This window comes from Streptomyces sp. NPDC005803 (assembly GCF_040630435.1).
GTDB lineage: Bacteria > Actinomycetota > Actinomycetes > Streptomycetales > Streptomycetaceae > Streptomyces.
The window spans coordinates 169,579-282,479 of sequence record NZ_JBEXXO010000006.1 but is presented as its reverse complement, the minus strand read 5'-3'; the positions used below and the strand labels follow the sequence as shown (position 1 = coordinate 282,479).

Here is a 112,901-nt window from a genome sequence, read left to right as displayed (position 1 = left end):
CCCCGCGGCAAGGCCGTCTACTGGACCGTCTTCGCGCTGGTGATCATCCTGTTCACGGTGGCCTTCCTGGGGCCCCTGTACTGGATGGTCACCGGCGGCCTCAAGACCACCCAGGAAGTCGTACAGAGCCCGCCCACCGCCTTCCCCAGCTCACTGCACACCGAGAACTACAGCCAGGCCTGGACCGTGATGGACCTGTCCAGGCTGCTCTTCAACACCCTGTACTACGCCTTCGGCGCGCTCGTGTTCCAGCTCGTCTTCGACGTCGCGGCCGCGTACTCGCTGTCCAAACTGCGACCGGTGTTCGGCAAGGTCATCCTCGGGATGATGCTGGCCACCCTGATGATCCCGGCCACCGTGCTCGTGGTGCCCCAGTACCTCACGGTGCTGGACGTGCCGGTCTTCCAGCGCAATCTGGTCAACTCGCCCTGGGCGATCTGGCTGCCGTCGGTCACCAACGCCTTCAACATCTTCCTGCTGAAGCGGTTCTTCGACTCCATCCCGCGTGAACTCCTCGACGCCGCCGCGATCGACGGCGCCTCACCCCTGCGCACCCTGCGCTCGATCGTCCTGCCGATCTCCCGGCCGATCCTCGGCGTCGTCTCCATCTTCGCCGTCGTCGGGGTGTGGAAGGACTTCCTCTGGCCGATGCTCACCCTGCCCGACCCGAGCAAGCAGACCCTCAACGTGGGCATCTACTCGCTGGCCAGCGGCGTACCCGAGAACGTGCTCATCGCCGCTCTCACCATCGCGTCGATCCCGACGCTGCTCATCTTCCTGCTCTTCCAGCGCAACATCATGAGCGGTCTGACCGCGGGCGGCCTCAAGGGCTGAGGGGCGACCCCCCTGGTACCCGCCCCAGGACCGCGCCCCGCCCTGCCGGGGCCCCGTCCGGCCGCCTTCCCCTCAGCACTCCGCCGCCGGCTCTCCCGTCCTGCCCCGCTCGCCGGGCCGGCGGCGGAGTACCACCTGCCCGAAAGGAACGCCACGTGGCAGCCAACCGTCCGTCCGAGGCCACCGCGAACTGGTGGCGAGACGCCGCCATCTACCAGATCTACGTACGCAGCTTCGCCGATGGTGACGGTGACGGCACCGGCGACCTCGCGGGGGTCCGGGCCAAGCTGCCCTACCTCGTCGAACTGGGCGTGGACGCACTCTGGTTCACCCCCTGGTACCTCTCACCGCTCGCCGACGGCGGCTACGACGTGGCCGACTACCGCACCATCGACCCCGCGTTCGGCACCCTCGCCGAGGCCGAGAAGCTGATCGCCGAGGCCCGCGAACTGGGCATCCGCACCATCATCGACATCGTGCCCAACCACGTGTCCGACCAGCACGCGTGGTTCCGGGCCGCCCTCGAAGCCGGCTCGGGCAGCCCCGAGCGCGACCTCTTCCACTTCCGCACCGGGCGCGGCGCCGACGGCGAGATCCCGCCCAACGACTGGGTCTCCGAATTCGGCGGCACACCGTGGACCCGCCTGGACGACGGAGAGTGGTACCTCCACCTCTTCGCCACCCAGCAGCCCGACCTCAACTGGGCACACCCGGCGGTCCGCCAGGAGCACGAGGAAGTACTGCGCTTCTGGTTCGAGCGCGGTGTCTCGGGCGTACGGATCGACTCGGCCGCCCTGCTCGCCAAGGACCCCGCCCTGCCCGACTTCGTTCCGGGCAGCGGCCCGCACCCCTTCGTCGACCGTGACGAACTGCACGACATCTACCGCTCCTGGCGCGCCATCGCCGACGAGTACGGCGGCGTCTTCGTCGGCGAGGTGTGGCTCCCGGACACCGAGCGGTTCGCCCGCTACCTGCGGCCCGACGAACTGCACACCGCCTTCAACTTCAACTTCCTGGCCTGCCCGTGGGACGCGGCGATGCTGCGGACCGCCATCGACGACACACTCGCCGAGCACGCGTCGGTCGGCGCGCCGGCCACCTGGGTCCTGTGCAACCACGACGTGACCCGTACCGTCACCCGCTACGGCCGTGCGGAGACCGGGTTCGACTTCGCCGCGAAGACCTTCGGCACCCCCACGGACCTCGCCCTCGGCACCCGGCGGGCGCGCGCCGCGGCCCTCCTCTCGCTGGCCCTGCCCGGCGCCGCCTACCTCTACCAGGGCGAGGAACTCGGACTGCCGGAGGCCGACATCCCGCTGGACCGCATCCAGGACCCGATGCACTTCCGCAAGGGCGGCACCGATCCAGGACGCGACGGCTGCCGGGTCCCCCTGCCCTGGGCGGCGCGGGAGGCGTACGCCGGCTTCGGCGCCACCGTGGAACCCTGGCTGCCCCAGCCGGCCGGCTGGGCCGCGTACGCCGCCGACCTCCAGAGCGGCGACCCGGACTCGATGCTCACCCTGTACCGAGAGGCCCTGCGGCTGCGCCGGACCGAATCGGGGTTCGAGACGGCGGGAGAGCCCGGGGTGCGCCGGCTGACCTGGCTGGAAGCGGCGCCCGAGGTGCTCGCCTTCACCCGGGGCGACGGTCTCGTCTGCGTCGTCAACCTGGGCGCCGACGCCGCCGAACTGCCCTCGTACACCAAGATTCTCCTGGCCAGCGGCCCCCTCGACGGGGCGGGGAGGCTGCCGCAGGACACCGCGGTCTGGCTGCGCGGCTGACCGTCCGGCCGAGCACGTACCCGTCGACGGACCCGGCCGCGCGCCGCACGGCCGGGCCCGGCAGGTTCGCGGGGGAGCGAGGGCTGCGGCACAGTGGGGCGTATGGACGCACCGAACGATCTGCATGCCCTCGCCGACGAGCACCTGGCCGCGGCCCGCACCTCCCCGCACGGCCGCAGCGCCCACCTCCTGCTCCGCCAGGACCCGCTGCGCCAGACCGTCATCGCGCTGACCTCGGGCAGCGCCCTCGACGAGCACAACGCCCCGCCCGCCGCCTCCCTGCAGGTGCTGCGCGGCTCGGTGCGGCTCACCGCCGCGTCCGGTGACGTGGAACTCGCCGCCGGGCAGTTGCACCCCATCGCCCAGGAACGGCACGGGCTGCTCGCCCTGGAGGACGCCGTGGTGCTGCTGACGGCCGTCAACGACTGACCGCCCGGCCGGACGACGCACCCTTCACGCGTTCGGCGTGCCCGGCCGGTGCCGGTGCCGTGCCGTAGAAACCGCGGGTCCCGGTCAGCTGGCGGACAGGCCGGCGCGGCGGCGCAGCAGGAAGTCCCGCTCCGCCTCGTTGTCCGTGAGCCCGGCGGCCGCCTCGTAGGCGGCGGCCGCCTCGGCGGAGCGGCCGAGCCTGCGCAGCAGATCGGCCCGTACGGCGTGGAACACGTAGTAGCCGTCCAGCTCCAGCCCGCCGAGGAGCGCGAGCGCCTCCCGCGGCCCCGCCACCTCGGCCACCGCCACCGCTCGGTTCAGCGCCACCACCGGGCTCGGATCCACGGCCAGCAGCTGGTCGTACAGCCGCAGGATCTGCCGCCAGTCGGTGTCCGCCGCGACCGCCGCGTCGCTGTGCACCGCGTTCACCGCGGCCTGGATCTGGTACCGCCCGGGGCGGCCCCCGCGCAGGCACTGGCGGACGAGCGCCTGCCCCTCGGCGATCAGTTCCCGGTCCCACAGTCCCCGGTCCTGCTCGTCCAGCGGCACCAGTTCGCCCCGCGGCCCCGACCGCGCGGGGCGGCGCGACTCGGTGAGCAGCATGAGGGCCAGCAGTCCCACGGCCTCCGGTTCGTCGGGCATCAGCCCGGCGAGCAGCCGGCCGAGGCGGACGGCCTCCGCACACAGGTCCGCACGCACCAGCCGGTCACCCGCACCGGCCTTGTAGCCCTCGTTGAAGACGAGGTAGACGACGGCGAGGACCGAGCGGACCCGCTCGGGCAGATCGGCCTCCGCCGGCACCCGGTAGGGGATCCGGGCATCGCGGATCTTGGCCTTCGCCCGCACCAGCCGTTGCGCCATCGTCGGCTCCGGAACCAGGAACGCACGCGCCAGTTCGGCGGTGGTGAGGCCGCCCAGCAGCCGCAGGGTCAGGGCCACCTGGGCGGCGGTGGAGAGCGACGGATGACAGCAGGTGAACATCAGGCGGAGCCGGTCATCTCGCACGGGGCCCTCCTCGGCGGGTTCGTCCCGGGCTGCGAGCAGTGCGGCCTGGGCGTGCCGGCCGGCCCGCGAGGCCTCGCGGCGCAGCCGGTCGACGGCGCGGTTGCGGGCGGTGGTGATGATCCAGCCGGCCGGTGCGGGCGGCACCCCGGTCTCCGGCCAGTGGCCGAGCGCGGTGGTGAACGCCTCCTGCACCGCCTCCTCGGCGAGGTCGATGTCGCCGAAGGCGCCGACGAGCACGGCCACGCACCGCCCGTACTCCGAACGGAAGAGCCGTTCGATCTCCGCCGCCGGCACGGCGGCTCCGTCCGGTCCGCGGTCCTGGGCGGACCGGGCGGTCGAGCCCGCCATCAGCCCTCCACTTCACCCTCGAACGGGCGGACCTCGATGGGCAGTCCGATGGCCAGCGCGGCCTTGCGGCCCCAGTCCAGCCCCGCGTCCAGGTCGGGCGCCTTGATGATGCTGAGGCCGCCGAGGTACTCCTTGCCCTCCGCGTACGGACCGTCGGTGAGCACCGTGTCGCCGTCCTTCGGCCGCACGACGGTGGCGGTGCCCGGTGCGCTCAGGCCGCCGTCGAAGACCCAGGCCCCGGCCTCCTGGAGCTCCCGGTGAAAGCCCTCGACCCTCCGCATGATCTGTGCCAGCTCCTCGGGGGCGGGCGGAACGCCGTCGGCCGGTGTGACCACGCTGAGCAGATAGTGCTTCATGGTGTGCCTCCTCGGGTGCGAAGCCGGCGCCGTGCCGGCCTCTCACCCTCTATACGAACGGCTGCCGCCGGGATCGACACGGAACACGGCCGTGTTCGACGAAATCTTTCCCCGCACCTTGTGGGAGCGCTCCCAGGGTCGGCAGGATGAGGTGGTGACCCTGCTTCCCGGCCTGCGGGCCTACCGATCCGACGACCGCGCGGCCCTCGCCGACATCTGTGTCAGGACGGCCGACAACGGCGGCGACTCCCGGCACCTGTACCCGGACCTGGAGCTGATGCCGTCGATCTTCGCCGCGCCGTACGCCCACCTCGAACCCGACCTGGCCTTCGTCATCGACGACGGGACGGGCCGGGCGGTCGGCTACATCCTCGGGACGGCCGACACCCCGCGTTTCGTGACGGAGTACCGCGAGCGCTGGCTGCCGCTGGTCGAGGACCGCTACCCGAAGCCGGACGGAGAACCGCGCAGCCCCGCGGACGAGATGATCGGACTCCTGCACAACCCGGAGCGCATGGTTCTGCCCGAACTGGCGGAGTACCCGGCCCACCTGCACATCGACCTGCTGCCCGACTGGCAGCGCAAGGGGTACGGGAGGGAGCTGATGCGCGCCTTCCTCGAGGCCCTGGACGCCAAGGGGGTCGCGGGGGTGCACCTGTGCATGCTCACGGCCAACACCCCGGCCAGGGCGTTCTACGACCGGCTCGGTTTCACCGAGACCGAGGTCCCGGACCCCGGGCCCGTCACCTACCTCGTACGGTCCACGGCGGCGGATCTGTAGCCGTTCGCCGGTGCCGTGGGTGCCACGCCGGTTGGCTGGGCAGGTAGTCCGGGACGAGACCGCGCCGGGGGGCGGGAGACGGCGGCGAGAGGTGTGTGACGTGAGGGAGCGGACCGTGTGGGAATTCTCCGACGACCGTGGACAGGTGTCGACTGCCGGGAGGCGCCCGACGAGGGTCCTCGCCTACGTCCAGGCCGGTGCGACCTTGTGGGACCACGGCATCCGCCCGAGCGGGATATTCGGCTCGGGGCACGACGATCCGGCGGCGCCGGACGCGGCGAAGACCGGATCACTGCCCCTGGCCGACGTCGCGTACGCCGGGGCGGGCGCCGCGCTGGACGTGGAGACGCTGCTGAGGGGAGGACCGGACCTCGTGGTGGCCGTCAGCTACGGCGGCGGTCAGGTCTACGGCCTCGACCCGGAGACGGCCAAGCACCTGGAGGAGCACCTTCCGGTCGTCGTCATCGATGTGGGCCAGGGACGCACCCTGGCCCGGATCGGCGACCGGTTCGCCGAGCTGGCCCGCTCGCTCGGCGCCGAGGAGCCCGCGGAGGCCACCCGGGAACTGGACGCGGCCCGGAGCCGGCTGCGCGCCCTCACCTCGGGCCCGGACAGGGCGCGGGTCCTCGCCCTGTCACCGGCCGGCCAGGAACAGGCGCATCTGGCCCGCCCCCGTATGTGGCCCGAGCTGCGGGTGCTGGCCGAGCTCGGAGTCGGCCTGCTGGAACCCGCCGAGGGGCCCGGCGCCAACTGGTCCACGGTCGGCTGGGCCGAGGCCGCCGCGCTGAGGCCGGCGGTCGTGCTCGCCGACATCCGGGCCCACGCCACCGCGCTCGACGAGCTCCCGTCCGACGGGCCGTGGGCGTCGGTCAATAACTCCGTGCGCGTGGTGCCCTGGAACCCCGAGCCGGTGTGCAGCGCCCGGGCCCACGCACGGTTCCTGGCCCTCGTGGCCGACGCGCTGGCGGCGTAGGCAGGCTCCAGGACAAGCCCGCTCGGGCCGGCCGGCACCGGGCCCCGGGCGACCGGGTGCCGGACGAAGCGGACCGCACACGGCAGGATCGGGCTCGACGCGTTCGCCGGCGGAGCCGTCCGCCGCGACGCCTACGCCACCGCACCACAGGAGACATCACCTTCATGCCCGACACGATCGATCTGCTGGTCATCGGCGAGTGCGTCGCCGACATCGTCCGGTCGCCCGGTGCCGCCGCCCGGGTCCACCCGGGCGGCAGCCCGGCCAACGTCGCCTACGGACTGGCCCGACTCGGACACGGCGCGACCCTGCTCACCCAGCTCGGAGCGGACCGCAACGGGCGGCTGCTCCGCGACCACCTGACCGGAGCCGGGGTGGACGTCCGCACGGACGGCTCAGCCGCCCCCACCCCGTCCGCCGCCGTGACCCTGGACGGCGCGGGCCGGGCCACGTACACCTTCGAGATCACCTGGACGCTCGGCCCGGTCGCCCTGGAACGGCAGCCCGCACATGTGCACACCGGCTCGATCGCGACGGTCACGGAACCCGGCGCGGCCACGGTCGTCGCCGCCGTCGAGTCGCTGCGGGCCTCGGCGACGGTCAGCTACGACCCCAACGTGCGACCGGAGCTGATGGGGGACCACGAGGCCGCCGTGCGCAAGGCCGAGCTCTGCGTGGCACTCAGCGATGTCGTCAAGGCGAGCGACGAGGACCTGGAGTGGCTGTACCCCGGCGAGGACCCGGTCAAGGCCGCCGAACGGTGGCTCGCCACCGGGCCGGCCGTCGTCCTCGTCACCCGGGGCGGCGCCGGAGCCTGTGCGGTCCTGCCCGCCGGACCGGTGACGGTCGACGCGCTCCCCGTGGAGGTCGTCGACACGGTGGGGGCGGGGGACGCCTTCATGTCCGGCACCCTGCACGCGCTCGCCGCACACGGACTGCTCGGAGCGGCCGGCCGGGAGCGGCTGCGGGCACTGGACCGCGCCACCGTGACGGACGTCCTGCGGCACGCCGCGGCGTCGGCGGCCGTCACGGTCGCCCGGGCAGGCGCCAACCCGCCGGACGCCGCGGAACTGGACGCGGCGCTCCGCCGGATGTGAGCGAGCGGTGCCCCTGGGGGCGGCGGCGCCACACCGTCCGCCGCCCGCCCCGGGTCTCGCCCGGTGGCCCTGCCGCGGCCGGGCTAACCCGTCGCCGCCGGACGCGGGGCGCTGTCGTCGTCGAGGAACTCGACGACCGCCAGGGCGAACAGGGCGCACAGGGCGATCCACACGGTGACCAGGTCCGTCGGCCGGTCCCACGCCAGCAGCACCGCGACGGCCACCACGACCACCGTCCAGTTCAACGGCCGCCTGGCCCGGTGCACCCACCTGCCGACCGGACCGCCGGTGAAACCGGCCGCGTCCCGCACGGCCCCGATGCCACCGCTCCACATCGCCATGACCCGGGTCGCCGCGCGGCCCCGGCCCGTGAGCCAGGCGGCGAGCGCCACCACCGCGCCGACGGTGACCACCAGCCGGACCCCGGCGCGCAGGTAGCCCGCCAGCGCGTCGAACACGGCCCCCGCCGCCGGCTGCGAGACGTCCGGGGGCAGGCTGTCGAGATAGAACGCGCGCCCCGCCCACAGCCCGAGCCCGAGCAGTGCGGCACCCACCGCCACCGCCAGCGCCGCGGTGACGAGCGCCCGTCGGCGGCGCACCGCGAGCAGCACCCCGGCCGCCGCGACCAGCAGGGTGAACACGGGCAGCCAGAAGCCGAGGAGTTCGAGCGCCCGGAACCCGCTCTTCGCCTTGCCCACCGAGTCCGAGGTCAGGAGGGTGAAGTCGGTGTGGATCTCGGGGATCTTCCCGGCGACCGTCAGACCGCGCTCGACGAGCCGCTGTTTCACCCGGTCGATGACGGGAGCGAGGTCCAGGGTGACGGTGTCGCCGTTCAGTTCCACCGCGCCGCCGCCCTCACCGGTCAGGGCCTTCACGACGGAGCTGTGGGCGGACCTGTTGAGGCCGCTCCAGACCCGCTCGAAGCCCTCGCTGGTGACGAACCGTTCCACGGTGCCGTGCACAAAGGTCCGCACGCCCGTGGTGAGCGGCCCGCCGAGCTTGGTCAGCGCCTTGTCCACCACGGGGCGGTCGGCCGGGGCGACGTCCGCCAGCAGCGCCTCGGTGCCGAGATGCGCCATGACGGCATCGGTGACGCGTTTCGTCACCGCCGCCTGCACATCGGGGTCGGAGGCCAGCGGCTCCATCATCTCCACATAGCGGTCCGTGTCCCCGGCCACCTCGCTCGCCCAGCTGGACAGGACGCTCAACGGGGTGAGCACCGCCGCCACCAGGATCAGCAGGGCCGCGAGGAACGAACGCGGGCGCAGCCGTGAGCGGGCCGGGGCGCGGGCCTCCAGCTGCGCCACCCTCGCACGCAGGGCCTCGAGTTCCGCGTGCTCGTCCTGTGCCGGCGGCTGGTCAGGGTGCCGTTCCATGACCCAAGGGGATGCCCTGCCGGCCCGTACAGCGCGGCGGATTGCTGCATACAGGCGACCGGCCGGCGGCCGGGCCACCGTCGGCCGGCCCCGACGGACGCGGGGAAACCGGTGCGGACGCCGAGAGTGGAGTGTCTCGGACGTTTCCTGGTCGTTCCCGCTTTCATGAACACCGTTTTCGACAGTGCTGAACCCTCGGGTCCCGGAACGGGGCCGGCCACCGACCTGCTCACCACCGTGCTCCTCGGGCCGGACGCCCGTCGCGAGCACGGCTTCTGGCGCCGGCTCGTCGCCACCGAGCCGTTCCGCCGGCCGGCCTGGCCGCCTTGCGGACCCACCCCCGACGAGCGCCTCGCCCTCGCCCACGCACGGCTGCGCGCACTCAACAACGCCCTGGACAGCGCCGCCCGCCCGGCGGCCGACCCACGCGCCCTGGCCGCTCTGCACGAGTGGATCGCCCCGGTGGACCCGGCACTCGCCACCGTCGCGGGCATCCACTACAACCTCTTCCTCGGCAGCCTCCTGGACCACGACCCCGACACCCCTCGCGATCTGTCGGACTTCCTCCGGCTGCGACGGATCGGCACCTTCCTCTGTACGGAGGTGGCGCACGGCAACGACGCGGCCGCCGTCGAGACGACCGCCACCTACGACCCCGGCCGGGACGGGTTCGTCCTGCACACCCCGCACTGCGGCGCACAGAAGTTCATGCCCAACACCAGCCCGGCCGGCGGCCCGAAGTCGGGACTCGTCGCCGCGCGGCTGATCGTCGACGGCGCCGACCAGGGCGTGTTCCTGCTGCTGGTGCCGCTCACGGACGCGTCCCGGGCCCTGCCCGGGGTCCGGGTTCGCCGCCTCCCCGCACGGATGGGCAGTCCGGTCGACCACTGCCTGACCTCGTTCGACCAGGTCTTCGTCGACCGCGGGGCGCTGCTGGGCGGCGCGCAGGGGCGGGTCGGCGACGACGGGGTGTTCCGCAGCGACATCGAGGGGCGCAGGCGCCGCTTCCTCGCTTCGATCCGCAGGGTCACCACAGGCCGGATCTGCATGAGCGCCAGTGCGGTGGGCTCCGCACGGGCCACGCTGGCCGTCGCCGTCCGCTACGGCGGCCACCGCTTCGTCTCGGGGGGCCGCACCTCGCCGCCGGTGCCGGTGGTCGCCTACCGCAGCCACCACGGTCCGCTCGCCGAGGCCATGGCCACCGTCTTCGCGATGAGCCTGCTGCACCGGCGCGTACTCGACCGGTGGGAGGAGGCGGCGGCGCGCCCTCCGGCGGAACGGGAGGCGGCCGAGCGGCTGGTCGACATCGCCAAGGGATGGATCACCTGGCAGGCCCGCTCCGTGATCGTCGAATGCCGGGAACGGTGCGGCGCCCAGGGGCTGCTGGAGAACAACGGGATGACCGAACTCGTCACCGGGATCGAGGGCGCCATCACCGCCGAGGGCGACAACCTGGCCATCCACTCCAGGGCGGCCGCCCAGCTGCTCTTCGATGCGGCACGCGACCCGCAGGAGGAACCGGCCGCCGGCCCCCCGGACGCCGACCTCACCGACCTGCGGTTCCTGGGCCGGCTCCTGGACCAGGTGGAGCGCCTCTGGTTCGCCAGGGCGTCCGCACGGATGGCGCGGGTGCCGGACGGCGGCACACTGGAGCGGTGGAACGCCGCGTCCGGTCCCGCGCTGAGAGGGGTCGAGGCGCATGCGTACCGGCAGGCGGCCTTGGCGTACGACAGCGCGCTCACGGCCCTGCCCGACGGTGAGGCCCGTGAGCGGCTGGGCGAACTGGCCCGGCTGTTCGCTCTGCGCTGGGTCGCGCGCAACAGCGGGGACCTGCTCGCCGCCGGCCATCTGACCGCCGGTCAGGTCGACGGGCTCACCGATGCCACCGAGCAGCTCGTGGCCGCCGTGAGCGGCCGTCTCCCGGAACTCGCCGAGTCCTTCGCCCTGCCCCGGGAACTGCTCGCCGACTGGCCCATCACGGGTGCTCGCTACGCGGACGCGTACGACGATCCGGGCGCCTCCTGGCACACCGCGGCCGCCCGGGAACCCGCCGGGGGCGCGCGATGACGGGCACAGCGCGGCCGGGAGCCGGCGTGCTGTCGCACCGGGTGGCGGCCGTGGCCGGGCGCCTGGGCGTCCGTATCGTCCTGCTGGCCTTCTGGGGGACCGCGGCCGTGCTCTCCTGGTGGTGCGAGGGGCAGCGCGTCCCTGGTGGCGAATCGGTTCGCCCCAAGGCGTGACCGGAGCGAGGCCGATCTGACCTTCCGGCGCCGGGGCGGCGGGGCGGCCCCCCGCCCCGGCCGCCCCGCCGCCCCCGGGCACCGGTGCGAACCGCCGCTGAGCTGCGCGGAGGCTCGTGGTAGCGTGCCCCGAGCCAGTCGAACTCCACGTAGGGGTCAGGGAATCCGGTGTGAATCCGGAACTGACGCGCAGCGGTGAGGGGGACGGGCGGGGCCACGGCCACTGGGAGACCCACGGTTTCCCGGGAAGGCGTCCCGTCCGCTTGAACCCGAGTCCGAAGACCTGCTGGCACCCGCGGTCCGGTACCGGGCCGCGGAACTCCGTACAGCGGGCCCCGCGCATGGGCCCAGAGACGCCGAGGTACTCCGTGCCGCCCATAGCCGGCCCCGCCCGTTCCGCCGCCCTGCTCACCGTCGCACTGATCCTGCTGACGGCCTGCGGCGGCGGCACGGACAGCACCTCCGCCACGTCCGGCGGCGAGGGCTATCCGGTGACCCTGGAGAACTGCGGACGGACCGTCACCGTGAAATCGGCGCCCAAGCGCGCCGTTGCGGTCGACCAGGGATCGACCGAGATCCTGCTCTCACTGGGTCTCGCCGACCGGCTGGCCGCCACGGCCACCTGGACCGACCCGGTGCTGAAGGGGCTGGAGAAGGCCAACGCCGGCGTACCGAGGATCGCCGACAACCGCCCCTCGTCGGAGAAGGTGCTGGACCTGGAGCCCGATTTCGTCAGCGCCTCCTTCGAGTCGACCCTCGCCAAGGGCGGTGTCGCCCCCCGCGAGCAGTTCGAGGAGCTCGGCGTCCCCACCTACGTCTCGCCCGCCGACTGCACCGCCAAGGACAACAGCAAGGACGGCGACGGGGTCCGCACCGGCGCCCTCACCATGGACAGCGTCTACACCGAAGTGCGTGAGCTGGCTGCGGTCTTCGGCGTTCCCGGCCGGGGCGAGAAGCTCGTCGCCGAGCTGCGCGCCCGGGTCAGGAAGGCAAGGAGCGCCATCGATGCCTCCGGAGTCACCCTGATGTACTGGTTCGCCAACTCCGAGGCCCCGTACCTGGCCGGCTGCTGCGGCGCCCCCGGCATCATCACCCGGGAACTCGGCGCGAGGAACGTCCTCGACGACACCCACGAGGAATGGCCGCAGGTCAACTGGGAGACGGTCGCCGACCGCGACCCGGACGTGCTGGTCATCGGCGACCTGACCCGCAGGTCGCAGACCGCCGAGAGCGCCGCGAAGAAGATCGCCTTCCTGGAGTCGAACCCCGCCACGAAGAACATGGCCGCCGTCCGGCACAAGCGCTACGTGCTGCTCAGCGGCCAGGCCATGAACCCGACCATCCGGACCGTCGAGGGCGTGGAGCGCGTCGCCGCCGGGCTGCGTACCTTCGGGCTCGCGGGGTGACGGACACCGAACGGATCGCGGCGCCGCGCGAGGACGCGGGTGGGTACGCCCGTCCGGCCCCGAGGCGTCTCCGGGGCGGGCTCCTGTGGGCCGGCGGGCTCCTGCTGCTCGCCGCGTCGATCGCGGTGGCCGTCACCATCGGCCCGGCCCGGATCTCCGTCGCCGATGTCTGGTCCACGGTCGCGTCCCACCTCGGTGCCGGTGAGCCGGGGCTCAGCCCGATCCGCGACGGCATCATCTGGAACCTGCGCATGCCGCGCACCCTGCTCGCCGCCGTCTGCGGCGCGGGGCTCGCGGTCTGCGGCACCGTGATGCAGTCGCTGCTGCGCAATCCGCTCGCCGACCCGTTCGTCCTCGGGGTCTCCTCCGGGGCCTCGACCGGTGCGGTCGTGGTGGTCGTCCTCGGCGTCGGCGGGGGAGCGGTCTCCCTGTCGGCCGGGGCGTTCACCGGTGCGCTGTGTTCCTTCGCCCTCGTCATGCTGCTCAGCCACAGCCTCGGCGGCAGCACCGACCGGGTGGTGCTGTCCGGGGTAGCGGCCATGCAGCTCTTCTCCGCGCTCACCTCCTTCGTCGTGATGACCGCCGCCGACGCCGAGCAGACCCGCGGGGTGCTGTTCTGGCTGCTGGGCTCGCTCGGAGGCGTCGGCTGGAGCGATGTGTGGATCTGCTCCGCCGTGCTCGCCGTGACCCTGCTCATCTGCCTCGGCCATGCCCGCACGCTCGACGCCTTCGCCTTCGGTCAGGACGCGGCAGCCACCCTCGGCGTCCACGTCGGCCGGACCCGCGTCATCCTGCTGTGCACCACCGCGCTGCTGACCGCCGCACTCGTGAGCTCGGCCGGCGCCATCGGATTCGTCGGACTGGTGCTGCCGCACGCGGCCCGGGCGCTCACCGGCCCCGGACACCGCCGACTGCTGCCGGTCACCGCGCTCGCCGGGGCCGTGTTCCTGGTCTGGGTCGACACGCTCGCCCGGACCGTCCTCGACCCGCAGGAGGTCCCCGTGGGCGTCGTCACCGCCCTGATCGGGGTTCCCGCCTTCGTGGTGGTCCTCCACCGCACCGGGCGGACCTCATGACCCCGGCCGTCCCCGGCGGTCTGCGGGCCGACCGGGTCAGCCGGGAGGCGGGCGGCCGCCTCATCCTGGACGGCGTCTCGCTCGCTCCGCCGCCCGGCGCCACCATCGGGCTGATCGGCCCGAACGGCTCCGGGAAGTCCACCCTGTTGCGGATCCTGGCCGGAGTCCTGGCCCCGGACGCGGGCACGGTCACGCTCGACGACGATCCGCTGGCCGCCGTGGGCCGCCGCACGGTGGCCCGACGGGTGGCGGTGGTGGACCAGCACGCCGTCACCCAGGTCGAGCTGAGCGTCCTGGACGTCGTACGCCTGGGCCGCATCCCGCACCGCCGCGCCTGGTCCGCGCCCACGGCGGAGGACGAGACGGCGGTGCGCGAGGCCCTGGCGCGGACCGGTCTCACCGAACGCCGCGACCAGTCCTGGCACACGCTCTCCGGCGGGGAGCGCCAGCGCGTCCAGATCGCCCGCGCGCTCGCCCAGCGGCCACGGGAACTCCTGCTGGACGAACCGACCAACCACCTGGACATCCAGCACCAGCTGGACCTGCTGTCCCTGGTCACCTCGCTGCCGCTGACCGCCGTCGTCGCCCTGCACGACCTCAACCTGGCCGCGATGTACTGCGACCGGATCGTGGTGATGAACGAGGGGCGGGTGGTCGCGGGCGGCACCCCGGCGGAGGTGATCACCGAGGGGCTGATCGCCGACGTCTACCGGGTGCGCTCCGTCGTGACACCGGACGGGCCGCAGGGCAGGCCCTCGGTGCGCTTCCGTCCGCGGCGGGGCTGATCTCGTCGTCGCCGCGGACACGTGAGGGGCGGACCCGGCGAGCGGGTCCGCCCCTCACGTGCTGTCCGGTACGGCCGGTACGGTGCGGTCTGCGGCGGTCAGCGGTGGCGTCCCCGGCCGAAGTCGCCGCCCGCGTCCTTCCCGCCCATGTCCCTGCCGCCCTTGGTGGTGCCGTCCGCGTAGTCGATCTGCTCCTTGCGCAGTTCGGCGGAGACCTCCTTCTGCTCGGTCACCTTCTTCGTTTCCATCCGTACCCGCTCGACCGGCACGGTCTCCTTGCGCATCGTGGCGCGTTCGGCGTGCAGGGTGACCTCCACGTCCTGCTCGTGGATGCCGGCTCCGCCGGCCGTCTTCTCGCCCGGCTGCAGCGGCTCACGGACCACGCTTACCTCTTCGTGCGAGACGGGCACCGTCCTGGTGACGTTCTCGGTGACGACGTACTTGTGCAGGCGCGCCTTGCCGCTCTCGTACTCCTCGGTCCCGATGTGCAGCTGTTCCTCGGAGCGGACCATCTCCTCCTTGCCGCCCAGGTCGGCGGCCCGTTCGGCGCCCCCGCCGGCTCCGACCAGCGGACGGGCCGTTCCCGAGGCTCCGGCGCCCGCGCCTGGCATACCGGCCGCGCCCGCCCTGCCGGTCGTACCGGCCGATGTGGTCCGGTCCGTTCCGGTGGTGCGGCCCTTGCCCGCGGCACCCATGTCCCCGGCGCCGGCCGCTGTCCCCGCTCCGGCCGCACCCATGGTGCCCGTGCCGGTCGTGGTCGGTGCGTCGGCACTCGCGGTGCCGCCGGCCCCGGCCCGCCGGCCGAGATTGGACTTGGTGTTCCGGGTCAGGCCGTAGTGCCGGTAGAGCTCTTCCTCCTCGGAGACGGACAGATGGGCGTCCGCGTCCACCCGCGGGGCTTCCTTGACCCGGTCCTTCGGATGTGAGATGTGCAGGTCGGAGCCCACGCGGCGGGCTCCGGCGAGGGGCACGAAACTCTCCTTCATGCCGAACAGGCCAGTCTTGACCGTGATCCAGTCCGGCCGGCCGGTGCTGTCGTCGACATACACCCGCCCCACGTTGCCGATCTTCTCGCCCTCGGTGTCGTACACCGTCAGGCCGTCGAGCTCTCCGGAATCCGTGAAACCGTCAGCGGCTCCCATGTTCGATTCCTCCTCGCCCGGGCGCGTCCTGTGGGTGGGTCCAGCAGGGGGAGGCGCGTCCGGATTCCATCGCGCCTCACCCGGATGGACGCTGCAACCGCTTGGGCCCCTGAGCCCGGTACCGCATTCCACCCCGAATGCGTGCAGGCCCCGCGCGATGCCGGTGCGAGGCTCTCGGCCCCACTAGGCCAATCGAGTGAACGGGCCGGGCCCGGGTGCGGGAGGTGGAACGTGCCGACGGGGCCGGTGCGCCCCCGGCGCGCACTCGGGGACGGGCGCGCCGGGGGCGAGGTACCCGACTGCCACCGTCTCCGTACGACGAGGCCGTGACCGCCGTCTCCGCCCCGTCTTCCAGGGCGGCGGCGTCCCCGCCTCCCTCACCGCCATCGGCGCTTCGCACGGGGTGGACCGGGCCGCCGACACCCTCGTGACGCCGCTACGCGCCGGAGCGGCTGAGAGGACCGCCGACACCCTTGTGACGCCGGTACGCGCCGGAGCGGCCGAGAGCACCGCCGCCCTCGGGGCTGAGCCCGCGCCCCGCACGTCCCGTCCCGCCGCCGACGAGGTCCCCGTCGTGGCCGCCGTCCACCACGACGACATGTCCGTCGACCGGGAGCAGGCCCCGGTCACGACACCTGACCGCGCGGCAGCCCGGGCGGGGCGCCCCTGGAGGCGTTCTGCCCGGGCGCCTATGATCGACAAGTCCCACGCCGACCGCCGCACCACGGGGGGTACCCATCCGTTCCGTACGCATCCGGCTGCCCGAACAGCGCGGTGAACTGCTGGCCCGGCGTGAGGACGGCCAGGAGCTGCACCACCTCGTGTGGCGGCTGGGGCCCGGGTGGCGGGTGTGCAGCAGTGCGGTGCTCGGCGGCGGCATCGGCCCGCGCCACTGGATCCTCAACGCCCAGGTGCCCGGCGGTTATCCGCGCATGGACCCCGACCGGCACCTCGCCGAGATCGCCGACGCCGAACGGCTCACCGGCCCCGGCGTCGGACTGATGACGGCCGCCGACGTCACCGCCTACGCGGTCGCCGCCGACGAGGGCGTCACCGCCACCGCCACCTGCGGTCTTGGCGTACGCGGCTGGGCCGCGGCGCCCGGGGAAGGCGCCGGCGGCCCGCCGCGGCCGGGGACGGTCAACATCGTCGTCACGCTGCCCGCCGCCCTGTCCGACGCCGCCCTCGTCAACGCCGTCGCCACCGCCACCGAGGCCAAGGTGCAGGCGCTCCTGGATGCCGGACTCGACTGCTCCGGCACCCCCACCGACTCCGTCTGCGTCGCCGCGCCCGCCCCGGACACCGGGGCCGGTGAACCGTTCGCCGGGCCCCGCTCGCGCTGGGGAGCACGACTCGCCCGGGCCGTCCACGCTGCGGTCCTCGAAGGCGCGCTGCGGCAATCCTGAACATCCGAAGCGCCGCGCGCCGACCTCCGCGTGGCCGACGAAGGGAACAGCCCTCATGACCTCAGCAGCCGACGCAGTCCCGCAGCGGCCGACCGTCGCCGTGCTGGGCACCGGAATCATGGGCTCGGGGATGGCCAGGAGCCTGCTCAGGGCCGGTCTCGACGTCCGCGTCTGGAACCGTACGCACGCCAAGGCGGCGCCGCTGGCCGCCGACGGCGCCACCGTCGCGGACACCGCGGCCGAAGCCGTGCGCGGCGCCGGCATCGTCCTGACCGTGCTCAACGACAGCACCGCCGTCGCCGCCGCGCTCACCGCCGCCTCCGACGGGCTGCACCGCGGCCAGATCCTCCTGCAGAGCTCCACCGTGGGGCCGGAGGCCACCGCCGACCTGGCCCAGCGCGCCGCCGACCTCGGCCTCGTCTACCTCGACGCCCCGGTCTCGGGCACCAGGCAGCCCGCGGAACAGGGCGCGCTGACCGTCTTCGTCTCCGGACCGTCCGCCGCCCGCGCGGTGACCGCACCGGTGCTCGAAGCGATCGGGCAGCGCACCGTCTGGGTGGCGGAGGAGGCGGGCGCCGCCTCCCGGCTCAAGCTCGTCGTCAACACCTGGGTGATCAACATGGTGGGCGGCGTCGCGGAGTGCCTGAACCTCGCCGAAGGACTCGGGGTGGACCCCCGGACGTTCCTCGACGTCATGAAGGGCGGGCCCCTCGACACCGCCTATCTCCAGGGCAAGGCGGCCGCGGTCCTGTCCGGCGACCTCACTCCGAGCTTCGCCCTGTCCACGGCCCTCAAGGACACCCGTCTCATCCTCGAGGCCGCCGAGCACTCCGGCGTCCGGCTGGACCTGACCGAGGCCTCGGCCGCCCGCTTCGCACGCGCCGAAGCGGACGGGCACGGAGGTGAGGACATGATCGCCACCTACTACGCCGGCCTGCCCACGGAGAATGACGGCGGCTGAACCCGGGCTCCACGCCGGGCGACGACGCCTCGTCAGACCACCCGCACCTCGTGCCGGACCACCGCGTCGAAGAGATAGCCCTGCGTGTTGTGCACGGCGACGTCGGGCTGGGTGCGGCCCGACCGGTCCGTGGCCCGTGCCAGCAGCACGGCAGGCCCACGGTCCCCGGGCACCCAGTCGGCCGACCAGCGCACCCAGCTCCCTTGCCGCGCCTCGTCACGCAGCCGCGCCCGGCGCCACCGCGCACCCCCGTCGGTGCTGACCTCGACCGTGCGCACAGGGGCCCCGCCCGACCACGAGCGTCCCGTCAGCACATGGCGCCGATGGGCGGGGAACACCGCACCCGGCGCCAGTTCGAAGGCGCTCTTCAGCGTCTGCCGGGTCAGCGGCGCACTGCCCTCGGCCGGGTAGCCGGGGCCGAACAGCCGGTAGAGACCGGTGTTCCACGGCGAGACCAGCGGCCGCGCGCTCACCTCGATGTCGCCGACCCACTTGATGTTCGCGATCCCGACCCAGGACGGCACGATCAGCCGCACCGGATGGCCGTGGTCGGGCGGCAGCGGTTCGCCGTTCATCTCGTACGCGAGGAGTACGTCGTCCAGCGCCTTCGCCACCGGCAGCGGCCGGCGCACATGCCCGAGGTTGATCCCGTCGCTGATCACCTCGTCGTCCAGGCCGCGCGGCAGCACGTCGACCGCGTGCCGGGCGATCCCCGCGCGATGCAGCACCTCACCGAGCCGTACCCCGCGCCAGCGGGCCGTCCCGATCGCCCCCAGGGTCCAGGCGGTCCCGCTGACCTGCTGGTTCTGCTGCGACGTGTAGTAACTGCGGGCGTTCCCCGCGCACTCGACGAAGGAGGTGCGGGTCACCGCCGGCAACGCGCGCAGCTCGTCGTACGTGAACTCCACCGCCGGGCCCCTCAGCCCGTCGCCCCACACCTTCAGCCGCCAGTCGGCAGCCTCGATCCGCGGGGTGACCGTGTGGTTGCGTACGAAGAAGCGCTCGGCCGGTGTGAGCAGCCCGGTCTCGCGCAACGCGGCGAAGTTCGTCTCCGCGTTGGTACCGCGCACCGTGAACACCTCGGGCGGCAGCGGCTTCACGATCCCCGGCGCGGTCGCCGTCGCGGACGCCGCGTGCGCGGGAGCGGCGAGCCCGGCCAGCGGGGCGGCCGCCGAAGCCGCCGCGACCAGCCGCAGCAGATCACGGCGCTCGATCCCCGCGGAGCGCGCGGCGCCGCGCGACCACTGGCGCAGCCGCATCCCGTCGTAGGCGGTCTCGGACGGCGGAACGGACCTCATGGACAACTCCAGGGGGACGAGGGGATGGAGACGAGAAACGGGGACAGCGGGGGCGGGCCGGTGGCCCGGGGTCCGGGGGGTCCGGCGGCAACTCCCGCACGGGTACGCCGACCTGGCCCGTTTCGGTCGGGAACCCCTCCGTGGCCGTGGGACATGGTGGTTCCTCCGCGGTTCTCGGTACGGAGCGTGGCGGGCGGCGGCCGGGCCGCATCCCGTACGGGCCTCAAGACCGGGGCGCGGGAATCGTCACCGCGCCTTCGCCGAGGGGATCAGCCGGCCGACGGCGCGGTGGCGCGGCGTGGACCGCGGCGACACGCGGCGGACGCGAGGCGTCCCAGATCGACGTGGCGCCGCGAGAAGAGAACCGGAGTCGCGGGCATGCGGCGAAGCGTGCCAGCGGCCCGGGAGGGCGTCAACAACGTCCCCGCACGGCCGACGGGCCTGACGGGAGCGAGGCAGGGCCGGACACGCCGCCCTTGGCGGCACCGCTCTCCTGCCCGTTGACCTGCGCGGACGTGCTGCTCACAGGGGAGTGCGCGGTACGGCGGGGGCGGAGGCCGACCGGTCCCCGGGTCCGCGCCGATTTCATCCGGCCGTAATGTACTGGCACCGGGAAATGACGAAGGGGCTCCCGGCCGCCACGGCCGGGAGCCCCTTCGTCGCGCTCACTCCTCGACGAACATCCCGTCACGGAGCCTGCGCAGGATCCGGCTGATCAGCCGGGAGACGTGCATCTGCGAGATGCCGAGCTCCGCACCGATCTGCGACTGGGTCATCTCCTGGCCGAACCGCATGTCGATGATGCGACGCTCACGCTCGTCCAGATCCTCCAGCAACGGAGCCAGGGCGTGCAGGTTCTCGACCGTCTCCATGGCCGGATCCGGGCTGCCCAGCACATCGGCGAACGTACGTCCCGAGGTGCTGTGCTGTCCCGAGTCGGTCGTGGCGGCGGGCATGTCCAGGGAGCCCGCGGTGTAGCCGTTGGCGGCCACGATGCCCTCGGTGACCTCGCTCTCGCTCAGTCCCAGGTGCTCGGCGAGCTCCGCGACGGTCGGATCCCGGTCCAGCTCGGCGGCCAGGGCCTCCTTCGTCTTGGCGATGTCGACCCGCAACTCCTGGAGCCGGCGCGGAACGTGGACCGCCCAGCTGGTGTCGCGGAAGAAGCGCTTGATCTCCCCGGTGATGTACGGGACCGCGAAGGAGGTGAACTCGACCTCGCGGGACAGGTCGAACCGGTCGATGGCCTTGATCAGCCCGATCGTGCCGACCTGGACGATGTCCTCCATGTCGCCGCTGCCCCGGTTCCTGAACCGGCCTGCGGCGAAGCGGACGAGGGAGAGGTTCATCTCGATGAGGGTGTTCCGCGCGTACTGATGGGCGGGCGTTCCCTCCTCCAGGACCTGGAGCCGGTCGAAGAACAGCCGGGAGAGTTCCCGTGCGTCGGTGGGCGCGACCTTGCCCGCGTCCTCGATCCAGGGCAGTTCGCCGAGATCCCCGGGAGCCGGCGCGCCGACCGCGAGCTCCGCCTGCCGGGTGACGGTCGCCAGGGCCGCCCCGGTGCCGGCCGGCGCGGGCCGTGCACTCTCCGCTCGCTCCGCACCGGCAGTTCGCGCAGTGTGCGCCGTCATCTCGTCACGCTCCCTGGTGGTAGGCCATGAGGTGTAGACGTCTGCCCGGTAAACAGGCCCCCATGCACACAAACGGAAGCCGATCGGTTGACAGGGCGTCAATGGCCGGTAGTCGACGCACTGCTCGGCCTCCTCGGGACGGAGCGTGTGCCCGCACACAGAACCGCCCCACCGGTACGGGGGAGCCCGGTGGGGCGGTCCTCACCAGAGTGCCACAGTGACGCACGTCAGGGGGGCCGGCCGACGCGAATCCGGCGGCACTTGAGTCGAAATCGACGGTACCCCGGGGACGGCCCGGCGACCCTGCCCAGGCACACCGCGCCCCCGTCGTACGTCACCAGGCCGGCCCCCGTCCTGGCGGGCGCGTTCTCCGGGGCGGCCCCGCCGGTCGACTGCCCGCGTCATCAGGCGCGGGCGGCCCGGGGAGCACCGAAAACAAGGTGCGTACGGCCGGTGCCGCTGTCAGGCTGCGTCGGTGAACCGTGATCAGATCTCCGCCCTCGCCCACATCAACCACCCCATCAAGGCGCCGCTCGACGACGACTCGGTGAGCACGCTCCTGGAGCACGCCGTCCCTCCCGGGGACGCGAGAGCGCTCGATCTGGGCTGCGGGGGAGGGGAATGGCTGCTGCGCGCCCTGAACGGCCGTCCCCGACTGCGGGCCGAGGGCGTCGACATCTCCGAAGGCTCCCTGCGGCAGGCCGGCGAGGCGGCGGACCGCCTCGGGGTCCGCGAGCGTCTCGAACTGCACCAGCAGGACGGAGCCGCCTTCGTGTCCGCTGACCCGTTCGACCTCGTCCTCAGCGTCGGGGCCGCCCACGTGTTCGGCGGACTGCTGCCGACGCTCGCGGCCGCCCGCAAACACCTCGCCCCCGGCGGCCGCGTCCTGATCGGTGACGGCTTCTGGGAGCGCGAGCCCTCGCCGGAGGCCGTCGAGATGCTCGGCGACTTCGCCGATCTGGCGACCACCCTGGACCGGGTCACCGCCGACGGCTGGACACCCGTGCACGGACACGTCAGCTCACGCGCCGAACTCGACGCCTACGAGTGGTCCTGCTGGGGCTCGCTGGCCTCCTGGGCCCTGGACAACCCGGCCGACCCCGGGAGCGCGGAGGCGCTGGAGACCGCGGCTGCCCGCCGCGCCGAATGGCTGCGGGTCTACCGGGAGACGTGGGGCTTCGTGACGCTGGTGCTGCGCCCGACATCCGGCTGACTCCGACACGGGGCCTGATCGGCCCGTGCTCCTCCATCGCGGCCCCGTGAAAGCACCCGCCCGGGAATACGTGCGCGACGAACCGACTTCTGGCTGCTGGGGCGGCCGGCGTCCGACCGGGTGCCCGTGCCATGAACGGAGAGGGAACCCATGTCCAAGGCGTACGTGTTCACCAGCAACGGCGGGCCGGAGGTGGAGGCCTTCGTCGACCAGGACACGCTGGTGCCCGGTCCCGGTGAACTGCTCGTCTCCGTCCGGGCGGCCGGGGTCAACCCGGTGGACTGGAAACTGCGTACGGGAGTCACCCGGCGCGGCAGTGTGCCGCAGCAGTTCCCCACCGTCTTCGGCAGCGAGGCCGCGGGGGTCGTCGAGGCGACCGGTCCGGGCGTCGAGGGGTTCACGGCCGGGGACGAGGTGTTCGGCAATCCGGTGACCGGCGGGTACGCCGAGCTCACCCTGCTGCCCGTGGCCGTGACCGCCCACAAGCCGGCCGGGCTCTCGTTCCGCGACGCCGCGACGCTGCCGGTCGCGGCGGCCACCGCGTACGACGGCTTGCGCCAACTCGGCCTCGCCCCGGGCACCACCCTGCTGGTCACGGGGGCAGGCGGTGGGGTCGGAACCGCCGCGGTACAGCTCGCTCAGCATGCCGGCGTTCATGTCATCGGCGTCGCGAGCGCGGCCAAGAAGGAGTTCGTCGAGTCCCTCGGGGCGGTGTACGTCGAATCCGGCCCGGGACTCGCCGACCGGGTACGGGCGGCGGCACCCGACGGCGTCGACGCGGTCTTCGACCTGGTCGGCGGCGACACCCTGCGCGCAGCGGCGTCCCTGCTCGCCGACCCCGCCACGCTGATCAGCGCCGGCGGCAAGCAGCTCGTGGCCGAGCTCGGCGGGGCGCCCGTCGAGCGGGCCCGTACCGCCGCCGTGCTCCGTGAAGTGGCGGACCTCGCCGTCGCCGGTGTCCTGCGCACGCACATCACCCGGACCTTCCCGCTCGCCGCGGCGGGCGAGGCGCTGCGCGTGGTGGAGGACGGCCACACCCTCGGCAAGGTCGTGATCGAGGTGACCGCATGAGCGAGCTCCGGATCCCCGGCGACGTGCACCCCCTCGACGACCCGGTGGGCGCCGCGCTGAGGGGACCGCACGCCCACTTCGCCGAGCGTCGCGGCCGCATCCTGCGCTACCCGCCGGCCGTGACCCCGTGGGTCGCCCTCCCGGACAGGCCCGAAGCCGCCGACTGGGCCGATGTCGCCGCCCTCGCCGGCCCCGGCGGCATGGTCACCGTCACCGCCTTCCGGGAGCCGCCGCCGGACGACTGGGAAGTCGTCTTCCACGCCGAGGGTGTGCAGCTCGTGGACGCGGAGGTCGAGGCGGCCCCGCACCCGGAGGCCGTCCGGCTCGGCCCCGCCGACGTGCCGGAGATGCTGGCCCTGGTCGCCCGGACCCGGCCCGGCCCCTTCGAGCCCCGCACCGTCGAGCTCGGCACCTACCTCGGTGTACGGCGTGACGGGGTGCTCGTCGCCATGGCCGGGGAACGCATGCGCCCGCCCGGCTGGAGCGAGATCAGCGGTGTCTGCACGGACGAGTCGGCGCGCGGGCAGGGGCTCGCCGGCGGACTCGTGCGGGCCGTCGCCCACGAGATCCGCGAGCGCGGCGAAACTCCTTTCCTGCACGCCGCGGCCTCCAACACCAACGCCGTCCGGCTCTACGAGTCACTGGGCTTCGTCCTGCGCCGCCGCACGGCGTTCCTCTCGGCGCTCGTCCCGGAGAACCCGCCGGTACGCGTGAGCGGCGCCGCTCCGGGTGACATCCGCGAAGCCGCCACCCGCTGACCTCCGGGACCGGCGCCACCCCGGCGGGGAGGTACGGGTCACGTCCTTCGGCCCGCGGTCCGCGGGCCGAAGGACCCTGGCGGCGCTGTTCGCGGGACCTTCGGCGCGGTGGGTGAGGCCGTAAGCCTCGTGTGCCACCCGTCGCGACTCGGGTGCACTGGGACATGACGTCGGCGCCGGGCCGGCAGATCCCGGGAGGAGACGGCCGTGACGATCGGGCGCCAGCACTGGTCGACGACGCGTGGGGCGGCGCTCACGGGTGCGGAGGCGGGCGAGGCGGCCGTCCGGGCGCCGAGGGTCGGCAACCGGCCGCTGTTCGGCGGCCTGCTGCTGCTCACCGCCGTGATCGTCCTCCTCGACATGTGGTCGGGCGACGAACTGCGCATCGTGCCGCTGCTGGTCGTCGTACCCGCCCTCGTCTCGGTCTTCGGGACGATCCGGCAGACCGTGGGTGTGGCCTCATGGATCATGGTGGTGGCCGTCACCTCCCGCCTGGTGACCGGTGGGACGTTCTGGGACATCACCAGCAGCGTGGTCTTCACGGTGCTCGCCTCCTTCCTCGGCGTCGGCGCCTGTGCGCTGCGCATCCGGCACGCCACCGAGATCGCCAGGCTGCGTTCCGCCGCCGTCGCGCTCCAGCGCCAGATCCTGCGCCCGCTGCCCATCGTGACCGACCAGCTCGTCGCCCACGGCACCTATGCGCCGATCGAGGAGGACCGTCTGGTCGGCGGTGACATCTACGAGGTCGTGTCGTCGCCCTACGGCACCCGGGTGATCATCGGGGACGTCCAGGGCAAGGGGCTCGCCGCGATCGGGGCGGGCTTCGCCGTCCTCGGCGCGTTCCGTGAGGCGGCCATCCGCGAGCCCTCCCTGACCGGGGTGGTCGACGCCCTGGAGGACGCGGTGGCCCGGCACAACGCCTTCTCCGCCCAGACCGGCGAGGTCGAGCGCTTCGTCACCGCACTGGTGCTCGGCTTCGACGACGACGGGCGCGTCGAGGCGGTCAACTGCGGCCATCTACCGCCCCGGCTGCTGCACGACGACGCGGCCCGCCCCGTCCCGCTGCGCCGCACCTCGGTTCCGCTGGGTATGGCGGAGCTCAGCAGCGAGGCGCGGGGCACCGAATGGCTGGACGTCCCGACCGGTGCGACGCTGCTGATGTTCACCGACGGGGTGACCGAGGCGCGTGACGCCGCCGGGACCTTCTACCCCCTGGACGCCCGTCTGGGCCGCTGGGCGCAGCTGCCCGCCAGGGAGCTGCTCGCCGCGCTCCGGGACGACCTGGAGGAGTTCTCCGGCGGGGTGCGCCGCGACGACATCGCCGTGCTCGCCGTACGACGGACGCCGTCCGGCAGCCCCCGCCGGCCCGCGCCGTCCGGCCCTGGCGCGAGGCGGGCCGCAGAGGCGCTCAGCGGAGGCTAGTGCCGCGCACCGCGGGCGTACCACGCGTCGCAGGCGCCGCAGCGCAACCACATCTGTCCCGGCGAGACTTCTGTCGCGTCGGGACATTTCTGGGTGTACGGTACAAGCATGAACCGGGAACGGAAGACCCCGGAGAGGCGGAGCCGCAAGGCACGCCGGACCCGGGACACACTGGCCCAGGCCGCCTTCGAGCTCGTGCTCGACCGGGGTCTGCGGGATGTGACGGTCGAGGAGATCGCGGAACGCGCGGACGTCGACCGGCGCACGTTCAGCCGGTACTTCACGAGCAAGGAAGCCGCTGTCCTGGACTCGCTCCGGGGCGACGGCGACCGGATCAACGACGCGCTGCGGGCCAGGCCCGCCGCTGAACCCCCGCTCACCGCCTACCGCCGGGCCGTTCTCGACTGGCTGGCGGACCCCGAGGCGGAGGCGTGGCACCGCCGGCCGAGGCTCTACGAGCTGCTGGTCCTCGCCGAGCGGGAACCGACCCTCTACGCGGCGTTCCACCACATCCGGGTGGACGCCCAGCAGGACTCGGTCGCCATCGTCGCCGAACGGCTCGGAGCCGACCCCCGCCGGGACATCCGTCCCGCCGTCACGGTCGCCGCCGGAGCCGGCGCGCTCCTCGCCGCCCAGGCCGCCTGGGTGCGCGGGGGCTGCCCCGACGAGTTGCCCCGACTCGTCGAGCAGGCATTCGACGCCCTCGCGGGGGAACTGCTCGCGCAGCCTCCCGCCCCACCGGCGTCACACAGCACCACGGAAGGAAACGGAACATCATGAGCACCACCCCCACCCCCGCCGACCAGGAATTCGCCGGCCGCACCGCCCTCGTCACCGGAGGGGCCTCCGGCATCGGCCTCGCGCTCGCCCACCGCCTCGCCGCCGGAGGCGCGTCCGTCGTCGTCGCCGACTACGACGAGGAGAGCGCCCGCAAGGCCGTCGCCGCCCTGGAGAGCGCCGGCGCGAAGGCCGCAGCGGTGGCCATGGACGTCACCGACCCCGCCTCTGTCGAAGCGGGCGTGCGGTTCGCCGTCGACACCTTCGGCGCCCTGCACCTCGCCGTGAACAACGCCGGCATCGGCGGCCCCAGCAACCCGACCGGCGACTACGCCGTCGAGGACTGGAACCGGGTCGTCGCCACCAATCTGAGCGGTGTCTTCTACTCGATGCGCTATGAGCTCCCGGCCATCGTCGCGGCGGGCGGCGGCGCCATCGTCAACATGTCGTCGATCCTCGGCACCAACGGCTTCGCCGGCTCGCCCGCGTACGTCGCCGCCAAGCACGGCGTCGTCGGCCTCACCAAGACGGCGGCCCTCGAATACGCCGCACAGAACGTCCGCGTCAACGCGGTGGGCCCCGGCTTCATCGACACCCCGCTGCTGCGCAACACCGAGGGCCCGGCACGCGACCACCTGATCTCGCTGCACCCGGCCGGACGCCTCGGCACGTCGGAGGAAGTGGCCGAGCTCACCGCGTTCCTGCTCTCCGACCGCGCATCGTTCATCCACGGCAGCTACCACCTGGTGGACGGCGGCTACTCCGCCTCCTGAGTGGCGGACGGGGGACGGGGGGCGAGTAATAGAGCAGAAGAGAGGTCGAGGAGGACCCATGAAAGCCGTTCAATACCGCACGATCGGCGCCGCGCCCGAGGTCGTCACCGTGCCGGACCCGGAACCCGGCCCCGGGCAGGTGCTGCTGAAGGTCACCGCGGCAGGCGTCTGCCACTCCGACATCGCGGTGATGAGCTGGCCCGCGGAACAGTTCCCCTACCCGCTGCCGCTGACCCTCGGCCATGAGGGCGTCGGCACCGTCGCCGCCGTGGGTGACGGCGTCACCGGTCTCTCGACCGGCGCGTCCGTCGCGGTCTACGGTCCCTGGGGCTGCGGTACGTGCGTCAAGTGCGCCGAGGGCAAGGAGAACTACTGCCTGCGCGCCCAGGAACTCGGCATCAACCCGCCCGGGCTGGGATCGCCCGGCGCCATGGCCGAGTACATGATCGTCGACGACCCGCGCCATCTGGTCCCCCTCGGTGACCTGGACCCGGTGCAGGCCGTGCCGCTCACCGACGCCGGCCTCACCCCGTACCACGCCATCAAGCGCTCCCTGCCGAAGCTGGTGCCCGGCGCGACCGCCGTCGTCATCGGCACCGGGGGACTCGGCCACGTCGCCATCCAGTTGCTGCGGGCCATGACGGCCGTCCGGGTCATCGCCCTCGACGTCACGGAGGACAAGCTCGCCCTCGCCCGTACGGTCGGGGCGCACGAGACCGTCCTGTCCGACCAGCACGCCGCTTCCCGGATCCGTGAGCTGACGGGTGGCATCGGCGCCCAGGTCGTCCTCGACTTCGTCGGAGCGCCTCCCACCGTCGCCACCGCCGGTGCCGCGGCCGCCATCGACTCCGACGTCACGATCGTCGGCATCGGCGGCGGAGCCCTGCCGGTGGGCTTCGGTTCCCTGCCGTTCAACACGACGGTCACCGCCCCGTACTGGGGATCGCGTTCCGAGCTGGCCGAGGTGCTCGACCTGGCCCACGCGGGCGCCGTCGAGGTCCACGTCGAGACGTTCTCGCTGGACGAGGCGCCGCTGGCCTACGAGCGGCTGCACGACGGCAAGATCAACGGCCGCGCGGTCATCCTTCCGCACGGCTGAGCGGGCGAGCCGCCACTCGCGTCCCTGCGGGCCGTCGCACCGAGCGTCGGCCCGCACCGGCGTGCCACCCCCGCCAGGCGCGCGCCCCGGCCCGCGTCGGCGTACGGCAGCTGTCACGTACCGGCTCGCCGGCGGAGACGGCCCGCGGGGCACGCGCTCCCCTGGGGAGACGGTCCTCGGCACACGCCGCTCCCCTGGGGAGACGGCCGGTGGCGTACGCGGTTCCCCCGCGGAGGAACCGCCCACCCGTGGCCGTTGCGCACGCCGCCCCGCGGCGGAGAGACTGCCCGCATGGGATTTCTCGTGCTCATGACGCTGCCCGGACTGGTGATCGGGCTGACCGTCGCCGCCTTCCTCGACCAACTGATGCTGCGCGCGGGGCGGGCCGGGCTGCTGCCGTGGCGTAACAGCGCCCGGCGGGGGCAGATCTCGTCGACCGGGTTCGAGCAGCTGCACGCGACGTTCTCGCCCGGAAAGCAGAGCGAACTCAAGGAACGCCGGAGCGCGCTGCTGCTGCGGGACGACGAGGAGGACGGCGCCCCACCGCATCGCTCCACCGTCGACCTCGACGGCGGCCTCGCCGTCATCCGCCTCCAGCGGCACTGAGACTTCAGCCGCAGCCGCAGCCGCAGCCGCAGCCGCACCCAGCACCCGCACCCGCAGCGGCACCGCCCGCGGGCCCGGCTGCAGGCGCGCCCTGCCACGGGCTCGGCTTCAGGCGGGCGGGGCGCCGACGCCGGGGGCGGGCGCCCCGGTCGTGACGGGGGGCGCCCAGGCGCTCCCTGGGAAGAAGGCGGCCGAGGCCCGGCGCGTCCCCCCCCCGTCACCCCGCGGCCACCAGTGGGCGCAGCCGGCTGTCGCGCAATCGCACCACCGCCGGGGCGCAGCGGCGGGCCGCCACGGTCAGCGGCCAGGCGACAAGGGCGCCGGTCAGCAGGCCGATCAGCACATCGTGTGGGTAATGCGCCCCGACCCAGACCCGGGAAGCGCCCATCAGCAGCGCGGCGGCGAACGCGACCGCGCCGAGCCTGCGGTCGGTCAGCCAGAGCGCCGTCGCCGCTGCCGCCGCGATGGCGGCGTGATTGCTGGGGAACGACCAGTCGCCGAGCCCTGGACACGCCTCCACCGTCACCACGTGCAGCGTCCGGCAGGGCCGTTGCTCGTGGAAGACCGACTTGACCAGGTCGTTGGCCACATACGCGGCCACCACGACGAGCGGGGTGCACAGAGCCATGGCGGTGCGTGCGGCATCCGCGGAACGCGAGCGCCACCAGGAGGCGAGCATCAGCACGGCGAACAGGACCAGCCCGTAGTCCGTCCAGACACGGACGACCGCATCCAGTGCGGCGGGGGAGCGCTGGGCCAGCTCGGTGACCCAGGTGTAGAACCCGCCGTCGATCGAGGAGGCGGCGGAGGCGAGCGGCATCAGTGGGTGTCTCCTTCGGCGGTGCGCCGGGCGCGGGCGCGTGAGCGGATCAGTTCGGTGGCGAGCGGGATGAGGGAGACCGCGACCACCAGGGCGACGATCGGCAGCAGATACCGGTCCACGTTCGGCACGGAGGACCCCAGCGCGTATCCGGCGAGGACCAGTCCGACGGTCCAGACCGCACCGCCGACGGCCTGCCACAGGGTGAACCGCCCCACCGGGACGTCGAGCGCCCCGGCGAGGGGGTTGAGCACCGTGCGCACCACGGGGACGAAGCGGGCCAGCACGATGGCACGGCCCTGGCCGTACCTGGCGAGCAGCTCCTCGGCGCGCGCGGCGCCCTCGCGGAGCCGGCGGGCGCCGCTGCGGGCGAGAAGCGCCCGGCCTCCGCGCCGCCCGATCCAGTACCCCGTCTGCGCGCCCAGCAGCGCTCCGGCCACCGCGGCCGTCAGCACCTGCGGCAACGACAGCTCGACCGGCCCGTGCGTGCCGGAGACGCACAGGAGGCCCGCCGTGAACAGCAGGGAGTCACCGGGAAGGAAGAAGCCCACGAGCAGCCCCGTCTCGGCGAAGAGCACGACGGCGATCCCGAGCGCGCCGAACGCCCCGAGCAGGGAACCGGCGTCCAGCAGGTTCACCGCCAAGGGCAGGGGCGCCGACGAAAGTACGGACACGGTGGCAGATCTCCCATAATGGTGAGCGGGCGGCCGAGCGGGGGACGCCCGGACTGACTACAGTGATGTAGACGGTCTACATCACTGTAGACGCCCGAGCCGGGAGGAGAGTTCCCATGTCGCAGGTGAACGGGATATCGGGCGGAGAACCCGCCGCCCGCCCGTCCGGCGCGCCGGCTCCGGAACACAGGCCACCGGCCGCGCCCGGGAACGTTGTCCCGGCCGGGTCCGTGTCCGGCCCGCCCGCGGACCGCGCCGCCGTCGAGCGACGCCCCTCCGGCGAACTCGAGTCGACGATCCTGGCAGCCCTCTGGGCGGCCGGAACCCCGCTCACCCCCGGCCAGGTCCAGGGTGCGCTCGGAACGGAACTCGCCCGCACCACCGTCACCACGATCCTCTCCCGCCTCTACGAGAAGGGCTCGGTCACCCGGAGCAGGGCGGGGCGCGGTTTCGCGTACACGCCCACCGAGGACGCGGCCGGACTGACCGCCCGCAGGATGCACAGCGAACTGCGCAAGGAGGAGGACCGCAGCACGGTGCTGGCCCGGTTCGTCTCGCAGCTCACGGACGAGGACGAGCGACTGCTGCGGGATCTCCTCGACGGCGACGCCCGGTGATCTACGCCGTCTGGATCCCGCTGGTGGTGCCGTTCGTCGTGGTTCCCGCCGCTCGCAGGCTGGCCGACGCCCTGGCCCCCGCGCGCGCCGCGCGGCTCCTGGCCGTGACCGGTGCGGGCCTGGCCTCGTGCACCGTGCTCGCCCTGACGCTGCTGGTGGTGCCCGGCGCGGGCAGGCTGCCCGCCGTCGCCGCCGCGGGAGCATTCGTCCATCCCCTCGTCGCCGCCGCGCCGGCCACGGCGGTCCCGCTCGCGGCCGCCGCCGCCCTGCTGATCGCCGGCTGCGCCGCCGCCGTGGCACGTGCGGTGCGCGGTCACTGGGCCCAGCTCCACCGGGACGGCCGCCCCGGCCGGGCCGACCGGGGAGAGCTGGCCGTCCTGAGGGACAGCCGCCCGGACGCCTACGCGCTGCCCGGCCGGCCCGGCAGCCCCGGCCGGATCGTCGTCACCACCGGCATGCTGCAGGCGCTCGAACCCGTCGAGAGGGAGGCGCTCCTCGCCCACGAACGCGCCCACCTCACCGGCCGCCACCACCTGTACCTCGCCGCCGCCGAACTGTCCGCGCGCTGCCATCCCGCGCTGCGCGCCCTGCGCGCCCCCCTGGGGTACGCCCTGGAGCGCTGCGCCGACGAGGCCGCCGCGCACGCCGTGGGAGACCGCCGGATCGCCGCCCGTGCGATCGGGCGCGCGGCACTCGCCGCCCGGGCCGCCGGGGAGCCGCCCGCGCCCCGCCCGGCCGTGGCGCTCGCGGCGTCGGCGGGACCCGTCCCGCGCCGCGTCGCCGCTCTGCTCGGCAGACCGGCCGCCCGCCCGCGCGTCGGCCGCGCCGCCGCCGCGACCCTGCTGATCTGCCTGGCCGTATCGGGCGCCGCCGCGCTCGACGCCACGTACGACCTGCACAGCAGCATCGAGATCGCTCAGGGCGAGAACCCGTAGCACCCGGTCGGGCCCCGCGAAAACCCGCCGGGCTCGCGCGGCGGCCCGGCTACACTCACCCCATGGGTTCGTACGCGTACTACTTCTTCCGCTGACTCCGGGCAGGGACGCCGCCGCCCCACGCCGAGCCGTCGCCGACCGACGCTCAGGCCGCGCCGCGTGCCGCCCTCCCCTCGGACCGTCCGGAAGCCCCGCCTGCCGCGCCCTGTCACGGGCCGCCGAGGCACGTACCCCCAGGGAAAGCCACCATGCCCCTTGCGCACGACCGCGCCCAGCTGACCATGAAGGACGTCTCCAAGGCATACGGAGACCGCGCCGTGCTCGACCAGGTGTCGCTCACCGTCCGGCCCGGCGACCACGTCGGCGTCATCGGCGAGAACGGCTCCGGAAAGTCCACCCTCCTGCGGCTGATCGCCGGCACCGAGGCGCCGGACAGCGGTGAGATCACCGTCCGCTTCCACGGGGGCACAGGCCACCTCTCCCAGACACTCGCCCTCGGCCCCGCCCGCACCGTCCAGGACGCCGTCGACGCCGCCCTCGCCGAACTGCGGGCGCTGGAGCGCCGGATCCACGCCGCCGAAGCGGAGCTCGCCGCGCCCGGAGGGGTGGACGACGCTCAACTCGCCGCGTACGGAGACCTGCTGACGGAGTACGAGGAGCGCGGCGGATACCAGGCCGACGTCCGGGTCGACGCCGCGTTGCACGGCCTCGGACTCGCCCACCTCACCCGCGAGCGCACGCTCGGCACCCTCTCCGGGGGCGAACAGTCCCGGCTCGCCCTCGCCTGCGTCCTGGCATCCGGCCCCGAACTGCTGCTCCTCGACGAGCCGACCAACCACCTCGACCTGCGGTCCGTGACCTGGCTGGAGGACCACCTGCGTGCCCACCGCGGCACCCTCGTCGTGATCACCCACGACCGCGCGTTCCTGGAACGGACCACCACCGTCATCGTCGAGGTCGACCGGGATCTGCGCAGCGTCGTCCGGTACGGGGACGGCTGGGACGGCTACCGCACGGCGAAGGCCGCGGCACGCCGCCGCTGGGCGCAGGACCACCAGGAGTGGCGGGACGAACTGGCCCGTACCGAAGAGCTCGTGAGCGCCGCGGGGCAGCGGCTCGCCGCCACCGGGAAGGACCCGGGAGAGGGCTGGGGCAAGCACCGCCGCTCGCACGAAGCGAAGCTGTCCGGTCAGGTCAGGGCGGCGCGAACGCGGTGGGAAGAACTGCGCAGGGCGACCGTACCGGCTCCGCCCCAGCCGTTGCGGTTCTCCGCCGGACTGGCCCTGGCCTCCGACGGCGACGGGCACCCGGGGCCGCTGGTGGAACTCGCGTCCGTGTCCGTGGGCGACCGGCTGAGCGTACCGGCGCTGCGTGTGCACCGCGGGCAGCGCCTGCTGGTGACCGGGCCCAACGGGGCGGGCAAGTCCACCCTCCTGAGGGTGCTGGCGGGCGATCTCGCCCCGGACACGGGCACGGTGCGCCACCGGGCCCGGATCGGCTACCTGCCGCAGGAACTTCCTGCCCGGCCGACCCGCCGCACCCTGTTGGCCACGTTCGCGGCCGGCCGGCCCGGCCATGCCGACGAGTACGCCGACATGCTCCTCGCTCTCGGCCTCTTCCGCCCGGACGACCTCTCCGTCCCGGTCGACGCGCTCTCCGCCGGACAGCAACGGAGGCTCGCGCTGGCCCGCCTGGTCACCCGGCCCGCCGATCTGCTGGTGCTGGACGAACCGACCAACCACATCGCCCTGGCCCTGGTCGAGGAACTGGAGGCGGCGCTGGCGGCGTACGAGGGAGCCGTCGTGGTCGTCACGCACGACCGCAGCTTCCGCGGCCGCTTCACCGGCGACCGGCTGGAGCTCCACGCGGGCAGGCCCGTGACCCGCACCTGAGCACCGCTCCGCGCCACGGGGCCCGGCCGCCGCTCCTGCGGACTCAGGCCCCGTCGGCGTGCGGGGCGCCTTCCCGCCCGCCCGTCAGACGGTCACGCAGCCGGTCCACGAACACCCGCTGTCCCTTGACGAACCGCTCGGCGGCGACCTCCGGCCCGCACCATTCGAACCGGTCGATCTCCGGGAACTCCCGCCGCACACCGGACCCCGGAGGCCATTCCATGGTGAACGTCCCCGGGACCGCCGCCGCCGGATCGACGTCGGCCTCCACGGCCCACACCGTCACGGTCTTCCCGCCGGCCTGCCGCGACTCGCCCAGCGCCACCCACGCGCCGTCCGGGACCGGGTGGCCGAATTCCTCCTCGAACTCGCGCCGGGCCGCCGCTGCCGCTTCCTCCCCGGGCCCGTACTCGCCCTTGGGCACCGACCACGCCGCGCTCTCCCGGCGCGCCCAGAAGGGACCGCCCATGTGTCCGATGAGGACTTCGAAGCCGGCTCCGCCGGTGGTGCGGAAGAGGAGGAGACCGGCGCTGCGCCTGGCGGCTGTGTGAGGTGCCATACCGTCAAGTGTGGGCGCCGCGCGCGCGGCCGTGCGGACGACAGGCCGCCTACACCTTGCGGTAGTCGTACGCCTCCGACGCCGCGGCCGCCACCGCGTCGAGCCCGCCGCCGGCCGACGCCGTGACCACCGCGGCCACCGCTCCCTCCAGGAAGGGCGCGTCGACCAGGCGTGTCCCGTCCGGGAACTCGTCACCCTCGGCCAGCATCGCCTTCACCGTGAGGACGGCGCTCCCCAGGTCGACGAGGACCGCGACGCCCGCACCACGGTCCACGGACCGGGCCGCCTCCGCGATGAGCTCCGCGCTGGTCCCGAGCCCGCCCGCGGGCGTACCGCCGGCCGCGGCCACCGGCGCCGTCGCCCCGCCGGCGGCGAGCCCCCGCGCCAGTTCGGCGACCGCCTCGGCAACCGGACCGCTGTGCGACACCAGCACGATCCCGACCTGCTTGTCCGCGCTCACGCGCCGCCTCCCGCCGCGCCGGCGGTCTCCGCGAGCGCGGCGACGAGCAGCGCGGCCGACGTGGCCCCCGGGTCCTGATGGCCGATGCTCCGCTCTCCCAGGTAACTCGCCCGGCCCTTGCGCGCCTGAAGGGGAACGGTCGCCAGCGCGCCCGCTTCGGCCGCGTCCCGGCCCGCCTCGAACGACGTCCCGAGGGCGTCGACCGCCGGCAGCAGCGCATCGAGCATCGTCTTGTCGCCGGCCTGCGCCCCGCCCAGCTGGGCGACCGCCGCCACACCCTCCCCGAGGGCCTGGGCCAGTTGCTCCTCGGTGACGGCGGGCGCGTCACCCAGCGCCTTCCCCGTGCGCCGCAGCAGCGTCCCGTACAGCGGCCCCGACGCCCCGCCGACGGTCGAGATCAACTGCCGACCGGACAGCATCAGTACCGCCCCCGGCGTCTGTGGCGGCTCCTTGTCCAGTGCGGCCGAGACCGCGGTGAAACCGCGCTGCAGATTGCTGCCGTGGTCCGCGTCCCCGATCGCGGAGTCGAGCTCGGTCAGACGCGCCGCCTCACGGTCGACGAAGGCGGCGGTCGTGGTCATCCAGCGGTGGAAGAAATCGGCGTCGAGCACATGCTCTCCTCGGTGCGTCGAATGAAACGGCGGGCCCGCCCGGGGCGGACGGGGTCAGCGGCCCCAGCGCAGTGCGGGTGTCTGCACCGGCGCGTCCCAGAGCCGTACCAGCTCCTCGTCCACCTGGCAGAGCGTCACCGAACAACCCGCCATGTCGAGCGAGGTCACATAGTTCCCCACGAGGGTACGGGCCACCACCACGCCGCGCTCGGACAGCACCCGCTGCACCTCGGCGTTGAATCCGTACAGCTCCAGCAGCGGTGTGGCGCCCATCCCGTTGACGAGTGCGAGGACCGGGCCCCTCGGCCGCAGTTCCTCCAGCACCGCGTCCACGGCGAAGTCGGCGATCTCGCGGGAGGTCATCATCGGGCGCCGCTCCCGCCCCGGTTCGCCGTGGATCCCCACCCCGAGTTCGAGTTCGCCGGGGGGCAGATCGAACGTGGGGGAGCCCTTGGCGGGCGTGGTGACCGAGGTCAGCGCCACGCCGAAACTCCTGGACGCCTCGTTGACCTGCCGCGCGAGGGCCGCCACCCGGTCCAGCGGCGCCCCCTCCTCAGCCGCCGCCCCGGCGATCTTCTCGACGAACAGGGTCGCTCCCGTGCCCCGGCGGCCCGCCGTGTAGAGGCTGTCGGTCACCGCCACGTCGTCGTTGACGAGCACCTGCGCGACCTGCACGCCCTCCTCGTCGGCGAGTTCGGCGGCCATCTCGAAGTTGAGGACGTCACCGGTGTAGTTCTTGACGACGAACAGCACGCCCGCGCCGCCGTCGACGGCGGCGGCGGCCCGCACCATCTGATCCGGCACCGGCGAGGTGAACACCTCGCCCGGGCACGCGGCCGACAGCATGCCGGGGCCGACGAACCCGGCGTGGAGCGGTTCGTGGCCGGACCCGCCGCCGGAGACCAGGGCGACCTTTCCGGCCACGGGCGCGTCGCGTCGCACGACGACACGGTTCTCGATGTCCACGGTCAGTTCCGGATGGGCGGCGGCCATGCCGCGCAGCCCGTCGGCGACCACGGTTTCGGGGACGTTGATCAGCATGCGCAACGGAATCTCCCAGCAAGGCTGTCGACGGTGAACCACCACCGTAGGACGCCGGAGGTCCCGTGCGAAGAACCGCACGGGTCTGCTTGGTGCGATGTCGCCGCCGGTCCGGAAAATGACGAGCCCTCCGGAGCCCCGGCGCATACCGTCGGGGCGGGGCCGGATCGAGGAGGGCACGCGGTGGGCAGGGGTGAACCGTTGGAGGGGGAGACGACGGCGGGAGCGGCGGAACCGGTTTCCCCCTTGCTCCGGCGCAATCCCGCCTATCGCGCGTTCCTGGTGATCCAGGCCCTGTCCGCCCTCGGGGACTCCTTCTCGTACGTGGCGATCCCGCTGCTGGTCCTGCACAGCACGGGATCGGTGGTCCAGATGGGTGTCGTCACCGGTCTCACGGGCGTCGCCTCGATCGTGACAGGGGTGTTCGCCGGTGTGATCGCGGACCGGTTCGACCGCCGGCGGCTCCTGATGATCAGCGACGGGGCCCGCTGTCTGCTCTACGCGGTCATCCCGGTGGTCTGGCTCTTCGCGACGCCGATCTGGCTGATCTACGTCATCGTGCCGGTCGTCGGCGTCTTCTCCATGCTCTTCCAGGTCACTTATGTGACCGTGGTCCCGGCCCTCGTGGCCCCGGACCAGATCGCGCGAGCCAACGGGCACCTCTTCGCCACCTTCGCCGTCGCCGGGGTCGCCGGCCCGGCACTCGCGGGCTTCGTGGCCGCGGCAGCCGGCCCGGCCGCCGCCATCGGCATCGATGCCGTGACCTTCGCGGTCTCCGCCGTCGGCGTGCTGTTCGTCAGGATCCGCACCACACCGCGCGTCGACGCGGACAGGGCCGGACGGGGCGCGGTGCGGCGGGAGTTCCTGGCGGGCGCACGGTTTCTGTGGGCGCATCCGGTGCTCCGTCCCCTGACCGTGCTCCTGTCCGTGCTGACCTTCCTCACCTACGGGATGACGGACCTCGTCATCTATCTGCTGAAGCACGATCTCGGCCACCGCGACACCACGGTCGGCTATGTGCTGGCGGCCGGCACGGTCGGCACGTTCATCGCCTCGGCCGTGGTCGCCCGGGTCCGCGCGCGGATGGGGTTCGGGGCGAGCTGGATCACGGCCTTCGCCCTCGCCGGGGTGGCCGTCGCCTGTCTGGGCTGGTCGCGGAGCGTGCCGGTGATCGCCGTCCTGATGACGGTCAACGTCCTGTGCACCGGGGTCGCCGGCATCTCCTCCATGTCGCTGCGTCAGGAGGTGACCCCGAGCCGGCTGCTGGGGAGGGTCACGTCCACGTTCTGGACCCTCCACTCGGCCCTCGGCCCGCTCGGCGCGGCCGCCGCCACGGCGGCCGCGGCCGGCTTCGGGGTCACCGCCGTCTTCGGTGTCACCGGTATCGCCGTGCTGTGCGTCGCCCTGGCCGGCACGATGACCGGGATCGCACGGTCGTCGCCCGAGCGGCCCGCGGGGGATACGGCGTGACCCGGCCTGCCGCTCCCCGGCCGAACGGTGTGCGGGCTACGCTGTCGGGCGCCGGCCGTGCCTCCCCTCCTGCGGACATCCCCTCTCGGACAGGTGATCTGATTTGCTGTACATCGCGTTCCTGCGCGGGCTGAACGTGCCGGGCCGCTCGGTGAAGATGGAGCATCTGCGCGGTCTGTTCACGGACATGGGCTTCGGCTCCGTGCGCAGCTACATCCAGAGCGGAAACGTCTTCTTCGAGTCCGACGAGAGGGACCGGGCCGTGCTCGGCGCCCGCATCCGTGACCGGCTCGCCCAGGCCCTCGGCTACGAGGTCGCGGTCTGCCTGCGCACGGTGCCGGAGCTGGAGGCGCTGATCGCCCTCGACCCGTTCAAGGACGTCACCGTCACCGACGACCTGCGCTGCTGCGTGGTGTTCACGACCGAGCGGATCGATCCGGACCTTCCCCTGCCGATGCTCTCGCCGAAGAAGGACATGGAGATCATCGGCAGCGCCGGGTACGACGCGTTCGTCGTCTGGTACCTGATCAAGGGCAAGGCGCCCGCCGCGAAGGGGTTCCAGGAGAAGGTCCTCGGCCACGACGCGACGACGCGCTTCTTCCACACCGTGGTGAAGATCCTTGCGGCGGCCAAGAAGGGCGCGGCCTGACGGCCGGGCCGTCAGGCCGTCGCGTCCGGGACGAGCTCCTCGATCAGGCCCTCGACGAGCACCCTGATCTCGTCGCGGACGGCGCGGACCGCCTCGACTCCCAGGCCGGCCGGGTCGTCCAGTTCCCAGTCCAGGTAGCGCTTGCCGGGGAAGACGGGGCAGGTGTCGCCGCAGCCCATGGTGACGCAGACGTCCGACTCCTGGATCGCCTCGGCCGTGAGGACCTTCGGGGTCTCGGCGGAGATGTCGATCCCGGCCTCCGCCATCGCCTCGACGGCGGCGGGGTTGACGCGGGCGCCCGGGGCGGAACCGGCGGAGCGCACCTCGACACGGTCCCCGGCCAGATGGGCCAGCCAGGCCGCGGCCATCTGCGAGCGGCCGGCGTTGTGCACGCAGACGAACAGGACGGACGGCTTGTCGCCGGGCTCGGCCATGGTGATCGTGCTCCCTCGTCGCGGGACGGCCCAGCCGTCGGCGGATCGATGCCGGCGGGTACCGGTGAGTGGTGGTGTGACAGTATCAGCGCATGCTGACTTCAGTCGATGCTGATCTGATGCGGGTGCTGGGCGATCCGCTCCGCCTCCGGATCGTGACCCTGCTGGCGCGCGAGACGCTCTGTACGACGCACCTGGTCGAGGAGACCGGCGCGAAGCAGACCAACCTCTCCAACCACATGAAGGTCCTGCGGGAGGCGGGCGTGGTGGAGACCGAGCCGTGCGGCCGCTTCACCTATTACAAGCTGCGCCCCGAGGTCCTTGCCGGCCTGTCCGGACAGTTTGCGGCGCTGGCCGAGTCCGCGCGTGCCGCGACCGGGAACAAGAGGGCGTGCCCGTGACCTCCACCGAGCCCGCCGCCCCTCCCGCCCGGCCCGGCGCGGACGCGTCCGTCGTCCGCAAGCTCTCCGTTCTCGACCGCTACCTAGCCGTGTGGATCCTGCTCGCCATGGCCGTCGGCCTGGGGCTGGGGCGGCTGATCCCGGGAATGAACGACGCCCTGGCGAAGATCGAGATCGGCGGGATCTCCCTGCCGATCGCGCTGGGCCTGCTGGTCATGATGTACCCGGTCCTGGCCAAGGTCCGCTACGACCGCCTCGACGCCGTCACCGGCGACCGGAAGCTGATGGTGTCCTCGCTGGTCATCAACTGGGTCATCGGGCCCGCGGTGATGTTCGCCCTCGCGTGGCTCTTCCTTCCCGACCTGCCCGAGTACCGCACCGGCCTGATCGTCGTCGGCCTCGCCCGCTGCATCGCGATGGTCATCATCTGGAACGACCTCGCCTGCGGTGACCGTGAGGCCGCGGCCGTCCTGGTCGCGCTGAACTCCGTGTTCCAGGTGCTCGCGTTCGGTGTGCTGGGCTGGTTCTACCTCGACCTGCTGCCGAGGTGGCTGGGCCTCGGCGACGGACAGGGCCTCGACGTGCCCGTCTGGCACATCGCCCTCAACGTCGTCGTCTTCCTGGGCGTCCCGCTGCTCGCCGGCTTCCTCACCCGCCGCATCGGAGAGAAGAGGATGGGCCGCGAGCCGTACGAGGCGCGGTTCCTGCCGAAGATCGGGCCGTGGGCCCTGTACGGGCTGCTCTTCACGATCGTCGTCCTGTTCGCGCTCCAGGGGAGAACCATCACCTCGCAGCCGCTGGACGTGGTCCGGATCGCGCTGCCGCTGCTCGTGTACTTCGCGCTCATGTTCTTCGGTGCGTTCGCGCTCGGCAAGGCCATCGGGCTGGCCTACGACCGCACGGCGACTCTGGCGTTCACCGCGGCGGGGAACAACTTCGAGCTGGCCATCGCCGTCGCCGTCGCCACCTTCGGCGTCACCTCCGGGCAGGCCCTGTCGGGGGTCGTCGGCCCGCTGATCGAGGTCCCGGTGCTGATCGGGCTCGTGTACGTCGCGCTGGCCTGGAGGGGAAGGTTCGCGTCGACCACCACCGCGGAGCGGAGGGGCTGACACGGCGCCGGACGCCCCGCCACCGCGGGCGGGGCGTCCGGCACCGCCTCAGGTGCGCAGGTCGAGCATGGCGGACATGGCCGCCACGACGGACGGGGCGACCCGGTAGTAGACCCAGGTCCCACGCCGCTGCGAGGTCAGCAGTCCGGCCTCGCGCAGCTTCTTCAGATGGTGGGACACGGTCGGCTGCGATACGCCGACGTCGGAGATGTCGCACACGCACGCCTCGCCGCCCGCATGTGAGGCGACCTTGGAGAACAGCCGCAGCCGCACCGGGTCGGACAGCGCCTTGAACATCACGGCCATCCTCTCCGCGTCGTCCTGCGAGAGCTCCCCGGCGGTGATCGGCGGACAGCACGGCACCCCCGCACCCGCGTCCAGGACCGGCAGCTCCACCATCTCTGAATTCGACATGCGTCTATGTTGACACTCATCGATGCCAAGTGCCAAGCTTTGAACATAGACAGCAATCGAAACAGCGGCCGGGAACGGTCGCCGATCCCGGAGGACATCACCGCCATGACCACCACTGCAGACCTTCCGGTCGTCGTCATCGGTGCCGGCCCCGCCGGGCTGGCGGCCGCCGCCCACCTGGTCGAGCGCGGCATCGAGCCCCTGGTTCTGGAAGCCGGCCCCGCGGCCGCCACCGCCGTGCGCGGCTGGGCGCACGTCCGGCTGTTCTCGACCTGGAGCGAACTGACCGACCCGGCCGCCGAGAAGCTCCTGGCGCCGACCGGCTGGGTCAGGCCCGACGCGGACACCTACCCGACGGGCCAGGACTGGGCCGACCAGTACCTGCAGCCGCTCGCCGATGCCCTGGGGGACAGGGTTCGCTACGGCGCCACCGTCACCGGCGTCTCCCGCCTGGGCCGCGACCGGATCGTCGACGCGGACCGGGAGCAGCAGCCGTTCACCCTGCGCCTCACGCGCGCCGACGGCGGGGAGGAGCGGATCCTGGGCCGTGCCGTGATCGACGCGTCCGGCACCTGGTCCACCCCCGGCCCGATCGGCGCCGACGGCCTGCCCGCCCTGGGCGAACACGCCGCCTCCGCCCGGATCTCCTACCGCGTCCCGGACCTCAAGGACCCCGCGGTCCGCGCCCGGTACGCGGGCAGGCGCACCGCGGTCATCGGCTCCGGAGCCTCCGCGTTCACCGCCCTGGCCACCCTCGCCGACGTCGCGAAGGACGAGCCGGGCACCCACTCCGTGTGGATCCTGCGCCGCGGCATCAGCGGCTCCACCTTCGGCGGCGGCTCCGCCGACCAGCTCCCCGCCCGAGGCGCGCTCGGCCTGGCCGCCAAGGCGGCCGTCGACAACGGATACGCCGACGCCGTCACCGGCTTCCGCACCGAGACCGTCGAGCCCGCCGAAGACGGCCGCCTGGTCCTGGCCGGGGAGGACGGCCGGCGCCTCGAACCGGTGGACGAAGTCATCGTCCTGACGGGCCTGCGCCCCGACCTGTCCTTCCTGTCCGAGCTCCGCCTCGCCCTCGACGAACGCCTGCAGGCGCCCGTGGAGCTCGCCCCGCTCATCGACCCGAACCAGCACTCCTGCGGCACCGTCTACCCCCACGGCCACCGCGAACTGTCCCACCCCGAACAGGGCCTCTACCTCGTCGGCATGAAGTCCTACGGCCGCGCCCCGACCTTCCTCGCCATGACCGGTTACGAGCAGGTCCGTTCCGTCGCCGCCGCCCTGGCCGGTGACACCGAAGCCGCCGACCGCGTCGAACTCACCCTTCCCGAAACCGGCGTCTGCGGCGGCGCCGGACTCTTCGAGGACCCCGCCGCCCGCCAGGGCGACGACGGGGGCTGCTGCGCCGCTCCCGCCACGACGCCGTTGCAGATCGCCCCGGCCGGCCCCGTGGCGGCGGCCCCGGCCGGTGGCTGCTGCGGAGCCTGAGGGTCAGCGGTACAGGCGCACGTCCGCGAGGCTCCACCAGCTGCCGGCGGCGCCCGTCTGCGTCACGCGCAGGTAGCGGGCGCTGGTGCGCGGCAGGTCGACGGTCGTGAGCTGGCCGGTGCCCGTACCGCTGCCCACGGTGCGCCAGTGCGTGCCGTCGTCGCTGACCGACAGCTGCCAGCCGCGCGCGTAGTCGCCGAGGTTGTCCCCGCTGTCGATCGCCACCCGGCGGAACGTGGTGCGCCGGGCGAGGTCGAGCTGTACGTACTGCCCGGGGGCCTGAGCCGTGCCGGCGCTCCAGCGGGTGGAGCCGTCGGCGTCGGTGGCGAGCCGGGCCGCGCCCTCACCGGCGGGCTGAGCCGTGGCGGTGGCGCGGTCCAGCGGCACGGCGCGCAGCAGGCCGCGGGGCGTCACCGACTTCGGCCAGGTGAACGTCGCCAGCGCGCCGCCCGGCAGGGTGTAGTCGAACGACCGGTCGCCGACGGCCACGGTGAAGGAGCGCGGGGCGTCGTTCTCGTTGTGGACGACCAGCGCGGTGGAGCCGTCCGGATTGCGGAAGGCGACATCGGTCAGCTGTCCGTTCCAGCCGGTGGTGCCGTAGCTGGTACTGGCGATACGGGTCGCCCCGGGCCGCACGAACTTCGACAGGTGGCCGATGGTGAACAGCTCCGCGTTGGGCGTCACGGTGCCGTCGGGCTGCACGGTGAGCAGCGCGGTGCAGGTGTCGCAGCCGCCGTTGTGCGGACCGCCGTCGGCCTCCAGCACGAGATTCCAGTCGGCGACGGACCTGGCCCAGTTGCGCGTGGTGCCCACGGTGATCGTGCGGGCGTGCCAGGTGAGCGTGGAGCGGAAGAACTGGGCGGGGGTGTCGGCGGCGCCGTGCGAGCCGGAGCACTCGGTGAACCAGATGCCCTTGTCCGGATGTGCGTCATGCAGTGCGGTCTGCGCGCTGGGGTCCCCGGAGTAGCAGTGGTAGGCGGTGCCTGCGATCCACCGGGCGGCGGGATCGTCCAGCAGCTGGTACGGGTAGTCGGTCTCCGGGTCCTCACCGAGCCGTTCGGCCGTGGCGATGTCGTCCGGGTGGGTGCTCCAGTTGTGGTCGTACGCGAGGATCTTGGTGCGCGGGCTGGCCCGGTGCAGGAGCGGGCCGAGCGCCTCGATGACGCGCGCCTCCTGCCGCACGGGCATGTCGGTGCCGGGATAGGCGCCGGGTGCGCGGTTCTGCGGCTCGTTCTGGACGGTCAGGTAGTCGACGAGCACGCCCGCCGCCGCGTAGGCCTGAACGAACTTCACCAGGTAGCGCGCATACGCCCGGTAGACGGCCGGGTCGTCCTTCATGTGGCCTCCCACCAGCGAACCGTTGTCCTTCATCCACGCCGGCGGGCTCCACGGCGTGGCCATCACGGTCAGCCGGGGGTTGAGCTTCCGCGCCTGCCGGAGCAGCGGCAGGACCTGCTGCTCGTCATGAGCGACGCTGAAGTGTTCCAGCGCGAAGTCGGTCTGCCCGGCGGGCATGTCGTCGTACGTGTAGTGCTCGGGCGAGGCGGTGAAGTCCGAGGAGCCGACCGGCTGGCGAAGGAAGCTCACGCCGATGCCCTGCTCCGGGTCGAAGAGCTGCCGCATGGCGGCGTCCCTGTCCTTGGCCGGCAGCTTGCTCAGCACCGCGGCCGAGGAGTCGGTGAGTGCTCCGCCGAAGCCGTCCATCCGCTGGTAGCTCTGGGTCGGATCGACCGTGATCGTGGTCCGGTCGGACCCCCCGGAACGGAAGGCGACCGGCGTGCGCCGTCGCATGTGCTCGGCGCCGTCGGCGGAGGTCACCCACACCTGCGCCTGCGCGGCGGTGTGCGGCGAGGGGGTGTGGGCCGGCGAAGCCGTGGCCGGCAGACAGGTCAGGCAGAGTGCGGCGGCCGTGACGGCCGACGCGCCGATGGCGCGTCTCATGGTGGTTCTCCTCGCTGACGTTTCGCTGGCGACGGCGCCGGAATCCACCCCTCATGAAACAGAATGAAACACGGAGGAAACGCGGCGCCTCACAGGAAAGCCCCGCTCTGGGCGGATGTCAAGGCTCCGCAGCGCATATGCGGGCGGCGCGATAGGGTTCGCGGCATGAAACGGAATGCTGTAACGCGTGGCTAGGCCGGTGGGTTCTCAGGTGACCGTGCGGATGATCGCGGCAGAGGCGGACGTGTCGATCGCGACCGTGTCGCGCGTGATGAGCGGGCACGCCCGCGTGGCACCGGGTACACGGGAGCGCGTCCGCGCGGCCGCGGAACGGCTCGGGGCCGCGCCTCCCACGCGGCGCGGCAGCGCGGAGGGCGCCGTCTTCGTGCGGTGCCCCTATGTACTCACCGACTATTTCGGAGTGATCGTCTCCTCGATCGCCGAGGCCCTCGACGTGCACGGCAGACGGCTGGTGCTCAGCGCCGGCGACGCCGCCCGGGAGCGCTCCGTGCTGCCCGGGCTCGCGGCCGACCCGGCGGTGGGCGGCGCCCTGCTGATCCTGCCGCCCGAGCCGGGCACGGAGCTGGAGGCGCTGCGCGGGCAGGGCCTGCCCTTCGTGGTGGTGGACCCCCGGACGCCGCTGAGCGGCGACATCGCCTCCGTCTCCGCCGCACATCTGGCCGGCGCCAGGGCGGTGACGGCGCACCTGGCCGGTCTCGGGCACCGGCGGATCGGAGTCATCGGCGGCCCGGCCGAATGGCTGGCCTGCCAGGCACGCCTCGCGGGCCACCGCTCGGCCCTGGCCGACGTCGGCGTCCTGCACGACCCGGGGCTGCTGCGCAGCATCGAGCCGACGGCCGACTGGGGGTACGTGGCGGCGCGCGAACTGCTCGATCTGCCCGAACGCCCGACCGCACTGGTCGCGTTCAACGACAAGGCGGCGGTCGGGGCGCTGCGCGCGGCCTACGAACGCGGACTGCGGGTGCCGGGGGACCTGTCGATCACCGGATTCGATGACACCGACCTGGGCCGCAGCACCGTGCCCCGGCTGACGACGGTCCGTCAGCCCGTCCAGGAGATGGGGCGGATGGCGGTGTCCCTCCTGATGCGGCTGCTGGACGGACAGCCGGTGGACACGCTGCATGTGGAGCTGGCCACCCACCTGGTGGTCCGGGACTCCACGGGACCGGTGCCGGCCTGACCGCGTGCCTGCCGACGCGGCTCCGTGCCCCGGTGAGCGCGGACCCTCCGGGACCCCCGCCGCGCGCCTCACAGCGGAACGACGGTCGTCTCCGTGGCCTTGACGCCCGTCCACACCGCGACCCCGTCGGCGAGACCGAGTTCGGCGGCGGCCTGCGGGGTGATCTCCGCGACGAGGTCCGGGGCCTCGTCCGATGTGACCAGCACCCGCAGCCGGCTGCCGCTGGAGGTGATCTCCCGGACCGTCCCGGGCCAGACGTTACGGGGGCTGCCGCCCGGCTTCTCGCGGTGGACGGAGACGGCCTCCGGTGCGATCACCGCGAGCGCCGGGGTGCCGGCGGGCAGCGGTTCCGCCACGACGAGCCGGCCCCCGCCGGACAGGGCGAGCCCCTCCGCCGTGGCCGTGCCCGGCCAGGCGTTGCGCCCCAGCAGCCGGGCGACCCACGGGGAGCGGGGGTGACGGGTCACCTCGGCCGGTGGCCCGTCCTGCAGGGTGCGGCCGTCGTCGAGGACGAGGACACGGTCGGCGAGCGAGACCGCCTCCACGGGGTCGTGGGTGACGATCAGGCAGACGCCCCCGAAGCCGTCGAGGTGGGTGCGCAGGGTATGCCGTACCTGGGCGCGGGTGGTCTGGTCGAGTGCGGCGAGCGGTTCGTCCAGGAGCAGGAGCCGGGGCCGGGCGGCGAGGGCCCGGGCCAGGGCGACGCGCTGCGCCTGGCCGCCGGAGACCTGGGCGGGGCGGCGGGCGGCGAGGTGGCCGACGCCGAGGCGGTCGAGCCACTCCTGGGCGCTGCGGCGGGCCTCGCGGCGCGGCACCCCCCGGGCGCGGAGCCCGTACGCCGTGTTGCCGAGCGCCGAGAGGTGCGGGAACAGCGCACCGTCCTGCGGCACCCAGGCGACCCCGCGGCGGTGCGGGGGCAGGTCGCTGACGTCGGTGTCCCCGAGGCGCAGCCGGGCGCGGGAACGCGGGGTGAGGCCGAGCAGCGCCCGCAGCAGTGTGGTCTTGCCCGCGCCGTTGGGCCCGACGACGGCGATGGTGGTGCCGGGTGCGGCGGCGAGCGTCAGCCGGTTGAACCCGGTGACCTCGGCGTGCAGCGGCCAGTCCTCCCGTACCGCCGTCCTGGCGGGTGCCGCGGGCGCGGTGGCCGTCGGGGGTTCCTCGGCGGCGGGCTCGCGGGGGCGGGTGCGGCGGGCCGGGGCCCCCGTCCACCGGCCGCGCAGCGCGATCAGCACCGCCATCGCGATGGCGAGCAGCAGCAGCGAGACCGAGGTGGCGGCCTCGGGGGACTCCTGCAGGAGCAGATACACCTGGAGCGGCAGGGTCTGGGTGGTCCCGGGGAGGTTGCCCGCGAAGGTGATGGTCGCACCGAACTCGCCGAGTGCGCGGGCCCAGGTCAGGGCGGCGCCGGCGGCCAGCCCCGGCGCGACCATGGGCAGGGTGACCGTGAGGAACACCCGCGACGGCGAGGCCCCGAGGGAGGCGGCCGTCTCCTCGTACCGGGAGTGCAGGCCCCCCAGCGCCCCTTCGAGGCTGATGATCAGGAACGGCATCGCCACGAAGGTGGCAGCCAGGACCGTGCCGGACGTGTGGAACGGGAAGGTGATGCCGAAGGTGTCCTCCAGCCACGGCCCGAGGAGGCCGCGTCGGCCGAAGGCCAGCAGGAGGGCGACCCCGCCCACGGTCGGGGGCAGCACCATGGGCAGGAGCACGAGCGAGCGGACGAAGGCCTTGCCGGGGAAGTCGGCCCTGGCCAGCAGCCAGGCCAGGGGGACGCCGAGGACGAGGGAGAGGCCGAGCGACCAGAACGAGACGATGAGGGAGAGCCGCAACGCCTCGGTCGTGCCCGGACTGCCGAGGTGGGCGCCCACGTCGCCCCATGAGGTGCGGGCGAGGATTCCGATCAGCGGCATCATCAGGAAGGCGATGGCGAGCAGCGCGGGGATCGCCAGGGCGACGGGTGTGCGGGGGCCCGCTGGGCGGCCGCGGAGGCGTTTCATCGTGGATCCCTGAGGCTTCGGCGGAGGGTCGCCGCCCGTGTCGCACGTAGGCCGGCGGGCGGCCGGGCCGGACGGCAGGACGGGTCAGGTGCGGTCGATGTGCACGCTGGTCGACTTCACGCGGGCCGTCGCCGTCATGCCGACCTCCAGCCCGAGCTCCTCGACGGCCTCCCGGGTCAGCAGGGACACGAGCCGGTGCGGACCGGCCTGGATCTCCACCTGTGCCGCCACGTCCCCGAGCTTGACCGCGGTGACGATGCCCGGAAAGGCGTTGCGTGCGGAGGTGTAGGAGACCTCCTCCTCGCCGGCGCCGCCCTGGGCGATCTCGACGGAGAACGCGGCCAGGTCGCGGCCGTCGATGAGACGGCGTCCGCCCTCCTCGCGGTGGGTGGCGACGCGGCCGGCGTCCGCCCACCGCCGTGCGGTGTCCGGGCTGACCCCCAGCAGACGGGCGGCCTGCCCGATGGTGTAGGACTGCATATGCCGCACTCTAGAGTCGATAAGCTCGCATATGCAAGGTACTCAGCAGAATTTCCGGCGAATGCGAGAGGAGGGCCCGGGCAATGGTCCGGGTGGCCCTGCCGGGATGAGGAATCGGTGCGTGCGCCCTAGTGTGCGAGCCATGGCAGAGAGCGCGGGGCACCGGGGTTCTGCGGGGCGGGATACGGGATCGGCCGCCGCACCGGACGCCCCCGACCCCCGGCGGTGGCGGGCGCTCGCCGTCTGTCTGGTCGCCGGCTTCATGACCCTGCTGGACGTGTCCATCGTCAATGTGGCCCTGCCGTCCATCCGCGAAGGGCTGCACACCCCGGAGTCCGATCTGCAGTGGGTGCTCTCGGGGTACTCGCTCGCCTTCGGCCTCTTCCTGATTCCCGCCGGGCGCCTCGGCGACGCCCGGGGGCGCCGCGAGGTCTTCATGATCGGCCTGGTGCTCTTCACCTTGTCGTCAGCGGCTTGCGGCGCCGCCCAGTCCAGCACCTGGCTGGTGATCGCGCGGCTGGTCCAGGGCCTGGCCGGCGGCCTGGTCTCGCCGCAGATCTCCGCCCTCATCCAGCAGATGTTCTCGGGGCGGGAGAGGGGCCGGGCGTTCGGGATGTTCGGCACCGTGGTCGGCATCTCCACCGCCGTCGGCCCGCTGCTCGGCGGGCTGCTCATCCAGGCGGCCGGGCCCGACGAGGGCTGGCGCTGGGTGTTCTACGTCAACCTGCCGCTCGGCCTCGTCTGCCTCCTGCTGGCGCGACGGCTCCTGCCGGACACACCGTCGGCGGGCCCGGTGCGGCTCAGGGACCTCGACCCCCTCGGCATCCTGCTGCTGGGCGCGGGGGTGCTGGCCCTGCTGCTGCCGTTCGTCCAGGCCCATCAGTGGCCGGGCAACGGGAAGTGGCTGCTCCTGGTGGTCGCCGTGGTCCTGCTCGCCGCGTTCGTCGGCTGGGAGGCCCGGTGCGGGCGCCGTGGCACCCAGCCGGTCGTCGACCTCTCGCTGTTCCGCGTCCGTTCCTACTGGCTGGGCTGCCTGCTGATCCTGCTGTACTTCGCCGGATTCACCTCGATCTTCTTCATCACCACGCTCTACCTGCAGAGCGGGCAGCACTACACCGCCTTGCAGGCGGGCCTGACGATCACCCCGTTCGCCCTCGGGTCCGCCGTCGCCGCGGGCCCCGGAGGCAGGCTCGTCGGCCGGTACGGCCGCCCCCTCGTCGTCGTGGGCATGACCACCGTGGCGGTCGGGCTGGCAGCCACCGCACTCGCCGTCCACCTGGTGCCCGGCCGGGGCGCGGGATGGGCGATGGCCGCCCCGCTGCTGCTGGCCGGACTGGGCAGCGGTCTCGTCATCGCACCCAACCAGACCCTGACCCTGTCGCAGGTGCCGGTGGCCAACGCGGGAAGCGCGGGCGGCACCCTGCAGACCGGCCAGCGCGTCGGCTCCGCGATCGGGATCGCCGCGGTCGGCTCGGTGTTCTTCGCGCAGGTGGGCTCCGCGGCCTGGTCCACCGCCTACGACCACGGGCTCATCGTCTCGGTCGCCTTCGTGGTCGCCGGACTCGTCGTGGCCCTGGCCGACGTGGGCGGGGCGCGGCGGGGCAGAAGTACACCGCAGTCCGAACCCACACCGGCGGAAACCGCAAGGAGAGCCGAGACGTGATGAACGACCCCGACGGCACCGACCCGAACGGCAACGCTTCGTACGGACACAAACCCTTCAAGCGTTCCCGCAGCCACTTCGCCGACCGCATCACCGCCGACGGCCGCGACGGCTGGCCCGTCGAGGCGGGCCGCTACCGCCTGGTCGTCAGCCGGGCCTGCCCCTGGGCGAGCCGCGCCCTGGTCTCCCGCAGGCTGCTGGGCCTGGAGAGCGCCCTCTCGCTCGCCGTCGCCGACCCGCTGCAGGACGACCGCAGCTGGCGCTTCACCCTCGACCCGGACGGCCGGGACCCGGTCCTCGGCATCCGCTACCTCGGCGAGGCGTACGACGCCAGGGAGCGCGGCTACCCGGGCGGCGTCAGCGTCCCCGCGATCGTCGACGTCCCCAGCGGCCGGCTCGTCACCAACGACTACCAGCGGATCACCCTGGACCTCGCCACCGAATGGACCGCGCTGCACCGCCCCGGAGCACCCGACCTCTACCCCGAGCCGTTGCGCGAGGAGATCGACGACGTGATGGAGGGGATCTACCGCGATATCAACAACGGCGTGTACCGGGCCGGCTTCGCGGACGGCCAGGGCACGTACGAGAGCGCCTACGAGGCACTCTTCCGCCGCCTGGACCAGGTGTCGCAGCGGCTCACGGACCGGCGCTACCTCGTCGGCGACACGATCACCGAGGCCGACATCCGCCTGTTCACCACACTGGTGCGCTTCGACGCCGTCTACCACGGCCACTTCAAGTGCAACCGCTCGAAACTGGCCGAGGACCCCGTCCTGTGGGCGTACACCCGGGACCTCTACCAGACCCCCGGATTCGGCGACACCGTCGACTTCCACCACATCAAGCAGCACTACTACCGGGTCCACACCGGCATCAATCCCACCGGCATCGTGCCCGGCGGGCCCGACCTCTCCGGGTTCCTGGCCCCGCACCACCGCGAGCAGCTCGGCGGCCGGCCGTTCGGCGACGGCACCCCGCCCGGCCCGGTGCCCGCGGGTGAACAGGTGCCCCCCAGGCACCGGCCCTGAGCCCGGTGCGCGGCGGTACGGCCGGTTCCGGTCCGGAGGGGGCAGGGCCCTGTCGAGACGATGGCGATCACGAGATATCTTGATGTCAAGCAATGTTGCAGACGTGGAGCGGAGCACAGGGTGACTGACTCGACCATCATCTATACACACACCGACGAGGCCCCGGCCCTGGCGACGTATTCGTTCCTGCCCGTGGTCGAGGCCTATGCCTCGAAGGCCGGGATCACCGTGGAGAGCCGCGACATCTCCCTGGCGGGCCGGATCATCGCCAGTTTCCCCGACCGGCTCCAGGAGAACCAGCGCATCGACGACGCTCTCGCCGAGCTGGGCGCGCTGGCCACCACCCCCGGGGCGAACATCATCAAGCTGCCGAACATCTCGGCCTCGATCCCGCAGCTGAAGGCGGCGATCGCCGAGCTCCAGGAGCAGGGCTACGCGCTTCCGGACTACCCGGACGACCCGCAGAGCGATGAGGACAAGGACGTCCGCGCGCGCTACGACAAGGTCAAGGGCAGCGCGGTCAACCCCGTCCTGCGCGAGGGCAACTCCGACCGCCGCGCCCCCGCGTCGGTCAAGAACTACGCCAAGACCCACCCGCACCGCATGGGCGCCTGGACGGCCGACTCGAAGACGAACGTCGCAACCATGGGCGTCGACGACTTCCGCTCCACCGAGAAGTCCGCCGTGATCACCGAGCCCGGCTCGCTGCGCATCGAGCTGGTGGGCGACGACGGCACCACCACCGTGCTGCGTGAGTCCGTACCCGTGCTGGCCGGCGAGGTCGTGGACGCCGCCGTCATGCGCGTCGCCGCGCTGCGTGAGTTCTTCACCGCACAGATCGCCCGGGCCAAGTCTGAGGACGTCCTGTTCTCCGTACACCTCAAGGCCACGATGATGAAGGTCTCCGACCCGATCATCTTCGGCCACGTCGTCCGCGCCTTCTTCCCGAAGACGTTCGCCGCGTACGGTGACGCGCTCGCCGCGGCCGGCCTGACCCCGAACGACGGCCTCGGCGGCATCCTGAAGGGCCTGGAGGCGCTGCCCGAGGGCGCGAAGATCAAGGAGTCCTTCGAGGCCGAGCTCGCCGAGGGCCCCGCCCTCGCGATGGTCGACTCCGACAAGGGCATCACCAACCTGCACGTCCCCAGTGACGTCATCGTGGACGCCTCCATGCCGGCCATGATCCGCACCTCCGGCCACATGTGGGGCCCGGACGGCCAGGAGGCCGACACCATCGCCGTCCTCCCGGACAGCAGCTACGCGGGTGTCTACCAGGTCGTGATCGACGACTGCCGTGCCCACGGCGCCTTCGACCCGGCCACGATGGGCTCGGTGCCCAACGTCGGCCTCATGGCGCAGAAGGCCGAGGAGTACGGCAGCCACGACAAGACGTTCGAGATCCCCGCCACGGGCACGGTGCGCGTCGTCGACGCCGCCGGCAACGCCGTGCTGGAGCAGGCGGTCGGCGCCGGTGACATCTTCCGCATGTGCCAGACCAAGGACCTGCCGATCCAGGACTGGGTCAAGCTCGCCGTCACCCGCGCCCGCGCGACCGGCAACCCGGCCGTGTTCTGGCTCGACGAGGACCGCGCGCACGACGCGAAGCTCATCGAGAAGGTCAGGACCTACCTGGCCGAGCACGACACCGACGGTCTGCAGATCGAGATCATGACGCCCGAGAAGGCCACCGCCTTCTCCCTGGAGCGCATCCGCCGCGGCGAGGACACGATCTCGGTGACCGGCAACGTGCTGCGTGACTACCTCACCGACCTGTTCCCGATCCTGGAACTCGGCACCAGCGCGAAGATGCTCTCCGTCGTGCCCCTGATGAACGGCGGCGGCCTCTTCGAGACGGGCGCCGGCGGTTCCGCGCCCAAGCACGTCCAGCAGCTCGTCAAGGAGGACTACCTGCGCTGGGACAGCCTGGGTGAGTTCCTGGCCCTCGCGGTCAGCTTCGAGCACCTCGCGCAGACCACGGGCAACGCCCGCGCCCAGGTCCTCGCCGACACGCTGGACCGCGCCACGGCCACGTTCCTCAACGAGGACAAGTCGCCCAGCCGCAGGCTCGGCGGCATCGACAACCGCGGCAGCCACTTCTACCTGTCCCTGTACTGGGCCCAGGAACTGGCGCAGCAGACCTCCGACGCCGACCTCGCCGCCGCGTTCGCGCCGCTCGCCAAGACGCTGGCCGAGCAGGAGCAGACCATCGTCGACGAGCTGATCGCCGTCCAGGGCAAGCCGGCCGACATCGGCGGCTACTACCAGCCCGACCCGGCCAAGGCCGCGGCCGTGATGCGCCCCTCCGCGACGTTCAACCAGGCGGTCGCAAGCCTGGCCTGACGCGACACAGGCGCCCGGGGCAGGGCTCGCGACCCGCTCCCTGCCCCGGCGCCCCGCGGACGACACCGCCCCGGCCGACATCCGTCGAGCCGGGGCAGTGTCGTTTCCTCGCCCCCCTGACGGGTGAAAGTCTCGCCCTGGCGGGTGCCGGGCCGCGCGCGGCGCCCCCGTGACTGGTTTGCTGCATCCGGTAACGCGCGCGACCGCGCCGCAGGGCCGTTCGGCCGATTCCGGTGGAGGCGGCACCTGGCGGGGCGCGCCGCCCACCCGCGGATGACAAGCGAAGGAGCGTCCCAGTGACGACGACGGGCACAGCAGATCCGGCGGAGGACGAGGAGTCCTACGCCAACGAGCTTCCGGTGCACGGCAGGGAGCCCGGAAACGTCGTCGTCAAGTGGCTGACCACCACGGACCACAAGACGATCGGCACGATGTACCTGATCACCTCGTTCGCGTTCTTCCTCTTCGGCGGCATCCTCGCGCTGGTCATGCGCGCCGAACTGGCCCGCCCGGGCCTGCAGATCGTCTCGGAGGAGCAGTTCAACCAGTCGTTCACGATGCACGGCACGATCATGCTGCTGATGTTCGCGACGCCGCTGTTCGCCGGATTCGCGAACTGGATCATGCCGCTGCAGATCGGCGCGCCGGACGTGGCGTTCCCCCGGCTCAACATGTTCGCCTACTGGCTCTACCTCTTCGGCTCGCTCATCGCGGTGGCCGGCTTCCTCACCCCGAACGGCGCCGCCGACTTCGGCTGGTTCGCCTACTCCCCGCTGACGGACTCGGTCCGCTCGGCCGGGGTCGGCGGTGACCTGTGGATCATGGGTCTGGCCTTCTCCGGTTTCGGCACGATCCTCGGGTCGGTCAACTTCATCACCACGATCATCTGCATGCGCGCCCCCGGCATGACGATGTTCCGCATGCCGATCTTCACCTGGAACGTCCTGCTGACCGGTGTCCTCGTCCTGCTGGCCTTCCCGGTGCTCGCCGCGGCGCTCCTGGCACTGGAGGCGGACCGCAAGTTCGGGGCCCACATCTTCGACGCGTCCAACGGCGGCCCGCTGCTCTGGCAGCACCTCTTCTGGTTCTTCGGCCATCCGGAGGTGTACATCATCGCCCTGCCGTTCTTCGGCATCGTGTCCGAGATCATTCCGGTCTTCAGCCGCAAGCCGATCTTCGGCTACATCGGTCTGATCGGCGCGACGATCGCCATCGCCGGTCTCTCGGTCACGGTGTGGGCGCACCACATGTACGTCACCGGCGGGGTCCTGCTGCCGTTCTTCTCCTTCATGACGTTCCTCATCGCGGTGCCCACCGGGGTGAAGTTCTTCAACTGGATCGGCACGATGTGGAAGGGCTCGCTGTCCTTCGAGACCCCGATGCTCTGGTCCGTCGGCTTCCTCGTCACGTTCCTCTTCGGTGGTCTGACCGGGGTGATCCTGGCGTCGCCACCGCTGGACTTCCACGTCTCGGACTCGTACTTCGTGGTCGCGCACTTCCACTACGTCGTCTTCGGCACCGTGGTCTTCGCGATGTTCGCCGGGTTCCACTTCTGGTGGCCGAAGTTCACCGGCAAGTTGCTGGACGAGCGGCTCGGCAAGATGACCTTCTGGACGCTGTTCGTGGGCTTCCACGGCACGTTCCTGGTGCAGCACTGGCTGGGCGCGGAGGGCATGCCCCGTCGTTACGCGGACTACCTCGCCGCCGACGGTTTCACCGCGCTGAACACGATCTCGTCGATCTCCTCCTTCCTGCTCGGCCTCTCGATGCTGCCGTTCCTCTACAACGTGTGGAAGACCGCGAAGTACGGGAATGCGGTCGAGGCCGACGACCCGTGGGGCTACGGCCGTTCGCTGGAGTGGGCGACGTCCTGCCCGCCGCCGCGGCACAACTTCGTCACCCTGCCCCGGATCCGGTCCGAGTCCCCGGCCTTCGACCTGCACCACCCGGCCGTGCGTGAGCTCGAGGAAGCCGCCACCCGCCCCGACCGTTCCGCGACGGTGGCGCCGGGGGACAAGCAGGCGTGAGCACCGGAGCCGGGGGAGAGGAGAACCGGGCGGCGCCCGACCCGGACACGGAGAGCGCCCGGGGGCTGGCCCAGATGGAGGGCTTTCTGCTGTGGAACGCCGAGATCGAACAGGCGCGCACGCTGGCCCGTGGCTTCACCGACCAGCTGCCCTGGCTCACGACGGCCCAGCGCGACGACGTGGAGCGGGTCTACGTGGCGGACCGGGCCACCGCTTCCCGGGCGATGCTGGTGCGCGTCGCGGCCCGCGCCGACGAGCTGCGCGGCGAGTACAGCGAGCGCTACGACCGGCTCAGGGCGCGCTGCGTGGCCACCGCGGTGGTCTGCGTCAGCACGGCGGGCGGCGCCTGCACCGTGGTGACGTACCTGGCCAGATGAGCGGGAAGGTCGTCCGTTCTGCCGCCTCAGCAGGCGCACTCACGCCCGTCTCGTGAAGATGAGAGGTGACGGGCGCGTGTGACGGGGCAGGCGAACGGACGACCGTGCAGACCCCCAGAAGGGACGAACACTGTGGCACGACCCAGGATTCTCGTTGTCGGAGCCGGATTCGCCGGGGTCGGGTGCGTACGCCGTCTGGAGCGCGGGCTCCGCCCGGGTGAAGCGGACATCGCGCTCGTCGCCCCGTTCTCGTACCAGCTCTACCTGCCCCTGCTGCCACAGGTCGCCTCCGGCGTCCTCACCCCGCAGTCGGTCGCGGTGTCACTGCGACGGAGCAGCCGGCACCGCACGCGCATCATCCCCGGCGGGGCGATCGGGGTGGACCCCAAGGCGAAGGTCTGCGTCATCCGCAAGATCACCGACGAGGTGGTGTACGAGCCCTACGACTACATCGTGCTCAGCCCGGGCAGCGTCACCCGCACCTTCGACATCCCCGGGCTGCTCGACAACGCCCGCGGGATGAAGACGCTGGCCGAGGCGGCGTACGTACGTGACCACGTCATCGCTCAGCTCGACCTCGCGGACGCCAGCGACGACGAGGAGGAGCGGGCCTCCCGGCTGCAGTTCGTGGTCGTCGGCGGCGGTTACGCGGGAACCGAGACGGCGGCCTGTCTGCAACGCCTCACCGCCAACGCGGTGAAGCACTATCCCCGGCTCGACCCGAAGCTGATCAAGTGGCACCTGATCGACATCGCTCCGAAGCTGATGCCCGAACTGGGCGACAAGCTCGGCGAGAGCGCGCTGAAGGTCCTGCGTGAACGCGGCATCGAGGTGTCGCTCGGTGTCTCCGTCGCCGAGGCGGGCGTCGACACGGTGACGTTCACCGACGGCCGTGTGCTGCCCTGCCGCACGCTCATCTGGACGGCCGGCGTGGCCGCGAGCCCCCTCGTCACCACCTTCGACGCGGAGACGGTACGCGGCAGGCTGGCGGTGACCCCCGAGATGACCCTGCCCGGATACGACGGCATGTTCGCGCTCGGGGACGTGGCGGCCGTGCCGGACCTGGCCAAGGGTGACGGCGCGGTCTGCCCGCCGACGGCCCAGCACGCGATGCGTCAGGGCCGCAGGCTCGCCGACAACCTGCTGGCGACCCTCCGGCACCAGCCGCTGCGCCCGTACGTCCACAAGGACCTCGGACTGGTCGTGGACCTCGGCGGCAAGGACGCCGTCTCCAAGCCCCTGGGCGTCGAGATGCACGGGGTGACGGCCCAGGCCGTGGCCCGTGGCTACCACTGGTCGGCGCTGCGGACCAACGTGGCCAAGGCGCGCGTCATGGCCAACTGGCTGATCAACGCCGCAGCGGGCGACGACTTCGTCCGTACCGGCTTCCAGGCCCGCAAGCCCGCGACACTGCGGGACTTCGAGTACACGGACAGCTATCTCACCCCGGAGCAGGTCCGAGAGCACACCGCCTCGCTGAACGCCCATATGAAGTGATCCGGCACCGGGGCCCGTCAGGCCGGAGGCACGGTGGTGCGGATGAGACGCAGGAATCCGGCGTTGTCCTCGGTGCGTCGGATGCGCTCCAGCAGTGTCTCCAGGGAGGTCTGCGCGTCCCGGGTGCCCAGGGCCCGGCGCAGCCCTCGTACGGCGGTCAACTCTTCTGCGGACACGAGGAGTTCGTCGCGTCGGGTGCCGGAGGCGGCGATGTTCACCGCCGGATGGACGCGCTTCTCGGCCAGTGAGCGGTCCAGCCGGAGTTCCATGTTGCCGGTGCCCTTCAGCTCTTCGAAGAAGTACTCGTCGGCCCGGGAGCCGGTGTCGACGAGCGCCGTGGCCAGAATCGTCAGGGAGCCGCCTTCTTCGGTGAGGCGGGCGGCTCCGAAGAGCCGCTTGGGACCGAGCACCGCGGCGGCGTCGACACCGCCGCTGAGGGTGCGTCCGCCGTGGCCGGCGGCGTTGTTGTGGGCCCGGCAGAGGCGAGTGAGCGAGTCCAGCAGGACGACGACGTCCCGGCCCTGCTCGACGAGCCGTTTGGCGCGTTCGAGTGCGAGTTCCGCGAGGGCGATGTGTTCCTTGGCGGGCCGGTCGAAGGTCGAGGCGTAGACCTCGCCGCGCACCGAGCGGCGCATGTCGGTGACCTCCTCGGGCCGTTCGTCGAGGAGCACCACCATCAGGTGGGACTCGGGGTGGTTCTCGGCGACCGCGGCCGCGATCTGCTGGAGGAGGACCGTCTTGCCGGTCCTGGGCGGGGCGACGATGAGCCCGCGCTGCCCCTTGCCGATCGGCGCGACGAGATCGACGATGCGCGTCGAGGGGCCGCCGGACGGTGTCTCCAGACGCAGGCGCTGCCGGGGGTGGAGCGGGGTGAGGTCACGGAAGTGGGGGCGGCCGCGCAGCGACTGCGGGGGCAGCCCGTTGACGCGGGCGACGGCGCTCAGGGCGCGGGGCCGTTCGCAGACGCCTTCGACGACATCGCCCTTGCGCAGGCCGTAGCGGCGGATGAGCGCCGCCGGGACCGACACGTCCCCGGGGGCGGGGTGACCGCCCGCGGAGCGCAGGGAGCCGTGCCCCTGCTGTGCGATGTCGAGGATGCCGGCGGCGGTCGTGACGGCCGGGGGCCGGGCGGCGGCGGTGACGGGGTGTTCGAGTGTGGTGGTCATGCGGGGTGGTCCTTTCGCGACACGCGAATGAAGGGGCCCGGCCGGGATGGGGGCGGAGACGTCACGCCCCGGGCGGCGGGCAGGAAAGACCGGCGGGAGAACCCGTACCGGACTCAGGGAAGTACTGCGAGGAAGCCGGACCGCCTGCTGGAAAGGGCGGGCGCATCGGCGTGGTGAAGGTACTGCGGTACCGGAGCCTGAAGGACAAGCCTGCACATGTACCGGTTGCAATGTAGCACGGCCGTCGGGCTCCCGTGGCCGACGTGAGGCGGCGGACGCCTCGGCCGTGATCGAAACCCCGTTGCGGCGGGGGAGCGGAGGGTGGTTTCGTACTGCGGCCCCTTCCTCCTCCCCGACTGCGGAGACACCGTGCCGATCCGCCTCACCGCCCTCACCGACGCCGACCGCGGCGCCCACGCCTACCGCCTGGCGTGGCTGGCGTCCGACGAGGCGGGAGCGCCCGTCGGATCGGCGTTCCTCCGCGTCTTCACCCGGGAGGGCCAGGACCACCTCGCCGAACTCGAACTCCATGTGCACCCGGCGGAACGCCGCAGGGGCACCGGCTCGCACCTGCTCGACGCGGCCGTCCGGGCGGCCGGGGAACTCGGCCGGCGCTCCCTCGTCGCGCAGGCCGAGGCGGAGACCCCCGGGGATCTGTTCCTGCGGGCCAGAGGGCTGCGCAGGGTCCTCGGGCTCACCTACGCCCGGCTGCCGCTGGAGGCGGTGGACGCCACAGCCCTGGCCGCCGTGACCGAGGAGCCGCATCCGGGCTACCGGCTGATCTCCTGGGACGGCACCGTCCCCGGTCCGCTGGCACAGACGTTCGCGGCGTCGCGCCGCGCCATGGACGACATGCCCATGGACGACACCGACTACGGGACCACGGTCTGGGACGTCGACCGGGTCAGAGCGGTGGCGCAGGCCGTCACGGACCGCGGTGACCTGCTGCACACGGTGGCCGCCGTCGACGAGGCCGACGGCTCGATCGCGGGCTTCACCGAACTCGTCGTCCCGGGCGACGGACGGGGCGACGCCCAGCACTACGGAACGGGCGTCCTGCCCGAGCACCGGGGCCACGGCCTCGCCCGCTGGATGAAGGCCGCGTCCATCCTCGGGGCCCGCGAGCGCCACCCGCATCTGGAGGGCCTGCTCGCGGACACCGCCGACAGCAACACGTACATGCGTCGCATCAACGACGCCTTCGGATACGAGCCGACGCACCGCTCGTACGAGTACCAGCTCGACCTCTAGGAGCGACCGCGGCCCGGCTGGAGGGCCTTGGTCCCTTGTCGTGACGCCTTCGCGGCGGGCGTCACGACAGGTCGGGTGCGCCGTCCTGGGCGGGTTCCCGGGATGCCGGGTGGTCCGGACCGCCGGCCGGGGCGGCGGCACGCAGCGCCGCTTCGACCCGGCGGTTGCTGGTCATGGACGCCGTGATGGCCGTCATCGCCAGGAGGAGGCCGGCGGCGGCGTAGAGCGGGGTGCGGATGTCGTAGGCGGTGGCCAGCCAGCCGCCGAGGAAGGCCCCGACGGGGGCGGCGCACATGGCCAGCATGCGGGAGGTGGAGGCGACCCGGCCCATGAGGCCGGCCGGGACGATCACCTGCCGGAGGGAGGGCCCGAGCACCATCGTGGCGCCCATGCCGGCCCCGCAGACGGCGAGCGCCAGCCCGGCCACGTACGGGTTCGGGGCGGCGGCCAGGCCCAGGATGGCGAGCCCTTCGACGGCGGCGGTGCAGGTCAGTGCGGTGCCGGTGCCCAGTTTTCGGCCGAGGTAGGAGGCGATGCCCGCGCCGAGCAGACCACCGGTGGCCTCCGCCGTGAGGAGCAGGCCGAAGCCGTAGGTGTCGATGCCGAGGCGCTCGTGCGCGAAGAGGGCGAGGACGGTCTCCACAGCGAGGAAGGCGATGTTCCCGACCGCCGGGCGGAGCGCGAGCCCGAGCAGCAACCGGTCCCGGAAGACGTACGAGGCCCCGGCCCGCGCCTGCCGGAGCAGAGACTCGCGGGCCTCCGGCACGGGGCGGGGCATGGCGGGCAGCGTACGGACGAGCAGGGCGGAGAGCAGGAACGACACCGCGTCGGCCAGCAGCGGGACTGCCCGTCCGAGCGCGAGCAGCGCACTGCCCGCAGGCGGCCCCGCGAAACCGGACGCGGCGGTCTGGGCGCCGCGCAGGCGGGAGTTGGCTCGCTCCAGGAGCGCGGGGTCGCGCCGGAGCAGGTCCGGCAGGAAGGCCGTGGCGGCCGTGTCGAAGAAGAGCCCGCCGAGGCCGAGCAGGAAGGCGACGGCCGCCAGCAGGGGAATGCTCAGCACGTCGAGCGCGGCCGCCCCCGCCGGTATCGCGAGCAGCACCGCACGTGCCGCGTCCGCGACCCACATCGTGCGCCGGCGGTCCCAGCGGTCCACCAGCGCACCGCCGAGCACCCCGAAGAGCAGCCACGGCAGCGTCCCCGCGGCCGTGACGACGGCGAGCGCCATCGGATCCCGCGTCAACGTCAGCGCGATCAGCGGCAGGGCGGCCTGGGTCACCCCGTCGCCGAGCGAGGACACCGTCTGTGCGGTCCACAGCCGTCCGAACCCGGTCGGCAATTTCCGTACGTCGGAGGTCACTTGGCACCCCCCGCGGCCTGGTCGCGCGGTGCCGGGTGGAACAGTGCGAAGACGAGTGACGCGTCCGGCAGCGACGGATCGGACAGCTCCTGGTACTCGTCCGCCAGTGCCTGCAGCCGCGCTCCCAGCTGGGCGAACTGCTCGTCGGTGAGCCGCAGATGCGCCATCCGCACGTGCCGCTCGCTGTCCGCCGGCGCCGCCTCCAGGTCCGCCACCGCATGCCGCATCAGCACATCCGGCCCTCCCTCGCCCGGGTCCGGCAGCGCGATCGACCGGGCGGCCATCGCGTAGTACCGCTCGGTGACGCCCCGGACCTTCCGCGTCCGCACCACCTTCACCAGGCCCGCGCGCTCCAGCAGCCGCACGTGATAGCTGGAACTCCCCTTCGCCAGGCCCACCCGCTCGGCGATCTGCGTGATGGTCGCCGGCTCGAAGCGGAGCACGGCCATGATCCGGTGGCGCGTGAGATTGGAGACGGCGCGTAACTGCTCGCCCGTGGTGACGTGAAACGTCTCGGGAAGGTCATCGGTAGGCATGAGAGCAATGGTCAACGATTCTTGACCATTGCGCAAGGGGTTGCGCACGAGCCTCCGGAATCCGCTGCCCGGCGCGCGCGACCCTCTGCCCAGACCTGGCTCGCCGCCCGGTCTCCGGGCGTCGGCAGATGGGGGCGCCGGTCATGCCGCCGCCCTCCTCGCAGACGGCCAAAAGGTGACCTGCCGCAGCGAGGGCTGCGTGATTCTCATCGGACAATGAGTGCCATCGGGGGCCGTCACGGCCTACGCGCGCCCGGCCCGGTCGCCGCGGGAGTCCTGCGGGCGAGCCGTTCGGCCCGGCCGCCGCGGCTGTGATGCCGATCCGGCCGATCGGCACGCCGGCGGCCTGTCGGCCCCGGCGTCACCTCCGGCTCAGCCGCCGCGCGATGGCCTCCAGTAGCTCATCCAGCACGACCTCGTGCCTCCGCCCCCGAGGCCGGGCCAGCCCCACCCGGCTCGGCGAAACCCCGCGGACCGGACGGAACACCACGTCCGGGTGGGAGTAGAAACGGGCCGCCGACGCCGGGGCCAACGCCACGCAGCCGCCGGCCACCGCTGCGAGCCACTCGTCGGGACGGCTGGTAACGGCGCCGACCCGGACGGGGCATCCGTCCCGTTCTTCCGCCGCCAGCCAGTGCGCTCTCCAGGCTCCGGGCTTGTCCCCGGCCGCGACGAACGGCTCGTCCCACAGGTCCCGGAACTCCACCGTCTCGCTGTTCGCCAGCGGATGCCGAGCCGGTAGCAACACCCCGCGCTCCTCAACGAACAGCTCCCGCACCGCCAACCTCTCCTGCCCCGGGAACGGCAAACGCACCACCGCCGCATCCACCTCACCCCGGGCCAGTCCCGCGCTCGGGTCGGACCAGTCGAACTGCCGCAGTTCCACCCGCCATTGCGGCTGCGCCTGGCGGAACTCGGCGATGACCTCGTGGACGGCACCCACCGCGCCCGCGTCCAGGAAGCCCAGGCGCAGCACCCGCGCCGCCCGGCCGGTTGCCCGCACCGCCTCGTCCCAGCCGTCCAGCAGTGCGGGCACCCGCGAGGCGAGCTCACGACCAGCCTCGGTCAGCGCCATCCCCGACCGTGAACGCCTGAAGAGACCTACCCCGAGATCGTCCTCCAGGCGCCGGATCTGCTTGGTCAGCGCGGGCTGCGAGACGAACAGCCTCTCCGCTGCCGCGGTCAGGCTGCCCTCGTCCGCCACTGCGGCGAAGTACCGAAGCAGGCGCGTGTCCACGTCCATGCCACCAGGTTATAGAAGCAGGTATTGGACGGTGCCGTAGTGCCCGCGGACCCTGAAGGCGTGACCGGTACCCAGCTCGCGTTCCTCGTCGTCACCCTGCTCACCGCCGCCGTCAACATCGCTGTCGCCGCCGCCGACCTCGCCGGTGCGCGCCTCGTACTGGCCAATTCGGCGGAGGTGGGTGTCCCCCGGTCCTGGCTGCCTCGGCTGGCCGCCCTCAAGCTGGCTGGTGCGGCGGGCCTCCTCCTCGGCCTCTGCGATGCCGCACTGCGCCCACTCGGCACCGCGGCGGCCTGCGGTCTCGGCCTGTTCTACCTGGGCGCGCTCGCCTTCCATCTCCGCGCCCGCGTGCTCTACAACCTCGCGTTTCCCGGTTTCTACTTCACCACCGCCGTCGCCTCGCTGGCCTTGTGCGTGTCCTCCTGATGGCGGCACTACTCCATGTTGGATGACAACCCTCAGCCTTCACTGCGACGGATCAAAAGGCACGCCGGGCGAGGGGAGCCACGGGTGGGGCGTAAAATAGAACTTGTGTACGACTTGCCGCCTGATCTGCCACGCCTCCGGACGCTGGAGCAGCAGCTCACCATCTGGATCGGGCACGTCCGCGCCGCGATCGGCGCGGCCGAGCAGCGAGAGAAGGAGCGACAGCGGGGCGAGGAGCGCCGCCCGCCCGCACCCGACTGGGTGCTGGAGGTCGGCATCGGGCAAGGCGCCCCACCGAGCGAAGTCCACGTCGGCGGCTGCTACGCCGCCGGGAAGCGCCGGCGCGAGATCACCCGGGAGCAGGCGCTCGCCGCCCTCAGCGAGGGGGTCCGGGCGTGCGCGCACTGCCGGCCGGACACCGACCTCGGGGTGCTCGGGTAAGCAGGCGCTCTTCGGCTTCCGGGTACCAGGCTTCTTCGCCGTAGCCTGCTCGCGGGGCGTGCTCTCCTGGACGGTTGCGTCATCGTCCTCGCGGCCCGCCTTGGCGCGGTGATCGCCGCGAACGCGACGCCGGCTGAAGGGAACTCCACGACGCGACGCGGCAGCCTGTCCTCCAGATCGGACGCGAGACTTCGACCCGCACCGCAGCGCTGTCGGGTACCGAGGCATGGGTCAGGGTGCCGGCGCAGACCGACGGCTTCGGCGGCTCAGTTGCGTATGAGCAGGACCAGGGCGGCCATCACCGCGCCCAGGGCCACGGCCGCCACCCCGTACCCGAGGCGGTGGGACCGCAGCCACGGCAGGAAGCGGTCCACGGCGATCCGGCCAGGACCGGTGAGCGCCAGCCCGGCCGCGGCCGCGGCCAGCAGGAGCTCGAACTCGACGCCGGCCGGAGCGAAGAAGCCGCCGCCCCACTTGACGGCCACCGCATTGATCAGCGTGCCGACGACAGCGGCACCCGCGAGCGGCGTGAGCAGGCCGAGGGTGAGGCCGAGGCCGCCGAGAACCTCGCTGAGCCCTGCGATCACGGCCATCGACTCGCCGGCGGGGTAACCGCTCATCTCGAAGAACTGGCCGGTCCCCTTGACGCCGCCTCCGCCGAACCAACCGAACAGCTTCTGCGCACCGTGCGCGGCCATGACGGCACCGAGTACGAGCCGCAGCAGGAGCAGCCCTGCGTCATAGGCGCGAAGCGAATGGCCGCCCAGAGGGGCGGTGCCGGCCGGCAGGTCGACGGGGCGAGTGGTGGTGGCAGACATGGGTGCAGGCCTCTCTGGCGCGGGAGTAGCGGCATGCTTGAAGTTTCAAGCTTGAGGTTGAACGTATCAGGATGCGTGAAAGTTCAACAAACCTGGTCTCGGTTCCTCCGCCGAGTGCGGCCGCTCCGGCGTGGTGGAGGACACCTGGGAGGCGGATAGGGGCAAGCGGCCTGCGAGGGGCGGAAGGCATGAGGGATCGCCCTGCGTCTGGAAACGGGGGGCTGAGGGGGCGCGCCGGAGGCGCGGGCGCACGCGGGATTGCCGTGCGCGGCCGGGGCCGGGCGGTGGAAGCGGGCTGGTCGCCGGACTATTCAATCCGTTGGGCACCTGGTGCGATCGCGTCCTGCACGATGCCGCCCTGGAGGGACTCGTGATCGGTGTCCACTGGAGCGGGCCCTCGGCTGTGCGCTCATCTGCCGGCGGCGGCTTGTCCTCCTACCCCGACAGCATCGGCACCCAGTAGTCCATCACCCGGTGCAGGCGTTGCCGGTGGTCGGCGATCCAGTCGTCCGGCGGGACCAGCGGGACGCGCACGGTGACCATGGACCCCGACTCGTCCTCTACGACCACCTCCGGGCAGTCGCGCTCGCCGGTGAGTTGGATGACGATGGACGGCCCTCTGCTCATCTCCATCCAGGCGACGTCCTCTCCGGCGTCGAGCCTGTCCAGCGCACTCGCCCAGCTTTTCAGCTTCGAAACGTACAACGCCAGGTCGATGCGGCCGGACACGAAGGGCGTCTTGACGACGATCTCGGCGTCCAGGCCGGCCGCCCATCTGACGTTCCGTCCCAGAACGTTGACGGTGACGCTGTTCCCCTCGTCATCGGCGAGACGGATGAGCTCCCTCGGAGGACTGTCCCCCATGGCTGCCCCTTCTTCGGCTAGTACGAAGAGATCCTCGCCTCCCCCGGCGCAGCACTCAAGGCGACGAAGGCCTGCTGACCGGGGCCCGGCCCCCGTCGTCCCCGGGCGCCGAGCCCTGGCCCCGGAACACCTCCAGGATCTGCTGGGCGGCCAGCGTGGCGGGCAACGAGCCCTCCCGGACCCGCAGTTCGAGTTCCGGAGCGAGAGCGCGCACGTGAGGGTGGCCGCGCAGACTCTCCAGCAGTTCGTCGCGCACCATCGTCCACGCCCAGTCGACCTGCTGCTCGCTCCGCTTGGCCGCGAGCCGGCCCGTCGATTCGAGCAGCGCCCGGTGTTGCTCCAGCCGCTCCCACAAGGTGTCCAGACCGCTGGACTCCCGGGCGCTGCACGTCAGCACCGGTGGGGTCCAGGCCGCGTCCACCGGGTGCATCAGCCGCAGGGCGCCCGCCAGTTCACGCGCCGCGGACCGGGCGTCGCGCTCGTGCGGGCCGTCCGCCTTGTTCACCGCGATGGCGTCCGCCAGCTCCAGCACGCCCTTCTTGATGCCCTGGAGCTGGTCGCCGGTGCGGGCCAGCGTCAGCAGCAGAAACGTGTCGACCATGTTGGCGACCGCCGTCTCCGACTGGCCGACGCCGACCGTCTCGACGAGGACGACGTCGTAACCGGCGGCCTCCATGACCACGATGGACTCGCGGGTGGCTTTGGCGACGCCGCCGAGCGTTCCGGCGGTGGGGGAGGGGCGTACGAACGCGGCGGGGTCCACCGCGAGCCGTTCCATCCTCGTCTTGTCGCCCAGGATGGAGCCGCCGGTACGGCTGGAGGACGGATCCACGGCGAGCACCGCGACCCGGTGCCCGAGGCCGGTGAGCATCGTGCCGAGGGCGTCGATGAAGGTGGACTTGCCGACTCCGGGCACTCCGCTGATGCCGATGCGCCGGGCTCTGCCGGAGTGCGGCAGCAGTTCCCGCAGCACCTGCTGGGCCAGCGTCCGGTGATCGGGGCGGGTGGACTCGACGAGCGTGATGGCGCGCGCGATGTGCGCCCGCTTCCCGTCGAGCACCCCCTTCACATAGCTGTCGAGATCGATCGTCGGAGCCATGGGTTCAGCGGCTCACAGCTCGTGACCGAGTGAGGCGCCGAGCCGCGTCACCAGATCATGGGCCGCGTCCGGGATGACCGTTCCCGGCGGGAACACGGCGGCCGCGCCCGCCTCGTGCAGCGCCTCCACGTCCTGGGGCGGGATCACCCCGCCCACCACGATCATGATGTCCTCGCGGCCCTCGGCCGCCAGCTCCTCGCGCAGCGCCGGTACGAGCGTGAGGTGGCCGGCGGCCAGGGACGAGACACCCACGATGTGCACATCGGCCTCGACGGCCTGGCGGGCGACTTCGGCCGGGGTCTGGAAGAGCGGGCCGACGTCCACGTCGAAGCCCAGGTCGGCGAAGGCGGTGGCGATCACCTTCTGGCCGCGGTCGTGCCCGTCCTGGCCCATCTTGGCGACGAGGATGCGCGGGCGCCGCCCCTCCGCCTCCTCGAAGGCGCCGACCAGTGTGCGGGTGCGGTCCACGGACGGCGACTCCCCTGCCTCGTTGCGGTACACACCGGAGATCGTACGGATCTGGCCCGCGTGCCGGCCGTACACCTTCTCCAGCGCGTCCGAGATCTCCCCGACGGTCGCCATCGCGCGAGCCGCGCCGACGGCCAGCGCCAGCAGGTTGCCCTCCAGCCCGGGCCCCGGGTCCCGCCCGGCCGCCGCCGTCAGCGCCTGCAACGCGTCCTGGCAGGCCTGCTCGTCGCGTTCCTCGCGCAGCCGTCGCAGCTTCTCCAACTGCTGGGCGCGCACGGAGGTGTTGTCGACCTTGAGGACGTCGATCTTCTCGTCGGTCTCGACGCGGTACTTGTTGACGCCGATGACGGGCTGGCGTCCGGAGTCGATGCGGGCCTGGGTGCGGGCGGCGGCTTCCTCGATGCGCAGTTTGGGGATGCCGGCGTCGATGGCCTTGGCCATGCCGCCCGCCGCTTCGACTTCCTGGATGTGCTGCCACGCCCGCTGCGCGAGGTCGTAGGTCAGCTTCTCCACGTACGCGCTGCCGCCCCAGGGGTCGATGACCCGTCCCGTTCCGGACTCCTGCTGGAGCAACAGCTGGGTGTTGCGGGCGATCCGTGCCGAGAAGTCCGTCGGCAGGGCGAGGGCCTCGTCCAGGGCGTTGGTGTGGAGCGACTGGGTGTGGCCCTGGGTCGCGGCCATCGCCTCGACGCAGGTGCGGGTGACGTTGTTGAACACGTCCTGCGCGGTCAGCGACCATCCCGACGTCTGCGAATGGGTGCGCAGGGAGAGGGACTTGGCGTTCTTCGGTTCGAACTCCTTGACGAGTTTGGCCCACAGGAGGCGGGCGGCGCGGAGTTTCGCGATCTCCATGAAGAAGTTCATGCCGATCGCCCAGAAGAACGACAGGCGGGGTGCGAACGCGTCGACGTCGAGTCCGGCGTCCCGTCCGGCCCGCAGGTACTCCACCCCGTCGGCCAGGGTGTAGGCCAGCTCCAGATCGGCCGTCGCCCCGGCCTCCTGGATGTGGTAGCCGGAGATGGAGATCGAGTTGTAGCGCGGCATCTTGCTCGAGGTGTAGGAGAAGATGTCGGAGATGATCCGCATCGAGGGCTTCGGCGGATAGATGTAGGTGTTGCGGACCATGAACTCCTTCAGAATGTCGTTCTGAATGGTCCCGGCCAGCTTCTCGGGCGGTACGCCCTGTTCCTCGGCGGCCACGATGTACAGCGCGAGGACGGGCAGGACGGCGCCGTTCATCGTCATCGAGACGGACATCTTGTCGAGCGGGATGCCGTCGAACAGCTGTCGCATGTCGTAGATCGAGTCGATCGCGACACCGGCCATGCCGACGTCACCGGTCACGCGCGGGTGGTCGCTGTCGTAGCCGCGGTGGGTCGGCAGGTCGAAGGCGACGGAGAGGCCCTTCTGCCCGGCCGCGAGGTTGCGGCGGTAGAAGGCGTTGGACTCCTCGGCGGTGGAGAAACCGGCGTACTGGCGGATCGTCCAGGGCTGGTTGACGTACATCGTCGGGTACGGCCCGCGCAGATACGGGGCCATGCCCGGACGCGTGTCCAGGAAGTCCAGCCCCTCCAGATCCTGCCCCGTGTACAGCGGCTTGACCGCGATGCCCTCCGGGGTCTCCCACAGCAGGTCGCCGTCGGAGCTCCCGGAGGACTCCTTGACCGCCGCACGCCACTGGTCCTCGGTCACCTCGGCGCCGCCGCCGGGACCGAGCTCGATGTCGGAGAAGTCGGGGATCCGCATTACGCCACACCCATACGGTCGAGAACGGAAGAGAGCACGGCCACCACGTCACACCCGGCGAAGACGTACTCGTCGACATCCGGGTACGCGCCGGGCCGGCCGGCCAGGTACACCCGCTGCGCCCCGGCTGCGACGAGCGCGCCCGCGACCTCACCGGCCTGCTCGGCGTAGAGCGCGTCGCTGGAGCACAGGCACACCACGTCGGTCCCCGCGGCAGCGAGGGCCGCCGCGGCCGACGAGGCGTCCACCTGGACCGGCTCGTGCACGGGTTCGACACCGCCCGCCCGGAACAGGTTCGCCGCGAACGAGGCGCGCGCGGTGTGCGCCGAGGCGGGACCGAGCGCGGCGAGGAACACCCGCGGCCGGGCGCCGGTCGCCGCCAGATGGGCATCCGAACGGGCCCGCAGCGCCTCGAACGCCTCGTCGCGACGGACCACCGGAAGGCCGCCTGGCGCCACGGCCGACGGCACGGGCTCGCGCTCCACCGTCCGCTCCTCGAGCTGCGGGAACTCGCTGACGCCGGTGACCGGCTCCTTGCGCCGGGCCAGATCCTTGCTGCGGGCGGCCCAGGTGGCCGCCAGCCGCTCCGCGACCATGCCCGAGCCGAGCGCCGCGGCCTGACCGCCGGCCCGCTCGATCTCCTGGAAGAAGGCCCAGGCGGCATCCGCGAGATCGTCCGTCAGCCGCTCCACGTACCAGGAGCCGCCCGCCGGATCGATGACCCGGGCCAGATGGGACTCCTCCAGCAGGATCGTCGAGGTGTTGCGGGCGATGCGCCGGGCGAACGCGTCCGGCAGACCCAGCGCATGGTCGAAGGGCAGCACGGTCACGGCATCCGCGCCGCCGACGCCGGCGCCCAGACAGGCCAGGGTGGTCCGCAGCATGTTCACCCACGGATCGCGCCGGGTCATCATCACCGGCGAGGTCACCGCGTGCTGGCGCTGCGCTCCGGCGCCCGGCGCCCCGCAGACCTCGGCGATCCGCGCCCACAGCCGGCGCGCGGCCCGCAGCTTGGCGATGGTCAGGAACTGGTCGGCGGTGGCCGCGTACCGGAACTCCAGCTGGGCGCAGGCCTCCTCCACCCCGAGCCCCGCGTCGGTCAGCGCCCGCAGATAGGCGACGCCCGTGGCCAGCGCACTGCCCAGCTCCTGGGCGGCCGAGCCGCCGGCCTCGTGGTACGGCAGCGCGTCCACGGTCAGAGCCCGCAGCCCGGGGAACCCGGCCGCGCACGTCTTCGCCCAGTGCACGGCCGAGGTCAGGTCCGCCTCGCCACCGCTGCGGGCGGCCTGACCCAGCGGGTCGGCACCGAGACTGCCGCGCACCGAGTCCGCGGGAACGCCACGCTCCGCGTGGAGCCGGAGCAACTCCGTCGCCGCGGCGTCGAGTTCGTCCCCGGCGTCGAGCACGAGCGGTGCCAGATCGAGGTGGACGCCCTCCAGTGCCCGCGCCAGGCCGGAGACCGGGACACCGCCGGCGCCTCCGACGGTCAGCCACAACGAGGTCACGCCGTTCTCCAGGTCCCCGAGCACCGCCTCGTTGAGCCGGACGGGATCCGTCGACGCGTGCCGCTGCCGCACGCCCCAGCCGCCCGCCGTACTGCCCTGCGGTGTGCTGCCGCGGGTGAAGGGGGCGAAGCCCGGGAGGCCGGGGTCGGGCGCGTCGTCGCGCGAGGTGTAGAGGGGGCGAGTGATGAGCCCGTCCTCCACCGTGGTGGACAGTGCTTCCTCGGCGGCCGAACCCGAAACGTCCTTGCCCGACTTGCGCAGCACACCTTCGACGAGGCTCTGCCACTGCTCGTGGGCGGGGTCAGGGAATTCGGCGGCCAACGAAAGCCCGTCAGCAGGCAGGACCGTCATGCCCAGATGCTAGGACAGGTCTCAGATGAGCAGCAGAGGCTCGGCCTGTGACCTTGCCCTCTCCGAACGCACTTGATCCTTTACGTACCGTCGCGTAACCGCGTCGTCGGGCCCCCGCTCGGCACTTCCTCCAAGCGCATTGGCATGTGCTCCATGAATTGACCAACAGCATTGCAGATGCCAGAGCAAACCATCTACCGTATGGCATGTGCGGTCAGGTGTGGGGTGGTGGTGGCATGCCTCCCGTGCCCCTCGTGCGCACGGGTCGCGTCGATGCGTCCCCGAAGTCCGTGCACCCCGTCCGAAGGAGACCGCTCAGATGTCCCTCACCCCCACCGGGCGCCGTGCCGCCGCCGCGGCCGTGACCGCCGCCCTCCTGCTGCCGCTCGCCGCGTGCGGCAGTGACGGCGCGGCGACGGACGCCCACGGGAGTGGCGACGGTGCGCCGAAGGTGAAGCTGACCGTTCTGGCCGCGGCCTCGCTCACTGATGTGTTCCGGACGGCTGGCGCCGCGTACGAGAAGGGGCACCCCGGGACGACGGTGACGTTCTCCTTCGCGGGTTCGCAGCAACTCGCCGCGCAGGTGAGGCAGGGGGCGCCCGCCGACGCGCTGGTCACCGCGGACACCCGGACGATGGACGGGCTGAAGTCGGAGACCGGCACCCCGGCCGTGATCGCCAAGAACCGGCTCGTCATCGCCACGGGGGAGGGCAATCCTGAGGGGATCCGCAGCCTGAAAGACCTGACGGACGCCGGGCTGAAGGTCGTCCTCGCCGCTTCCGAGGTGCCGGTCGGCCGCTACAGCCGGCAGGTTCTGGACGCGCAGAAGCTCACGGTCCGGCCCGTCTCCGAGGAGCCCGACGTCCGGGCCGTCCTCAGTAAGGTCGAGCTCGGTGAGGCCGACGCCGGGATCGTCTACAAGACGGACGCGGCCACGGCCACCGGCAAGGTGGACGCCGTCGACATCCCCGACGGGCAGAACGCCCTCGCCTCCTACCCTGCCGCCACCCTTCTGAGCTCGGGGAACAGGAAGGCCGCGGCTGACTTCGTCCGCTGGCTGACGACGTCACAGGCGCAGAAGATTCTCTCCGACGCAGGCTTTCAGCAGCCGTAACCAGCACCCATCCTCGGATTGATGCCGATATGCCGCAATGCGTCAATAAATGTCCGAAGTTATGCTGCTGGCAACCCATCCTTCCGGAGAGGACACGCCCGTGGCTGTGGGACCTGTGGAGTACCTCGTCGTCGCCTTCCCCGGCAGCCGGTTCACCGGTGCCATCGCGCCGGCGCTGGCGGAAGCGGTCGCGTCGAAGGCGGTGCGCATCCTTGATCTGACCTTCGTCCACCGGGCCGAGGACGGCGCGATCGAGACCATCGAGCTGGACGAACTCGACCCCGAGGACCTCGTCTCCTTCGAGCCGGTCGAGGGCGAGGTCAGCGGCATGCTGAACAGCGACGACATCCGCACCCTGGGCGAGAACGTGCCGCCGGGCAGTTCAGCGGCGCTGATCGTGTGGGAGGACCTGTGGGCCCTGCCGCTCACCGAGGCGGTCCGGGCGTCGGGCGGTCAGCTCGTCGCCCATGAGCGCATCCCCGCCGAGGTCGCGGAGGCCGCCGTGGCGGCCGCCGTTTCCGCACGCTGACTCCGAAACCTCACCGCACCGGAAAGGCGCAGGACATGCCGATCTTTCGAGGACCTGGAATGAACCGGCGCGGGCCCGGCCTGCTCGGGGCGGTGGCGCGCACAGCCGTCGTCGCGGGTACCGCCTCGGCGGTCAGCGGTCGCGTCCAACGTCAGCAACAGGCGAGGTTCGACCAGGAGGACGCCGGGCAGATGCAGGCCGCCCGACAGGAGGCCGCCCAGCAGCAGACGGTCGCGCCGCCCGTCGACGACCTGATCACCCGGCTGGAACGCCTGGCCGAGCTGAAGAAGCAAGGCATCCTGACCGACGCCGAGTTCGAGGCCCAGAAGGGAAGACTCCTCGCGGAGTGACCCTTCACGGAGCGGCTCGTCGCGGGATGGCGCGGCCCCTCGGCGGAGTCGATGGGCGTGAACCGCGTCCCGGCCACCACCGCGAGCGGCGTACCGCCGTAGGTGCGCCGCACGGAGTGCCGGGCCGAGTCGCTCGTGCCGCATCAGTGCCCGTGCGGACCTGTGGCCCGCTCCACCGGCCGCCGCGACGCCACCCGCTCCCTTCCGGGAGGTGACCGGCTACGGGACACCCCAGGCAAGAAGGGGCATCCCAGGCCAGAAGCCCGCGCCGCCCTCCTCGTGCAGCCTCCCGGGCTGCCCGGGACGCCGATCGATGATCACCGGCGTTTTACTTTGTCGATTTCCCGACATCATGCGACTTTTGAACCGGCCAGGCCGAAATTGATTTCGGATACGTGTCGGGAAAAGAGGAAGTTCATCGTGCAAACCGCCAGGGCCCTCCCGGCATCCTCTGTTCTCAACCTGCGAGATCTGGGCGGCATCGCTCTGGGCGCCGGCCGTCAGGTGCGCGCGGGCGCGGTGCTGCGCTCCGGTCAGCTCAGCGGACTCGACCCGGTGCACGACGCGGCGGTGGCCGAGCTCGGGATCCGTACGGTCGTCGACCTGCGGACCGCGGACGAGCGGGCATCGGCTCCCGACCGGCTGCCGCCCGGTGCCCGGCTGTTCGTGGCCGACGTGCTCGGGGACGATCCGGGCGTGGCGCCGGCCAGGCTCCGCGCGCTGCTCGCCGATCCGGTCGAGGCCGAGCGGCTGCTCGGGGGCGGGAAAGCGGAGGAGATGTTCGCGGAGACGTACCGGCAGGTGGTGCTCTCGCCCCGTGCGGCGGCCGCCTACCGCGCCTTCCTCGAGACGGCGGCCGACGACGCGGCGCGCCCCGTGCTCTTCCACTGCACCACGGGCAAGGACCGCGCGGGCTGGGCGGCGGCCCTGCTGCTGCTTCTGCTCGGCGCCCCTCGCGACGCCGTCAGGGCGGAGTTCCTCGCGGTGAACCCGGTGATGCGGGTCGCCTTCCGGCCGTCCGTGCAGCATTACCTCGACGCGGGCGGAGACCCCGAGATCGCCTCCGCGATCATCGAGGTCCGGCCTCGGTACCTCGATACGGCTCTGGACGCCATGGACGAGCGCTGGGGAGGGATCGACGGGTACGCGCGCAACGGGCTGCGCATCCCCGAAGCCGCACTGGGGCGGCTGCGCGGCGACCTCGTGGTGCGCGCCCAGTGATCTGAACCGGACGGCCCGCCGCGAAGCCCGGCGGGGCGGATCCGTGAGACGGCACGCCGGAGGCCCCTGCCCCCGAACTGCCTTCTGCCGCCGGTACGTGGATACCGGCGGCAGAAGGCAGGTCAGTGGGAGAGGCGAGGGGCGGGGACGGGCGTGACGCGTCCGCCGGCAGCTCCACGGCGGGCGGCCGCGTGCCTCACACCTTCAGCAGTCGCTCCGTGAGGTCGCGGTAGTGCTGCAGGGTGACCCGCAGTTCCTCGGTCCGGGTGCCGGGTTCGCCGTCCCGCCCGGCGGCCGCGAGCGTGCGCCGGTGCTCCTTGAGCGCGTTCGTGAGGCCGTCGACGACGGTGTCGAACGTGCTCTCCGCTTCCTCGACCGCCCGGCGGGGGCTCTCGACGAACTCGCTCACCGCGTGCTGCATCCGCTGGGAGAGCCGGTCGTGGTCGCAGTCCGGGAAGAGGGGGGTCGCGCCGGGTGTGCTCTCCCCGGCGGCGGACGGCCGGTGACCCGGTGCCGGTTCCACCGGCGCACCATCGCCGGGCAGGGTGGCGGTGGCAGGGGCCCTTCTCTGTGGCGGCACGGCCGGGTCGTCATCCGGCTTCCATGCGGCACCCGCCGCCCCGGGGACCGCGGAACCGGGGACGTCGGAACCGGGGACCGTCGAACCGGCGTCCGCTGCGCGGCTGTCCGTCGTGCCGAGCGACGGCGATCGCTCGGGGGTGGTGGCCCGGGGCTTCTTCGCCGCCGCGGGGACCTCTGTGGGGATGCGAGGTGAGTGTCCGGTCTCGTGCGTCATGCCGTGCCCCTTCCTTCCGCGTGGTGCGGGTGCCGGTGGACCTGCCGGTCCGTGCCGTTCGAGACGAGAACGTTGAACAGACCGCGGGCCTCCAGTACCGCCTCCCGCATGTCCTCCGTACTGCCCTCGCCCTGCTTGGCCGCGTGCACCCGGCGATATCCGTTGACGTGTTCGGCGTGGTGAACGGAGAGCGCTGCGCTCTGTTCACCGAAGTCACTGCCGTCGGGGAAGCCCAGGTCGCGTGCCAGTTCCGCCAGCAGGGCGTCCGCCTCGGCGACCGACTGCTGGGGCGCGTCGACGAAGCCGCCCTCGATCCGTGTCCAGCGTTCCGCGTACTGCGCGCGCGCCTCGGGGGTCAACGAACGCTCGTGCAGGGAGCCGTGCCGCTTGAGCCGCTCGTGCAGCTCGCGTTCGGCGGCCTTCGTATCGCCGTCGTGGCGGGCGACGGTCCGGTCGTACTCCGGTCCGAAGCGGCGACGCATCCCGTGTCCGCTCGTCCGCCGTGTGTACAGGAAGGCCAGGGCGCAGGCCGCCACGAGGACGACGGCGACGATGATCACTACGGTCGTCATGGTCACCACCCCTGCCGCTTCTCGGTCCGGGTGTCGCTCTGTTCCACTCTCACCATCCCTTTCGGATCGTGCCCCGGCGTCGTATCGGCCGGGCGTGGTGCTCGTGTACCCCGCTGTCCGCGTTCAAGGCACCCGGCCGGCCGGCCAGTTGCCCTCCGGACGCCGCCGTACCGCCCCTGGGTATCGTTGAGGGAGCCGCATCACACGCATCTCCGAGAGGGGCATCACGGTGACCGAGCGCAAACCCGCGGGCGTCAGCTTCGAGTCCTGGGTCGACAAACAGATTCGTGAGTCGGAGCAGCGAGGTGACTTCTCCCGGCTGCCGGGGTTCGGCAAGCCGCTCGAAGGTCTGGACCGCCCCTACGACGAGGCGTGGTGGATCAAGGCGAAGATGCAGCGGGAGGGGCTGTCCGTGCTCCCGCCGTCGCTGGCTCTGCGCAAGGAGGCGGAGGAGGCCCTCGCGGCCGTACCCGGGGCGCGGACCGAGGGCGAGGTGCGACGGATGCTGACCGAGGTGAACGAGAAGATCGCCGAGGCCGTGAGACGCCCGCCGCCGGGGCCGCTCCTGAAGCTCAAGCCGTTCGATGTCGAGGCCCTCGTCCAGGAGTGGCGCACGGCCCGCCGTTCCACCTGACCGCAGGAGGCCGGCCGGCCGCCGATGCGTAATACTCACCTCATGAGATCAGGCATTACGTCGCAAGGCCGCCGCGCACTGGGCGAAGAGGTCCGGATCAGGCGGGCCGACGCCCGGGACGCGAAGCGTCTGACCCGTCTGGTGCGGACCTCCCGCTCCTACGAAGGGCCGTACGCACCCATGGTCGCCGGGTACCGCGTGGGTCATGACTACGTCGAGACGCACAGGGTCTTCGCCGCGGTGGGGGAGACCACCGGTCGGCTGCTCGGCTTCTACGCCCTGATCCTCGACCCGCCCGAGCTCGACCTCATGTTCGTCGCCGACGACGCGCAGGGCGCGGGCCTGGGGCGGCTGCTCATCGGACACCTGAAGGACGAAGCGCACGCGGCCGGACTCGCCGAGGTGCGCATCGTGTCGCATCCGCCGGCCGAGGCCTTCTACATGAGCGTGGGCGCCCGCAGGGCCGGCACCGTGCGGGCCGCACCGCCCGCGGTGATGTGGGACCGTCCCGAACTGCTGCTCGCCGTCGCCTGACGACCGGGGTGCCGCAGCCGCCCCGCCCCCGGCGAGCGGCATGGCTCCTTGGCTCCTTGGAAGGCCCCTGCCGGCCTGGCGGTCTACCGTGTGAGGACAGCGGCGCACGGGTGCTGCGCGTGTCCGGACGGAGGTCCACGGTGAGCCGACCCGAGGAGGAGCGCCGCCAGGACGGATGGGGGCGCCGGGAGACGCCGGAGGAGCGGGCCGACCGCCGGTGGACCGATCTGCTCCAGGAACTGCGCGTCGCCCAGACCGGGGTGCAGATCCTGTTCGGCTTCCTGCTGGCCGTCGTCTTCCAGCCGCGCTTCGCGGACCTCTCCGACACCGACCGCACGATCTACGTGGTCACGGTGATGTTCGGTTCGGCCACCGCGGGCGCGCTCATCGGGCCGGTGTCGTACCACCGGCTGCTCACCGGACGGCGGCTGAAGCCCGAGACGGTCACCTGGGCGTCACGCCTGACCGTGATCGGGCTGATCCTGCTGTTCTGCACGATGTGCTCGGCGCTCCTGCTCATTCTGCGCGTGGCGCTGCACAACGCGCTCGCCCTGTGGCTGGTCGGCGGGATGGCGCTGTGGTTCCTGGTCTGCTGGTTCGTGTTCCCGGCCTGGGCGCTGACCCGGTCCCACGGCCGGCGGGAGAGGTGACCGCGCCAGGGGTCACAGCACGCCGGCGACCTCGGCCTCGGGAATGTCCGTGAGGGTGAAGAGCCCGCCGTCCGGATCGATCAGCGTCGCCTCGCGCCCCTGCGGCCGGGACAGCTCCTCGATCAGCGCACCGCCGTGTTCCCGCGCCGAAGCGATGGCTGCGGAGACGTCGTCCACGGGGAAATTGACCTGCCAGTGGGGGCGGACGAGCGGATCGGGGGCAGCCTCGACGGCTCCCGAACTGATGCGGGCCAGCTGGCGCCCGCCGCACTCCACGAGCACCTCGTCCTTCGCGTACGTCACCTCGCAGGAGCCGGGCCGTCCGCTCGCCCAGTCCATGACCTCGCCGTAGAAGATCGCGGCGTCGAAGGCGTTGCGCGTGCGCAGCCGCAGCCAGGTGTGCGCGTAGTCGTCCGGCGCGGGTGGCGAGGTCGCGGGTGCGGTCCGCTCCCAGATGCCGAACGACGCGCCGTCCCGGTCGGCGGCCAGTGCGCCGCGCCCCTTGCCCAGCGCCAGCGGGCCCACCGCCACGGTGCCGCTGCGCTCCCGGATCCGGGCAGCGGTCGCGTCGGCGTCCTGGACGGCGAAGTACGGCGTCCACGCGACCGCGACGTGGAACGTGGTCGCCACGGCGCCGATCCCGGCGACGGGCACGTCGCCGCGGCGGGCGACGGAGAACTCCTGGCCGAGTTTGCCCGGCCGGAACGTCCAGCCCATCACGGAGCCGTAGAACGCCTGGGCGGACTCCAGATCCCGGGTCATCAGGTTGACCCAGCAGGGCGCCGCCGGCCCGGTCAGCGGTGCGGGCGCGGATGCCGTACCAGGGGTGCTTCCGGTCATAGGTCCTACTGCCTTCGTGGAAGTGGGCAGGTGTGTGGCGGTGGTCTTCGGGCCTTCACCAGCCTCACCGCGGGCGGGCGGTCCCGCAACACGCGGCGCCGCCGCCGGTGGCGCCGGGTCGGCACCACCGCCGGCGGCGACGGGGTGTTCCGGGACATGGGCACTTCGCCCCGGACCTCCGGACACCGGGACGCTGCTCAGTCGCGCCGCTTGTCGTCGTCCCGGTGGAGGGGGTCGTTGCCGTGGTCACCGAGCTCGTAGGGCAGCAGCCTCTGCCCGTCGGCGGGGAAGTCGTCGTCGCCGTGGACGTCGCGCTCCTCGACATGGGTGCGGTGCTCCGGCGCCACCGGCTGCTCCTCGGGCCGGGGTGGCGGCAGCTCCTGGTCGTGCCGCCGCTTGCCGAGCCAGAAGGCGCCGATCAGCATGAGCACCAGGAGCACGCCGACGACACCGAGCACCGCCCCGGTCGCGCCCCGTCCGTCCGCGAGGGTGAGGGCCAAGGAATTCAGGGCTCCATTCGATACGTCCATGCTTGCCGGATACCCCAGGGCGGGGATGTCACTCGGCTCTGCACTCGAATTCATGTTTTAAGTGGATATCGCCGCCCGAAATGTTTGGAACGGCTGAGGGCCCGTTCTGGTCCCGTACCCGCGGGGCGGCCGGGCCGCACGTGTCGCAGGCCGCCGTCCGTGGGGCGAGCCTGGAAGTGACCCCTTGGGAAGGAACCACGGTGAACAGCACACAGGAAAAGCAGCAGTCCGAGGAAAGCCGGCACGACAGCGAGGTGTCGGTCGTCGTCAGCGGGTGCGAGAGCGATGACGCACGCACCGTCTTCGACGTGCTGCGGGCGGCCTTCGCCACCGACCGGGCCTCCGTCGACGTGCCGCACGACGTCACCGGCAAGCGGCCCACGGCATGGGTCGTGACCGTCGACGTCACCGAGGTCCGCGTGGTGTCCGGGCCGGTGCGGCTCGGCGCTCCCGTCACCGCCGACGTGCAGGGTGGCTACTGGGCGGTCGACCGGCTCCGGCAGGGTCTGGCGGGCGCCTTCGCCGTGCGGGTCGTGGGCACCGTGTCCGGCGACCAGGAGGAGGAGGTCCGGCTGCGACTGGAGAACAAGTAGGCCGAACGCTCCGCCGGCCCGCGGCCATGACGCGAAAACGGTGACCAACTGGTAGAAAGCAGACGAAACGACCTCTCTCGAAAGGCGCCGTCACGTGGACCCGACCAGCCGGGGGAGGGACGGTGAGGGGCAGGAGCGGGAGCGAGGCCACCTTCCCCACCTTTCCACCCTCACCCTCCACATCAACGGAACCGAGCACACCCTGACGCTCGACCACCGCACCACGGTCCTGGACGCCCTGCGCCTGCACCTGGGTCTGACCGGGGCGAAGAAGGGCTGTGACCACGGCCAGTGCGGCGCCTGCACCGTGCTGGTCGACGGCCGGCGCGCCAACAGCTGTCTGCTGCTGGCCGTAGCCCACGACGGGGCCCGGATCACCACGGTCGAGGGTCTGGCCGACGGCGACCGGCTGCACCCGCTCCAGGAAGCCTTCCTGGAGCGCGACGCCCTCCAGTGCGGCTACTGCACGCCCGGCCAGATCTGCTCGGGCATCGGCGTTCTGGGCGAGGCGCGGGACGGCTTTCCGTCCCACGTCACCGCCGGCACCGCCGCCGTCACCGCCCCGGCGCCGCTCGACGCCGCCGAGATCCGTGAGCGGATGAGCGGCAACCTGTGCCGGTGCGGCGCGTACCCCCGCATCGTCGAGGCGATCGGGGACCTCGCGTCGTGAAACCCTTCGCCTACCTGCGCGCAGCCTCCGTCGCCGAAGCGGTCCGGGAGAGCGCTGCCCATTCCGGTGCCCGGTTCCTCGGCGGCGGCACCAACCTGGTCGACCTGATGAAGCTCGGCGTGGAGAGCCCCGGCCTGCTCATCGACGTCAGCCGGCTGCCCCTGGACCAGGTGACGGACACCGCCGACGGCGGACTGCGCATCGGGGCCACCGTCCGCAACAGCGATCTGGCCGCCCACCCCTCGGTGCGCGCCCGCTATCCCGCCCTTTCCCAGGCGCTGCTGGCCGGGGCCTCCGGGCAACTGCGCAACGCCGCCACCACCGGGGGCAATCTGCTCCAGCGCACCCGCTGCCCGTACTTCCAGGACACGTCGAAGCCCTGCAACAAGCGGGAGCCCGGCAGCGGCTGCCCCGCCGTCGAGGGCGTGCACCGCGACCTCGCCGTCATCGGTCACTCCTCCGAGTGCGTCGCCACCCACCCGTCGGACATGGCCGTGGCGCTCGCCGCCCTCGACGCGGCGGTGATCCTGCACGGACCCGACGGCGAACGGACCGTGGCCCTCACCGACTTCCACCGCCTGCCCGGGGACGACCCGAGCGTGGACACCGTGATCCGGCCGGACGAAATGATCACCGAGGTGCTCCTTCCACCGCTCCCCGACGGCACGGTCTGCCTGTACCGCAAGGCCCGCGACCGCGCCTCGTTCGCGTTCGCCCTGGCGTCCGTGGCGGCCGTCCTGCGCGTGCGCGAAGGGCGGATCGAGCAGGCCGCGCTGGCGTTCGGCGGACTCGCCCACCGCCCTTGGCGTGCCCGCACCGCCGAGGAGGCGCTGCGCGGCGCACCCGCCACCGATGCCACCTACCTGAACGCGGTGGACGCCGAGCTCGCCGCGGCCCGTCCGCTCCGCGACAACGCGTTCAAGGTGGCCCTGGCCCGCCATCTGGCCGTCGACGCCCTGGCCGCCCTCACGGCCGCCCCGGAAGACGCCGGCTCCTGAGCGCGCCCGCCCCGCTGACCCCCGACCCCGAAGAGCCGAGGACCCCGCCATGAGCCACGCCCCCCAGCCGCTGGGCGCCCCCGTCGTCCGCCGCGAGGGCCGGGACAAGGTGACCGGCGCCGCGCGCTACGCCGCCGAGCGCAACCTGCCCGGCTGTCTGTACGCCTGGCCCGTGCCCGCCACCGTGCCCCGCGGCCGGGTCACCGCGATCCGGACCGCCGACGCCCTCTCCCTGCCCGGCGTCCGCGCCGTCCTCACCCACGAGAACGCGCCACGGACCGAGGAGCCGGACGACCCGATCCTCGCCGTCCTGCAGAACGACCACGTGCCGCACCGGGGCTGGCAGATCGCCGTGGTGGTGGCCGACACCCTGGAAGCCGCACAGGCAGGCGCCGAGGCGCTGCACATCACCTACGAGACGGCCCCGCACGACGTCGTCCTCACCGGGGACCATGCCGGGCTGTACACCCCGCAGACCGCCAACGGCGGATATCCGGCCGTGCGTGAACGCGGCGACTTCGACAGCGCCTTCGCCGCCGCGCCCGTACAGGTGGACGTCACGTACACGATCGGTCCGCTGCACAACCACCCCATGGAGCCGCACTCCTCGACCGCCCAGTGGTCGACGGACGGCCGCCTCACGGTGTACGACTCAAGCCAGGGCGCCACCAAGGTGCGGGACAGCCTCGCCACCGTGTTCGGAGTCCGGCCGGACCAGGTCACCGTCGTGTCCCGGCACGTCGGCGGCGGGTTCGGCAGCAAGGGCACGCCGCGCCCCCAGGCCGTGCTCGCCGCCATGGCGGCGCTCCACACGGGGCACCCCGTCGAGCTCGCCGTGCCCCGGCGCCACATGGCCACCGTGGTCGGCCACCGGGCGCCCACCGTGCAGCGGGTCCGGCTCGGTGCGCGGACCGACGGGGTGCTCACCTCGGTGGCCCACGAGGTCATCACCCACACCTCCACCGTCAAGGAGTTCGTGGAGCAGGCCGCCGTCCCGGCCCGTGTGATGTACGGGTCCGCCCACAGCAGGACCGTCCACCGGGTCACCGCGCTCGACGTCCCGAGCCCGTCGTGGATGCGTGCCCCGGGCGAGGCGCCCGGCATGTACGCCCTCGAATCGGCGGTCGACGAACTCGCCCTCGCCCTCGGTCTCGACCCCGTCGAGTTGCGGCTGCGCAACGACCCGGCCGCCGAGCCCGACTCCGCCAAGCCCTTCAGCAGCCGCAACCTGGCCGCCTGTCTCCGCGACGGCGCCGCACGCTTCGGCTGGGACGACCGCGACCCGCGTCCGGGAGTCCGCCGGGAAGGTCCCCTGCTGCTCGGTACGGGTGTCGCCGCCGCCACGTACCCCGTCTACGCCAGCGCCTCCCACGCGTCGGCGCACGCGGCCCCCGACGGCTCCTACCGCATCGCCGTCAACGCCACCGACATCGGCACCGGCGCCCGGACCGTACTGGCCCAGATCGCCGCAAGCGTGCTGAAGACACCGGTGGACAACGTGACCGTGGACATCGGCGACAGCGACCTGCCGGACGCCCCGCTGGCCGGCGGCTCCTCGGGCACCGCCTCCTGGGGCTGGTCCGTGCACAAAGCGGCCACCGCACTCGTGGAGCGGCTCGGTGCGAGCTCCGGACCGCTGCCCGCCGCCGGAGTGACCGTCACCGCGGACACCACCGAGGAGACGGCCGCGGAATCCCCCTACGCGCGTCACGCGTTCGGGGCGCACTTCGCGGAGGCCGCGGTCGACTCCCGGACCGGTGAGGTCCGGGTACGCCGGATGCTCGGGGTCTTCGCCGCCGGGCACATCCTGAACGCACGCACCGCGCGGTCCCAGTTCATCGGCGGCATGACCATGGGACTCGGCATGGCCCTGACCGAGGGCAGCACCATGGACCCGGCCTTCGGAGACTTCGCCGAGAGCGACCTCGCCTCGTACCACGTCCCGGCCTGCGCCGACGCGACCGGCCTGGAGGCGCACTGGATCGACGAGGACGACCCGCACCTCAACCCCATGGGCAGCAAGGGCATCGGCGAGATCGGCATCGTCGGCGCGGCCGCGGCGATCGGCAACGCCGTCCATCACGCCACCGGCGTCCGGCTGCGCACTCTCCCGCTCACCCCCGACCGGCTGCTGCCGCATCTGACCTGACGGAGACGCCCCGACGCGCGGAGAAGCGCCGGTCGCGCGGGTGCACAGCCCGATATGTTGCGCGAGCTGCTCCGCGGCCTCACCCTAAGGAGTGACCCAGAAGTGACATCTGCTCACTCTTCGTATTCGGGGGTCGTTGGTGCAACGGGGCGAAGCATGTGGGCCTCGATGTGAGGAGCCTCGACGATGACCGTTCCACTCGACCGGCACTATGTGGTCGAACTACAGGTTTCGGCAGAGCGTGTGTCCCAGCTGCGACGGATCGTCGCCGCACACCTCCGCCACTGGAGTCTCGAACTCCACGTCCGGCCCGTGTGCCGTGCCGTGGAGGAACTGCTGACCAACGTCCACCGGCACGTCGGTGACGACAACCACTGCGTCGTCGAACTCCGCTGGTCCGGACGGCACCTCACGGTCTCCGTCGCCGACAACGGCTCCGACATGCCGCGGCTGCTCCACGAGGGCGGCGGCCTCAGCCGGGTCATGGCCCTCAGTGACAGCTGGGGCACCTGCCGGACCACCGAGGGCAAGGTCGTCTGGTTCACCCGCTACGCGCAGGAGCCGCAGCACGTCGAACTGGTGCCGCTGCCGCCGCTGCCCGGAGTCCGCGAGTTCCGCCTGGCGCCGGCCGTGGTCACGGACCTCCCCACGGACGCCCCCGTCAGGACCGGCGCCCCCGCCCTCGTCTGAGGCGCGCGGCACCGACCGGCCCCACGCCCCACCCCCCACTGCCCTTCCGGCGCGGATCGCATGCCCTCGGCATGCATGGTCCGCGCCGGTCGGGTATGCGGATGGCGGCGGCCCGCGTTGCGCCGGCGTCTGCGGCGCGGCACGGTCGAAGTACCGAGGCAAGGAGGCCACAGTCATGCCCATCGCGACGGTCAACCCCGCGAACGGCGAGACCCTCAGAAAGTTCGACGCCCTGGGAGCGGACGAGATCGAGCGGCGGCTCGCCGCGGCGGACGCCGCCTTCCGGGAGTACCGCACCACCGGATTCGGCGAACGGTCCCGGCTGCTGAACCGGGCCGCGGACCTCCTCGACGAGGACCAGGAGGACATCGCGCGGACCATGACCCTGGAGATGGGCAAGCCCCTCAAGGCGTCCCGGGCCGAGGCCGCGAAGTGCGCCAAGGCGATGCGCTGGTACGCCGCCCACGCCGAGGAACTCCTCGGCGACGAGCACCCCTCGCCCGCCGACGTCGAGGACTCCGGCGCCTCCCGCGCCTATGTCCACTACCGGCCCCTGGGGACCGTGCTGGCCGTGATGCCGTGGAACTTCCCCCTCTGGCAGGTCGTGCGGTTCGCGGCCCCCGCGCTCATGGCCGGAAACACCGGTCTGCTGAAACACGCCTCGAACGTGCCGCAGACCGCGCTGTACCTCGGCGATCTGTTCCACCGGGCCGGATTCCCGGCCGGCTGCTTCCAGACGCTCCTGGTGGGCTCCGGGGCCATCGAGGCGATCCTGCGCGACCGCAGGGTGGCCGCGGCCACCCTGACCGGCAGCGAACCGGCCGGCCGCGCCGTCGCGGCCGTCGCGGGCGACGAGGTCAAGCGCACCGTCCTGGAGCTGGGCGGCAGCGACCCCTACCTCGTGCTGCCCTCGGCCGACGTCGCCAAGGCGGCCCGCACCGCCGTCACCGCCCGCGTCCAGAACAACGGGCAGTCCTGCATCGCCGCCAAGCGGTTCATCGTGCACACGCAGGTGTACGAGGAGTTCGCCGAACGCTTCACCGTGGGGATGCGCGACCTGACCGTCGGCGACCCGCTGGAGGAGTCCACCGACGTCGGCCCCCTCGCCAGCGAGCAGGGACGCACCGACCTGGAGGAACTCGTCGACGACGCGGTCCGGCAGGGCGCGCACGCCCTGTGCGGCGGCGGCCGGCCCGAGGGGCTGACGGGCGGACTGGAGCGGGGCTGGTTCTACGCCCCCACGGTCCTCGCGGGGGTCACTCCCGCCATGCGCATCCACCGTGAGGAGACCTTCGGCCCCGTCGCCACGCTCTACCGGGCGGACAGCCTCGACGAGGCCGTGGAACTGGCCAACGACACGCCCTTCGGACTCAGCTCCAACGTCTGGACCCGCGACGCCGAGGAGAGCAGGCGCTGCATCCGCGACCTGGAGGCGGGCGGCGTGTTCTTCAACGGCATGACGGCCTCGCACCCCGCGCTGCCCTTCGGCGGGGTGAAGCGCTCCGGTTACGGACGTGAGCTCGCCGGTCACGGCATCCGCGAGTTCTGCAACGCCACCACCGTCTGGTACGGCCCCGAGCCGCGATAGAGCCGGACCATCTCACACGTCCACAGAGAGGTGACCATGAGCGACGCCCCGCCGTCCCCGTCGACGACCGGCCCGACCGAGGAGGAGATCGCCGCGCTCGACGCGCACTGGCGGGCCGCCAACTACCTGGCCGTCGGCCAGATCTACCTGATGGACAATCCGCTGCTGACCCGGCCGCTCGCCCCCGAGGACATCAAGCCCAGACTCCTCGGTCACTGGGGCACCTCACCCGGTCTCAACCTCGTGTACACCCACCTCAACCGCCTCATCGCACAGCGCGGCATCCCCGCGCTGTGCGTCTGGGGCCCGGGACACGGGGGCCCCGCCGTGCTCGCCAACTCCTGGCTGGAGGGCAGCTACTCGCAGACGTACCCCGATGTCAGCCGGGACGAGGCGGGCATGGGGGCGCTGTTCAAACAGTTCTCCTTCCCCGGCGGCGTACCCAGCCACGTCGCGCCGGAGACCCCCGGCTCCATCCACGAGGGCGGTGAACTCGGTTACGCCCTGGCCCATGCCTACGGTGCCGCACTCGACCACCCGGAGCTGCTGGTCACCTGTGTCATCGGTGACGGCGAGGCGGAGACCGGGCCGCTGGCCGGCTCCTGGCACGCCAACAAGTTCCTCGATCCCGTCCACGACGGCGCCGTCCTTCCGGTCCTGCACCTCAACGGTTACAAGATCGCCAACCCGACCGTGCTCGCCCGTCTCCCCGAGGACGAGCTCGACGCCCTGCTGCGCGGCTACGGACACGAGCCGCTGTACGTGGCGGGGGACGACCCCCTCACCGTGCACCGGGCGATGGCCGCGGCGATGGACCGGGCCTTCGACCGCATCCGGGAGCTCCAGGACGCCGCCCGGACCGGTGGTGACACCGCGCGCCCGCGCTGGCCGATGATCGTGCTGCGTACCCCGAAGGGGTGGACCGGCCCCGCCGAGGTCGACGGAGTTCCCGTCGAGGGCACCTGGCGGGCCCACCAGGTCCCGCTGCCCGGGGTCCGCGACAATCCCGGGCACCTGCGGCAGCTGGAGCGCTGGCTGCGCTCGTACCGGCCCGAGGAACTCTTCGACGCCGAGGGGCGCCCCACGGACCAGGTACTCGCCTGCGTGCCCGAGGGCACGGCACGGCTCGGCGCCACCCCGTACGCCAACGGCGGCCTGCTGCTGCGCGATCTGCCGGTTCCCGCCCTCGACGAGCACGCGGTGCCGGTGGACAGGCCAGGGTCCGCACTCCACGAACCGACCCGCGTTCTCGGCGGCCTGCTGGAGGCCGTCATGGCCGCCACCGCCGACCGCCGGGACTTCCGTCTCGTCGGCCCCGACGAGACGGCGTCGAACCGCCTCGACGCCGTCTACGAGGCCACCGGCAAGGCCTGGCAGGCCGGGACGCTTCCCACCGACGAGCACCTCGCCCGCGACGGGCGGGTCATGGAGGTCCTCTCCGAGCACCTGTGCCAGGGCTGGCTGGAGGGCTATCTGCTCACCGGCCGGCACGGGCTCTTCTCCTGCTACGAGGCGTTCGCCCACATCGTCGACTCCATGGTCAACCAGCACATCAAGTGGCTGCGGACCTCCCGGCGGCTGCCCTGGCGCCGCCCCATCGCCTCCCTCAACTACCTGCTCACCTCGCACGTCTGGCGTCAGGACCACAACGGCTTCTCGCACCAGGACCCGGGCTTCGTCGACCACGTCCTGAACAAGAGCCCGGAGGTCGTACGCGTCTATCTGCCCCCGGACACGAACACCCTGCTCTCGGTGGCCGACCACGTCCTGCGGAGCCGCGACTACGTGAACGTGATCGTGGCGGGCAAGCAGCCGAGCTTCGACTGGCTCACGCTCGACCAGGCCCGGGCGCACTGCGCGCGCGGTGCGGGCGTCTGGGAGTGGGCGGGCACCGAGGACGGAGGCCGCGAGCCCGATGTCGTGCTCGCGTGTGCCGGCGACGTGCCCACCCTGGAGGTCATGGCGGCTGCCGGTCTGCTGCGGCGTCACCTGCCGGAACTGTCCGTGCGGGTGGTGAACGTCGTCGACATGGCCCGGCTCATGCCCCATGCGGAGCATCCGCACGGGATGCCGGACTCCGAGTACGACGCCCTCTTCACCCGGGACAAGCCGGTGATCTTCGCCTACCACGGCTACCCCTGGCTGATCCACCGGCTGGCCTACCGCCGCGCCGGACACGCCCAGCTGCACGTGAGGGGCTACAAGGAGGAGGGGACGACCACCACGCCCTTCGACATGGTGGTCCGCAACGACCTCGACCGCTACCGCCTCGTCATGGACGTCATCGACCGGGTCCCGGGCCTGGGGGTCCGCGCGGCGCCGGTGCGCCAGGCGATGGTGGACACCCGGACCCGCCACCACGACTGGATCCGGGCCCACGGCACGGACCTGCCGGAGGTGGCCGACTGGACCTGGGAGGGCTGAGCACGCCGCAGGCCCGGACGGTACGGCCGTCCGGGCCTGCGGCCTTCGGTCAGTAGCGCAGCGCCGCCGCGATCCGTCCGTGCTCCTTGAGCGAGTCGTCCGCGACGAACACGACCTCGGCGCCGCTGTCCAGCGCCGCCTCGACCAGTTCGTCGACGATGTCCTCACGGACCTTCTCGTCGGCCGGGTCCGCCGCGTCCCCGCTCACCGGGACCAGGTGCTCCTGGTCGACCCGCACCGTCTGCTGGTGGTGCTCCTCCACCGCCACCAGGCCGGCGCGTCCCTCCCGTACGGCGGCCCACACCTCGTCGAGGCCGCCGGCGAAGGCGCGCCGCCCCCGGGCCTCGTCCAGCTTGCCGTCGATCTCCGCGGCGAACCGCTTTTGCCGGGCCTCCAGCGCGGGACGCAGTTCGTCCAGCAGATCGCTGGGGGAGGTGTCGGCGGGCGCGCCCTTGGTGACCCGGCCCGCCGCGTGCGCGGCGACCTCGCCGACCTCGTCGAACAGCGCCAGCGCCGGAGCGAGGCCGACGAGGTAGAGCGGGCGCGGATCGGTGGCCAGCACCCCGCGCAGCTTCTCGTCCACCGTGCGCAGGAACTGCCGGGTCTCCTCGTCGGTGAAGGTGCTCGGGGTGTCGCCGATCCGCTCCTCACGCTGGGGGTTGGGCGCCTCGCGCGGAGCCGTCAGCGGGAAGCCGCCGATGTGCTCCTCGTGCGCGGTGTCGGACGTGCCGCTGAACAGGGCCGCGTGGTCCGCCGACACGGTGAGCGCCCAGAAGGGCTGCGCCTGAGCCTTCGCGGCGACCAGGTTGCGGGTCAGGTAGGTGTCGCTGAGAACCACCCGTTCGGGTGTGGTGCGCGGCAGTTGCCAGATCTGGTACTCGTCCGCCGTCACGAGCAGCACCAGCGCGTCCAGGGCGCGGCGCGGATCGATGTCCGCGACCGCCCGGTCGAGCTGCTGCCCGACCGCCGCGCGGGCTTCGCGGGTGACCTCGGGGTCGGCGTCGAGCCGGCGGCCGGCCTCGGACACCAGGTTGCGCAGCCGTACGGCGTCCTGGGCGTTGTCCGGTGCGCGCCGATGGGTCGGCATGGTCAGGGACAAAGCCGGATAGGGCTTGGCCGCGCGGAGTTCTTGCAGCAGACCGGCGGTCAGGGCGTCCGTGTCCATCAGTTCCCTCCCGGAAACTTGCGCGCACTGCCGTGCGGAGCGGGTGATTCGACGAGTCAATTCATACCTTTTGATCCTAATATGAGCGAGTTGGTCATTCCGGGTTCGGGAGGTGTGCGCGATGTCCACGCTCACGGTGTGGAAGTTCCGGTCGGCCGAGGGTGCGGAGGACGTCGAGACGACGCTGAAGTCCCTGCAGAGGGAGGGGCTGATCAAGATCCTGGACGCCGCCGTCGTGAGCTGGCCCGCCGACCGCGCCAAGCCGCGCACGAAGCAATTGCTCAACCTCGTCGGCGCGGGCGCCCTGAGCGGCACCTTCTGGGGCATGCTCTTCGGGCTGATCTTCCTGATGCCCCTGCTCGGCGCCGCCATCGGCGCGGCCGCCGGGGCGCTCGGCGGCAAGCTGGCCGACGTCGGCATCGACGACGACTTCATCGCCGAAGTCAAGGAGAAGGTCACGCCGGGCACCTCGGCCCTGTTCCTGCTCACCATGAACGAGGTGCCCGACCGGATCAGCGAGGCGCTCCCCGGCGACGGCGCCGAACTGCTGCACAGCAATCTGGACGCCCTCAGCGAGCAACGGCTCCGCGACATCTTCGGCGACGACGCGGCATGACCCCCAGGGACCGGTCCCACGGCCGGCCCTCACCTTCCCCTTCCCTACGTACTTCCGAGCAGACGGAGCGTCCGTGAACCAGACACCTCCCGTGCGGCGCGCCCTCGGCGGCCGCGCGGCCCGCAGGCTGACCCCCGCCGTGCTCGCCGCGATGATCATCGCCGGCACCGCGGCGTGCGGCAGCGACTACTCCCCGTCGCCGGGCACGGCCAAGAGCACCCGTACGCTGTCCGCGGAGCCCGGCACGTCCACCGAGGCCACCGAGAGTCCGCGCACCCAGGAGGACTTCGCGGCCTCCGTCTCCGCCGACCTCGAGCGCAACCGGCAGCAGGCCGCGGCGATGCTCAAGGGCGTCCAGGGAAAGGGCAACGCAGTCGACGACGTCTCCGTCAACGGCCTCCCGGTCGCCGCGTCGGAACAGTTCCGCAGCGCCCTCGTGCGGGTGACCAACGGCTCCGGCAAGGCCGCCTTCTACGCCGTACGGGTGGAGTTCGTGGACGCGTCCGGAAAGGTCCTCGACTCGGTGGTGCTCGGCTTCGCCGACGCCCCGCCGAACCGGACGGTCAGTCAGCACGCCAACAGCCGCAAGGCCGCCGGCGTCAAGACGTTCCCCCGGATCGCCCAGGCCGAGCGCGGCTGACGGCCCGGGCCGGGTGGGCGTCGCCACCGGTGCGGTCACGGACGCACTGCGAGAACTGCACACCCGGTACTCCGGGGTCGGCGAGGGTGCGCTCGCCGACTACATCCCCCCACTGACCCACGCCGACCCGGGCGCCTTCGGGCTGGCCCTGATCAGCATGGACGGCCACCGGTACGGCGTGGGCGAGGCCGAGGTGCCGTTCACCGTCCAGTCCGTGTCGAAGCCGTTCGTCTACGCCCTGGCGCTGTCCCTCCTCGGCCTCGACGAGGTGTGCCGCTGGGTGAACGCCGAGCCCAGCGGCGAGGCGTTCAACGCCATCAGTCTGGAACGCGGCACCGGACGCCCGGCCAACGCCATGGTCAACGCGGGCGCCATCGTCACCACCGCCCTCGTCCCCGACACCCCCCGCGCGCCGAGGTTCGGACGCATCCTCGACTGCCTGAGCCGGTTCGCCGGCCGGAGACTCGACGTCGACGAGGAGGTGTACGCCTCCGAGGCGGCCACCGGGGACCGCAACCGCGCCCTCGCCTACCTCATCCGCAGTACCGGGCCCCTGCCCGTGGACCCGGTGGCGGCGGTGGAGACGTACTTCCGCCAGTGCGCGGTACGGGTCACGGCCCTGGACCTCGCCGCGATGGCGGCGACCCTGGCCCACGGCGGCGTCAATCCGCTCACGGGGGACAGGGTGGTGCCCGAGCCCGTGGCCGCCCAGGTGCTCGCCGTGATGGCGACGTGCGGCATGTACGACGCCTCCGGGGACTGGCTGCTCAGAGTGGGCCTGCCGGCCAAGAGCGGGGTGTCCGGCGGTCTGATCGCCGCGGGGCCGGCGCGGTTCGGGCTGGCGGCGTACAGCCCGCTGCTCGATGCGGCGGGGACCTCCGTGCGGGGACGCCTGGCGATCGGGAAGCTCTCGGAGCGGCTCGGCCTGCACCTTATGCACAACCCGGCACTGGCGGGCTCCACCGTCACCCTGGTCACCACCGCCGACGGCCTGCCCGCCGCGCCGGCGGGCGCACGGGAGCGCGCCCGCCGGGAGCGGGTGGCGGTCGCCGCGGCCCAGGGCGCCCTGGACTTCACCGCTGCGGAGCGGGTGCTGTACGCCCTGGACGAGGCGGGAACCGGGCGGACCGGCGCCGTGGTGCTCGACCTGGTGCGGGTGACGGACATCGACACCGTGGCCAGGGCGATGCTGCGCGGCGGGCTGGCGAGGCTCGACGCCGACGGCCGGCGCACCGCCGTGGCCGACCCGGACGGCCGCCTCTACGCGCCGGGCGAAGAGGCCGGGGCCCCGCGCTGCTTCGCCTCCCGCGAGGAGGCCGTGGCCTGGTGCGCGGAGACGGCCGTCGGCTGAGGCGCCCCGCGCCGCGCGCGCCCGCGCGGATGCTTTCGGGGGCCGGCCCGGAGAGGGCCGTTCACCAGATGGCTTCCACCCACTCCGGGTGGTCGACGAACGGGTTCCGGTTGTGCTGGTACCGGTCGAATATGACGTCGTTGCGCCGCCGTTCGAAGGTGTCCGGCGGGTCCTGCGCGCTCCAGGTCTTCAGCACGGAGAGCCGGCCGATGTTCGGTGCGGAACCGTTCGACACGCGGTCGTTGGGTTCGAGGTCGGCGAACGAGTCGTCGCCCTCGTAACGCACCGCCATGTAGAGGATCATGCGGGCCACGTCGCCCTTGACCGCGTCGCGCGGTTCGAAGGAGTCGCCGTCGGTGTAATTGCCGGGCGCGCCGGCCACCTCGGCGCCGCCGTCGTCGAAGTCCTTGTTGCCACGCGCGGAGTTGACGGCGACGTCCGCCGGGCGCAGATGGTGGATGTCGGTGCCGGGGCCCGTGGCCGTGCCGAAGTCGCCGTGGGACTTGGCCCAGACGTGCTCCCGGTTCCACTGGCCGGCGTTGCCGCCGTTGTCGCTCTTGGGCTCGGAGCGCCCGGTGTACAGAAGGATCACGTTCGAGGAGTCGGCCGGGTCCTCGTCGGTGTCCTTCAGCGCGTCCCAGACCTGGCTGTAGCTGAGCGTGGACTGGTCGCTGATGATCGCGTGCAGGGCGCCCTTGAGCGCGGTGCCGGTCTTGCCGAGCGCGTCCTGGTAGTACGTGTCGTCCAGGGCGCCGAGTCCGGCCGCGGAGGTGGCCGGGGGCCGTGGTGCCGCGGCCGGTGCGGCGGCCGTGGTTCCGGCGAGCACCGCGAGGGCCGCGAGGGTGGCCGGCAGGAGGCGCCGGCGGTGAAGGTGACGACGGGACATGTGGGGTGTCCTCTCCGGACATACGCGCACCGCGGCGCCGTCACGGGGTGGGGGGCGGCTGCGCGGTGGTCGTGTCACTAGGTGGTCAGCCGGAGCCTTCCACACGCACCGTGACCGAGGTGTGAACGCTGCGTACCTATCATGTGCAGGTCAAGTAAGGGTCGGGGCCCGGCCCCCCAGGGCCCCGTCAGGGCATCGGATGCGCCCCCGTCGGCGGGGGGCGAGAATTACCGCAAGGACGAGGAGGAGGCGGCATGAGCGACGAGCCCGAATCCATATCCCTACGAGGTGTGACCCCCGACAGCCTCTTGCACACCGGCGCCAGCGACGATCCTTCGGCCGAGGACGTGGTGCTCGCTTCCGGGCGGGACCTGACACCCCGGAATCTCGAGTGGGCGGAGCGCAGGCTGGCCAGGGAGGGCAGGGCGGCCATCGACAAGCAGTTGCCGTAGTCACCCGCGGCCCGGCGCCGGCCGCAGCCGTCGGCGGACGCCGGCGGCGCGTGGGCGCCGGGCCGTCGTGGCGCGGTGGCGAGCCGTGCGGAGCCGGCGGCCACCGGTGGTGCCCGCGCGCGGCGCCGCTCGGCTAGCCTGAACGCAATATGAACCGTTTGACGACGTCAGGGGCTGGGTACGACCTCGCCCGATTCCCCGAGAACCCCCGCGACCCGTTCCGAGCCTGGGACGCGGCCGACGAATACCTGCTGCGGCATCTGGAGGGGATCGACGGGGCCGAGCCGGTCGTCCTCTCCGGACGTGTGGTGATCGTCGGCGACCGCTGGGGCGCGCTGAGTACGGCGCTGGCCGCGCACCGCCCCGTACAGATCACCGACTCGTACCTCGCGCAGCGGGCGACGGCGGCGAACCTGGAACGCAACGGGGCCGACGCCGGCGGCGTGCACCTGCTGTCCGCGCGCGACACACCACCGGACCGCATCGACGTGCTGCTCGTCCGGGTGCCCAAGAGCCTGGCGCTCCTGGAGGACCAGCTGCACCGGCTCGCCCCCGCCGTCCATGAGGGCACCGTCGTCATCGGCACCGGCATGGTGAAGGAGATCCACACCTCCACCCTCAAGCTCTTCGAGCGGATCATCGGCCCCACCCGCACCTCGCTCGCGGTCAAGAAGGCCCGGCTCATCCACTGCGCGCCCGATCCCTCCCTGCCCCGCACCCCCAGCCCCTGGCCGCACCGCTACGAGCTGCCCGACGACGTCGGGACCGTCGCCGGGCGCACCGTGGTCAACCATGCCGGGATCTTCTGCGCGGAGCGGCTCGACATCGGCACCCGCTTCTTCCTGAAGCACCTGCCGGTGCGCAGCGGCCCCGACCGGGTCGTCGACCTGGGCTGTGGGAACGGGGTCCTCGGCCTGGCCGCAGCGCTGTCCAACCCCGAGGCCTCGCTCACGTTCGTCGACGAGTCGTACCAGGCCCTCGCCTCGGCCGAGGCGACCTTCCGGGCCAACGCCGGACCGGACGCCGAAGCCCGCTTCGTGGTCGACGACGGGCTGGCCGGCGCCGAGCCCGGCAGTGCGGACCTGATCCTCAACAACCCGCCGTTCCACTCGCACCAGGCCACCACGGACGCCACCGCCCGGAACATGTTCCACGGGGCGCGCGGCGCGCTGCGCCAGGGCGGCGAACTGTGGGTGGTGGGCAACCGTCACCTCGGCTACCACACCCAGCTGCGCCGCGTTTTCGGCAACTGCACCACGGTGGCCGGCGATCCCAAATTCGTCGTTCTGCGCGCAGTCAAACGCTGACCGCCGCGCCCGGGGCCCGCGCCCCTTCCGGATTCTTGCAACACGTTCTACTGTGTGCGCCGCCGCACACGGACGACGCGAAGCGAGACTCCTGGAGGGGCCGTGCACCTCGAATACACGCCTGAACAGCAGCGGTTGCGCGCCGAACTGCATACGTACTTCGCCGCCCTGGTGCCCGACAACGCCTACGCGCGCTACGCCGATCCCGCCGCGCAGAAGCGCTTCTACCGGGAGACGATCAGGCGCCTGGGCGCCGACGGCTGGCTCGGCGTCGGCTGGCCCACGGAGTACGGCGGGCGCGGCCTGACCCCGATGGAACAGTTCATCTTCTTCGACGAGGCGGCGCAGGCGGGCGTCCCGCTGCCGCTGATGGCGCTCAACACGGTCGGCCCGACGATCATGCGGTTCGGCACGGATGAGCAGAAGGCCTACTTCCTGCCGAAGATCCTCGCCGGGGAGACCGACTTCGCGATCGGCTACAGCGAACCCGACGCGGGCACCGATCTGGCCGCCCTCAAGACCCGGGCGGTGCGCGACGGAGACACGTACGTCGTCAACGGGCAGAAGATCTGGACGACCAACGGCGACACCGCGGACTGGGTCTGGCTCGCCACCCGCACCGATCCGAACGCCCCGCCCCACAAGGGCATCACCATGCTCCTCGTCCCGACGACCGACCCCGGCTACTCCTGCACCCTCATCAACACCCTCGCCTCGCACGACACCGCGGCCAGCTATTACGAGAACATCCGCGTCCCCGTCTCCCGCCGGGTCGGTGAGGAGAACCAGGGCTGGCGGCTCATCACCAACCAGCTCAACCACGAGCGGGTCACCCTCGCCGCCCACGGCACCATGGCCATCCGCGCCCTGCACAACGTCCGCCGCTGGGCCGCCGGCACCCGGCTCGCCGACGGCCGCCGCGTGATCGACCTCGGCTGGGTCCGCGCCCGCCTCGCCCGCACGCACACCCGGCTCGACGCGATGAAACTCCTCAACTGGCAGATGGTGTCGGCCGTCCAGCACGGCACCCTCACCCCCCAGGACGCCTCAGCCGTCAAGGTCTACGGCTCCGAGGCGCGCCGCGACGCCTACGCCTGGCTGATGGAGGTCGTCGGCTCGGCGGGCCCCCTCAAGGAGGGCTCCGCGGGCGCGGTCCTGCACGGCGAACTCGAACGCGGATACCGGTCCGCCGTCATCTTCACCTTCGGCGGCGGCAACAACGAGATCCAGCGGGAGATCATCTCGTGGATCGGTCTCGGGATGCCGCGGGTACGCCGCTGAGCGGACGCGGCGACCCTGGCGTCAGCGGGTGCCCACGTCGCCGCCCTCGCGGACGGGCCGGGCATCGGCCCCGGCCTGGGGGGCCGCCTCGTCCGTGCTCGCGCCGACTTCCTCTGCGGGCACCAACTCGACCTCGGCAGACATCAGTTCACGAACCGGGCGCAGGGCCAGCAGCAGTACAGCCGCGCCGAGCAGCGCGATGAGCATGATCCAGATCGCACCCACGTGCATGGCGTGGACGAACGCGTCATCGGCGGCGCGCCCGAGCGCGGGCAGGTGGGACGTGGCGGCGACGTGCCGGGCCTGTTCGGCGGAGACCCGCGCCTGGTCCCGCTCCGGTCCGGGGACACGGTGCAGTGAGGGTTCGATCGCGCGCCGGTACACGATCGACATGATCGTGCCGCCGACGGCGATCCCGATCACGCTGCCGGTCTGGCGCACGGTGTTGGTGACGGCCGATCCGGCGCCGGCGCGTTCCAACGGCAGGGTGCTGATCAACGCCGCGGTCACCGGGCCGAGCACCATGCCGATGGACAGGCCCTGGACGAGCAGCAGGACCTCGATGCGGACGAGGGACGTGCTCAGCCCGAAGAGCCCGTACGCGCCCATGGTCAGCGCCGCGACGGTGAGGGCCGGCACGGCGACGAGCCGCAGCGACCAGCGATGCACCAGGCGCGCGCCCACGGGTGCCCCCAGGATCGCGCCGAGCGCGGTCGGAAGGCCTGCCAGGCCCGCCTCGATCGGCGAGTAGCCGCGGGCGCCCTGCAGGTAGAACGCGTGGTAGAAGGTGACGGCGGAAACGGCGAACAGAAGCAGTCCGAGAGCCACGTTGCCGCCACCGAACACGCGCTGGGCGAGAAGCCGGGGGTCGAAGCTCGGCATCTTGCTGCGCAGTTCGACGCGGACGAACAGGGCCAGCAGGATCAGTCCGGCGACGATCGGCGCCCAGACGTCCGTACGGCCCCAGGCCGCTACCTGCCCCATGCGGATCAGCCCGTAGGCGAGCGCCGCGAGGCCGCTGATGGACAGCAGCATTCCGGCCGGGTCCAGGGGTCGCGCGACCGGGCTGCGGAAGTCAGGGACCAGCACGGCGATGCCGATCAGCGCGAGAACCACGACCGGGACGTTGACCAGGAAGACCGAGCCCCACCAGAAGTGGTCGAGCAGCACACCGGCGAGCACCGGGCCCACGGCCATGCCGACGCCGGCGGAGGTCGAGGAGATGGCGATCGCCGTCGACCGCGCCGGGCCGGTGAAGGTCCACATGAGGATGGCCATGTTGCCGGGCAGGATCAGCGCGCTGCCGACGCCCATCGCGGCCCGGGCGGCGATCAGCTGACCCGCGTCGCCCGCGAACCCCGCCCACAACGAGGACGCGGCGAAGACCACCAGGCCTGTCGCGAGCACGGTCCGGTGGCCGAAGCGGTCGCCCAGCGCGCCCGCTGTGAACATCAAGGTGGCGAAGGCCAGCGTGTACGAGCCGGTGGCCCACTGCAGCTCGGCCGGGCCGGCGTTCAGCCCGCGGACCGGGTCCGCGAGGGTCTCCAGAGTGGTGCTCAGGACGGTGTTGTCCAGCCAGATCAGCAGTGAACACATCATGAGGACGGCAAGAATCAACTGCTGCCTGGACTTCGGCAACGTGGATGTAGTCATGAATACCCTTCGGACGCGGTCCGGAAAACCCGACGAGCGGACCGTAAGCAACTATCAGGCGGGTGTCAATTCCCTGGCGACCGAAAGCGGTAGGAATTTTTCTGACGTATCGAGGGCATCCCACCCAGCGTTCTGTCAATGCGTGAAGATGTGACCGGGTCGGCGGTTCCGTACGCTCTCGGGGGCATACCGTCAGTGCTCTGTCAATTTCTGCACTGATGTTTGACCTCGCGGAAATTCCGTGCCCCCCTGTCTCGGTGCTTCCTGTGCCCCGCCTCCGTGCTCCGTCCCGGCGCGGAGGCGGGGCACGGAGCAGGCGCCCCCTCCGGTGTGCCCGTTGCCGGGAGCCGGTTTACGGAATGGAGCGAAAGCGACGGGCGTGCTGGGGACATTTTCTCGTGTGCCCGCAAACGCCCTGCTCTTATGCGGAATATCCTGGGGCGTTTCGTTGCGAATTCCTTTTTGTATTCAGCTGCAAGGCGAATGGAAAAAGGAATCATTTCCTCAGGCGTCACCAGTTGGCCTTCGGCCTGGCAGCGGCTGCGAGAGCCTTGGAAAAAGACGTGGAGCGAAGCGGAGTATCAGACCGAACAGGGCCCGTCGACGGGGGGTTCTTCTCCCAGCCGCTCGTCAACGACCCCGCGTCCACGTCGCACAGGTTGTAGATCACGTTAGCCTCGAAGTTTCATGACGGTCCGCCGACGGAGTCGATGGGCCGTTTCGTGCCGTGGATTGCGGGTGGGCAGGCGGGGGGCCCGGGTCTCGTCTCGGGGTGGCGCCGGGTTCCACTGCTCCGGGGCCGGCTGCTGTCGTAGGGGTGTGAAGGTTGCTGGTCAGTCGGCGTTCGGCAGGAGTGCGAGCTGGTTGAGGACGTCGGTAATCACGCCGGTCCAGGGCCGGTGCCCGGGCGAGGCGGAGGATCCGCCTGCGATTGGGGGTGTTGGTGGCGAAGCACGTCAGCCGTAGGCCGTCCGCATCGGTGATCCGCACCTGGGCCCCGGGGGTGCGGTCGTTCCTTGCGGACGATCAGCCGCATCCCCTTCGGCCAGCCGGTCAGGACGTCGCCGGTGAGTTCGGCGCCCCAGGCGCCGTCGCGGATCCCGCCGCCGGTCTCGACCGCCGGCGTCCAGGCGGATGCCGGAACCTTCAGCACGTGGCTGTGGATCTGCTCGGTGACGGTCATGCCGACGGAGTAGGACAGCCACCGTCCCCGCTGGGCGAGCCAGGCGACGAAGGTGTGGGTGCCGCCGGCGGAGTCGGCGCGGATCAGGGTCCGGCGCCCGCGCCGGTACTCCTTCGGTAGCTGAGCCAGGGCCAGTTGGGTGGCGGTGACGTGGTCGTCTGCCCTGTTCGAGCCCGCGTTACCCGGTCTGATCAGAGCCGCGACCGGCTCACCGGTGCCGCCCGGCCCGTGGTCGACGAACCCCATCAGCGGGTGGTGGCCGTGGGTTCGCTTCCAGGTGGGTGCGGCGTCCTGCTTATCCGAGTGCGCGACTACCAGCACCCCGTCGAGGTCCACGGTCACCGCCCCGTGCGCATCCGGCGCCCGCTCGCCGGCCAACTTCCAGACGCGGGCACGCGCTTCGGCCCGGGCAGCACGGACCGCCGGCCTTGCGTACGGTCTCGACCAGCAGCACGCCCCCGGCCTGCGAGACCACCGTCCGACCGCCGCTCTCGATGCGTGCTCCAATTCGTGAGAGCGCGAGGCTCAACGTGTGCGCCCCGTCGTTCCAAGACTCCGCACCGCACTGACCGCCTCAGGTGACACGGAAGACCGGCCAGCCGATCTCGGTGCGCCACGCAGCGGGATCGCTCGTGTCACGGGGGCCGACCACGTAGACCTCCCGCACCGGCCCGGCCACCGACATCGCGTTCTCCACCACCCAGGTCCCGAGTTCGCCGTACGTGACCTCGATGTCGTCGTGCTCGCCGACATGGGTGGTGACCGCAAGTTCCGCGGCCGGCAGACTCACGGGGTGCACGCGTCCGGTGCGAGGTGGCGCAGCGGACGGCAGGTAGACGAGCGCGTGACCGCGCTCCTGCTCGAAAAGGGCGTTGTCGTAGCTGCCGCCCGGCGGTCCGGTCACGTCGCCGGCGACGGCCGCCTCCAATTCGGCCATCGCGCCTGCGTACCAGGTCTCGATGTCGCGGTGCCCGACTACGGCCTCCACCGCCGCGACCGTCCGTGCGGGCTCCGCACGTAGCTCGACGTCGATGGGCGCGGGGTCGGGCCGGAGGAGGCGGCGCAGCGACACGACTGCGGCCCGGGTGCGGTCGAGCGCATCCTCGAGGCGTTGCAGGTGCTCCGCGACCAGCGCCGCCCGGACACCAGGGTCGGGGGTCCGCAGGATCTGCTGCACATCGCTCAGGGGGACGTCGAGCTCGCGGAGCCGGTGGATGACCTGCGCGGTCGGGATTTGATCGACGCCGTAGTAGCGGTAACCGGTGGTCTTGTCCACCACGGCAGGTTCCAGCAGGGCCGCCTCGTGATACCGGCGCAGGGTCCGCACGCTCAAGTGGGTCAGCCGCGAGAACTCGCCAATGGTCAGCATCCCCTCATTCTGAACGTTCCCCCTGGGGGAGAGTCCACGGCTTGACCCTCCCGCGCCGCGAGGTCACACGGTGGGCTCATGACACAGCACACCGATCTTCCGTCCGATCTGCTCCCGACCGCCGTGCGCCAGTTCTTGGTCGCCCACATCGTCCGCGACGCCGACAACGCCTCGTCGTTCCTCGCCGAGGATGCGGTGATCGTCGACCAGGACGAGACCTTCCGCGGCCTGGAGGAGACCTACGTGTTCCTGCGGGACGCCGGGTCCGAGTTCGAATACACGACCGAGCAGATCGGCGCTCACCGCGTCGATGACACCCACTGGGTGGTAACCGTGCGGCTCGAAGGCACCTTCCCGGGAGGCGTCGCCGAGCTCGACTACCGGTTCGCGCTGCGGGACGACCTCATCGCCGAACTCGTCATTGCCAACCACCCGGCCTGACCGAACCCGCACCACCTCAATCTTCAGTGGAGAGAAAAATGTCTAGTTCAGATCGCGATCGTCTCAACGGTCGCCGGGCGCTGGTCACGGGCGGTTCGAAGGGCTCGGGCAAGGCCGTCGTAGAGAGACTGCGAGAGATGGGTGCCGACGTGTGGACCACGGCACGCACTATGCCCGGCGGCTACGAGCGCCCCGACCGGTTCATCGAGGCGGACACTTCCGCGGTGGGCGGTGTAGAGGTTGTAGTGTCCAAGATCTCTGAGGGAGGTGCGCTGGACATCCTGGTGCACGTGGTCGGAGGATCGTCAACCCCGCCTGGCGGATTCGCTGCAGCGACTGAGGAGCACTGGCTGGCGGAGCTCAACCTGAACTTCTTGGGAGCTGTCCGACTGGATCGAGCACTGCTGCCGGCCATGGTGGAGGCGGGATCAGGAGTAGTTGTCCACGTCACGTCGATCCAGCGTCAGATGCCGCTGCACGACGCGACGTTGCCGTACGCGTCAGCGAAGGGTGCCCTGCGTACGTACAGCAAGGGCCTCGCGAACGAACTGGCCCCACGAGGCGTGCGAGTAAACGCCGTCAGCCCCGGGGGGATTCAGACCGGAGCGTATGCGGGCTTCATCGACCAGCTCGCCAAGGGCAACGGACTGACCCGCGAAGAGGCGGAGCAGAGTCTGATGGATTCCCTCGGAGGGGTTCCGATCGGAAGGTTCGCAACGACGGAAGAGGTCGCGGACCTGGTCGGCTTCCTCGTGTCGGACCGAGCCTCATCCATTGTGGGCGCGGAGTACGTCATCGACGGCGGCACCGTTCCAACCGTCTGAGCCAGGCACCGGTTCCGAGTAGCCACTCGCGAACAGCTCGATCCGGTGGCGGAGCCCCCTCCTTCACAAGGACCACGCGGGTACGACCCGATAGGCTTCTTCACCTGGAGAGCGCCTCTTTCCGTGCAGCCAACAGGACCCTAGAGAAGTCCAATCGTTGCAGTTCAGGGGAGCTCTCTGCTTATTTGATCAAGCCTCGGCGCCCCAACTCGTGAAAGCGCGAGGTTGAAGCGCGTACAGGCCGATGAGCGCCACGGATCTCCTCCCCGTCCTCCGGAGGGGCGGGAGTCCCGCATACGGCGGCGCGCCGATGAGGTGCCGATTGCGGGTCTGAGTCAAACATCCAGGTCGTACCGGGCTCCGGGGGGTCTCCGTCGCTGGACGACGGGCGCGTTCCGTGAATCACCGGGTCGCAGACGGGGCATGACAGGCCCGTGAGAACAACGGACCGGGAGAGACTCTCCGGGACAGCGGTCCGTACCCGAACGCCCTGGACAGCGGGGGCGCGCCGGTCGGCCCCAGCGGGAGGTACGAGCACATGACGGACGCCGACCCCGGGCTCTTCGGCCCTTCATCGGTCACCTGGCAGATGCACGGAGACCCGATGATGTGGGTCGCCGGAGTGCGCGCCCTGTACCTCCAGGCGCTCCATCCGCGCGCGGTGCGCGGCGTGATGCAGAATTCCGATTTCCGCGAGGACGCCTGGGGGCGGCTGATGCGTACGGCGGGCTTCGTCGGGACGATCACCTACGGCACGTCCGAAGCCGCCGAGAAGGCCGGCGCCCGGGTCCGGAGGATCCACCGGCTCCTTAAGGTCACCGACCCGCTGACCGGCGAGATGTACGGCGTCGACGACCCGGACCTGCTGCTGTGGGTGCACTGCGCGGAGGTCGACTCCTACCTCCAGGTCGAGCGGCGCTCCGGATACCCGCTCACCGACGCGCAGGCCGACCGGTATGTCGACGAGCACCGCACCGGTGCCCGTCTCGTCGGCCTCGACCCCGCCGGCGTACCCGCGACGACGGCGCAACTGGCTGCGTACTTCGCCCGTGTACGGCCACAACTCGCCCGCTCCCGGGAGGCGCTGGACGTCGACGACTTCCTGCGCCGGCCGCCCGTCCACCCCCTGCTCGTGCCGGCGCGCGCCGTGCTGTGGCGGCACGTCGCGACCCTGGCCTACCAGTCGCTGCCGTCGTTCGCCCACGAGCTGTACGGGAGACCCGCGCCGCCGGTGGCCACCGTCGACCGCCGTCTGCGCGCCACCGGAGCCGTCCTGCGCGCCATCCCGTCGAGGCTGCGCTGGAAACTGCCGCCCGGCCACATCGTGAACGCGATGGCGCGACTCGGACCCGACAGCCGCCCCGCCCCGTACAAACTGAAAAGGCAGGCAGCCATACTGGACGGACCGAGGAGGGCGCGGCGACAGTAGGCGGAGTGACGGGGGCGACGGCAGGGATGGCGGAGACCAGGCTGATCCAGAGCCGGTACCGACTGCTCGATCTGATCGGGCGTGGCGGCATGGGTGAGGTGTGGCGTGCCCGGGATGAGTCGCTCGGCCGCCAGGTCGCCGTCAAATGCCTCAAGCCGATGGGCCCGCAGCACGACCAGGACTTCACCCGCATCCTGCGTGAACGCTTCCGGCGGGAGGCCCGGGTCGCCGCCGCCCTCCAGCACCGGGGCGTCACGGTCGTCCACGACTTCGGTGAACACGAGGGCGTGCTCTACCTGGTGATGGAGCTCCTCGACGGCCGCAACCTCAGCCAGCTCCTGGAGGACAACAAACAGCACCCGCTGCCGGTGGACGACGTCGTCGACATCGCCGAGCAGGTCGCCGACGCCCTCGGCTACACGCACCAGCAGGGCATCGTCCATCGCGACCTCAAGCCCGCCAACATCATGCGGTTGGCCGACGGGACGGTGAAGATCTGCGACTTCGGCATCGCCAGACTCGGCCACGACATCTCGGTCACCTCGCGCCTGACCGGCGCCGGCATCGCCATGGGCACCCCGCACTACATGTCGCCGGAGCAGATCAGCGGCGGCCAGGTCGACCACCGCAGCGACCTCTACTCGTTGGGCTGCGTGCTGTACGAGATCGCCACCGGTGCGCCACCGTTCGATCTCGACGACGCCTGGGGCGTGCTCGTCGGCCACCGCGACACCCCGCCCGAGCCCCTGCGCACCCACCGCGCCGAACTGCCCGGTTTCTTCGACCGCGTCGTCCTGGAGCTCCTGGCCAAAACCCCCGAGCAGCGGCCGGCGGACGCGGGCGACCTGCGCCGCCGCATCGCTGTAGGCCGTACCGGCGAACAGCCGCACCTGGAGCCCACCGGCCGGGTGCTCCTCGCGCCGCCCGCCCCCTTCGAGCACCCCGGCGGCCTCGCCCCCGATCCGCGCCTGCCCGCCTGGACCCGCGGAATGACCACCGGGCACAAGGCGACGGGCACCGTGACCACGCTGCCGGACTCGTTCGACCACACGGCGGGCCTGACCGGTGAATGGACCACCGGCATCGGACGGTCCGCCGGCGCCGAGCGGCCCGTCCCCACCCCGGAACTCCTTTCGACACTCGCCAACCGCCACAGTGCCGGCCTGAACCTCGGGCGGCTCGGCCACTGGGAGGAGGCGGCCGAGGTCCACCGGGCAGTCGCCGCCGAACGCGAGAGCGCGCTGGGCCCCGAGCACCCCGACACCCTCTCCAGCCGTTACGAGGTGGGGTTCACCCTCAGCCGGGCCGGCCGTGAGGCGGACGCGCTGCGGGAGTTCGGCCGTGTCGCCCAGGGGCGCGAACGCAGTCTGGGCCCCGATCATCCGGAGACCCTCGCTGCCCGCCAGGAGATGGCGTACGTACTGGGCCGGCTCGGCCGCCACTTCGAGGCCCACCAGCTGTACGCGTCGGTCCTCGCCTCCCGGGAACGCTCCATGGGACCCGACCACCCCGACACCCTGCGCTGCCGCCACAACCTGGCCTTCAACCTCAGCCGGCTCGGGCGGCTGGAGGAGTCGTACGTCATGGCCCGCGACGTGGCGGCGGCGCGCGCCCGGCTGCTCGGCGCCCACCACCCCGACACCCTCGTCACCCGCTACGAGGTCGGCTACACCCTGGGCCGGCTGGGCCGCTGGGCGGAGGCCCTGCAGACCTACGGGGAAGTCGTCCAGGCCCGTGCGCAGGCGCTGGGCGCCGACCACCCGGACACCCTCGCGGCCCGCTACGAGGTCGGCATCAGCCTCGGCCGGCTGGGCCGCAGTGCCGAGGCACTTGAGCTCTACCGCGCGCTCGTCGAGGACCGGACCCGCGTCAGCGGTCCCGCCGACCCCGAGACCCTCCGCGCCCGCCACGGGCTGGGCGTCAACCTGGGCCGGCTGGCCCGCTGGGAGGAGGCACTGGCCGAATCCCGCGAGGTGTGCGCGCTCCGCGAACGCGTCCTGGGCGCCGACCACCCCGACACCCTGGTCAGCCGCCGCGAGGTCGCCGTCGGCCTCGGCTGGCTCGGGCGCTGGGCCGACGCCCTCACCGTCTACCGGCAGGTCGCAGAAGCCCGTACCCGCGTCCTGGGGGCCGACCACCCCGACACCCTCGCCGGCCGCAACGACGAGGCGCACTGCCTCGAACAGCTCGGCAGGGGCCCCGAGGCCGTCGAGCTCTACCGCCAGGTGGCGGCGCTGCGGCAGCGGCGGGGCATCCCGCCGCACTGAGGGCGAACGCCCGGTGGGGCTCTGGTCCGGGCCGCGGGTCCGTGTTACCAAGGGGCATGCCCGTACGAGACAGCTATGACGCAGTGATCGTGGGCGGCGGCCACAACGGCCTGGTCGCCGCCGCCTACCTCGCCCGCGCCGGACAGTCCGTGCTGGTGCTGGAACGGCTGGGCACCACCGGCGGGGCAGCCGTCTCCACCCGCCCCTTCGCCGGCATCGACGCCCGGCTCTCCCGCTACTCCTACCTCGTGTCGCTGCTCCCGTCGAAGATCGTCCAGGATCTCGGCCTGGACTTCGCCGTACGCAAGCGGACCGTGTCCTCGTACACCCCGGCGGTCCGCGAGGGCCGCGCCACCGGGCTGCTGGTCGCCGGTGACCGGACCCGCGACTCCTTCGCCGCGCTCACCGGATCGGACCGGGAGTACGAGGCGTGGCAGCGGTTCTACGGACGCACCGGGCGGGTTGCCGGGCGCGTCTTCCCCACGCTCACCGAGCCGCTGCCCACCCGTGACGCGCTGCGGGAGCGGATCGGCGACGCGGACGCCTGGCGGATGCTGTTCGAGGAGCCCATCGGCGTCGCCGTCGAGGAGAACTTCGACGACGACCTCGTCCGTGGCGTCGTCCTCACGGACGCGCTGATCGGGACGTTCGCGGACGCGCACGATCCCTCACTGCTCCAGAACCGGTGCTTCCTCTACCACGTGATCGGCGGCGGCACCGGCGACTGGGACGTCCCGGTCGGTGGCATGGGCGCGCTCACCGACGCCCTCGCGGGCGCCGCCCTGGCCGCCGGTGCGACGATCCGGACCGGGCACGAGGCGGTCCGTATCGACACCGACGGGACGCACGCCGAGGTCACGGTGCGGACGGACGGCGGTGAGTCGGCCGTCGGCGCGCGCCGCGTCCTGGTCAACGCCTCGCCCCAGGCGCTCGCCGTCCTCCTCGGCGAGGAGCCGCCCACTCCGGCCGAAGGCGCCCAGCTGAAGGTGAACATGCTGCTCACCCGGCTGCCCCGGCTCAAGGATCGTTCCGTGGATCCTCGCCAGGCGTTCGCCGGGACCTTCCACATCGCTGAGGGGTACGGGCAACTGGCCGACGCCTACCGGGACGCGGCGGCCGGCCGGCTGCCCGCCGCCCCGCCCTCCGAGATCTACTGCCACTCGCTCACGGACCCCTCGATCCTCGGCGCGGATCTCGCCGCCCGCGGCTACCAGACCCTGACCCTGTTCGGCCTGCACACCCCGGCCCGCCTCTTCGCCGCTGACAACGAGGCCGCCCGCGCCGCTCTGCTCAAGGCCACGCTCGCCGAACTCGACGCCCATCTGGAGGAGCCGCTCGCCGACTGCCTGGCGCTCGACGCGAACGGCGCGCCGTGCATCGAGGCGAAGACACCCCTCGACCTCGAACGGGACCTGCGGCTGCCCGGCGGACACATCTTCCACGGGGACCTCGCCTTCCCGTACGCGACACCGCGGACCGGCCGCTGGGGCGTGGAGACCGCGCACGCCAACGTCCTGCTCTGCGGGGCCGGCGCGGTGCGCGGGGGAGGGGTCAGCGGGGTCCCCGGCCACAACGCCGCGATGGCGGCGCTGGGCCGGTGACCGGCCCCCGCTACCGACCGAACACCCCGCGCAGCGCGCCGATCTTGCGCGGCAGGTCGTACTCCGCTCCGCCCTCGTGCCCGTTGTACGTGAACACCTCGATCTGCGCCGGGCCGGCGTAGCGGTGGTAAGCGGCGAACACGGTGGACGAGGGGCAGACCTTGTCCATCAGCCCCACCGAGAACCACGCCGGAGCACTCGCCCGCGCCGCGAAGTTGACCCCGTCGAAGTACGACAGGGTCTCCATCGCCTCGTCGATCCGGAAGCGGTGTCCGGACAGCCAGCGGGCGATCTCCGCGTACGGGCCCGCGTCCGTGATCTGCGAGGCGCGCCGGTAGTGGCAGAGGAACGGCACATCGGCGACGGCCGCCGCGACGTCGTCACGCAGCCCCGCCACGGCGAGCGCGAGGCCGCCGCCCTGACTCCCGCCGAGTACCGCGACCCGCGAGGCGTCCACCGCGTCATGGGCCTTCGCCGCGTCGACGGCGCGCACCGCGTCCGTGATCAGCCGCCGGTAGTAGTGCCGGTAGGGGTCCTCGATCCCCCGGGTCAGGAAGCCGGGGGAGGAGGAGCCGTTCCCGTCGGGGCCGATGTCCACCGTGTCGGCCGTGTTCTTGCCGCCGCCGCCCTGCCCGCGGTTGTCCATCACCAGATGGGCGTAACCGAGGGCGCTCCAGGTGAGCCAGGAGTAGGGGATGCCGCGGCCGCCGTTGTAGCCGATGTACTGCACGACGGCGGGCAGAGGGCCCGAGCGTTCCCGGGGGAGCATCAGCCACGCCTTGACCGGTTGCCCGCCCCAGCCACGGAAGGTCACGTCGCACACGTCGACGGTGGCGAACCCGGCGTCGTACGGGTCGAACGCGGCGTCCAGGCAGTGGCGGGCCGTCTCCGTGAGGGTCTTGTCCCAGAAGGCGTCGAAGTCGGCCGGCTCCTCCGGCTCCGGCCGGTAGTCGCGCAGCCGGTCCAGGGGCATGTCGAACAGCAAGGGTCTAGCTCCTCTGCAGGGTGAGGTGGAGGGTTGCACCGTGGCGTTCAGTCGTGTCCGCGGTGATCCGGATGCCGGTGCCGGTCGGTGCGACGGTGATGCCCGGGTCGGCCGAGACGACGCTCAGATGGCGCCGGGCGAGGTCCAGTACGACGGAGGACCGCAGCTGGGTCGGGTCGGAGAGCGAGACGGTCACCGTCTTGCCCTCCGACCGCACCAGGGCCGAGGCGGGTCCGTCCGCGGTGAGTTCCTGCGCGGTCCCGGCAGCCCAGAAGTTCGCGGCGAGCAGTCCGTCCGCACAGCGGCGTACCGCGTGCACGGCGGTGGTGCGGGCGACCAGCTTCACCGGGGGTGCGGACGACCACTGCCTGGTGCGCTCGGCGGAAGCGGCCGGGGCCTGGAGCCAGAAGTAGCCCGCCCGGTCCGGTGCGGTGCCGTGGTCCTGCCACAGCGTCAGGTACGGGCGCGTGACGGGGGTGTCCGTGCCGTACTTGAGGTTGATCTCGCGCCACGTCGCGGTCCGGTCCTCGCGCAGGCCGTGCAGGGTGACGGGCTCGGGGAAGACGTAGCCGCCGGTGCCGGCGACATGCAGCCAACGCACCTTGTCCAGCCTCGCCGACCATCCGGTGCCCGCCGGGGCGGCCTGCCCGTTGACGAGGAGCGCCGCCGCGGGGTCCCGCAGCTTCCGGTTCTCCACGATCGTCTCGGCCGTACCCGAGTCGGCGCTGATACCCGAGCCGACGCACGCGATGACGTCGTCGAGGCAGAACCAGCTCTTGAGGCCGTGCAGCGAACTGCCGAACGCCCGCAGCTCCATGCCGTACGCACCCAGGGTCGTGCCCGGCAGCGCGGCGCCGCCCGCCCAGTCGGCGGTGCTGGTGGTGCGCTGCCCCGACGCGTCGGCGGGGCGGCCGGCGAGGACGGTGGTGCCGGGCAGCCGTGCCGGGTCGACGGTGGGCCAGTAGTCCTCGCTGTAGTGGCCGAGGTCGTCCGTGTACAGGAGCACCATGCCGTCGGAGAGGTGCCAGGCGTGCAGGTTCTCGTTCTGGATCGACTCGTAGTTGTAGATCCGGGACGAGTACGCGGAGATGCCGAGAGCGAACGAGGGCCGGTGGTGGGCCGCCTTGTCCATGCGCGGGTGCTGCTTGTGCGCGACCAGGGGGCCGCGGGCCGGCACCGGGGAGGCGATGACGTTCCGGGCGGCGACGAGCGAGGCGAGATCGGTGACGGCGAGGAAGTCGCGGTAGGTGTCCTCGGCGATCCACTGCTTGACCAGGGCGGTGAACCGGTCCGCGGTCTCACCGGGGAAGCTGGGGATCAGTCGCACCACCGCCTCGATGACGGTCTGCGCCGAGACGTGGCCCTGCTTGCTGGGCCGGGCGATCTCGCGCCCGCAGACCGACGCCATCACATCGCCGCGCGCCAGCAGGGGATCGAAGCCCTCGTCGACCCAGAGGCGGACGTTGTCGAGATCCGGGTCGGTGACCGTCCACGCCGTGTCGGCGAGGAGGTTCAGCAGGCGGGAGAGGTTGTTCAGCAGCTCCTTGCCGTAGCCGCCGTTGTAGGGGTGCTTGTAGTGCTGGAGGAACGAGCCGTCGGAGTAGAAGCCCTCGCCCGTGCCCACGGACGCCGCACTGGCGTCGTTGAAGGCGAGGACACTGTTGGCGCCCGAACCCTCGACGTCCGAAAGAGCGTCACGGACCCGGACGAGGTCGTCGCCGCTGTCGCGGAGCACCGCGTTCACGGCCACCACGGTGGAGATCCACACCCGGTTGGCGCCGGTCGCGATCTGGCGGTCGGCCCGCCAGAGGTTCGGGTCGGGCGTGTAGCCGCGGACGGCCGTGTTGATCCGGCCGAGCCGCTCCGTACCGAGGGCGTCGTACAGCAGCACGGCCGCGTCGTTGAGCGCCAGCGCGGAGCCGATCTCCCAGTCCCAGTCGTTGTCGAAGCGGGTGTGCTCGGGGCCGTACCGGTGCGCCAGCATCCAGTCGATGCCCGCCAGGAGCAGGTCGCGCAGTGCGGTGTCGCCGTACTGGACGGTGCCGGGGACGGCCCAGGCGGTCGCGACGGTCGCGAGGCGCTTGAACGACGTGGTGACGTGGTTGGAGAGCGTGGTGCTGGTCAGGTCGGGGAACAACCCGTCGGTGCGGGACGGGTCCAAGCCCTTCGCGGACGTGGTCGCGGCCTTGCCGATCCGGGCCACGGCCGCGGCGATCCGTGCGTCCGTGAGGTCGAGGCCGGGGCCGCCGGTGAGCAGGGTGTGCCACCGGGTGCGCAGCGAGGCCGCGTCGTCGACCGGGTCCGTGGCGTGCGCGGTGCCCGCCGTGAGCGTGAGCGGCAGGGCGGCGGACGCGCCGAGCGCCGCCGCACCGGCGAGGACGGTGCGGCGCGTGGTGCCCCTGGTGGTGCCTGGGTTCATGATGCGGCCCTCACAGAAGGTGTCGGCGGTCGACGGCCGCGGCGAGTGCCGCATGGCCGGAGGGACCGGGGTGGAGGCCGTCGCCGCTGTCGTACGCGGGCAGCATCCGCTCCGGGTGGTCCGGATCGCGCAGGGCCGCGTCGAAGTCGGCGACGGCGTCGAAGACCCGGCCGGTCCGCACGGCGGCGTTGATCCGCTGCCGCACCGTCTCCAGCTCGGGTGTCCAGCGGGTCCAGCCGCCGAACGGGGCGATGGTCGCACCGACCGCGCGCAGTCCCGCGTCGCGGGCGCGCAGGACCAGCTGCCGGTAGCCGGCCAGGACGAGTGCCGGGTCGGTCTGGCTCGGCGGCTGCTGGAGGTCGTTGACCCCCAGGTGGACCAGGACGGTCCGCAGCCCGGGCAGGGACAGCACGTCGCGGTCGAAGCGGGCCTGTCCGCCCGGCCCGAACCGGGCGTCGTCCAGCAGGACCCGGTTGCCGCTGATCCCGAGATCGGCGACCGCCGCCCCGGGCAGACGCCGGGCCAGTTGGTCGGGCCAGCGCAGATCGGAGTCGTCGGGTGTGCCGACGCCCTCGGCGATGGAGTCGCCCAGGACCGCGATCACCGGCCCGTGCGCGCCCGTCACCTCCACGCCGGTCAGCAGGAAGACCGAAGTGGTGCGCACCCCGTCGACGTCGTGCGAGGCGTGGGTGTTGCGGTGGAACGACAACGGGCCGGTGGGGCCGGGCAGTTCGGTCCGGATCGTCAGCAGGGAGCCCTCGGGGGCCCGCAGGTCCGCGACCGCGTCACTGGTGAGCGAGGCGCCCGCGGCGATCCATGCCTGCCGCTGCCCGCCGAACGTCACGGGCCTGCCGCCCGCGGTCACCGGGCCGATGAGCACCGGAACCGTCCCGAAGGCGTGTCCGTAGCGCAGCCGGACCTGGCCGCCCGCCGACAGCCGGACGTGCGCGGTGGTCGTGCCCCGCGTCAGCCCGGCGCTCGCCACCGCGTCGGTGGGTGTCGGCGCGGTCTGCGCGGTCGCCCACGACGTGGTCCAGCGCGCGCGGCGGCTACCGGTGCCGGGGCCCTGGGCGGCCTGGGCGCCCGGCGCCGTCGCCGCGACCGCGGCAAGACCGGCCGCTGCCGTCAGAATCCCGCGTCTCGCGGGTCCCCGCCCGCTCACTGGGGGCACGCACCGGTCGGGGTGTACTCGCTGCCGTAGGTCCCCACGGCGTCGCCGCCGGTGTTCCCGCTCATGGTGTTCGTGCAGACGGGGCCCTGCGGGGTGCGCATGAACTTGATGCCGCCGCCGGCGTTGCCGGTGATCGTGTTGCCGTAGACGCTGGTGTCGATGCCGTCGGTCGCGGTGTCACCGCCGAGCCGGATGCCCGCGCCGATGTTGTCGTGGATGGTGTTGTAGCGGAAGATGTTGCCGCTGCCGCGTGCGTCCAGACCGCCGGAGCTGGAGTCCTTCTGCTGGCTGCAGTCGTTGTACTCGACGTAGTTGTTGGTCGAGTTCTCCTTCACGTCGACGCACTCGTTGCCGCGCGTGGCGATGGTGTTGTGGTGGATGCGGTTGTTCCTGCTGACGTCGGCGGCCGCGTCCGGGGCGCCGTTCGCGCCCTGCTGCTCGGGTGCCGTGCCGAGGTAGATGCCCTCGCCGTTCTTGCCGCCGCCGCCGAACTTGAAGTCGGCGACGCCGCAGTCGGTGATGGTGTTGCCGGAGATGTCGGCGCCGGTCACCAGGTAGCGCACCCGCAGACATTCGTCCGCCGCGTTCTTCAGGGTCATCCCGGTGACGCGCAGACCGCCCACCCCGTTCCCCGGAGTCGTGCTCATGACATATATGAGCTTGAGGCGGTACCCCGACACATCGGTGGACGAGCCGTGCAGGCCGTCCACCGTGAAGCCGTTCAACGTCGTCGAATCGTGCTGCACCTGAATGATCCGGGCGTCGCCCGCTCCCTTCACCACGGCGTTCGCCGGGCCGGTGAGCGTGACGCCGGCGCGCTTGGTCACGACGTCCTGCTTGTACGTTCCGGCGGCGAGGTTCACCACGGCGCCGGCCGGCGCCAGATCGACCGCCTTCTGGATCGTGGCGAACGGGGAGCCCGCCGACGTACCGGAGTTGGCGTCGCTGCCGGCCGGTGACACGTAGTAGGCGGTCGCCGCCTCGGCCGCCACGGACGGCGGGGGGAAGGCGAGCGGGGCGCCCGCCGCGAGCGCGGCGACGAGGGCGGTGCGCAGTGCATGGCTCATGAGGTGTGCCTCCTGGGATCGGCGAAGGACAGAGCGAGCAGTACGGGAATGCTCGGGCCGAGCAGCAGTGGCCCCAGCGGTACGACGAGGGAGAGGAGCACGGCGGAGACGACCGCCCCGAGCAGGGCGGTGCCCCGGGCGGCCGAACCGAAGCCGAGCGCCAGCGCGCCGCGGGTCCAGCCACGGACGGTGCCGCCCGGCGCCCGGCCCGCCTCGGCGGCGAGCGCCACATGATGGATGACGAAGGCGGCGGCGATGCCCACCTGGGCGGCGAGCAGGACGAAGGTCCACGGCTCCGGACGGCCCAGCAGATACACGAGGTCGGCCGTCAGTACGGCCCCGGCCGCCGTGGAGAGGAGCGAGTGCCGCCACAGCGTCCGCCAGTACCGTGGGAACACCGTGAACGTGTGCACGAAGCAGCGGCTGTCCCCCTCGGTCCGCCACCGCTGGAGCCCGTGCGCCATCGCGGCGAGCGCGGGGAGCCAGGTCACCACCCCCAGCGACAGCACGGCGAACGCGGCCCCGGCGGCGGCCGGGTAGGCCACGAACTCCAACCGCCGCAGCAGCGTCGGCCAGCCGGACGAGAGAGTTGCCTGCATGATCAGCCGACCTTTCCTGTGTACGGCTCCGTCACGTCGAGGAGCACCGTGCCGTCCAGCTCCAGCCAGGTCGCCGCCACGACGCACGGGGCCCCGCCGTCCGCGAGCAGCACGGCGGCCGCATCGGCGCGGACGCCGGCGGTACGGATGCGCCGGGCGACGGGGGAGAGCAGCACGGTCTCCGTGCCGAAGGACACGCCCTGGCCCTCCGCGCACATGACCCGGGTGGCGTCCGTGTCCGTGCCGGGCGCGATCGCGGTGAGGAACATCCCCTCGGACGACCGCGCCGTGGTGGAACGCAGCGTGTGCAGGGTGCGGGTGAGGCGCAGGTCCGGTGTGCTCGACGTCGGGTTGGCCTCCACCTCGGTGACCTCGCGGGCGACGCGGTTGCCGGTGGGGGCGAACTGCCGCAGCAGGGCCGAGGCCGCCCCGGAGCGGATCAGCCGGCTGCCGTCCGGCCAGGGCTCGGTCGGCCGGTCGGTCTGCAGCAGGAACGTCCACTCCCGCGCCGCCTCCGCCTCGGCGAGGTCCAGGAGTACCAGCCGGCCCGACGGGGTGAACACCAGCGTCCGGTCGAGCCGCCGCAGTCCCAGGGCGGGGTCGTACATCGCGGCGATCTCCGCCGTGGCGTGCGCCCAGCCGCGGTCGGGGGAGACGAGCACGTCGCGCTGCCGTGCCTGCCGATCGAAGGGGATGTCCCGGTACACGTGGTACCGGTCCTCGTCCGCGTAGCCCTGCCCGTCCACCAGCAGCAGATTGTGGTGCGCGGCCCGCTTGCGGTTGCTGTAGCCCTCGTCCACCGCGAGGAACGCGCCTTGCGAGACCAGCACGAAGGACCCCGAATCGGGGTGGTGGTGCCCCTGATGGAGGGTCTCCCAGCCCTTCTCCACCCGGTGCTTCTCGGCGGTCTCCCACGCCCGGTGGCCCCCGCCCGGGCTGGCCTTGAACGACACCAGCGTGGCGTCGTCCTCCCATCCGGTGCGCGCGGCCAGCAGCCCGAGGTCGGGGAAGAACGCGTGCGTCTCGGTGGGCCGGGCCGCCGGCACGGACGGGTCGTACCAGAGGTATTCGAGGTAGGCCTCCGGCAGGATCCCCGGCCGCACACCGCTCTCGGCCGCCTCCTGCCAGAGCAGTTCGCCCGAGGCCAGATCGCCCATCCACTGGGCCTCTGGGATCGCGTACTGGGCGGCGAGCCGGTAGTAGAGGCCGGCGCTGTGGCCGCTGCGCCGGTCGTGGCAGTCCCCGTGGTCGACGTTGCGCGCGAATCCGGGCG

The 112,901-nt window shown here is 72.3% G+C and carries 105 protein-coding genes, 1 pseudogene and 1 riboswitch (2 of these 107 only partly in view); of the genes and pseudogenes, 64 read left to right on the top strand and 42 right to left on the bottom strand.

Going from position 1 to position 112,901, the window contains the following annotated elements:
* From ABZ454_RS11855 to ABZ454_RS11845, 3 genes are all read left to right on the top strand, one after another.
* Window positions 1–834, top strand: the 3' portion of a protein-coding gene (locus ABZ454_RS11855) for a carbohydrate ABC transporter permease (RefSeq protein WP_356321936.1). It extends 123 nt beyond the left edge of the window; only the last 834 of its 957 coding nucleotides appear in the window; the start codon falls outside the window, past its left edge; the stop codon is at window positions 832–834.
* A 155-nt stretch (window positions 835–989) separates the two neighbouring features.
* Window positions 990–2,615 (top strand): glycoside hydrolase family 13 protein, encoded by a 1,626-nt coding sequence (locus ABZ454_RS11850; protein ID WP_359537449.1) that lies wholly within the window; start codon window positions 990–992, stop codon window positions 2,613–2,615.
* A 102-nt stretch (window positions 2,616–2,717) separates the two neighbouring features.
* Complete coding sequence (locus ABZ454_RS11845; RefSeq protein WP_356321934.1) at window positions 2,718–3,044, top strand: cupin; 327 nt, start codon at window positions 2,718–2,720, stop codon at window positions 3,042–3,044.
* 84 nt (window positions 3,045–3,128) lie between these two features.
* Here ABZ454_RS11845 and ABZ454_RS11840 read toward each other — a convergent pair whose 3' ends face one another.
* Complete coding sequence (locus ABZ454_RS11840; protein WP_359537448.1) at window positions 3,129–4,397, bottom strand: sigma-70 family RNA polymerase sigma factor; 1,269 nt, start codon at window positions 4,395–4,397, stop codon at window positions 3,129–3,131.
* Window positions 4,397–4,753, bottom strand: a complete 357-nt coding sequence (locus tag ABZ454_RS11835) for a YciI family protein (protein WP_356321932.1) — start codon at window positions 4,751–4,753, stop codon at window positions 4,397–4,399. The genes ABZ454_RS11840 and ABZ454_RS11835 overlap by 1 nt, the downstream gene beginning before the upstream one ends.
* A gap of 154 nt (window positions 4,754–4,907) precedes the next feature.
* Here ABZ454_RS11835 and ABZ454_RS11830 point away from each other — a divergent pair, with 154 nt between their 5' ends.
* From ABZ454_RS11830 to ABZ454_RS11820, 3 genes are all read left to right on the top strand, one after another.
* The gene (locus ABZ454_RS11830; protein WP_356321930.1) at window positions 4,908–5,534 is read left to right on the top strand and encodes a GNAT family N-acetyltransferase; all 627 of its coding nucleotides are present in this window, start codon (window positions 4,908–4,910) and stop codon (window positions 5,532–5,534) included.
* Between the two features lie 100 nt (window positions 5,535–5,634).
* Entirely contained in the window at window positions 5,635–6,507 is an 873-nt protein-coding gene (locus ABZ454_RS11825) for an ABC transporter substrate-binding protein (RefSeq protein WP_359537446.1), read from the top strand.
* Window positions 6,508–6,671: 164 nt separating this feature from the next.
* On the top strand, window positions 6,672–7,604 hold the full coding sequence (locus ABZ454_RS11820; protein ID WP_356321928.1) for a carbohydrate kinase: 933 nt from the start codon (window positions 6,672–6,674) through the stop codon (window positions 7,602–7,604).
* 83 nt (window positions 7,605–7,687) lie between these two features.
* Here ABZ454_RS11820 and ABZ454_RS11815 read toward each other — a convergent pair whose 3' ends face one another.
* Window positions 7,688–8,980: a hypothetical protein gene (locus ABZ454_RS11815; RefSeq protein ID WP_359537443.1), complete on the bottom strand. Its 1,293-nt coding sequence runs from the start codon at window positions 8,978–8,980 to the stop codon at window positions 7,688–7,690.
* Between the two features lie 165 nt (window positions 8,981–9,145).
* Between ABZ454_RS11815 and ABZ454_RS11810 the strand changes: the two genes are divergently transcribed.
* The 5 genes from ABZ454_RS11810 (at window position 9,146) to ABZ454_RS11790 (ending at window position 14,487) form a co-directional block, all read left to right on the top strand.
* A complete protein-coding gene (locus tag ABZ454_RS11810; protein WP_359537442.1) occupies window positions 9,146–11,047 on the top strand; it encodes an acyl-CoA dehydrogenase in 1,902 nt (633 codons plus the stop codon).
* Complete coding sequence (locus tag ABZ454_RS11805) at window positions 11,044–11,220, top strand: hypothetical protein (RefSeq protein WP_359537440.1); 177 nt, start codon at window positions 11,044–11,046, stop codon at window positions 11,218–11,220. Before ABZ454_RS11810 ends, ABZ454_RS11805 begins: the two co-directional genes overlap by 4 nt.
* A gap of 118 nt (window positions 11,221–11,338) precedes the next feature.
* A riboswitch (cobalamin riboswitch) is annotated at window positions 11,339–11,526 on the top strand.
* Window positions 11,527–11,588: 62 nt separating this feature from the next.
* A complete protein-coding gene (locus ABZ454_RS11800) occupies window positions 11,589–12,626 on the top strand; it encodes an ABC transporter substrate-binding protein (RefSeq protein WP_359537438.1) in 1,038 nt (345 codons plus the stop codon).
* Window positions 12,627–12,709: 83 nt separating this feature from the next.
* On the top strand, window positions 12,710–13,702 hold the full coding sequence (locus tag ABZ454_RS11795; protein ID WP_359537492.1) for an iron chelate uptake ABC transporter family permease subunit: 993 nt from the start codon (window positions 12,710–12,712) through the stop codon (window positions 13,700–13,702).
* Entirely contained in the window at window positions 13,699–14,487 is a 789-nt protein-coding gene (locus ABZ454_RS11790) for an ABC transporter ATP-binding protein (protein WP_359537436.1), read from the top strand. Before ABZ454_RS11795 ends, ABZ454_RS11790 begins: the two co-directional genes overlap by 4 nt.
* Before the next feature lie 98 nt (window positions 14,488–14,585).
* Here the strand turns inward: ABZ454_RS11790 and ABZ454_RS11785 are convergent, their stop codons facing one another.
* Window positions 14,586–15,629, bottom strand: coding sequence for a PRC and DUF2382 domain-containing protein (locus tag ABZ454_RS11785; RefSeq protein ID WP_359537434.1), 1,044 nt, complete (start codon window positions 15,627–15,629; stop codon window positions 14,586–14,588).
* Between the two features lie 752 nt (window positions 15,630–16,381).
* Here ABZ454_RS11785 and ABZ454_RS11780 point away from each other — a divergent pair.
* Together ABZ454_RS11780 and ABZ454_RS11775 are read left to right on the top strand one after the other, a co-directional pair.
* Window positions 16,382–17,035 (top strand): adenosylcobinamide amidohydrolase, encoded by a 654-nt coding sequence (locus ABZ454_RS11780; protein WP_359537490.1) that lies wholly within the window; start codon window positions 16,382–16,384, stop codon window positions 17,033–17,035.
* A 55-nt stretch (window positions 17,036–17,090) separates the two neighbouring features.
* Window positions 17,091–17,996, top strand: a complete 906-nt coding sequence (locus tag ABZ454_RS11775; protein ID WP_359537432.1) for an NAD(P)-dependent oxidoreductase — start codon at window positions 17,091–17,093, stop codon at window positions 17,994–17,996.
* 32 nt (window positions 17,997–18,028) lie between these two features.
* Here ABZ454_RS11775 and ABZ454_RS11770 read toward each other — a convergent pair whose 3' ends face one another.
* From ABZ454_RS11770 to ABZ454_RS11760, 3 genes are all read right to left on the bottom strand, one after another.
* The gene (locus tag ABZ454_RS11770) at window positions 18,029–19,294 is read right to left on the bottom strand and encodes a sulfite oxidase (RefSeq protein WP_359537430.1); all 1,266 of its coding nucleotides are present in this window, start codon (window positions 19,292–19,294) and stop codon (window positions 18,029–18,031) included.
* A 269-nt stretch (window positions 19,295–19,563) separates the two neighbouring features.
* Window positions 19,564–19,674, bottom strand: a complete 111-nt coding sequence (locus ABZ454_RS11765; protein ID WP_356321918.1) for a putative leader peptide — start codon at window positions 19,672–19,674, stop codon at window positions 19,564–19,566.
* 285 nt (window positions 19,675–19,959) lie between these two features.
* Window positions 19,960–20,922 (bottom strand): RNA polymerase sigma factor SigF, encoded by a 963-nt coding sequence (locus ABZ454_RS11760; RefSeq protein WP_359537429.1) that lies wholly within the window; start codon window positions 20,920–20,922, stop codon window positions 19,960–19,962.
* A 475-nt stretch (window positions 20,923–21,397) separates the two neighbouring features.
* On the opposite strand from ABZ454_RS11760, the gene ABZ454_RS11755 reads away from it, so the two are divergent.
* The 8 genes from ABZ454_RS11755 to ABZ454_RS11720 all read left to right on the top strand — a co-directional run bounded on the left by ABZ454_RS11755 (window position 21,398) and on the right by ABZ454_RS11720 (window position 28,641).
* On the top strand, window positions 21,398–22,135 hold the full coding sequence (locus ABZ454_RS11755; protein ID WP_359537427.1) for a class I SAM-dependent methyltransferase: 738 nt from the start codon (window positions 21,398–21,400) through the stop codon (window positions 22,133–22,135).
* A gap of 150 nt (window positions 22,136–22,285) precedes the next feature.
* Window positions 22,286–23,206: an NADP-dependent oxidoreductase gene (locus ABZ454_RS11750; protein WP_359537426.1), complete on the top strand. Its 921-nt coding sequence runs from the start codon at window positions 22,286–22,288 to the stop codon at window positions 23,204–23,206.
* Window positions 23,203–23,964, top strand: a complete 762-nt coding sequence (locus tag ABZ454_RS11745) for a GNAT family N-acetyltransferase (protein ID WP_356321914.1) — start codon at window positions 23,203–23,205, stop codon at window positions 23,962–23,964. The genes ABZ454_RS11750 and ABZ454_RS11745 overlap by 4 nt, the downstream gene beginning before the upstream one ends.
* Window positions 23,965–24,171: 207 nt before the next feature.
* Window positions 24,172–25,386 (top strand): PP2C family protein-serine/threonine phosphatase, encoded by a 1,215-nt coding sequence (locus ABZ454_RS11740; protein ID WP_356321913.1) that lies wholly within the window; start codon window positions 24,172–24,174, stop codon window positions 25,384–25,386.
* Between the two features lie 108 nt (window positions 25,387–25,494).
* Window positions 25,495–26,166, top strand: coding sequence for a TetR family transcriptional regulator (locus tag ABZ454_RS11735; RefSeq protein ID WP_359537423.1), 672 nt, complete (start codon window positions 25,495–25,497; stop codon window positions 26,164–26,166).
* Window positions 26,163–26,936, top strand: a complete 774-nt coding sequence (locus ABZ454_RS11730; protein ID WP_356321911.1) for an SDR family NAD(P)-dependent oxidoreductase — start codon at window positions 26,163–26,165, stop codon at window positions 26,934–26,936. Before ABZ454_RS11735 ends, ABZ454_RS11730 begins: the two co-directional genes overlap by 4 nt.
* Before the next feature lie 58 nt (window positions 26,937–26,994).
* Entirely contained in the window at window positions 26,995–28,035 is a 1,041-nt protein-coding gene (locus ABZ454_RS11725) for an NAD(P)-dependent alcohol dehydrogenase (protein WP_359537421.1), read from the top strand.
* A gap of 291 nt (window positions 28,036–28,326) precedes the next feature.
* Window positions 28,327–28,641 (top strand): DUF6191 domain-containing protein, encoded by a 315-nt coding sequence (locus tag ABZ454_RS11720; RefSeq protein ID WP_359537419.1) that lies wholly within the window; start codon window positions 28,327–28,329, stop codon window positions 28,639–28,641.
* Between the two features lie 217 nt (window positions 28,642–28,858).
* Here ABZ454_RS11720 and ABZ454_RS11715 read toward each other — a convergent pair whose 3' ends face one another.
* Window positions 28,859–29,461 (bottom strand): phosphatase PAP2 family protein, encoded by a 603-nt coding sequence (locus ABZ454_RS11715; protein ID WP_356321908.1) that lies wholly within the window; start codon window positions 29,459–29,461, stop codon window positions 28,859–28,861.
* Window positions 29,461–30,135, bottom strand: a complete 675-nt coding sequence (locus ABZ454_RS11710; protein ID WP_356321907.1) for a DedA family protein — start codon at window positions 30,133–30,135, stop codon at window positions 29,461–29,463. The genes ABZ454_RS11715 and ABZ454_RS11710 overlap by 1 nt, the downstream gene beginning before the upstream one ends.
* A gap of 230 nt (window positions 30,136–30,365) precedes the next feature.
* Here ABZ454_RS11710 and ABZ454_RS11705 point away from each other — a divergent pair, with 230 nt between their 5' ends.
* The 3 genes from ABZ454_RS11705 (at window position 30,366) to abc-f (ending at window position 33,579) form a co-directional block, all read left to right on the top strand.
* Window positions 30,366–30,752 carry a BlaI/MecI/CopY family transcriptional regulator gene (locus tag ABZ454_RS11705; protein WP_359537489.1) on the top strand — a complete coding sequence of 129 codons (387 nt, stop codon included), beginning with the start codon at window positions 30,366–30,368 and terminating at the stop codon, window positions 30,750–30,752.
* Window positions 30,749–31,687: a M56 family metallopeptidase gene (locus ABZ454_RS11700; protein ID WP_359537417.1), complete on the top strand. Its 939-nt coding sequence runs from the start codon at window positions 30,749–30,751 to the stop codon at window positions 31,685–31,687. The genes ABZ454_RS11705 and ABZ454_RS11700 overlap by 4 nt, the downstream gene beginning before the upstream one ends.
* A gap of 248 nt (window positions 31,688–31,935) precedes the next feature.
* A complete protein-coding gene (gene abc-f / locus ABZ454_RS11695; RefSeq protein ID WP_359537415.1) occupies window positions 31,936–33,579 on the top strand; it encodes a ribosomal protection-like ABC-F family protein in 1,644 nt (547 codons plus the stop codon).
* Between the two features lie 43 nt (window positions 33,580–33,622).
* Here the strand turns inward: abc-f and ABZ454_RS11690 are convergent, their stop codons facing one another.
* From ABZ454_RS11690 to dhaK, 4 genes are read right to left on the bottom strand one after another with little or no spacing between them, the layout of a single operon-like run.
* Window positions 33,623–34,138, bottom strand: a complete 516-nt coding sequence (locus ABZ454_RS11690) for an NUDIX domain-containing protein (RefSeq protein WP_359537414.1) — start codon at window positions 34,136–34,138, stop codon at window positions 33,623–33,625.
* 49 nt (window positions 34,139–34,187) lie between these two features.
* Complete coding sequence (locus tag ABZ454_RS11685) at window positions 34,188–34,598, bottom strand: PTS fructose transporter subunit IIA (RefSeq protein ID WP_356321903.1); 411 nt, start codon at window positions 34,596–34,598, stop codon at window positions 34,188–34,190.
* On the bottom strand, window positions 34,595–35,209 hold the full coding sequence (dhaL, locus tag ABZ454_RS11680; protein WP_356321902.1) for a dihydroxyacetone kinase subunit DhaL: 615 nt from the start codon (window positions 35,207–35,209) through the stop codon (window positions 34,595–34,597). The genes ABZ454_RS11685 and dhaL overlap by 4 nt, the downstream gene beginning before the upstream one ends.
* A gap of 54 nt (window positions 35,210–35,263) precedes the next feature.
* Window positions 35,264–36,256: a dihydroxyacetone kinase subunit DhaK gene (gene dhaK / locus ABZ454_RS11675; RefSeq protein WP_356321901.1), complete on the bottom strand. Its 993-nt coding sequence runs from the start codon at window positions 36,254–36,256 to the stop codon at window positions 35,264–35,266.
* A gap of 177 nt (window positions 36,257–36,433) precedes the next feature.
* Here dhaK and ABZ454_RS11670 point away from each other — a divergent pair, with 177 nt between their 5' ends.
* Window positions 36,434–37,720: an MFS transporter gene (locus ABZ454_RS11670; RefSeq protein ID WP_359537411.1), complete on the top strand. Its 1,287-nt coding sequence runs from the start codon at window positions 36,434–36,436 to the stop codon at window positions 37,718–37,720.
* A 103-nt stretch (window positions 37,721–37,823) separates the two neighbouring features.
* Window positions 37,824–38,369, top strand: coding sequence for a DUF1697 domain-containing protein (locus ABZ454_RS11665; protein ID WP_356321899.1), 546 nt, complete (start codon window positions 37,824–37,826; stop codon window positions 38,367–38,369).
* A gap of 11 nt (window positions 38,370–38,380) precedes the next feature.
* Here the strand turns inward: ABZ454_RS11665 and ABZ454_RS11660 are convergent, their stop codons facing one another.
* Window positions 38,381–38,803, bottom strand: coding sequence for an arsenate reductase ArsC (locus ABZ454_RS11660; protein WP_359537409.1), 423 nt, complete (start codon window positions 38,801–38,803; stop codon window positions 38,381–38,383).
* A gap of 92 nt (window positions 38,804–38,895) precedes the next feature.
* Between ABZ454_RS11660 and ABZ454_RS11655 the strand changes: the two genes are divergently transcribed.
* Window positions 38,896–39,204 carry a metalloregulator ArsR/SmtB family transcription factor gene (locus ABZ454_RS11655; protein ID WP_356321897.1) on the top strand — a complete coding sequence of 103 codons (309 nt, stop codon included), beginning with the start codon at window positions 38,896–38,898 and terminating at the stop codon, window positions 39,202–39,204.
* Window positions 39,201–40,313: an ACR3 family arsenite efflux transporter gene (gene arsB / locus ABZ454_RS11650; protein WP_356321896.1), complete on the top strand. Its 1,113-nt coding sequence runs from the start codon at window positions 39,201–39,203 to the stop codon at window positions 40,311–40,313. Before ABZ454_RS11655 ends, arsB begins: the two co-directional genes overlap by 4 nt.
* Window positions 40,314–40,361: 48 nt before the next feature.
* Here the strand turns inward: arsB and ABZ454_RS11645 are convergent, their stop codons facing one another.
* Window positions 40,362–40,727 carry a metalloregulator ArsR/SmtB family transcription factor gene (locus ABZ454_RS11645; protein ID WP_356321895.1) on the bottom strand — a complete coding sequence of 122 codons (366 nt, stop codon included), beginning with the start codon at window positions 40,725–40,727 and terminating at the stop codon, window positions 40,362–40,364.
* Between the two features lie 105 nt (window positions 40,728–40,832).
* On the opposite strand from ABZ454_RS11645, the gene ABZ454_RS11640 reads away from it, so the two are divergent.
* The gene (locus ABZ454_RS11640) at window positions 40,833–42,215 is read left to right on the top strand and encodes an NAD(P)-binding domain-containing protein (RefSeq protein WP_356321894.1); all 1,383 of its coding nucleotides are present in this window, start codon (window positions 40,833–40,835) and stop codon (window positions 42,213–42,215) included.
* Window positions 42,216–42,218: 3 nt separating this feature from the next.
* Here ABZ454_RS11640 and ABZ454_RS11635 read toward each other — a convergent pair whose 3' ends face one another.
* Entirely contained in the window at window positions 42,219–44,156 is a 1,938-nt protein-coding gene (locus ABZ454_RS11635; protein ID WP_359537405.1) for a discoidin domain-containing protein, read from the bottom strand.
* Window positions 44,157–44,379: 223 nt separating this feature from the next.
* Here ABZ454_RS11635 and ABZ454_RS11630 point away from each other — a divergent pair, with 223 nt between their 5' ends.
* Complete coding sequence (locus ABZ454_RS11630) at window positions 44,380–45,357, top strand: LacI family DNA-binding transcriptional regulator (RefSeq protein WP_356321891.1); 978 nt, start codon at window positions 44,380–44,382, stop codon at window positions 45,355–45,357.
* Between the two features lie 68 nt (window positions 45,358–45,425).
* Here ABZ454_RS11630 and ABZ454_RS11625 read toward each other — a convergent pair whose 3' ends face one another.
* Both ABZ454_RS11625 and ABZ454_RS11620 read right to left on the bottom strand, forming a co-directional pair.
* Window positions 45,426–47,354 (bottom strand): ABC transporter permease, encoded by a 1,929-nt coding sequence (locus ABZ454_RS11625; RefSeq protein ID WP_356321890.1) that lies wholly within the window; start codon window positions 47,352–47,354, stop codon window positions 45,426–45,428.
* A gap of 84 nt (window positions 47,355–47,438) precedes the next feature.
* Window positions 47,439–47,834 (bottom strand): helix-turn-helix transcriptional regulator, encoded by a 396-nt coding sequence (locus ABZ454_RS11620; protein ID WP_359537403.1) that lies wholly within the window; start codon window positions 47,832–47,834, stop codon window positions 47,439–47,441.
* A 142-nt stretch (window positions 47,835–47,976) separates the two neighbouring features.
* On the opposite strand from ABZ454_RS11620, the gene ABZ454_RS11615 reads away from it, so the two are divergent.
* The 6 genes from ABZ454_RS11615 (at window position 47,977) to ABZ454_RS11590 (ending at window position 56,769) form a co-directional block, all read left to right on the top strand.
* Window positions 47,977–49,497, top strand: coding sequence for an MFS transporter (locus tag ABZ454_RS11615; protein ID WP_359537402.1), 1,521 nt, complete (start codon window positions 47,977–47,979; stop codon window positions 49,495–49,497).
* Window positions 49,497–50,528, top strand: coding sequence for a glutathione S-transferase C-terminal domain-containing protein (locus ABZ454_RS11610; RefSeq protein WP_356322096.1), 1,032 nt, complete (start codon window positions 49,497–49,499; stop codon window positions 50,526–50,528). Before ABZ454_RS11615 ends, ABZ454_RS11610 begins: the two co-directional genes overlap by 1 nt.
* Window positions 50,529–50,648: 120 nt before the next feature.
* A complete protein-coding gene (locus ABZ454_RS11605; protein WP_356322097.1) occupies window positions 50,649–52,868 on the top strand; it encodes an NADP-dependent isocitrate dehydrogenase in 2,220 nt (739 codons plus the stop codon).
* A gap of 296 nt (window positions 52,869–53,164) precedes the next feature.
* A complete protein-coding gene (gene ctaD / locus ABZ454_RS11600) occupies window positions 53,165–54,895 on the top strand; it encodes a cytochrome c oxidase subunit I (RefSeq protein WP_359537399.1) in 1,731 nt (576 codons plus the stop codon).
* 74 nt (window positions 54,896–54,969) lie between these two features.
* Entirely contained in the window at window positions 54,970–55,272 is a 303-nt protein-coding gene (locus ABZ454_RS11595; protein ID WP_356322143.1) for a hypothetical protein, read from the top strand.
* A 132-nt stretch (window positions 55,273–55,404) separates the two neighbouring features.
* The gene (locus ABZ454_RS11590; protein ID WP_356322099.1) at window positions 55,405–56,769 is read left to right on the top strand and encodes an NAD(P)/FAD-dependent oxidoreductase; all 1,365 of its coding nucleotides are present in this window, start codon (window positions 55,405–55,407) and stop codon (window positions 56,767–56,769) included.
* A 17-nt stretch (window positions 56,770–56,786) separates the two neighbouring features.
* Here the strand turns inward: ABZ454_RS11590 and rho are convergent, their stop codons facing one another.
* Window positions 56,787–57,935: a transcription termination factor Rho gene (gene rho / locus ABZ454_RS11585; RefSeq protein WP_359537397.1), complete on the bottom strand. Its 1,149-nt coding sequence runs from the start codon at window positions 57,933–57,935 to the stop codon at window positions 56,787–56,789.
* A gap of 369 nt (window positions 57,936–58,304) precedes the next feature.
* Between rho and ABZ454_RS11580 the strand changes: the two genes are divergently transcribed.
* Window positions 58,305–59,186: a GNAT family N-acetyltransferase gene (locus tag ABZ454_RS11580; RefSeq protein ID WP_356322144.1), complete on the top strand. Its 882-nt coding sequence runs from the start codon at window positions 58,305–58,307 to the stop codon at window positions 59,184–59,186.
* A gap of 61 nt (window positions 59,187–59,247) precedes the next feature.
* On the opposite strand, the gene ABZ454_RS11575 is transcribed toward ABZ454_RS11580, so the two are convergent.
* The 3 genes from ABZ454_RS11575 to ABZ454_RS11565 form a co-directional block, all read right to left on the bottom strand.
* Complete coding sequence (locus tag ABZ454_RS11575; protein WP_359537396.1) at window positions 59,248–60,543, bottom strand: MFS transporter; 1,296 nt, start codon at window positions 60,541–60,543, stop codon at window positions 59,248–59,250.
* On the bottom strand, window positions 60,540–61,079 hold the full coding sequence (locus ABZ454_RS11570; RefSeq protein WP_356322102.1) for a helix-turn-helix domain-containing protein: 540 nt from the start codon (window positions 61,077–61,079) through the stop codon (window positions 60,540–60,542). The genes ABZ454_RS11575 and ABZ454_RS11570 overlap by 4 nt, the downstream gene beginning before the upstream one ends.
* Before the next feature lie 361 nt (window positions 61,080–61,440).
* The gene (locus tag ABZ454_RS11565) at window positions 61,441–62,322 is read right to left on the bottom strand and encodes a LysR family transcriptional regulator (RefSeq protein WP_359537394.1); all 882 of its coding nucleotides are present in this window, start codon (window positions 62,320–62,322) and stop codon (window positions 61,441–61,443) included.
* 60 nt (window positions 62,323–62,382) lie between these two features.
* Here ABZ454_RS11565 and ABZ454_RS11560 point away from each other — a divergent pair, with 60 nt between their 5' ends.
* On the top strand, window positions 62,383–62,748 hold the full coding sequence (locus ABZ454_RS11560) for a DoxX family protein (protein WP_359537393.1): 366 nt from the start codon (window positions 62,383–62,385) through the stop codon (window positions 62,746–62,748).
* A 105-nt stretch (window positions 62,749–62,853) separates the two neighbouring features.
* Window positions 62,854–63,189: a DUF6233 domain-containing protein gene (locus tag ABZ454_RS11555; RefSeq protein ID WP_356322105.1), complete on the top strand. Its 336-nt coding sequence runs from the start codon at window positions 62,854–62,856 to the stop codon at window positions 63,187–63,189.
* Between the two features lie 266 nt (window positions 63,190–63,455).
* Here ABZ454_RS11555 and ABZ454_RS11550 read toward each other — a convergent pair whose 3' ends face one another.
* The 5 genes from ABZ454_RS11550 to mutA form a co-directional block, all read right to left on the bottom strand.
* A complete protein-coding gene (locus ABZ454_RS11550; protein WP_359537391.1) occupies window positions 63,456–64,007 on the bottom strand; it encodes a DoxX family membrane protein in 552 nt (183 codons plus the stop codon).
* A 435-nt stretch (window positions 64,008–64,442) separates the two neighbouring features.
* Window positions 64,443–64,871, bottom strand: coding sequence for a DUF5959 family protein (locus ABZ454_RS11545; protein WP_359537389.1), 429 nt, complete (start codon window positions 64,869–64,871; stop codon window positions 64,443–64,445).
* Between the two features lie 55 nt (window positions 64,872–64,926).
* Window positions 64,927–65,970 carry a methylmalonyl Co-A mutase-associated GTPase MeaB gene (gene meaB / locus ABZ454_RS11540; protein WP_359537387.1) on the bottom strand — a complete coding sequence of 348 codons (1,044 nt, stop codon included), beginning with the start codon at window positions 65,968–65,970 and terminating at the stop codon, window positions 64,927–64,929.
* Window positions 65,971–65,982: 12 nt separating this feature from the next.
* Window positions 65,983–68,184: a methylmalonyl-CoA mutase gene (gene scpA, locus ABZ454_RS11535; protein ID WP_359537385.1), complete on the bottom strand. Its 2,202-nt coding sequence runs from the start codon at window positions 68,182–68,184 to the stop codon at window positions 65,983–65,985.
* Window positions 68,184–70,040 carry a methylmalonyl-CoA mutase small subunit gene (mutA, locus tag ABZ454_RS11530; protein WP_356322110.1) on the bottom strand — a complete coding sequence of 619 codons (1,857 nt, stop codon included), beginning with the start codon at window positions 70,038–70,040 and terminating at the stop codon, window positions 68,184–68,186. Before mutA ends, scpA begins: the two co-directional genes overlap by 1 nt.
* Before the next feature lie 319 nt (window positions 70,041–70,359).
* Here mutA and modA point away from each other — a divergent pair, with 319 nt between their 5' ends.
* From modA to ABZ454_RS11510, 4 genes are all read left to right on the top strand, one after another.
* Window positions 70,360–71,154, top strand: a complete 795-nt coding sequence (modA, locus tag ABZ454_RS11525; protein ID WP_359537383.1) for a molybdate ABC transporter substrate-binding protein — start codon at window positions 70,360–70,362, stop codon at window positions 71,152–71,154.
* Window positions 71,155–71,254: 100 nt separating this feature from the next.
* Window positions 71,255–71,683: a DUF6325 family protein gene (locus ABZ454_RS11520; protein ID WP_356322112.1), complete on the top strand. Its 429-nt coding sequence runs from the start codon at window positions 71,255–71,257 to the stop codon at window positions 71,681–71,683.
* 59 nt (window positions 71,684–71,742) lie between these two features.
* The gene (locus ABZ454_RS11515) at window positions 71,743–72,033 is read left to right on the top strand and encodes an SHOCT domain-containing protein (protein WP_356322113.1); all 291 of its coding nucleotides are present in this window, start codon (window positions 71,743–71,745) and stop codon (window positions 72,031–72,033) included.
* A gap of 420 nt (window positions 72,034–72,453) precedes the next feature.
* Window positions 72,454–73,254, top strand: coding sequence for a tyrosine-protein phosphatase (locus tag ABZ454_RS11510; protein ID WP_356322114.1), 801 nt, complete (start codon window positions 72,454–72,456; stop codon window positions 73,252–73,254).
* A 196-nt stretch (window positions 73,255–73,450) separates the two neighbouring features.
* Here ABZ454_RS11510 and ABZ454_RS11505 read toward each other — a convergent pair whose 3' ends face one another.
* Window positions 73,451–74,050 carry a hypothetical protein gene (locus ABZ454_RS11505; RefSeq protein WP_359537380.1) on the bottom strand — a complete coding sequence of 200 codons (600 nt, stop codon included), beginning with the start codon at window positions 74,048–74,050 and terminating at the stop codon, window positions 73,451–73,453.
* Window positions 74,047–74,622 (bottom strand): hypothetical protein, encoded by a 576-nt coding sequence (locus ABZ454_RS11500; RefSeq protein WP_359537379.1) that lies wholly within the window; start codon window positions 74,620–74,622, stop codon window positions 74,047–74,049. The genes ABZ454_RS11505 and ABZ454_RS11500 overlap by 4 nt, the downstream gene beginning before the upstream one ends.
* Window positions 74,623–74,851: 229 nt before the next feature.
* Between ABZ454_RS11500 and ABZ454_RS11495 the strand changes: the two genes are divergently transcribed.
* The 3 genes from ABZ454_RS11495 (at window position 74,852) to ABZ454_RS11485 (ending at window position 76,440) form a co-directional block, all read left to right on the top strand.
* Window positions 74,852–75,256: a DUF1992 domain-containing protein gene (locus tag ABZ454_RS11495; protein WP_359537378.1), complete on the top strand. Its 405-nt coding sequence runs from the start codon at window positions 74,852–74,854 to the stop codon at window positions 75,254–75,256.
* A gap of 42 nt (window positions 75,257–75,298) precedes the next feature.
* Complete coding sequence (locus ABZ454_RS11490; protein WP_359537376.1) at window positions 75,299–75,790, top strand: GNAT family N-acetyltransferase; 492 nt, start codon at window positions 75,299–75,301, stop codon at window positions 75,788–75,790.
* A gap of 140 nt (window positions 75,791–75,930) precedes the next feature.
* Window positions 75,931–76,440, top strand: a complete 510-nt coding sequence (locus ABZ454_RS11485; protein ID WP_356322119.1) for a DUF6328 family protein — start codon at window positions 75,931–75,933, stop codon at window positions 76,438–76,440.
* A 12-nt stretch (window positions 76,441–76,452) separates the two neighbouring features.
* Here the strand turns inward: ABZ454_RS11485 and ABZ454_RS11480 are convergent, their stop codons facing one another.
* Together ABZ454_RS11480 and ABZ454_RS11475 are read right to left on the bottom strand one after the other, a co-directional pair.
* Window positions 76,453–77,280: a VOC family protein gene (locus ABZ454_RS11480; protein WP_359537374.1), complete on the bottom strand. Its 828-nt coding sequence runs from the start codon at window positions 77,278–77,280 to the stop codon at window positions 76,453–76,455.
* A 197-nt stretch (window positions 77,281–77,477) separates the two neighbouring features.
* Window positions 77,478–77,810: a DUF6479 family protein gene (locus ABZ454_RS11475; protein ID WP_359537372.1), complete on the bottom strand. Its 333-nt coding sequence runs from the start codon at window positions 77,808–77,810 to the stop codon at window positions 77,478–77,480.
* Between the two features lie 200 nt (window positions 77,811–78,010).
* Between ABZ454_RS11475 and ABZ454_RS11470 the strand changes: the two genes are divergently transcribed.
* From ABZ454_RS11470 to ABZ454_RS11440, 7 genes are all read left to right on the top strand, one after another.
* Window positions 78,011–78,403: a hypothetical protein gene (locus ABZ454_RS11470; RefSeq protein ID WP_356322122.1), complete on the top strand. Its 393-nt coding sequence runs from the start codon at window positions 78,011–78,013 to the stop codon at window positions 78,401–78,403.
* A 94-nt stretch (window positions 78,404–78,497) separates the two neighbouring features.
* The gene (locus ABZ454_RS11465; protein WP_359537370.1) at window positions 78,498–79,073 is read left to right on the top strand and encodes a 2Fe-2S iron-sulfur cluster-binding protein; all 576 of its coding nucleotides are present in this window, start codon (window positions 78,498–78,500) and stop codon (window positions 79,071–79,073) included.
* Entirely contained in the window at window positions 79,070–80,071 is a 1,002-nt protein-coding gene (locus ABZ454_RS11460) for a xanthine dehydrogenase family protein subunit M (RefSeq protein WP_359537369.1), read from the top strand. The genes ABZ454_RS11465 and ABZ454_RS11460 overlap by 4 nt, the downstream gene beginning before the upstream one ends.
* Before the next feature lie 49 nt (window positions 80,072–80,120).
* Window positions 80,121–82,220 (top strand): xanthine dehydrogenase family protein molybdopterin-binding subunit, encoded by a 2,100-nt coding sequence (locus ABZ454_RS11455; RefSeq protein ID WP_359537368.1) that lies wholly within the window; start codon window positions 80,121–80,123, stop codon window positions 82,218–82,220.
* 186 nt (window positions 82,221–82,406) lie between these two features.
* Entirely contained in the window at window positions 82,407–82,910 is a 504-nt protein-coding gene (locus ABZ454_RS11450) for an ATP-binding protein (RefSeq protein WP_356322126.1), read from the top strand.
* A gap of 175 nt (window positions 82,911–83,085) precedes the next feature.
* Window positions 83,086–84,498 carry an NADP-dependent succinic semialdehyde dehydrogenase gene (locus tag ABZ454_RS11445; protein WP_356322127.1) on the top strand — a complete coding sequence of 471 codons (1,413 nt, stop codon included), beginning with the start codon at window positions 83,086–83,088 and terminating at the stop codon, window positions 84,496–84,498.
* 36 nt (window positions 84,499–84,534) lie between these two features.
* A complete protein-coding gene (locus ABZ454_RS11440) occupies window positions 84,535–86,922 on the top strand; it encodes a phosphoketolase family protein (RefSeq protein WP_359537366.1) in 2,388 nt (795 codons plus the stop codon).
* 49 nt (window positions 86,923–86,971) lie between these two features.
* Here ABZ454_RS11440 and ABZ454_RS11435 read toward each other — a convergent pair whose 3' ends face one another.
* Entirely contained in the window at window positions 86,972–88,087 is a 1,116-nt protein-coding gene (locus tag ABZ454_RS11435; protein WP_359537364.1) for a chemotaxis protein, read from the bottom strand.
* A 121-nt stretch (window positions 88,088–88,208) separates the two neighbouring features.
* On the opposite strand from ABZ454_RS11435, the gene ABZ454_RS11430 reads away from it, so the two are divergent.
* The 3 genes from ABZ454_RS11430 (at window position 88,209) to glsA (ending at window position 90,694) form a co-directional block, all read left to right on the top strand.
* Window positions 88,209–88,703 (top strand): DUF1269 domain-containing protein, encoded by a 495-nt coding sequence (locus tag ABZ454_RS11430; protein ID WP_359537363.1) that lies wholly within the window; start codon window positions 88,209–88,211, stop codon window positions 88,701–88,703.
* A gap of 73 nt (window positions 88,704–88,776) precedes the next feature.
* On the top strand, window positions 88,777–89,343 hold the full coding sequence (locus tag ABZ454_RS11425; protein WP_356322131.1) for a hypothetical protein: 567 nt from the start codon (window positions 88,777–88,779) through the stop codon (window positions 89,341–89,343).
* Window positions 89,344–89,356: 13 nt separating this feature from the next.
* Window positions 89,357–90,694 (top strand): glutaminase A, encoded by a 1,338-nt coding sequence (glsA, locus tag ABZ454_RS11420; protein WP_359537361.1) that lies wholly within the window; start codon window positions 89,357–89,359, stop codon window positions 90,692–90,694.
* Window positions 90,695–90,755: 61 nt separating this feature from the next.
* On the opposite strand, the gene ABZ454_RS11415 is transcribed toward glsA, so the two are convergent.
* Window positions 90,756–91,580 carry an endonuclease gene (locus tag ABZ454_RS11415; protein WP_359537359.1) on the bottom strand — a complete coding sequence of 275 codons (825 nt, stop codon included), beginning with the start codon at window positions 91,578–91,580 and terminating at the stop codon, window positions 90,756–90,758.
* 254 nt (window positions 91,581–91,834) lie between these two features.
* On the opposite strand from ABZ454_RS11415, the gene ABZ454_RS11410 reads away from it, so the two are divergent.
* The 3 genes from ABZ454_RS11410 to ABZ454_RS11400 all read left to right on the top strand — a co-directional run bounded on the left by ABZ454_RS11410 (window position 91,835) and on the right by ABZ454_RS11400 (window position 94,620).
* A complete protein-coding gene (locus ABZ454_RS11410) occupies window positions 91,835–92,032 on the top strand; it encodes a hypothetical protein (protein WP_356322134.1) in 198 nt (65 codons plus the stop codon).
* Between the two features lie 149 nt (window positions 92,033–92,181).
* A complete protein-coding gene (locus ABZ454_RS11405; protein ID WP_356322135.1) occupies window positions 92,182–93,339 on the top strand; it encodes a methyltransferase in 1,158 nt (385 codons plus the stop codon).
* 102 nt (window positions 93,340–93,441) lie between these two features.
* On the top strand, window positions 93,442–94,620 hold the full coding sequence (locus ABZ454_RS11400; protein WP_356322136.1) for an acyl-CoA dehydrogenase family protein: 1,179 nt from the start codon (window positions 93,442–93,444) through the stop codon (window positions 94,618–94,620).
* 21 nt (window positions 94,621–94,641) lie between these two features.
* Here ABZ454_RS11400 and ABZ454_RS11395 read toward each other — a convergent pair whose 3' ends face one another.
* The 3 genes and pseudogenes from ABZ454_RS11395 to ABZ454_RS11385 all read right to left on the bottom strand — a co-directional run bounded on the left by ABZ454_RS11395 (window position 94,642) and on the right by ABZ454_RS11385 (window position 98,825).
* Window positions 94,642–96,273 carry an MFS transporter gene (locus ABZ454_RS11395; protein ID WP_359537357.1) on the bottom strand — a complete coding sequence of 544 codons (1,632 nt, stop codon included), beginning with the start codon at window positions 96,271–96,273 and terminating at the stop codon, window positions 94,642–94,644.
* Window positions 96,274–97,106: 833 nt separating this feature from the next.
* Window positions 97,107–97,879: pseudogene (locus tag ABZ454_RS11390) on the bottom strand (transposase); the annotation flags it as partial.
* A gap of 151 nt (window positions 97,880–98,030) precedes the next feature.
* Entirely contained in the window at window positions 98,031–98,825 is a 795-nt protein-coding gene (locus ABZ454_RS11385; RefSeq protein ID WP_359537355.1) for a MerR family transcriptional regulator, read from the bottom strand.
* Between the two features lie 78 nt (window positions 98,826–98,903).
* Between ABZ454_RS11385 and ABZ454_RS11380 the strand changes: the two genes are divergently transcribed.
* The 5 genes from ABZ454_RS11380 (at window position 98,904) to ABZ454_RS11360 (ending at window position 105,387) form a co-directional block, all read left to right on the top strand.
* Window positions 98,904–99,266, top strand: coding sequence for a nuclear transport factor 2 family protein (locus ABZ454_RS11380; protein WP_359537353.1), 363 nt, complete (start codon window positions 98,904–98,906; stop codon window positions 99,264–99,266).
* A gap of 38 nt (window positions 99,267–99,304) precedes the next feature.
* Complete coding sequence (locus ABZ454_RS11375) at window positions 99,305–100,090, top strand: SDR family oxidoreductase (RefSeq protein WP_356322140.1); 786 nt, start codon at window positions 99,305–99,307, stop codon at window positions 100,088–100,090.
* A gap of 538 nt (window positions 100,091–100,628) precedes the next feature.
* Entirely contained in the window at window positions 100,629–101,519 is an 891-nt protein-coding gene (locus tag ABZ454_RS11370; protein ID WP_359537352.1) for an oxygenase MpaB family protein, read from the top strand.
* Window positions 101,520–101,545: 26 nt separating this feature from the next.
* On the top strand, window positions 101,546–103,786 hold the full coding sequence (locus tag ABZ454_RS11365; RefSeq protein WP_359537350.1) for a serine/threonine-protein kinase: 2,241 nt from the start codon (window positions 101,546–101,548) through the stop codon (window positions 103,784–103,786).
* Between the two features lie 56 nt (window positions 103,787–103,842).
* Window positions 103,843–105,387 carry an NAD(P)/FAD-dependent oxidoreductase gene (locus ABZ454_RS11360; protein WP_359537348.1) on the top strand — a complete coding sequence of 515 codons (1,545 nt, stop codon included), beginning with the start codon at window positions 103,843–103,845 and terminating at the stop codon, window positions 105,385–105,387.
* A 10-nt stretch (window positions 105,388–105,397) separates the two neighbouring features.
* Here the strand turns inward: ABZ454_RS11360 and ABZ454_RS11355 are convergent, their stop codons facing one another.
* The 6 genes in view from ABZ454_RS11355 to ABZ454_RS11330 are tightly spaced (at most 10 nt apart) and all read right to left on the bottom strand, a layout consistent with a single transcriptional unit that may run on beyond the window.
* A complete protein-coding gene (locus ABZ454_RS11355) occupies window positions 105,398–106,372 on the bottom strand; it encodes an alpha/beta fold hydrolase (RefSeq protein WP_359537346.1) in 975 nt (324 codons plus the stop codon).
* Between the two features lie 4 nt (window positions 106,373–106,376).
* A complete protein-coding gene (locus ABZ454_RS11350; RefSeq protein ID WP_359537344.1) occupies window positions 106,377–108,791 on the bottom strand; it encodes a polysaccharide lyase 8 family protein in 2,415 nt (804 codons plus the stop codon).
* Between the two features lie 10 nt (window positions 108,792–108,801).
* On the bottom strand, window positions 108,802–109,953 hold the full coding sequence (locus ABZ454_RS11345; RefSeq protein ID WP_359537343.1) for an SGNH/GDSL hydrolase family protein: 1,152 nt from the start codon (window positions 109,951–109,953) through the stop codon (window positions 108,802–108,804).
* Window positions 109,950–111,029, bottom strand: a complete 1,080-nt coding sequence (locus ABZ454_RS11340; RefSeq protein WP_359537341.1) for a right-handed parallel beta-helix repeat-containing protein — start codon at window positions 111,027–111,029, stop codon at window positions 109,950–109,952. Before ABZ454_RS11340 ends, ABZ454_RS11345 begins: the two co-directional genes overlap by 4 nt.
* Window positions 111,026–111,628: a hypothetical protein gene (locus ABZ454_RS11335; protein ID WP_359537340.1), complete on the bottom strand. Its 603-nt coding sequence runs from the start codon at window positions 111,626–111,628 to the stop codon at window positions 111,026–111,028. Before ABZ454_RS11335 ends, ABZ454_RS11340 begins: the two co-directional genes overlap by 4 nt.
* Window positions 111,629–111,630: 2 nt before the next feature.
* On the bottom strand, window positions 111,631–112,901 hold the 3' portion of the coding sequence (locus tag ABZ454_RS11330; RefSeq protein ID WP_359537338.1) for a hypothetical protein. Its footprint extends 709 nt past the window's final position; 1,271 of the gene's 1,980 nt are visible here — the last part of the coding sequence; its start codon lies beyond the right edge, outside the window; it ends in the stop codon at window positions 111,631–111,633.

What these genes read in the sequence shown, in the direction of transcription:
- ABZ454_RS11845 (WP_356321934.1), top strand. Translation starts at nt 2,718, where the DNA reads ATGGACGCACCGAACGATCTGCATGCCCTCGCCGACGAGCACCTGGCC.
- ABZ454_RS11840 (WP_359537448.1), bottom strand. Translation starts at nt 4,397, where the DNA reads ATGGCGGGCTCGACCGCCCGGTCCGCCCAGGACCGCGGACCGGACGGA.
- ABZ454_RS11835 (WP_356321932.1), bottom strand. Translation starts at nt 4,753, where the DNA reads ATGAAGCACTATCTGCTCAGCGTGGTCACACCGGCCGACGGCGTTCCG.
- ABZ454_RS11820 (WP_356321928.1), top strand. Translation starts at nt 6,672, where the DNA reads ATGCCCGACACGATCGATCTGCTGGTCATCGGCGAGTGCGTCGCCGAC.
- ABZ454_RS11815 (WP_359537443.1), bottom strand. Translation starts at nt 8,980, where the DNA reads ATGGAACGGCACCCTGACCAGCCGCCGGCACAGGACGAGCACGCGGAA.
- ABZ454_RS11810 (WP_359537442.1), top strand. Translation starts at nt 9,146, where the DNA reads ATGAACACCGTTTTCGACAGTGCTGAACCCTCGGGTCCCGGAACGGGG.
- ABZ454_RS11805 (WP_359537440.1), top strand. Translation starts at nt 11,044, where the DNA reads ATGACGGGCACAGCGCGGCCGGGAGCCGGCGTGCTGTCGCACCGGGTG.
- ABZ454_RS11790 (WP_359537436.1), top strand. Translation starts at nt 13,699, where the DNA reads ATGACCCCGGCCGTCCCCGGCGGTCTGCGGGCCGACCGGGTCAGCCGG.
- ABZ454_RS11785 (WP_359537434.1), bottom strand. Translation starts at nt 15,629, where the DNA reads ATGGGAGCCGCTGACGGTTTCACGGATTCCGGAGAGCTCGACGGCCTG.
- ABZ454_RS11775 (WP_359537432.1), top strand. Translation starts at nt 17,091, where the DNA reads ATGACCTCAGCAGCCGACGCAGTCCCGCAGCGGCCGACCGTCGCCGTG.
- ABZ454_RS11770 (WP_359537430.1), bottom strand. Translation starts at nt 19,294, where the DNA reads ATGAGGTCCGTTCCGCCGTCCGAGACCGCCTACGACGGGATGCGGCTG.
- ABZ454_RS11765 (WP_356321918.1), bottom strand. Translation starts at nt 19,674, where the DNA reads ATGCCCGCGACTCCGGTTCTCTTCTCGCGGCGCCACGTCGATCTGGGA.
- ABZ454_RS11760 (WP_359537429.1), bottom strand. Translation starts at nt 20,922, where the DNA reads ATGACGGCGCACACTGCGCGAACTGCCGGTGCGGAGCGAGCGGAGAGT.
- ABZ454_RS11750 (WP_359537426.1), top strand. Translation starts at nt 22,286, where the DNA reads ATGTCCAAGGCGTACGTGTTCACCAGCAACGGCGGGCCGGAGGTGGAG.
- ABZ454_RS11745 (WP_356321914.1), top strand. Translation starts at nt 23,203, where the DNA reads ATGAGCGAGCTCCGGATCCCCGGCGACGTGCACCCCCTCGACGACCCG.
- ABZ454_RS11735 (WP_359537423.1), top strand. Translation starts at nt 25,495, where the DNA reads ATGAACCGGGAACGGAAGACCCCGGAGAGGCGGAGCCGCAAGGCACGC.
- ABZ454_RS11730 (WP_356321911.1), top strand. Translation starts at nt 26,163, where the DNA reads ATGAGCACCACCCCCACCCCCGCCGACCAGGAATTCGCCGGCCGCACC.
- ABZ454_RS11725 (WP_359537421.1), top strand. Translation starts at nt 26,995, where the DNA reads ATGAAAGCCGTTCAATACCGCACGATCGGCGCCGCGCCCGAGGTCGTC.
- ABZ454_RS11720 (WP_359537419.1), top strand. Translation starts at nt 28,327, where the DNA reads ATGGGATTTCTCGTGCTCATGACGCTGCCCGGACTGGTGATCGGGCTG.
- ABZ454_RS11715 (WP_356321908.1), bottom strand. Translation starts at nt 29,461, where the DNA reads ATGCCGCTCGCCTCCGCCGCCTCCTCGATCGACGGCGGGTTCTACACC.
- abc-f (WP_359537415.1), top strand. Translation starts at nt 31,936, where the DNA reads ATGCCCCTTGCGCACGACCGCGCCCAGCTGACCATGAAGGACGTCTCC.
- ABZ454_RS11690 (WP_359537414.1), bottom strand. Translation starts at nt 34,138, where the DNA reads ATGGCACCTCACACAGCCGCCAGGCGCAGCGCCGGTCTCCTCCTCTTC.
- ABZ454_RS11660 (WP_359537409.1), bottom strand. Translation starts at nt 38,803, where the DNA reads ATGGCCGAGCCCGGCGACAAGCCGTCCGTCCTGTTCGTCTGCGTGCAC.
- ABZ454_RS11655 (WP_356321897.1), top strand. Translation starts at nt 38,896, where the DNA reads ATGCTGACTTCAGTCGATGCTGATCTGATGCGGGTGCTGGGCGATCCG.
- ABZ454_RS11645 (WP_356321895.1), bottom strand. Translation starts at nt 40,727, where the DNA reads ATGTCGAATTCAGAGATGGTGGAGCTGCCGGTCCTGGACGCGGGTGCG.
- ABZ454_RS11640 (WP_356321894.1), top strand. Translation starts at nt 40,833, where the DNA reads ATGACCACCACTGCAGACCTTCCGGTCGTCGTCATCGGTGCCGGCCCC.
- ABZ454_RS11635 (WP_359537405.1), bottom strand. Translation starts at nt 44,156, where the DNA reads ATGAGACGCGCCATCGGCGCGTCGGCCGTCACGGCCGCCGCACTCTGC.
- ABZ454_RS11630 (WP_356321891.1), top strand. Translation starts at nt 44,380, where the DNA reads ATGATCGCGGCAGAGGCGGACGTGTCGATCGCGACCGTGTCGCGCGTG.
- ABZ454_RS11625 (WP_356321890.1), bottom strand. Translation starts at nt 47,354, where the DNA reads ATGAAACGCCTCCGCGGCCGCCCAGCGGGCCCCCGCACACCCGTCGCC.
- ABZ454_RS11620 (WP_359537403.1), bottom strand. Translation starts at nt 47,834, where the DNA reads ATGCAGTCCTACACCATCGGGCAGGCCGCCCGTCTGCTGGGGGTCAGC.
- ABZ454_RS11615 (WP_359537402.1), top strand. Translation starts at nt 47,977, where the DNA reads ATGGCAGAGAGCGCGGGGCACCGGGGTTCTGCGGGGCGGGATACGGGA.
- ABZ454_RS11610 (WP_356322096.1), top strand. Translation starts at nt 49,497, where the DNA reads ATGAACGACCCCGACGGCACCGACCCGAACGGCAACGCTTCGTACGGA.
- ABZ454_RS11595 (WP_356322143.1), top strand. Translation starts at nt 54,970, where the DNA reads ATGGAGGGCTTTCTGCTGTGGAACGCCGAGATCGAACAGGCGCGCACG.
- rho (WP_359537397.1), bottom strand. Translation starts at nt 57,935, where the DNA reads ATGACCACCACACTCGAACACCCCGTCACCGCCGCCGCCCGGCCCCCG.
- ABZ454_RS11570 (WP_356322102.1), bottom strand. Translation starts at nt 61,079, where the DNA reads ATGCCTACCGATGACCTTCCCGAGACGTTTCACGTCACCACGGGCGAG.
- ABZ454_RS11565 (WP_359537394.1), bottom strand. Translation starts at nt 62,322, where the DNA reads ATGGACGTGGACACGCGCCTGCTTCGGTACTTCGCCGCAGTGGCGGAC.
- ABZ454_RS11550 (WP_359537391.1), bottom strand. Translation starts at nt 64,007, where the DNA reads ATGTCTGCCACCACCACTCGCCCCGTCGACCTGCCGGCCGGCACCGCC.
- ABZ454_RS11545 (WP_359537389.1), bottom strand. Translation starts at nt 64,871, where the DNA reads ATGGGGGACAGTCCTCCGAGGGAGCTCATCCGTCTCGCCGATGACGAG.
- meaB (WP_359537387.1), bottom strand. Translation starts at nt 65,970, where the DNA reads ATGGCTCCGACGATCGATCTCGACAGCTATGTGAAGGGGGTGCTCGAC.
- scpA (WP_359537385.1), bottom strand. Translation starts at nt 68,184, where the DNA reads ATGCGGATCCCCGACTTCTCCGACATCGAGCTCGGTCCCGGCGGCGGC.
- mutA (WP_356322110.1), bottom strand. Translation starts at nt 70,040, where the DNA reads ATGACGGTCCTGCCTGCTGACGGGCTTTCGTTGGCCGCCGAATTCCCT.
- modA (WP_359537383.1), top strand. Translation starts at nt 70,360, where the DNA reads ATGTCCCTCACCCCCACCGGGCGCCGTGCCGCCGCCGCGGCCGTGACC.
- ABZ454_RS11515 (WP_356322113.1), top strand. Translation starts at nt 71,743, where the DNA reads ATGAACCGGCGCGGGCCCGGCCTGCTCGGGGCGGTGGCGCGCACAGCC.
- ABZ454_RS11505 (WP_359537380.1), bottom strand. Translation starts at nt 74,050, where the DNA reads ATGACGCACGAGACCGGACACTCACCTCGCATCCCCACAGAGGTCCCC.
- ABZ454_RS11500 (WP_359537379.1), bottom strand. Translation starts at nt 74,622, where the DNA reads ATGACGACCGTAGTGATCATCGTCGCCGTCGTCCTCGTGGCGGCCTGC.
- ABZ454_RS11490 (WP_359537376.1), top strand. Translation starts at nt 75,299, where the DNA reads ATGAGATCAGGCATTACGTCGCAAGGCCGCCGCGCACTGGGCGAAGAG.
- ABZ454_RS11480 (WP_359537374.1), bottom strand. Translation starts at nt 77,280, where the DNA reads ATGACCGGAAGCACCCCTGGTACGGCATCCGCGCCCGCACCGCTGACC.
- ABZ454_RS11475 (WP_359537372.1), bottom strand. Translation starts at nt 77,810, where the DNA reads ATGGACGTATCGAATGGAGCCCTGAATTCCTTGGCCCTCACCCTCGCG.
- ABZ454_RS11455 (WP_359537368.1), top strand. Translation starts at nt 80,121, where the DNA reads ATGAGCCACGCCCCCCAGCCGCTGGGCGCCCCCGTCGTCCGCCGCGAG.
- ABZ454_RS11450 (WP_356322126.1), top strand. Translation starts at nt 82,407, where the DNA reads ATGACCGTTCCACTCGACCGGCACTATGTGGTCGAACTACAGGTTTCG.
- ABZ454_RS11445 (WP_356322127.1), top strand. Translation starts at nt 83,086, where the DNA reads ATGCCCATCGCGACGGTCAACCCCGCGAACGGCGAGACCCTCAGAAAG.
- ABZ454_RS11440 (WP_359537366.1), top strand. Translation starts at nt 84,535, where the DNA reads ATGAGCGACGCCCCGCCGTCCCCGTCGACGACCGGCCCGACCGAGGAG.
- ABZ454_RS11435 (WP_359537364.1), bottom strand. Translation starts at nt 88,087, where the DNA reads ATGGACACGGACGCCCTGACCGCCGGTCTGCTGCAAGAACTCCGCGCG.
- ABZ454_RS11430 (WP_359537363.1), top strand. Translation starts at nt 88,209, where the DNA reads ATGTCCACGCTCACGGTGTGGAAGTTCCGGTCGGCCGAGGGTGCGGAG.
- ABZ454_RS11415 (WP_359537359.1), bottom strand. Translation starts at nt 91,580, where the DNA reads ATGTCCCGTCGTCACCTTCACCGCCGGCGCCTCCTGCCGGCCACCCTC.
- ABZ454_RS11410 (WP_356322134.1), top strand. Translation starts at nt 91,835, where the DNA reads ATGAGCGACGAGCCCGAATCCATATCCCTACGAGGTGTGACCCCCGAC.
- ABZ454_RS11405 (WP_356322135.1), top strand. Translation starts at nt 92,182, where the DNA reads ATGAACCGTTTGACGACGTCAGGGGCTGGGTACGACCTCGCCCGATTC.
- ABZ454_RS11395 (WP_359537357.1), bottom strand. Translation starts at nt 96,273, where the DNA reads ATGACTACATCCACGTTGCCGAAGTCCAGGCAGCAGTTGATTCTTGCC.
- ABZ454_RS11385 (WP_359537355.1), bottom strand. Translation starts at nt 98,825, where the DNA reads ATGCTGACCATTGGCGAGTTCTCGCGGCTGACCCACTTGAGCGTGCGG.
- ABZ454_RS11380 (WP_359537353.1), top strand. Translation starts at nt 98,904, where the DNA reads ATGACACAGCACACCGATCTTCCGTCCGATCTGCTCCCGACCGCCGTG.
- ABZ454_RS11375 (WP_356322140.1), top strand. Translation starts at nt 99,305, where the DNA reads ATGTCTAGTTCAGATCGCGATCGTCTCAACGGTCGCCGGGCGCTGGTC.
- ABZ454_RS11370 (WP_359537352.1), top strand. Translation starts at nt 100,629, where the DNA reads ATGACGGACGCCGACCCCGGGCTCTTCGGCCCTTCATCGGTCACCTGG.
- ABZ454_RS11365 (WP_359537350.1), top strand. Translation starts at nt 101,546, where the DNA reads ATGGCGGAGACCAGGCTGATCCAGAGCCGGTACCGACTGCTCGATCTG.
- ABZ454_RS11360 (WP_359537348.1), top strand. Translation starts at nt 103,843, where the DNA reads ATGCCCGTACGAGACAGCTATGACGCAGTGATCGTGGGCGGCGGCCAC.
- ABZ454_RS11350 (WP_359537344.1), bottom strand. Translation starts at nt 108,791, where the DNA reads ATGAACCCAGGCACCACCAGGGGCACCACGCGCCGCACCGTCCTCGCC.
- ABZ454_RS11340 (WP_359537341.1), bottom strand. Translation starts at nt 111,029, where the DNA reads ATGAGCCATGCACTGCGCACCGCCCTCGTCGCCGCGCTCGCGGCGGGC.
- ABZ454_RS11335 (WP_359537340.1), bottom strand. Translation starts at nt 111,628, where the DNA reads ATGCAGGCAACTCTCTCGTCCGGCTGGCCGACGCTGCTGCGGCGGTTG.